Source organism: Microcella sp. (genome assembly GCF_046293215.1).
Classification (GTDB): Bacteria; Actinomycetota; Actinomycetes; order Actinomycetales; family Microbacteriaceae; genus Microcella.
Genome location: NZ_JBKBPI010000008.1, coordinates 1 through 112357, shown reverse-complemented (window position 1 = coordinate 112357; position 112357 = coordinate 1). Strand labels below are relative to the sequence as shown.

Sequence of the window (112357 nt, the reverse complement as noted above, 5' to 3'; positions counted from 1 at the left end):
CCGGCTCGAGATCATCTCGGCCGAGCGCATCCGGGACGAGCTCGTGAAGCTCCTCGCGACCGACGCGCCACGACGAGGCCTCGAGCTGCTCGTCGCGACGGGACTGGCCGAGCACGTGCTCCCCGAGTTGCCGGCGCTGCGCCTCGAGGTCGATGAGCACGCGCACCACAAAGACGTCTACGAACACTCCCTCACCGTGCTCGAGCAGGCGATCGAGCTCGAGCGCGCGCGCGGCGAGCGGGATGCTCCGGCCGACACCACACTGCGACTCGCGGCCCTGCTGCACGACATCGGCAAGCCCGCGACGCGCAAGTTTGAGCCGAATGGCGCCGTTACGTTCCACCACCACGACGTGGTCGGCGCGAAGATGGCGAAGAAGCGCCTGACCGCCCTGCGCTTCGATAAGGAAACGATCACCGCGGTGGCGCGGTTGGTCGAGCTGCACCTGCGCTTCTTCGGGTACGCGGATGCACCCTGGACCGACTCGGGGGTGCGGCGCTACGTGCGCGATGCCGGCCCGCTGCTCGAGCGGCTGCACATTCTCACCCGCGCCGACGTGACCACGCGCAACAAGCGCAAAGCCGCGCGGCTGAAGAACGCCTACGACGAGCTCGAGCAGCGCATCGTCGAGCTCGCTGAACAGGAGGAGCTCGCGGCCATCCGGCCCGACCTCGACGGCGAGCAGATCATGCGGATCCTGGGGCTTCGTCCGGGGCCCGAGGTGGGGGCGGCGTACCGCTACCTGCTCGAGGTGCGGCTCGACGAAGGCCCACTCGCGGCCGACGCGGCCGAGCAGCGGTTGCGTGACTGGTGGAGCGCGCGCGGTAACGAATCCCGCTGAGTAGCGCTGAGCATCCCTGATCGACTACGCTGTCACGGTTGTCTGCGTGCGCTCGCGCGCGGACACGTGATGCCATAACCCTCCTGCTGCAGACCGTCTGCAGCCGTTCGAGTCCGAAGGAGGTGGGTGAGTCATGCATCAGTACGAATTGATGGTCATTCTCGACCCCGAGATCGACGAGCGCACTGTCGCCCCGAGCCTCGACAAGTTCCTCGGCGTTGTTCGCAACGCCGGCGGTTCCGTCGAGAACGTCGACATCTGGGGCAAGCGCCGTCTTGCCTACGAGATCAACAAGAAGAGCGAAGGCATTTACGCCGTCGTCAACTTCACCGCCACGTCGGAGGCCACCGTCGAGCTCGACCGCCAGCTGAAGCTCAGCGAGGCTGTCATGCGCACGAAGGTGCTCCGCGCCGAGGAAGCGATCGCGAACCTCGCCGCCGCGAAGGCTGAGGCCGACGCCAAGGCCGAGCGCGCCGCCGCAAAGGCCGCGGAGTAAGCCCGTGGCCGGCGAAACCGTCATCACCGTGGTGGGCAACCTGACTGCCGACCCGGAGCTGCGGTACACCCAGAACGGTCTCGCGGTGGCGAACTTCACCATCGCGTCGACGCCGCGCACCTACGACCGCCAGTCGAACGAGTGGAAGGACGGCGAAGCGCTGTTCCTCCGCGCGAGCGTCTGGCGCGACTTCGCCGAGCACGTCGCCTCGTCGCTGACGAAGGGGATGCGCGTGGTCGCGCAGGGACGCCTCAAGCAGCGTTCCTACGAGACCAAGGAAGGCGAGAAGCGCACCACCATCGAGCTCGAGATCGACGAGATCGGCCCGAGCCTGCGCTACGCGACCGCTCAGGTCGCCCGTTCCTCGGGTGGCGGCGCTGGCGGTGGCCAGATGGGCGCAGGCAACCGGGGCGGCGCCGCGGTTGCAGACGAGCCGTGGGGCGCCCAGTCGTCGTCGGGCGCGGGCGGTGCGGCCGGAGGCCAGGCCTCCGGGGGCGACGTGTGGAACACGCCGGGCTCGTACGCGGACGACACTCCGTTCTGATTCGGTCACCCCGAACACTCTTCACTCAGATCTACAGGTAAAGGACAACCACTATGGCTGGCAAGAGCAGCGGCGACCGCCGCAAGCCTCGCGGCGGAAAGGGCGCGAAGAACGCCGCCCCCGCGAAGGCGATCAAGGTTGGCGTCATCGACTACAAGGACGTCGCCACCCTCCGTAAGTTCATCTCCGAGCGCGGCAAGATCCGCGCCCGCCGCATCACCGGTGTCTCGGTGCAGGAGCAGCGACTGATCGCGAAGGCCGTGAAGAACGCCCGCGAGATGGCCCTGCTTCCGTACGCGGGCGCCGGACGCTAAGGAGTCACGATGTCGAAGCTCATTCTTACGCAGGAAGTGTCGGGCCTCGGCTCGGCCGGCGACGTCGTCGAGGTCAAGAACGGGTACGCCCGCAACTACCTCATCCCCCAGGGCTTCGCCGTGGCGTGGAGCCGCGGTGGCGAGAAGCAGGTCGAGTCGATCAAGGCCGCCCGCGCCGCGCGCGAGCACGCCACGATCGAGGAGGCCCAAGACCTGAAGCTGCGCCTCGAGGCGAACCCGGTCACCCTCACGGTGACCGCGGGCGCCGAGGGCCGCCTGTTCGGCTCGGTCAAGACCGGCGACGTGGCGGCGGCGGTCGAGAAGGCCGGGATCGGCTCGATCGACAAGCGTCTCGTCGAACTCGTGGCCCCCATCAAGTCGGTGGGGACCCACGAGGCGATCCTGAAGCTCCGCGACGGGATCGTGGCGACCATCACCCTCAACGTGGTGGCCGAGAAGAAGAAGAAGTAGGGCCTTTTCGCCCCGGGCGGTACCCGCGACACTCGTCGCGGGTACCGCTTTTTTGTGCCCGTTGTCAAGGCTTTCCCCCCACATTCGTCCACAGCATTCGCGCGTTGTGCAGAAGCTTCATGCAGTGCTTGAAGCCTCTTTTTCCACACACGGTGTGGAGATAAAAATACCTGGTCAGAGAGGATACGGGTGCGTTATCCCCCACCGTATCCACAGGCGACTCCACACTTTCTTCACACGGGACAGCGGCGTTTTCCGCAGCTCTCCCCAGACTTATCCACAGGCACCGTTTGAGCACCCGTCTGGCCCCTCCCTAGGGTGAACCGTCGTCGTCCCGAGACCGTCCCGAGCGGGGCCTGCCGCCCGTGTCGGTGCTCCCGCGTAAACAGTTGTCACACCCGATGACAGAAAGGCGCCGCCCGTGTCGATCGCCCACATCTCCGCCGCCATCGATCCCCGATCGGGTGATGGCCGCGAGGGTGACCGCCGCGCCGAGCGCACTCCCCCGCACGACCTGCTCGCCGAGCAGAGCGCCCTGGGCGGCATGTTGCTCAGCAAAGACGCTGTCGCCGACGTCATCGAGGTCGTGCGCGGGGTCGACTTCTACGTGCCCAAGCACGAGATCATCTTCGACGCGGTCATGTCGCTGTATGCGCACGGCGAACCCACCGACGTCATCGCCGTTGCCGACGAACTGACGAAGACGGGCAACCTGACCCGCGCGGGCGGCGCCGACTACCTGCACACCCTGACGAGTCTGGTGCCGACGGCCGCGAACGCCGGCTTCTATGCCTCGCTCGTCGCCGAAAAGGCCGTCTTGCGCCGCCTCGTCGAGGCCGGCACCCGCATCGTTCAGATGGGGTACGCCTCCGAGGGCGAGGTGACCGACCTCGTCAACAATGCGCAGGCCGAGATCTACGGCGTCGCCGGGGGCACGCAGACGGAAGACTACGTTCCGCTCACCCAGGCGGTCGGCGAGGCGATCGATGAGATCGAAGCGGCGAAGGGCCTCGACGGCAAGATGACCGGGGTCCCCACGGGGTTCGCCGACCTCGACCAGCTGACCAACGGCCTCCACGGTGGCCAGCTGATTCTCATCGCCGCGCGGCCCGCGCTCGGTAAGTCGACCTTGGCGCTCGACCTGGCGCGCGCTGCCGCCATCAAGCACCAGCAGCCCACCATCGTGTTCTCGCTCGAGATGGGGCGCAGCGAGATTGCCATGCGTCTGCTCTCGGCCGAGGCATCCATCCCCCTGCACGCGATGCGCAAGGGCACACTCGAGGGCCGCGACTGGACGGCGATCGCCGCCACCCGTGGCCGCATTGCCGACGCCCCGCTGTACATCGACGACAGCCCCAACATGACGCTGGTCGAGATTCGAGCCAAGTGCCGTCGCCTCAAGCAAACCGTCGGGCTCAAGATGGTCGTCATCGACTACCTGCAGCTCATGACGAGCGGTAAGCGCGTCGAATCGCGTCAGCAGGAGGTCAGCGAGTTCTCGCGAGCGCTGAAACTTATGGCCAAAGAGCTGCACGTGCCGGTCGTCGCCCTGTCGCAGCTCAACCGTGGCCCCGAACAGCGAGCCGACAAGAAGCCCGCGATCAGCGACCTGCGCGAATCCGGCTCGCTCGAGCAAGACGCCGACATGGTGATCCTGCTGCACCGTGACAGCGCCTACGACAAAGAGAGCGCCCGGCCCGGCGAGGCCGACCTCATCGTCGCCAAGCACCGTAACGGCCCGACCGACACCATCACGGTCGCCTTCCAGGGCCACCTGTCGCGCTTCGCCGACATGCCACGGGTGTAGCCGAACCTCAGCGCGTGCGGCCCGGCCGATGCAGGAGCCTCACGGCTCCCGGCCCTACGCTTGTGAGCTATGGTGACCGCCCCATCCACCGACAGTGATACCGAGAACGGCGAGCGTGCATCCACGCCTGCCTGGCTCGCGCCGATCGCGCGCGCGATTCCGGCAATCGTCGTCGGACTCGTGATCACGTTCACGCCCGACCACTCGGCCACGATGGGGCTGATCTCGCTCGGCGTGTTCGGCGCCGTCACTGCCGTTGTGTTGGTGCTGACCACCCTGCGTCTCGCCGCCAGCGAACCCGTGCGCTCGCTGCACCGCGGGCTGTCGGTCATCACGGCGGTCGTCGCTGCCGCCTCATTTGCCCTCGTCGCCGGGCTGGAGGGCAACCTTCTGCCGTTCCTGCTGCTGACCCTCGGCGCCTACGGCGTGTTCGCCGGCGCCTACGAGATCGTGTGGGGGCTGCGTCACCGCGGCGTGACGCCGCTCGCCCGCGACGGAATCACGGTCGGCGCGGGCACGATCATCCTCGCGCTGATTCTCGTCGCCGTCGGCGATTCGGTCAGCGCCGTCGGATTCTTCGGCGCCTACGCCGTCATCGTGGGCGTCTACCTCATCATCGCCGGCTTCAGTGCGAAGTGGGCCGCAACATCAGCCAAGGAGCAGCCAACCCCATGACCGACAAGACGCCCCGCCGCGAACGCCTGCGTCCTGGCGAACTCGTTGGCCTCGCCGCCGTCGTCGCCGCCTTCATCGGCCTCGTGACCTTCATGGTGACGCGCGACTGGATGCTGTCGCTGATCTTCTTCGGCGCCACCTTCGTCATCGACCTCATCGTGCTGGCGATGCTGATGCTCGCGGTGACGCCGAACGCTCCCGCTGACGGTGAGCGGTGGGCCGCCGAGCAGCAGGGTGGCGACCAGCAGTAGTCAGGGCGCTCAGCGCTCGATGTAGCCCGTCAGCGCGTCGGCGAGACCGGCATACGTCGCCGGCGTGAGCACCCTCAGACGAGCCTTGGCCTCGTCGGAAATGTCGAGGCCGTCGACGAACTCTCGCAGCTCGTCGCCCGAGACGCGGTGCCCGCGGGTCAGCTGCTTGAGCAGGGCGTACGGGTCGCTGATCGTCGAGCGACCCGCCGTCACCTCGGCCCGGATCACCGTCTGGATCGCCTCGCCCAGCACCTCCCAATTACCCTCCAGGTCGCGCGCGAGTGCGTCCTCGTCGAGCGCGATCTCGCCCAACCCCTTCACGATGTTGTCGAGCGCGAGGAGGGCGTGGCCGAGTGCGACACCGATGTTGCGCTGCGCCGACGAGTCGGTCAAGTCGCGCTGCAGTCGCGAGGTAACGAGGGTCGCGGCGAGGGAGTCGAGCAGCGCCGCCGACAACTCAAGGTTCGCCTCGGCGTTTTCGAACCGGATGGGATTGATTTTGTGCGGCATCGTCGACGAGCCCGTGGCGCCCTCCTGCGGAATCTGCCGGAAGTACCCCATCGAGATGTAGGTCCACACGTCGGTGCAGAGGTTGTGCAGCACCCGGCCCACGTGCGCGATGCGCTGATACAGCTGTGCCTGCCAGTCGTGCGACTCGATCTGCGTTGTGAGCGGGTTCCAGGTGAGCCCCAGGTGCTCGACAAACTGCTTCGACGACGCGGGCCAGTCGTGGTCGGGGTCGGCGGCAACGTGAGCGGCGAAGGTGCCCGTCGCGCCCGAGAACTTGCCGAGGTACTCGACCTCCTCGACGCTGGCCAGCAGCCGCTCGAGACGGTGCACGAACACGGCGAGCTCCTTGCCCATGGTGGTGGGAGTGGCCGGCTGCCCGTGCGTGCGCGAGAGCATCGGCACGGCGCGCCAGGTGAGCGCCCGCTCGCGCAGCGCCTCGACGACCACCCGTGCCCGGGGCATCCATTCGTGTCGGACCGCGTCACGGATCGTGATCGCGTACGCGAGGTTGTTGATGTCTTCGCTCGTGCACGCGACGTGCGTGAGTTCGGCGAGGTCGCCCAGTCCGATCGCGGCGAGGTGGTCGCGCACGTGGTACTCGACGGCCTTGACGTCGTGCCGGGTCACCGCTTCGCGCGTCGCCAGCGCGGCCACGTCCTCGTCGCCGAAGCCGTCGACGAGACCGCGCAGCGCCGCCTTCTCGTCATCGCTGAGACTCCGGGCACCCAGCAACTCGTGGTCGGTGAGGTGAATCAGCCACTCAACCTCGACGTGCACGCGCGCGCGGTTGAGTCCGGCCTCCGACAGGTGGTTGCCGAGGTCGCCGACCTGGCTGCGGTACCGACCGTCGAGCGGGCTGAGCGGCTGCGGGCTGAGGGTGGTCATCGGGCTCCCTGTCGTAGTGCGGGTTCGAGCTGGTGGAGGAGGGCGCGGCACGATCGCTCGATCACGCTGAGCACCTGGTCGAAGAGGTCGGCGTCGGAGTAGTAGGGGTCGGGAACATCGAGACCCGCGCCCTCGGGGTCGACATCGGTGATGATCTGCACGCTCGCCCGAGCATCGTCGCTCGGGGCCCAGCTTCGCAGAATGCGCTCGTGACCGCGGTCAAAGCCGATCACGAGGTCGTGGGTCGCGAACCACGCGGGGTCGAACTGGCGCGCTCGGTGGTCGTCGGCCTCGTACCCGCGACGCGCGAGTGCCTCGATCGTGCGCGGGTCGGCCGGCTCGCCCACGTGCCACTCGCCCGTTCCGGCCGAATCGACGGTGACGAGGGCCTCATAGCCGCGCTCGCGGATGAGGTGTCGCATGACGGCCTCCGCCATGGGCGACCGGCAGATGTTGCCGGTGCACACGAAGCAAATGCGGAAGACGGGTGCCGCGGGTCGGGTATCCCCCTCCGCGCCTTCCTGCGACTCGCTGCTCACCCGCCCATTCTGCCGGGAATGCCGGGGGCCCGACACTCCTCCCCATGCGCGAGGTGGTCGGATACGCCCTCACGCGGCGGGCACGGGATGCTCGCGGTTGCGCCGGCGAGGCACTCTCCGGGCATGAATTCTTCCGATCCGTTCCTGGCGGCTAGCCTGCGCGCGCGCGAGCGCCAACTCGCGAACGCTGTCGACATCGTGCGCGCAGCGCCGACACAGCTTCCCGGCCCCGAGTCGAGAGTGGGTTTCGCGGGGCCGATTCGTGTCGTCTATGACGCCGAGGCGCGACGTGTCGAGACGCTGCTCGCCGATGCTGATGTGGCGCTCACGAACGCCCGGGCGCACGTCACTGCTCTCGCGTGTGCGGCTGAGTCGGGGCACGGCCGATGACGCTGACGGTCACCGCGCCCGGCACGACCGTCGTTTCGGGCACCGTTCTCGAGTCCATGTGCGTCCAGCTGCGCGCACAGGCTGACCGCTGCGCGTTCGCCGAGCGCCTCGCCCGCAGCGCGTACGGCCCCGGTCTCGACAGCTATGCGCTCGCGCAGCTCGATCAGGCGGTTGTTGCCACGCGAAACGCCGTCCAACGGTTGGAGGCGCTGGCGTCTGCGCTGACCTCGGTTGCTGATCTGATGATCGGCGCCGACCACGCTGCACAGCGTGGAATCGAGGCTGCCGCGAGCCAAGCGGCTGCGCTTCTGGGGCTCATCGGCTCCCGAGTGGCCCTCATTGGTGGCGTGATGCTCCTGCCCGCAGCGCTGCAGGCGGCGCGTGTCGCCCAGCTGCTTCCCGAGCACCTCCGCGCTGCTGCGGCGACGACGCTCGGGGCGGCCGCGGGGCGCGGCCTGAACCTCGTGGGTCAGCGCCTCGCTACCCCGGAGGGCGTAGAGCTTGCTCGGTGGCTCGTGTCTCTGCTCGACGACGCCGCCCTCGGGGCCGCCGGAGCCCCTCCCGCCCTCGTCCCCCTGATCGGCGAGCCCGGGCTCGGGATCACGGGTGTCACCAGCTCCGCGGCCGTTCTCACCGGGCTCGCTGCGGTTATCGGAATCCGCGGCACGGCCCCCGCCCGTGTCGAGCGGGTCAGCGTCGTCGGTGGGGTTCCCACCCCCGCGCCGTCGACCCTCGAGCGACGAACCCCACCGCCGCAGTCGATCAGCGACCGCGTGGTGCGCATCCCCGACAGCAGCGGACCGCAGGTGCGGGTCGAGCGATACGAGGGTCCCACGGGGCCGCGCTTCGAGGTGTACATCGCGGGCACGAACCCGACCGCCGAGGCGGGAGGCACGAACCCCTTCGACATGGCGAGCAACGGGGCACTGGTCGCCGGCCAGCCCGACGCCACCTCGGTTCAGGCCGTCGAGCTCGCCCTGCGAGACGCCGGGGCGACGGCCAGTAGCCCCGTCGTCTTCACCGGGCACTCGCAGGGTGCCGCCGTGGCCACCGTTCACGCCGAGAGTGGCACGTGGAACACCGCCGGCCTCATCACCATCGGCGGTCCGCTCGGCAACTTTCCGGTGACCGGCGACTATCCGGCGATCGTGATTGAGCACGACGACGACATCATCACTGCGGCATCGGGTCTGCGACGCGAGACCAGTGCCACGGTCGTCACCACGCGTGCGCTACCCGACGGAGCGAGCGACCTCTTCCTGCCGCATGCTGCCACGAGCTATCACGGCACGGCGGCTCTCGTCGACGCGAGTGACGATCCCGCGCTTGTCGCCGCGCGACAGCGGTTCCCGACGACCTCGGGAATCGGTGCCGTACGGCACTACGAGGCCACGCGCATCCTCGATGCCGAGTAAGGCCCTCTGAGGCGATCGGTCTAGCGCGTCTTCCCGACGAGGGGCTTCAGCACGATGCCAATCAGCCAGCTGATGAGGCCGAGCACGATCGCACCCAGCACACCCCACCAGAAGCCGTCCACCTCCAGGCCGAAGCCGATGAGACTCGAGATCCACGCGACGAGCAGCAGCAGAAGCCCGTTCACAATGAGCGCGATGAGCCCCAGGGTCAGGATGTACAGCGGGAACGCGACGATCCGAATCAGATTGCCGATGACCCCGTTGACGACGCCAAAGATCAGCGCCACCAGCAGATAGGTCAGCACGACCGCGGTGGTGTCGCCGTCACCGAACGGAACCACGCTCACCCCGGAGACGATCAGGGTGGTCAACCACAGGGCAACGGCGTTGATGATCAGGCGCACGATAAAGCGGGACATGGCTCCATTCTGGCCGCCGTCCGTCGCGCGCGTCCAATGAATTCTCAGCGACTGTCGAGTCGGATGCGCGCCACGCGCCCGCGTACGCTGGTCGCGTGAGCGCCCCCGAGCATCCGACCCCCACCGAGCCGCCGGTGCGGCTTCGCGACGAGATCGTCGCCCTTCCCGCGTACCGCCAGGGACGCCAGGCGTCCGCCTCCGCGTTCAAGCTGTCCAGCAACGAGAACCCGTTCCCCGCGCACCCGGCGGTCATGGCGGCCATCGCCGAGTCGTCGCCCAACCGCTACCCCGACGCGACGGCGCTCGCCGTGCGCGAGCGCCTCGCTGAGCGCCACGGCGTCGACCCCGACGAGGTGATCGTCGGCGCCGGATCGGTGTCGATCCTGCTGCAGCTGATCCAGGCCTCGTGCACTCCGGGTGACGAAGCCGTGTACGCCTGGCGGAGCTTCGAGGCCTACCCGCTGCTGACGACGATCGCAGGGGCCACGGCGGTGCCGGTGCCCTTGACCGCCGACTTCCGACACGACCTGGCGGCCATGGCGGCGGCGATCACGGAGCGCACCCGCATCGTCCTGGTCTGTTCGCCCAACAACCCGACCGGCACGACGGTGACCGCCGACGAGTTCGAGGCGTTCATGCGCATCGTGCCGCCCACCTTGCTGGTCGTGCTCGATGAGGCATATGCCGAGTTCGTGCGCGACCGCGCGGCGGTGAACGGTTCCGAACTCATCGGCCGCTACCCCAACCTCGTCGTGCTGCGCACGTTTTCGAAGGCGTATGGCCTCGCAGGGTTGCGCGCGGGCTACGCCGTCGGCCACCGCGCGGTGATTGAGGCCGCCCGCAGCACGCAAATTCCGTTGTCGGTCACCGAGGTGGCTCAGCGCGCCATCATGGCCGCGCTTGATCATGAGGACGAGTTGCGCGCACAGGTCGACCACTTGGTGGCGTTGCGCGATCGAGTGGAAACCGCGTTGCGCGAGCAGGGCTGGAACGTGCCGCCCACGGAGGGCAACTTCGTGTGGCTGCCCACGGGTGGTCGCACGGCCGAGGTCGCGGAGCGGTTTGAGAAGGCGGGAATCATCGGCCGCGCCTTCCCCGACGACGGCATTCGTATATCCGTCGCCGAGCATGAATCTGTGCCGACCCTCCTGCGCGTAGCGGGCGAGGTTGTCCGCGACCTCTGAACGGTCACCCCTCCCCCCGCCTAGAGTGGAACCCATGTCGTACACGGCCGAGACCCTGCAGTTGCTCGCGCCCGACGGAACCCTTCGCTACTCCGATGAGACCGAGCGGTACCGCGACCGGGTCGACGCGCTCGACGAGGACACCTTGCGCGCGTTCTACCGCCACATGGCGGTGACGCGTCGCTTCGACATCGAGGCGGGCAACCTGCAGCGCCAGGGCCAGCTCGCCCTCTGGATTCCGAGCATCGGCCAAGAGGCAGCGCAGGTGGGATCGGGCTTCGCCGCCCGCGCGCAGGACCACATCTTCCCGGCCTACCGCGAGCACGCGGTCGGTCGGCTGCGCGGACTCGACCTCACGCGCATCATCGCGATGCTGCGCGGCCTCACCCACGGTGGCTGGAACCCCGCCGACACTGGCAACTTCCACCTCTACACGCTCGTCATCGGCTCGCAGGCCCTGCACGCCACCGGCTATGCGATGGGCGTTCGCTTCGACGGGCTCGTCGGCACGGGCGACCCAGAGCGCGACACCGCCGTTCTCGTCTACTTCGGAGACGGGGCCACCAGCCAGGGCGACGTCAACGAGGCGTATGTGTTTGCGCAGAGCTACCAGACTCCGCAGGTGTTCTTTCTGCAGAACAACCACTGGGCCATCTCGGTGCCGGTCAGCGTGCAGTCGCGCACGCCGCTGTATCGGCGCCCCGCCGGCTTCGGCATTCCGAGCGTTCAGATCGACGGAAACGACGTGCTCATCAGCTACGCGGCGACCGCCGAATCGCTGGATGCTGCGCGCAGCGGCGAGGGCCCTCGCTTCATCGAGGCGCTCACTTACCGTATGGGCGCGCACACCACGAGCGACGATCCCACCAAGTACCGCACGAGTGACGAGGTCGCCTACTGGCAGGAGCGCGACCCCATCTCCCGCTTCGAGACCTTCTTGAAGGCGCGCGGCGAGGGCGACGCCTTCTTCGACGACGTGCGACAGGAGGGCGAGGATCTCGCCGCCGACGCGCGCCGCCAGACCCTCGCGATGGAGCCGCCGCCCGCGGACAGCATGTTCCGTCATGTGTATAGCGACGAGCATCCCCTCATGGCCGAGCAGGCCGAGTGGCTCGCCCGGTACGAGGCATCGTTCGAGGAGCAGGCATGACCGAGACGATGACGATGGCGAAGGCCCTCAACGCGGGCCTCGCCGCCGCGATGGAGGCCGACGAGCGCGTTCTGCTGATGGGCGAGGACATCGGGCGCCTCGGCGGGGTTTTTCGGGTCACGGAGGGGCTGCAGCAGCGCTTCGGCGGTGACCGCGTTCTCGACACTCCTCTCGCCGAATCGGGCATCGTAGGTAGCGCGATTGGCCTGGCGATGCGCGGCTACCGCCCGGTCGTCGAGATTCAGTTCGACGGCTTCATTTTTCCCGCGTTCGACCAGATCACGACGCAGTTGGCGAAGCTGACGGCGCGGCACGAGGGCACCCTGCAGTTGCCGGTCGTGATCCGGGTGCCGTACGGCGGACACATCGGTGCCGTCGAGCATCACCAGGAGAGCCCCGAGGCCTACTTTGCCCACACGGCGGGGCTTCGCCTGGTGAGCCCCGCGACCCCGCACGACGCGTACTGGATGATTCAGCAGGCCATCGAGAGCCCCGACCCCGTGTTGTTCTTCGAACCGAAGAGCCGATACTGGCCGAAGGGTGAGGTCGACCTCGAGGATGCCGGTGGGGGAATGCATTCGAGTCGCGTCGTGCGCACCGGCACCGATGTCACCGTCGTCGGCCACGGCGCGATGGTGAGCATGCTCTTGGATGCGGCCCAGCTCGCCGAGGAGGAGGGCACGAGCATCGAGGTGGTCGACCTGCGCTCGCTGTCTCCCATCGACTACGAGCCCCTGCTCGAGTCGGTGCGTCGCACGGGGCGACTCGTCGTCGCGCAGGAGGCGCCGGGCAACGTCAGCGTCGGTTCCGAGATTGCCGCGACCGTATCCGAGCGCGCGTTCTACTCGCTCGAGGCACCCGTCGTGCGCGTGTCGGGCTTCGACACTCCCTTCCCGCCCGCGAAGCTCGAGGGCGCCTACCTTCCCGACGTCGACCGCATCCTCGACGCCGTCGACCGCTCGCTCGCCTACTGAGCCGCCTGGAGGACACCGTGACCGCATCCGAGTTTCCGCTCCCCGACGTCGGTGAGGGTCTCACCGAGGCCGAGATCGTGCAGTGGAAGGTCGCCCCCGGCGACGCCGTCGCGGTCAACCAGGTGATCGTCGAGATCGAGACCGCCAAGTCGCTCGTTGAACTGCCGAGCCCCTTCGAGGGCACGGTCGATGCCCTGCTGGTCGGCGAGGGCGACACGGTCGAGGTGGGTACCCCGATTATTCGCGTGCGCGGCGCCGGTGATGCGCCCGCGGAGCCGACGGCGCCGACGAGCGCGCAGACCGAAACGGCGGATGCTGTGGCCGACACCAAGGGAACGGTCGCCTCCGACGGTGCCGACTCCGGTTCCGGCGCCGTGCTCGTCGGCTACGGCTCGAAGGGCGGTCACGTGGCGTCGCGTCGTCGCCGCTCGGCCGGAGTGGGCGTGACCGATCACGCTCCCCAGGCTGAGGCGGCCGCTGCCTCCCCGAAGCCGCGTTCGCTGCCGGTCGCCGAGGCCGCTCCGGTGCTGGCGAAGCCTCCCATCCGGAAGCTGGCCAAAGACCTCGACGTGAACCTCGCGGAGGTGGCCGGTACGGGTATCGGCGGCGAGGTGACGCGCGACGACGTCATTCGGCATGCACAGCAGGCGAGCGTGTTCCGCAACATCACGACGCCGGAGCAGCCGACGGCGCGTGAGGACCGCATCCCGGTGAAGGGTGTGCGCAAGGCCATCGCTGCCGGCATGGTGAAGAGCGCGTTCAGCGCCCCGCACGTCAGCGTGTTCGTCGATGTCGACGCGACCCGCACGATGGAGTTCGTCAAGCGATTGAAGGCCAGCCCCGACTTCGCTGGCGTCAAGGTCTCACCCATGCTGATCATGGCTAAGGCGATGATCTGGGCGGTGCGACGAAACCCCACGGTGAACTCGACGTGGACCGACACCGAGATCATCGTTCATCACTTTGTGAACTTCGGGTTCGCTGCCGCCACTCCTCGCGGGCTCGTCGTGCCGAACGTCAAGAACGCCCAAGACCTGAGCCTGCGAGAGCTCGCGCAGGCGATCGAGCAGCTGACGATCACCGCCCGCGACGGCAAGTTGCAGCCCGCCGACATGGCGGAGGGAACGATCACGGTCACCAACATCGGTGTGTTTGGCATGGATACCGGCACGCCGATCCTGAACCCGGGCGAGGTGGCGATCGTGGCGCTCGGCACGATTAAGCAGAAGCCGTGGGTCGTCGACGGCGAGGTGCGTCCGCGCTTCGTGACCACCCTGGGGGCAAGTTTCGACCACCGTGTGGTGGACGGCGATGTGGCGAGCCGGTTCCTTGCCGACGTTGCATCCGTCATCGAGGAGCCCGCGCTCCTGCTCGATTGACGGCGGTGTCGGCACGGGGCACTATTGAGAACCGTTTTGACAATCGTTATCAGTAAGACGTAGTCTCGACGGGTCCGACCGACCCCTCGCTAGAGAGACCGTCATGACCACGATCACCCCCCATCGATCGCTCACTCGCGGCGTACCCGCGCTGCTCGCCGCATCCGTGCTCGCGATCGGCCTGTCGGGCTGCGCGACCGCTGACCCCGATGCCGACGCTGCCACGCCTGAGGCTCCCGCGGCCGCCCCCGCGCTGACCGTCGTGGCGAGCACGACGCACACCGCCGAGTTCACCCAGCGCGTCGCCGGCGAGCTCGCCGAGGTCACCGCCCTGATCCAGGCGAACCAGAGCACCCACAGCTTCGACCCGACCGCCTCCGACCTCGCCGCCCTGGCCGGCGCCGACGTGCTCGTGATCAACGGCGCCGGGCTTGAAGAGTGGCTCGATGACGCCGTCGAGGCCTCGGGCTTCGCCGGCACCACGATTGACGCCAGCACCCGCGTCGGTCTGATCGAGTTCGCCGGTGACCACGGCCACGACCACGGTGGCGACGACCACGCCGACGACCACGCCGACGACCACGGCCACGATGACCACGGCCACGATGACCACGGTCACGATGACCACGGCCACGATGACCACGGCCACGCCGACCATGCCCACGAGGGTGATGACCACGCGCACGGCGACGACCACGGTCACGACGACCACGGCCACGCCCACGAGGGCGATGACCCGCACATTTGGACCAGTGCGGCGAACGCTGCCGCCATGGTCGAGGCGATCGCCGAGGGTCTCGCCGCCGCCGATGCCGACAACGCCCAGGTGTACGAGGCCAACGCGGCCGCCTACATCGCTCAGCTCGAGCAGCTCGACGCGTGGATCGTCGAGAGCATTGGCGCCGTTGACCCCGCAGACCGACTGCTCGTCACCAATCACGAGGCCTTCGGCTACTTCGTGGACGCCTACGATGTCACCTACGTCGGCGCCATCATTCCGAGCTTCGACGACAACGCTGAGGTGAGCGCCGCCGACATCGACCGCCTCGTTGCGAGCGTTCGCGACTCAGGAGCGACCGCGGTGTTCAGCGAGACCACGCTCTCGCCGGCCGCAGCCGAAACGATTGCGAACGAGGCGGGTGTTCAGGTCTTCAGCGGAAACGACGGCCTCTACGGCGACTCGCTCGGCCCCGCCGGCTCGCCGGGGGAGACCTACATCGGGTCGATGATCCACAACGTGACCGTCCTGGTCACCGCCTGGGGCGCCGAACCGGCTCCCGTCCCCGCCGCATTGGCAGAATGAGGGGCGTGACCCCCGATACCTCCGCGACGGCCGGCTCTCCTCCTCGGGAGCCGGCCGTCGCCGTGCGCCCGGCCGTCAGTGCTCGCGGCGCCGCGTTTCGCTACGGGTCGAACCCTCCCGCGCTGAGCGATGTGACGCTCGACGTGGCGCCGGGCGAGGCGCTCGCCGTGATCGGACCGAACGGGGCCGGTAAGTCCACGTTTATCCTCGGATTGCTCGGCCTGACCCAGCTGGCCGCTGGCGAGTTGCGGGTTCTCGACCGTTCGCCCGCTGCCGCGCGCAGCAGGGTCGGATACGTGCCGCAGACGGCGGGACTCGACCCCGAATTTCCGGTCACCCTCGACCAGGTCGTGATGATGGGCCGCTATCGGAAGCTCGGCTGGCGCTGGCCGGGCCGCGCCGACCGTGCCGCCGTGCATGCGGCACTCGCCCGCGTCGGCCTTGCGGCGCATCACCGTTCACGCTTCGGCCGACTGTCGGGCGGCCAGCAGCAGCGCGGGCTGCTCGCACGCGCTCTCGTGTCGTCTCCGCGGCTGCTCGTCCTCGACGAGCCGTTCAACGGGCTCGACCAGACGAGCCGCGACACCCTGCTCGACATCGTGCGCGAACTCAAGGCCGAGGGCGTCGCCTTCGTCATCTCCACGCACGACCTCGACCTCGCCCGAGCCGTCTGCGACAGCGTGCTGCTCGTCAACGGTGTGCAGGTCGCCGCCGGCCCGCGCGACGACGTACTCACCCTCGACAACCTCGAGCGGGTCTTCGCCGGGCACCAGGTCGAGGTTGATGAGCACACGGTGGTTGTGCCCCCGCACGACGGCCACGCCTGAGATCATGACCGTCGTCGATTGGCTGAGCAGCCCCTTCGCGCTGCCGTTCATGCAGCGCCCGCTCATCGTCATGCTCGTGTTGGCGGTCGCTCTCGGGCTCGCGAGCGTAATGGTGACCCTGCGATCGCTCCAGTTCGTGGGCGACGGGCTCGTGCACGCCGTCTTTCCCGGGATCGTGATCGGATTCGCCCTCGGCGGGCGCGAGGGGCTCGTTCCGGGTGGGCTCATCGCCGCAGCGATCGCCGCGGTTGCGTTCACCCTCCTCACCCGAACCGCGCTTGCGAGCGACTCGGCGATCGCCGTTGTGCTGACGGTCATGTTCGGCATCGGCGTGATCATCGTCTCGCGCCAGTCCGACTACGTCGGCCAGCTTCAAGAGCTGCTGTTTGGCCGCCTGCTCACCGTGACCGACGCTGACGTCACGCTGACCGTGGCGATCGCCGCCGCCGCGACCGTGGCGATCATCGCGGTGTGGCGCACCCAGTTGTTCCGCGCGCACGACCCGCTGGCAGCGCGCGCCGCCGGACACCGCGTGCTGGCCACCGACCTCGTGCTCGCCGTCGCGGTGGCCGTGCTGATCGTCGCGGCGACCGCGGCCGTCGGCAACCTGCTCGCCCTCGGGCTGCTCGTCGTGCCCGGTGCCGCGGCGCGCTTGCTGACCCACCGCATCGGCTGGATGGTCGCGATCTCGATCGCGACGGGAGCACTCGCTGGCTACGGCGGCCTGCTGATCGGCTTCCGCGCATCCGTTGATTACGGCATCCCGCTCGCCGGCGGGGCCTCCGTTATCACGATGCTCGTTGTGATCTACGGCATCGTGCTGGCGGCGAGCATGCTGCATCGACACGGGCCTCGCCCCACCGGGCGGGCGGAGGGCGAGCCGTCACCGACGGCCCGCACCCGGCCAACGCCGTCGGTTCCCGAGGCGGCGCGCTGATGGGGTTCTTCGAACGCGCCCTGCTAGAGGCCGTGCTTGCCGGAGGCGTCGCCGGCCTCGTCGGCACGTTCGTGGTCCTCCGCCGCCGCGCCTTCTTCACGACGGCGCTCACCCACGCGACCTTCCCGGGCGCCGTCGTGGCCGCCGTGCTCGGCGTGAGCGTCGTGCTCGGAGCCGCCGTGTTCAGCATCGCGCTCGTCGCCCTCATGACGCTCATTTCTCGCGTGCGCGAACAGGGTGCTCAGGTCGCCGCCGGCGTCGTGTTGACCTTCGGATTCGCCCTCGGCGCCCTTTTGCAGTCCGCCAATCCCTCGCTCCCCATCTCGGTCGAGAGCTTCCTCGTCGGGTCGATTCTCACGGTCGGCTGGGGCGACATCACGCTGACGGCGGCCATGTTCGCCATCGCGGCGATCGTGATCGCCCTGCGCGGTCGGCATCTCGTGTTCTCGACGGTCGATGAGTTGGGGTACCGCGCTGCCGGATACCGGCCGTGGGTCGCGGAGGCGACGATCGTGGCGCTCATTGCCGGAACCGTCGTCGTCATCATGCCCGCGATCGGCGCGATCCTCGCCATCGCCCTCATCGTGGGGCCCGCCGTCGCCGCCCGCCAGCTGGTCTCGTCGACGAACGCCGTGTTGGTGCTTGCGCCGCTGATCGGCGCCGCATCCGCGGTGGCCGGGGTCTTCCTCTCACGGGCGTTCTCGATCGCGGCGGGAGGTGCGATCACGGTCGTCATCGCACTCGCCGTCGGCGCCTGCGTACTGATCGGTCGGATGCTGCGCCCCCGCACGGCGCGACGGGGCGCCCCCCAGCCCTCCCGCACTCCGCGTACCCTGGTGGGGTCATGAAGCGAAACACCTGGCAGCGAGAGGCGGTGCGCTCGGCACTCGGCGCATCCGACGGGTTCATCAGCGCGCAGGCGCTGCACGGTGCCCTGCGCGACTCTGGCACGACGATCGGGCTCGCCACCGTGTATCGCGCCCTCACCGACCTCACCGACGAGGGCGAGGCTGACACGCTGACGCAGGACGGCGAAGCCCTCTACCGCGCGTGCACGCCCGACACCCATCATCACCACCTGATTTGTCGGCGTTGCGGTGCCACGGAAGAAATCAAGGCCGACCCGGTCGAGCAGTGGGCGCGGCAGGTCGCCGCCGAGCACGGCTACACGAAGGCCGAGCACGTCGTTGACATCTTCGGGCTGTGCCCCGCGTGCTCGCGATTGTCGGAATCGCCCGACACCCCGTAAGCTAGAGGATTGTGTCAGGCGCGAGCCTGGCTTCTTGTGCGCATCTCGCCCCGCTCAACCAGCTACTGGAGCGGATCCGGCGGGTCTCGCGTGCCGACAAGTGACCTTGGGTACGGCGTTCGCCGTACGGTAGCCGAATAGTTGGAGGAACCATGGCAGCCGTCTGCCAGGTGACCGGAGCCACCCCTGGTTTCGGGCACAACATCTCACACTCGCACCGCCGCACGAAGCGTCGGTTCGATCCGAACATCCAGAAGAAGACCTACTACGTGCCCTCGCTGCGCCGGAACGTCACCCTGACGCTGTCGGCTAAGGGCATCAAGGTGATCGACGCGCGCGGTATCGAGTCGGTCGTCAAGGACCTCATCGCTCGCGGGGAGAAGATCTAATGGCCAAGCAGCAGGACGTCCGCCCCATCATCAAGCTTCGGTCGACCGCCGGTACTGGGTACACCTACGTGACCCGCAAGAACCGCCGCAACGACCCCGACCGTCTCGTGCTGAAGAAGTACGACCCGGTCGTCCGCAAGCACGTCGAATTCCGCGAGGAGCGCTAAGAATGGCGAAGAAGAGCAAGATCGCGCGCAACGAGCAGCGCAAGGTGATCGTTGAGCGGTACGCCGCGAAGCGACTCGAGTTGAAGAAGGCCCTCGTCGACCCGAACGGCACCGACGAGTCGCGTGAGGCGGCCCGCAAGGCGCTGCAGAAGCTTCCGCGCGACGCGTCGCCGGTTCGTCTGCGTTCGCGCGACGCCATCGATGGGCGTCCCCGCGGTGTCCTCAGCAAGTACGGCATCTCGCGTGTCCGCTTCCGCGACATGGCGCACCGCGGCGAATTGCCCGGCATCACGAAGTCAAGCTGGTAGTTTCAGGGGCGATTCCCCGCGATATCGCGAGATTTCGCGGGGATGAGTCTGAACAATCCTGAGGTCCGAGGAGGACACAATGAACCGTTCCGAGCTCGTCGCCGCTGTGGCTGCTGAGTCGGGCCTGAGCCAGGCTGACGTCAACCGCGTCCTCGATGGTCTGTTCTCGACCGTCTCCGGCGCTGTCGCCAGTGGCACCAAGGTCTCCATCCCCGGCTGGCTGTCGTTCGAGCGCACCTCGCGTGCCGCTCGTACCGGCCGCAACCCGCAGACCGGTGAGACCATCCAGATCGCCGCGTCGAACGGCGTCAAGGTCAGCGCCGGCAGCAAGCTGAAGGCTGCCGTCAAGTAGTACCTCCGGCTGCGTGGCCTCTCGGCCACCTGACCGCTCGGCATTACTGCCGACCACACGAGGCGCTCCCGCCCTGGGCGGGGGCGCCTCGTTGCGTTCCCGGCTGCTGCGAAGCACGGCTCGCGTAGGCTCGGAACGCCCGAATCACACAGCGCGAAAGGGGGATGCGGTGAGCGCGTCATCGACGCACACCACCGTGCCCGACACGGACACCTCCCGCGTGGATCCCCGCTGGCTGCGCCGTGCCCCGTGGTCGGCGCTCGGCGTCGGCGCGCTGCTCGTCGGCGGAACGCTCGCTCTCATCGCGGGTCTTGCCTACGGAGGCGGTGCCGACGCTCCCCTGTTCTCCGACCCCGGCGCGGTGGTGCGGTGGGGCCTTCCCGCGAGCAAGCTGCTCGTGAACCTCGGGGCGGCGGGCGCGATCGGCGCGATCTTGCTCGCCCTGATTGCCCTGAGCATCCAGGGCGAGGCGTACGGCCGCGCCCTCGATATCGCCGCCGGTTCTGCCGCCGTCTGGACGCTCGCGAGCGCGCTGACCGGGTTCTTCACGTTCTTGACCGTCTTCACCCAGCCGATCAGCCTCGAGCCCGAGTTCGGTCGCGTGCTCGGCGTTTTCTTCGGCGAGGTCGAGCTTGGCCGCGCGTGGCTAGCCACGACACTCATGGCGGCGGTCGTCACCGTGCTCTGCTTCGTGTTGCGGCACCCGAGCCTCGTCGCCGTGGTGGGTCTCGTCGCCGTCGCCGCGCTGTGGCCCGTTGCGCAGACCGGGCACGCCGGCGGAACCGCCGACCACGACGCTGCGGTGACCGCCGTTTTCCTGCACAGCGTCTTCGCAGCCATCTGGGTGGGCGGCCTGCTCGCGCTGATCGTGCTGCGCCGCCCGCTCGGCGACGCACTGCCCGCCGTGCTGCGCCGCTACTCGACCCTCGCCCTGATCGCGTTCGTCGTCGTCGCGGCCTCTGGGCTGGTCAGCGCGCAGCTGCGCATCGGCGACCTCGCGGGGCTCGGTACCGAATACGGGATGCTCGTCATCGCCAAATCCGCCGCCCTCGTCGTGCTCGGCATCTTCGGCGCCAGCTACCGCCGCGCGGTCATCGCCCGGGTTGAGACGTCTCCCCGGCCGGCGATCGGCTTCTGGACAATCGTGGTTGCCGAGCTCGCGGTCATGGGTGTCGCGATGGGCGTGGCCTCGGCGCTCGGGCGCACGGCGACTCCCGCGCCCCAGGTGCCTGTGACCGAGCTGCCCGACCCGACCCCAGCCGAGCTGCTCACCGGGTCACCCCTTCCCCCCGAGTTTGTGTGGTGGCGTCTCGCGACCGAGTGGGACCTCAACCTGCTGTGGACCCTGCTTGCCGCTTTCGGCCTCTTCTTCTATTTGGCCGGCGCCGTGCGCCTGGCCCGCCGCGGCGACCGATGGCCGATCCACCGCACGATCCTGTGGACCCTCGGCATGGTCACGCTGTTTCTGGTGACCAATTCGGGGCTGGCGGTTTACGAGAAGTATCTGTTCAGCATCCACATGCTCGGCCACATGGTGCTGTCGATGGCGATTCCCGTGATGCTGGTGCTGGCCGCTCCGGTCACGCTCGCGGCGCGGGCGATTCACGCCCGCAAAGACGGCTCGCGCGGCCCCCGCGAGTGGATCCTCGCGATCGTGCACTCGAAGTGGGCGGGGTTTGTCGGGCACCCGATCGTCGCCTCGATCGTGTTCGCCGTGTCGCTCCTGGTCTTCTACTACTCGCCGCTGTTCCGGTGGGCCGTGACCGATCACCTCGGCCACCAGTGGATGATCGTGCACTTCCTCCTGTCTGGCTACCTGTTCGTCAATTCGCTGATCGGCGAAGACCCGGCGCCGTACCGGCCGCCGTACCCGATCCGGCTATTGATCCTCATGGCGACGATGGCGTTCCACGCCTTCTTCGGGCTGTTCCTGCTGTCGGGCACGGGGCTCTTGCTGCCCGAGTGGTACGGAGCGATGGGGCGCGAGTGGGGCATCACTCCGCTGGCTGATCAGCAGCGCGGGGGTGGCATTGCCTGGAGCGTCGGCGAAATCCCCACCCTGACTCTCGCAATGCTGGTGGTCTGGATGTGGTCGCGCGCCGACAAGAAGGAGACGAAGCGGCGCGACCGCCAGGCCGACCGTGACGGCGACGCCGAGCTCGCGGCGTGGAACGCGATGCTCGCCCAGCGCGCCGACCGCGACGCCGCCCGGGGATAGCCGCCGCCTACGGGTAGACCGTCACGATGGGGCCGTCGGGGCCCAGAACCACGATGCCCATAAGCTCGGCGGGCACCGCGTCGACGAGCCGCGTGACGCTGCCGTCGAACAGCGACTGCACCTCCGCCTCCACCTGCATCGTGGCGGCCGCTTCGAGACCGAAGCGGCCGGCGTTGGCGGTTCGCGTGAGGACGACGCTCGGCTCGTCGGTGCGGCTCCACGACGGACGGTTGAGCACCCGGTCGTCGTCGATAACGCGACCGAACGGGCAGCCGGCCGGCTGCAGCACGCTCTGCTCGGCGCACAGGTCGAGCAGTTCGGTGACCTGTCGCTGCACCTCGCGCACGAGCCGCTCGGAGGGCTGGGCTTGCAGGATCACCGGGGCAGGGTCGATGGCGCGCGGCCGGATCACGCGCGCTGGCGCCTCGAGGAACGGTTCGGCGTTCGTCACCGACACCCGAGCGGGGATGAACGCGGCGACCTCGCGGGTGGCTCCCGGCCCCGGGGTCGTCACCGTGCGCCCGGCCACGCGAACGGTGTCGTGGTTATCGACGCCAACCGGGATGCGCGCAACGGGCGCGGACACGAACCGCCACTGCGGGATCACGCCGAGCAGTCGCGTGTCCGGCTCGAGGAGGAAGATCACCGTCGCGGCGTCGGAGTCGCTGCCGTACACCGAGGTGACCGCGACCCGACCCTCGGACCTCCCCTGCGCCGTCACCACGCGCACGGTCGTCGGGGTGCCCTCGTCGCCGAGGGGCAGCTCCGTGCCGGGGTCGAGCCCCGCGAGTTCCGCTGCGGCGAGCAGATCATCGTCGGCGAGGGCCGTCAGGTAGCGCTCCACGTGGGCCTCGGGGGTCTCCGCGACGATCACGATCGCGGCGAGCACGGCGGCGGTGAGCCCCGAGACGAGGGCGAGGACTCCTCCCCCGATGAGCATTCCGCGCGCCATGCGCCCAGCCTAGGCCGCGGCCCCGACGGCGGCGCCGCCCCGGCTACGCTGAAACCCCAACCCCGGAGGTGTCGTGACTGCTTCGTCTGCGTTCGTCGGCGCGCCGACGCTCGCCGACGAGCAGCGCGCCGTGATCGAGCTCATCGAGTCGACCCGCGACCACGTCTTCGTCACCGGGCGCGCGGGCACGGGCAAGTCGACGCTGCTCGAAGCCTTCCTCGCGCAGACCGACCGCACCGTCATCGTCTGCGCGCCGACCGGCGTGGCTGCGCTCAACGTGGGTGGCCAGACAATCCACTCACTGTTTCGCTTGCCCATCGGCTTGATCGCCGATGCCGACCTCGACGACGCTCCGCACCTGCGGCGTCTGCTGGGCGGCGTCGACACCGTCGTGATTGACGAGGTGTCGATGGTCAGTGCCGACCTCATGGATGCGATCGATCGACGCATGCGCAGCGCCCGAGCGCGCCCGCGCGAACCGTTCGGAGGCGCGCAGGTTGTGCTCTTCGGCGACCCGTATCAGCTTGCGCCCGTACCGGGGCGCGACGAGGGCGAACGGGCGTACTACGCCGACCACTACCGATCCATGTGGTTCTTTGATGCCCGGGTCTGGAACGAGGCCGAGCTACGCATCGTTGAACTGCAGACCATTCACCGCCAGAGCGACGAGGCCTTTCGCCACATGCTGACCGCCGTGCGCCACGGCGAGGTCACCCCCGACATCGGGCGTGCGCTGAACGAAGCGGGCGCGCGCCCCGCCCCCGACGAGGGTGTCCTGACCCTGGCGAGCACCAATGCCACGGTGACCCGCATCAACGCCCGCGAGCTGGCGCGCCTGCCCGGCGACGTGAAGACTGCCAGGGCCGAGGTGGTCGGCGAGTTTGGCGGGCGGGGCGGCTACCCGGCCGACGAGTCGCTGCAGCTCAAGGTCGGCGCCCAGGTGATGTTTCTGCGCAACGACACCGGCGGTGACGGCGCGCCACGGTGGGTCAACGGGTCACTCGGCACCGTCGAGCGCATCGGGCGAACCGTCTTCATCGAGGTCGACGGCGAAAGCCACGAGGTGCACCCGGCCACCTGGGAGAAGTATCGCTACACCTACTCCGCGGCACAGAAGCGGGTGACGAAAGACGTGATCGGCGAGTTCACCCAGTTTCCGCTGCGCCTGGCCTGGGCGGTGACGATCCACAAGTCACAGGGGCAGACCTACGACCGCGCGATCATCGACCTGGGGCCGCGCGCCTTCGCGCCCGGCCAGACGTACGTGGCGCTGTCACGCATCCGCTCGCTGGAGGGCCTGCACCTCGTTAGGCCACTGCGGCCGAGCGACATCATCGTCGACCAGGACGTTCGCCGGTTCATGGCGGAGGCCGAGCCGCTGATCGACCGCGGGTCAGTGGTTCGAGTGGTCGACGCCGAATAGCGGTGCTGCAGGCGGCTCGGCTGGTGCTGCGGGCGGCTCGGCCGCCGGAGCGACGGGCTGTGGCGTCGATGACGCGACGGGCGTGAGGATGCTGGTGACGAGCATCCCGCCGCCGACGAGAGCGGCACCCGTCGCGAGAGCGAGCGCGATCGCGAGGGGCGCGCGGCGGCTCGGCCGACCCGAAACACGGGCGAGCCGCCGCGCGGCGAAACGACTCGCGAGCGCAACCCCCGTGGCGCCAGCGAGTCCGATGGTGCTCGCGACACCCAGCGGCAGCACCGAGGATGCGCCGAGGCCCCCCAGCCCCGGATCCTTCAGTGCCGCGCTCGCGAGCAGGAGCAACCCCCAGAGCAGCGCGGGCGCCGTCAGCAGCAGCACGGCGGTCCGTGCCGCCGGTGACGCGATGGCCGTGGCCGAGCCCCCGCTCGGCACGGAGCGGCGGTGCGAGCCCCCGCTCGCCGCCGGACGCGTGGTGATTGACATGGCGCCCTCCTCTCGCACTGTGTTCGGTGCGGGAGGCGCGACGGTTTGCTGTGAGAAGGCTGAATGGAGGGGATGACGGGAATCGAACCCGCGCCATCAGCTTGGGAAGCTGAGGTTCTGCCATTGAACTACATCCCCGCGCGCTGGAGCGTGGAGCGACGACCATTTCTGGTCGTTGCCGCGACGCCAGCGCCGACGCCCGTCCCGGGCGTCGGTTGCACGCGCCCCAAGTCTACTCATCGCTCGCTAGGCTGACCTTCATGCTGCTGAGCGACCGCGACATTCGGGCCGAACTCGACTCGGGCCGCATCGGCCTTGATCCGCTCGACCTCTCGATGGTGCAGCCGTCGAGCGTCGATGTGCGGCTCGACCGCTTCTTCCGGCTGTTCGACAACCACAAGTACCCGTTCATTGATCCGGCGGTCGAGCAGCCCGAACTCACGCGTCTCGTCGAGGCGAAGCCGGACGAGCCGTTCATCTTGCATCCGGGTGAGTTCGTGCTCGGCTCGACCTACGAGACCGTCACGCTGCCTGATGACGTCGCGGCGCGGCTCGAGGGCAAGAGCTCGCTGGGCCGTCTGGGGCTGCTGACCCACTCGACCGCGGGCTTCGTCGACCCCGGCTTCAGCGGCCACGTGACGCTCGAGCTGAGCAACGTCGCGACGCTGCCGATCACGCTCTGGCCGGGCATGAAGATCGGCCAGCTGTGCTTCTTCCGGCTCACCTCGCCCGCGGAGAACCCCTACGGCACGGGCTCCTACCTGAACCGCTACCAGGGTCAGCGCGGGCCGACCGCCTCGCGGTCGTGGCAGAACTTCCACCGCACCGAGATCGAGCGGTAACGCCCCCGCTCAGGCGGCCGTGACGAGCAACGCGTTGATGCGTTCGATCAGGTCGCGCGAACTGAATGGCTTGACGATGTAGTCGTCGGCGCCCGCCTCCATGGCGCGGTCGACGTCGCTCTGCTGCGAGCGTGCGGTCAACATCAGCACCTTGGTGTTGTGGTCGGGATCGGATGCACGAATCTCTTCGCACACTTCGATGCCGTCGCGTCGGGGCATCATCCAGTCGAGTACGACCAGGTCGGGTTTTTCGGTGGCGACAAGGGTGAGACCTTCCTCACCGTTGGTTGCGCTCACAACGTCGTGCCCTGCCCCCTTGACTCGGTTTTCGAGCAGGAGGAGCACGTCGGGTTCGTCTTCGACGATCAGAATGCGCGCCATCATTCCCTCTTTTCCCTGCACACCATAGTCTCAGATCAAGTCAGTTCGGGGGCAGACCCCCCGTACTGGGGAGGACGTTTCGTGGGACTCACGACGGTGGTGTGGTTCGCGCGCCCGGTGGTGCGGCGAACGGTCGTCGTCGTGCTCATCACGCTGGCTGGCGTCATCAGCTACTTCTCGGTCGAATTGCGTCCCGCGGGGGCCGCCGTCGCCGCCTGGTGGCCCGCGGCAGGCATCGGCGTCGCGGCACTGCTCGCCTCGCGGGGAAGCCGTGTGGTGCCCGCCCTGGGGGTCCTGGGCGCCGCCATTGCGGCGAACGCGCTCGCGGGCCGCGAGTGGGGACTCACGATCGGTTACGGCATCGGCAACGCCGTCGAGGTGTGGATTGTGGCCTACGCGCTTACGCGCGGCGGGCCGGTTGCGCGATTGGATGGCGTGCGCGACATCGGCCGGTTCCTCGTGGCCTGCGCGGCGGGCGCTCTCACCATGGCGGGTATCGGGGCGCTTACGGCGCTCATCGTCGTCGGGCAGGCGCTGGAGGTGACCTTCTTCTCTCTGGGGGCGTCGCACTTCTCTGCCCTACTCGTGATTCTGCCGCTGTTTCTGCTGACGCCGGCGTGGGCCCAGCGGGCGAGGCTGCTGGAGGCCCTCGCCCAAATGGCCGTGCTTGCCGGTCTGATCTGGTTCGTCTTTTCGCCGGGAAACTCGCTGCCGTACTCCTATCTGCCGTTCTTGGCGCTGCTGTGGGCGGCATTCCGCCTGCCGACGGTCATCGTCGCCGCCGAGATCGCCGTTCTGGCCACGGCCGCGATTGTGCTCACCGTGCTCGGCGGAGGGCCGTTCGCGCCGTTCTTGGACGGTGACGAACGCATCACGGTTCTTCTGCTGCAGGGCTTCCTCATCGTCTACGCACTCGCCGCGCTGCTGATCTCGGGATCACGCAACGACTGGAGCCGCGCCCTCGCCCGCGTCGAAGCGCAGGAGGAACTGTTGCGCGACGGCATCGTGAATGCCGAGTCCGGCATCGTCATCGCGGAGCGCACCGATGACGCGCGGCTCGTCATCCGGGGCATCAACCGGGCGGCCCTCGCCGCCCTCGGCCGCAGCGAGGCGCCGGCCGAGTGGTTTGAGACGGGAATCCCTCTGGCTCCCGGGCAGCCCGTGCTCGGCAACCGCGCACTCGACGACCTGTTGCGCCGCGGCAACCCGGGTGAGGCGGAGATCGCGCATGGCGACCGGCGCTTCGACGCTCTCGTGTCGATCCGCCCTCTGTTGCGGGGAACCGCCATCGTCACCGTCGTCATGACCGACGTCACCCGGCGCCAGGAGCGCGAGGATGCCGCCGTCCAGTCGCTCGTTCGGCTGCGCGACCTCAACCAACAAAAGGACGACTTCATCGCGTCGGTGAGCCACGAACTCCGCACCCCCGTTACCGCAATCATGGGCTTCGCCGAACAGCTTGCTGACGAGCCCCTCAGCGACCAAGCGCAGCAGGCTGCCGACGTCATTGATCGCAACGCCCGCCGACTCGCCGACGTCATCGAGGATGTGCTCGAGTTGAGTCGGCTGACGGGTTCAGCGACCATTCGGCGTGCGACGTCGCAGTTTGACCTTCGTCAGCTGATCGAGCAAGCGGCAGAGGATGCGCGTGGACTGTACCCGGCGCGGGAGGTGCATATCGATGCTCACCTTCCCCCGGAGCCTGTTCTCGTCACGCAGGTGCGGCAGGACGTGCAACGCGTTGTGGCGAATCTGCTGTCGAACGCGGTGAAGTTCAGCCCGGTCGGCGGCGTCGTCACGGTCGGGCTCGGCCCCGCGGGCGACGGAGTCGAGGTCACCATCGTCGACGACGGCCCCGGTATTCCGCCCGCGCAGCTGCCACTCGTGTGGGAACGCTTCTATCGGATCCAGGATGAGTCCCACCGCGACGCTCCGGGTACCGGGCTCGGTTTACCCATCGTGAAGGCCCTCGTCGAGGATCGACTGCACGGTCGCGTCACGCTCGAGCCGAATCCCCGCGGCACCGGCACGCTGGCACGGCTCCTGTTGCCCTCCGACGCGCCCGCCTCACCCACGACTGCCGCCCTGGTCGTGCCCGACGAGACGGCACGCGAGGAGCGCTCCTAGGCGGCGACACCAGGGTCCCTTCCGAGCGGTGCGCGAAACCCCCCGGGGGGTTATGCTGAGCGCACGCCATCACCGGCGGCTTCTTTCCGAGAAGGGTCGGCGACGATGCATACCGATCTGGCATCTCGCGTTCGCGATGCGCGCCCTGGACTGCGCGCTGTCATCGTCGTTCTGGGTGTCGTGGCCACCGGCGCGGTCAGCTGGCTCTCGATTGAGTTTCGACCGCAGGGGGCCGTCATCGCCTTTTGGTGGCCGGCGGCGGCGCTGGGTGTGGCCACCCTGATCATGGCGCGGGGTCGCAAGATTCTGCCGACGCTCGGTATCGTCCTCGTCGTCTTCCTGGCGAATCTCGCGGTCGGCCGACCGCTCGCGCTGGATATCGGATACGGCATCGCCAATGCTGCCGCGGCGTACACCGCGGCGACGATCCTGACGGCGGGCGGCCGCTATCCCACCATCCGCACCGTGCGCTCCGCCGGTCGCTTCCTGCTCGCGGGTGCCGCGGGCGCCTCCGTCGTCGCGCTGCTCGCCGCGGCGTCGGCCTGGGCGTTCGCCGAGGCCGACTTCTGGGCGAGTGCGGTAGCCGTCTTTCCCTCGCACGCCAGCGCGATCCTGACGCTGACGCCGATCGTCCTCGTGCAGTGGCAGTGGCGATCCGTTGGCTCGCGGGGGGAGGCCGCCGTGCAGGTGGTGATCTTCGCCACGGTCGTCGCGGTGGCCCTCTGGCCGAGCAATACGATTCCCCTCGGCTTCGCGACGATCGCCGCGCTCCTGTGGGCCGGGTTCCGGCTTCCCATGCCCCTCATGGCTCTGCAGTTAGCGACCCTCAGCGTCCTTGCGGCGACGTTGACGGGGCTCGGCATTGGGTCATATTCCGAGATTGCGCCCGACGACCCTCGGCTCACCGTGATCATCGTCCAGTCCTACCTGATCGTCCACGCGTGCACGGGCATCTTCGTATCGGCTTCGCGGACCGAGTGGGGCGAGCTCGCGGCCGCGTTCGCCGCCAGGGAGGGGCTTCTCCGCGGCGGACTGGTCGGCATGGAGACCGGCATCGTGATCGGAGAGGTGATCGCGGGCCGCTCGCTGCGCATTCTCGAGTTCACCGATCCGGCGCGGCGCGCGCTCGGCTGGCCGCGCACCGCTGGGCCGGGTCGCGATGAACTGCTATCGCTGACCGACTCTGACCCGATTCTCGGCGAGGCGAGAATCGACGATGCCATTCGCCGTCGGCAACCGGCGCGCTTGGAGCTTTCGACCCCCGTCGGTCAGTTCGACGTCGACGTGAACGTGCACACCGGGCCGACCGGTTCGATGATTCTCACGGTCGTCTTCGTCGATGTCACCGCCCGCATCGAAAGAGAGCGGTCGGCGTTGGCGACGGCGGAACAGTTGCGCGACTTGAATCAGCAGAAGGATGCCTTCATCGCGTCGGTCAGTCATGAGTTGCGTACTCCCGTGACCGCGATCTTGGGCTTCGCGGAAGAGCTTGCTGACGCCGCTCTTCCCGACAGCGAGCGGCAGGCAGCATCGATCATCGACCGCAATGCTCGCCGCCTCGCGGCCGTCATCGACGACGTTCTCGAACTGAGCCGGTTGACCACGGTCAGCCCGTCTCCGCGTCCCGTTTCGACCCTGGATGTCGTTGCCCTCGTGCGGGAGGCCTGTGACGACGCGGGAGGCTTTGCGCCCGCGAAATCACTGCGCTTCGACCTCGAGCTTCCCCCGCCACCCGTCATGGTGACTGTGAACGAACTCGACCTTGAGCGGGTGGTCAGCAATCTGCTGTCCAACGCCGTGAAGTTCTCACCGGCGGGGGGCACCATTCGGGTGCGCCTCCGCGCTGACGACGACACCTGCGAGCTGCGCATCCGTGATGAGGGTCCAGGAATACCGCCCGCCGACCTCGACCGGGTCTGGGAGCGGTTCTTCCGTGTTCAGGACGCCGACCACCGCGATGTGCCCGGCACGGGCCTCGGCCTGCCGATCGTCAAGGCGCTCGTCGAGCGACGCCTGGGCGGCGAGGTTCGGCTCGAGTCCGACGGCCACTCGGGCACCGAGGCGATCATGCGGTTCAGCCGTACCGCCCCTGAACCGAGCGTGCTGACGGGCGCGATCCCCGTCGTGGCTCAGGATCCGGCGGAGTAGTCGCCTGACCACTGTTCCAGCTGCCAGCCGATCCAGGGGGAGTAGGCAAACGGTGTGGCGCTGACGGCGCGGCGTAGGGCGACCGGCTCAACCCACGCCCACTCGGCCACCTCGTCGTCGGCCGGCTGCGGATCACCGGATGCGCGCGCCGTGAATACGGGGCAGATCTCGTTTTCGACGACCCCCGATGCATCGACCGCCCGATAGCGGAAGTCGGGCAATGCCACCCGCACATCCGTGACGACGAGACCCAGTTCTCGCTCTGCCCGCCGCGCGATCGCCTCGGCGATGTCTTCGCCGGGGGCGGGGTGGCCGCAGAAGCTGTTCGTCCACACGCCAGGCCAGGTCTTCTTCGACAGGGCGCGGCGGGTGACGAGCACGCGGCCGGCGTCGTCGAACACGTGGCAGGAAAACGCCTGGTGCAACGGAGTGTCGCTCGTGTGCACCGTTGCCTTGTCGGCCGTTCCGATGGGCGTGCCATCGTCGGCGAGGAGGACGACGAATTCAGGGGTTTCGGTCATGGGGCCGCGCTAGTCTGCTGGGGTGAATCGACACGACGCTGTGGCCATCGCTGATGAGCGGGCGGCCCTCGTCGACGCTGTATTGGAGCGCTTCTTCAGCCTATCCAAGAAGCGCGCAGAGCCCCTGGGCGACCACTACCTCCACCTGTGGGGGCTGCTCGAACGCAATACCCAGGGCGGCAAGCGTTTTCGCCCGCGCATGGTGATGGCGGCCTACTGCGGCTTGGGCGGCCGCGATCTGGAGGCGGCCGCGTACGTGGGCGCCGCGTTCGAGCTGCTGCACACCGCGCTCATCGTGCACGACGACGTGATCGACCGCGATTTCGTTCGCCGGGGCATTCCCAACATCTCCGGCGTCTACCGCGATCACGCCGTGACGCTCGGCGCGTCGGAAGACATCGCCGAGCACCGCGGCGTGTCCGCCGCTGTGATCGCGGGCGACCTCGCGCTGTTCAACTCGTATCGGCTTCTCGACCGATCGGGCGCCAACGCCGAAACGCGCGACCGGCTCGCCGACGTGCTCGACGAGGCCATGTTCGCCTCGGCGGCCGGCGAGCTCATCGACGTCGACTTCTCGATCGAGCCCGGCATGCCGCTCGTCGACGACATCCTCACCATGGAGCGGCTGAAGACGGCCGTGTACTCGTTCGAGACGCCATTGCAGGCCGGTGCGATTCTTGCGGGCGCGTCGCGTGAGGCGATCGACACCCTCGGGGCGTTCGGCCGTGACATCGGCATCGCGTACCAGGTGATCGACGATGTGCTCGGCGTCTTTGGCGAACCGGGCGCGACCGGCAAGACCACGGTCGGCGACCTGCGCGAAGGCAAGCGCACGGTCATGGTCGCCTTCGCGTGCTCGACCCCCGCCTGGGCGCGACTCGGCGACCTGATTGGCAAGCACGATCTCACCGAGCAGGAGGCCGAGGAGGCGCGCGAGTTGCTCGCTGTGTGCGGTGCCCGCGCCTTCGCCGAGAACCTCGCGCGCGACTACGCGCAGCGGGCGCTTGCTCGCCTCGCCGAGCCGCACATTCCCGCCGCCCTGCGCGACGAGCTGCACCCGGTCGCCGCCGAGGTGCTCGACCGAGTGAAGTGACCCCATGACGCTGAAGCGCCTCTCCCTCTACGACCGTGTCGCCGACGAGATCGCGGGCCGGGTGATCCGCCGCTACTCGACCTCATTCGGGCTCGCCTCCCGCCTGTTAGAGCCGCGCGTGCGCCAGCACGTCGAGAACATCTACGCCCTCGTGCGGGTCGCCGACGAGATCGTCGACGGCGGGGTGGCCGAGGCGGGGCTCGACGCGGCGGCCGCCGGCCGCTACCTCGACGAGTTCGAGGCCGACACCGAGCAGGCCATGCGCACCGGGTACTCCACCAATCTGGTCGTGCACGCCTTCGCCCGCACGGCGAGAGAAACGGGCTTCGGCGAGGAGTTGACGAAGCCGTTCTTCCACTCGATGCGCATGGACCTCACCGACACCGAGCACGACCAGGACAGCTTTGACACGTACGTCTACGGCTCGGCGGAGGTCGTCGGCCTCATGTGCCTGCGGGCGTTCCTTCAGGATCACCCGGTGAGCGACGAGCAGAATGAACGCATGGTGCGCGGAGCCCGCGCCCTCGGCGCCGCGTTCCAGAAGGTCAACTTTCTGCGCGACCTCGCGGCCGACGTCGAGACGCTCGGGCGTAGCTACTTTCCCGGAATCCGCGTCGACCAGTTCACCGAACAGGAGAAGCACCGCTTGCTCGACGACATCGACGACGACCTGAGGGTCTCGGCCGCCGTGATCCCCGAGCTGCCCGCCGGTAGCCGCCGGGCCGTGGCGCTCGCGCAGAGCCTCTTCCAGGAACTGGGCGAGCGCATCCGGCGCACCCCCGCCGAGACCCTGATTCGCGCGCGCATCAGCGTTCCCACGGCGGTCAAGGCGCGACTGCTCGCCGAGGCCGCCGCCGGCCGCACTCCGCGCCCGCCGAAGCGTGCGCGTGCGACCGCGATCGGAGCATCCGCGTGAGCCGCGTCGTCGTGATCGGCGGCGGCATCGCCGGGTTGTCGTCTGCTGCCCTGCTCGCCCGTGACGGGCATCGCGTCACCCTCGTCGAGAAGCGTGACCAGTTCGGCGGCCGCGCCGGGTCGTGGTCGGTCGACGGTTTCCGGTTCGATACCGGCCCGAGCTGGTATCTCATGCCCGAGGTGTTCGACCACTTCTTCAAGCTGTGCGGCACGTCGACCGCCGAGCAGCTCGAGCTCATTCAGCTCGACCCGGGCTACCGCGTCATCACCGAGGGATTCGATCGGCCGACCGATATCGCCGCGAACCGTGCCGACAACGTCGCGCTGTTCGAGTCGATCGAGACGGGCGCCGGGGCGAAGCTTGAGCGCTACCTCGATTCGGCCGAAGACACCTACGTCATGGCGAAGAAGCGCTTCCTTTACACGAGCTTCGAGTCGATTGGTCCCCTTCTGCGCGCCGACGTGCTGAAGCGCTCGGTGAAGCTCATGAAGATGCTCGTGCAGAGCCTCGACAGCTTCGTGGGCCGCCGCTTCCGCGACCTGCGGCTGCGCCAAATTCTGGGCTATCCGGCCGTGTTCCTTGGCTCGTCGCCCTTCCTGACGCCCGCGATGTACCACCTCATGTCGCACCTCGACCTGACCGACGGCGTGCTGTACCCGATGGGCGGCTTCGCGAAGCTCATCGAGCGCGTCGCCGCCGTCGCGGAAGACCAGGGAGCCGAGCTTCGCCTGAACGCACCCGTCGCCCGCATCATCGTCGACGAATCGACGGGGGATGCGCGGGGCGTCGAACTCGAGGACGGCGAGGTCATCGAGGCAGATCTGGTCGTCGCGGCGGCCGACCTGCACCACACCGAGACCGCGCTGCTGCCGAAAGAGCGCCAGACCTACCCCGAGGAGTACTGGCAGAAGGCGACCGCCGGCCCCAGTGCCCTGCTGATGTATCTGGGAGTTGAGGGCGAGCTGCCGCAGCTCGAGCACCACACGCTGTTGTTCGCCGCTGACTGGCGTGAGAACTTCGAGAAGATCTTCGGCGACAGCCCGTCGTGGCCCGACCCGGCCTCGCTCTACATCTGCAAGCCATCCGGTGTTGACCCCTCGGTCGCGCCCGAGGGGCACGAGAACGTCTTCGTGCTGGTGCCGGCTCCCGCCGACCTCTCGTTCGGCCGGGGCGATGTCGACGGTGACGGCGATACCCCGCTTGAGACGTACGCCGACCGCATCATTGCCCAGATCAGTGAGTGGGCGGGCATCCCCGATCTCGCCGACCGCATCGTCGTGCGCCGCACCTACGGCCCCGGAAACTTCGCCGAGGATGTCAACGCGTGGCGCGGCACGGCGCTCGGCCCCGCCCACGTGCTGAAGCAGTCGGCATTCTTCCGGGCCGGCAACGTGTCGAAGAAGGTGCGCGGCCTGTACTACGCCGGCTACTCGACGATCCCCGGCATCGGTCTGCCGATGTGTCTCATCAGTGCGGAGGTGCTGGTGAAGCGCCTGCGCGGCGACACCTCGACCGAACCGCTGCCCGAGCCGCTCGAGCCAACGGTCACCACCGTCTAGCGTCATGATCGGCTTCAGCTATCTGATCGCGCTGTCGATCGCCATCACCGGCATGGTGATGCTCGATCGACGGTTCGGGCTGTTCTTCTGGCGCGACTGGCGGAAAGCCGCTGTCGTCTTGCCCCTCGGCGTCGCGTTCTTTCTCGTGTGGGATGTCTTCGGCATCGCCCTCGGCATCTTTTTCCGCGGCTCGACGAACTTCATGACGGGTGTCTTGATCGGCCCCGAGCTGCCGATCGAGGAGGTCTTCTTCCTCATCCTGCTCTGCTACAACACGATGAACGCCTACCTCGCCGCGGCCGATTGGCTGGGCGGGCGCTGGCGGCGCACGAGGGCGGTGGCCTCGTGACCTACACCCTGCTGAACATTGTCTTCCTTGCCGTCGTTGCGCTCGTCGGCGTCGCGGCGGTGCTGGCGCGGCGCTCACCGAACTGGCGCGCGGTGGGGCTCGCGAGCATCCTGATGATCGCGTTGACGGCGATCTTCGACAACGTGATCATCGGCACGGGCATCGTCGACTACGACGACGCGCTCATCTCGGGAATTCGCATCGGCGTCGCGCCGATCGAAGACTTCGCGTACACCGTGGCGGCGTTGGTGCTGCTGCCCGCCGTCTGGCAGCTGCTGCCCAGCCGCTCCGGCGGGGTGACCGCGGGCGCTGAGGGCGCACGGCAGAATAAGGACTCGTGAACACGCTCGCGCAGCTGACGCTCAGCTCGCGGCCTCTGAGTTGGATCAACACGGCCTTCCCCTTCGCGGCCGCCTACCTGCTCACCACGCGCGAGGTCGATCTGCCGCTGATCATCGGCACGATCTACTTCCTCATTCCGTACAACCTCGCCATGTACGGCATCAACGACGTCTTCGACTACGAATCCGACCTGCGCAATCCCCGCAAGGGCGGTGTCGAGGGCGCCCTGCTCGACACGTCGCTGCACCGCACGACGCTCATCGCCGCCCTCGTCACGAACGTGCCCTTCCTCGCATATCTCGTCGTGATCGGCGATCCGCTCAGTTGGCTCGTGCTCGCCATCAGCGTGTTTGCCGTCATCGCCTATTCGTTGAAGGGGCTGCGCTTCAAAGAGAAGCCCTTCCTCGACTCGGTCACGTCGAGCACGCACTTCGTCAGCCCCGCCGTGTACGGCCTTGTGCTCGCGGGGGCGACGTTCACGCCGCAGCTGTGGCTGATCCTCGCGGCGTTCTTCCTGTGGGGCATCGCGAGCCACGCCTTCGGCGCGGTGCAGGACGTCATCGCCGACCGTGAGGGGGGACTCGCCTCCGTTGCGACCGTCATCGGTGCGCGCGCGACCACCCGACTCGCGGTCGTCGCGTACCTCCTGGCGGGTCTTCTGCTGCTCGGCACCGACTGGCCGGGCCCGATCGCCGCCCTCGCCGCGCTGCCCTACGTCGTCTCGACTGCGCAGTGGTGGAACGTCACCGACGCCACGGCCGAAGACGCCAACCGCGGATGGAAGCGCTTCTTGCTGCTCAACTTCGTCGCGGGCGCCGTCGTCACAATGCTGATGATCTACTGGGTGATCGCGGCCTGACCCCCGGGGCGACCCCCTAGCCTGGTGCGACCACCACCCGCGAGGAGCCCCGCATGCACACCTGGCCCGGAAGCCCGTACCCGCTCGGCGCCACGTTCGACGGCAATGGCACCAACTTCGCGCTGTTCAGTGAGGCCGCCGAGCGCGTTGAGCTCTGCCTCATCGACGAGGCCGACGACGGCACCCGCACGGAGACGCGCATCGAGCTCATCGAGGTCGACGCGTTCGTCTGGCACGCCTACCTGCCGAGCGTGCAGCCCGGGCAGCTGTACGGCTATCGCGTGCACGGCGCCTACGACCCCGACTCTGGCCAGCGCTGCAACCCGAACAAGCTGCTGCTCGACCCGTACGCGAAGGCGGTGCACGGCGAGATCGATTGGGACGAATCGCTGTTCCCGTACCGCTTCGGCGACCCGGATGCACGCAACGACGACGACTCGCTCCCGCACGCCATGCTCGGCGTCGTTATCAACCCCTTCTACGACTGGGCGGGAGACCGCCATCCGCGCATCCCCTACGCCGAAAGCGTCATCTACGAGGCGCACGTCAAGGGTCTCACGCAGACCCACCCCGACGTTCCTCACGAGATTCGGGGCACCTACGCCGCCATCGCGCACCCCGCGATCATCGACCACCTGAAGAAGCTCGGCGTGACCGCGATCGAGCTCATGCCGGTGCACCAGTTCGTGCACGACAAGCACCTCGTCGACGCGGGCAAGCGCAATTACTGGGGCTACAACACGATCGGGTTCCTCGCACCGCACAACGACTACTCGTCGGTGGGCGACCGCGGCCAGCAGGTGCAGGAATTCAAGTCGATGGTGAAGGCGCTGCACGCGGCCGGCATCGAGGTCGTTCTCGACGTCGTCTACAACCACACGGCCGAGGGCAATCACCTCGGGCCGGTGCTGAGCCTCAAGGGCATCGACAATGCCGCCTACTACCGGCTGGTCGAGGGCGACGAGAAGCACTACATGGACTACACGGGCACCGGCAACAGCCTGAACGTGCGCCACCCGCACTCGCTGCAACTCATCATGGACTCGCTGCGCTACTGGGTCACCGAGATGCGCGTCGACGGCTTCCGCTTCGACCTCGCCGCCACGCTTGCCCGCGAGTTTTATGACGTCGACCGGCTGAGTGCGTTCTTCGACCTGGTGCAGCAAGACCCGGTCGTGTCGCAGGTCAAGCTGATCGCCGAGCCCTGGGACATCGGCCCCGGCGGCTACCAGGTCGGCAACTTCCCCCCGCAGTGGACCGAGTGGAACGGCAAGTATCGCGACACCGTGCGTGACTTCTGGCGCGGCGAGACGGGAACCCTCGGCGAGTTCGCGAGCCGCATCACCGGATCGGCCGACCTCTATGAGCACTCCGGCCGGCGACCGGTGGCGAGCATCAACTTCGTCACCGCGCACGACGGGTTCACCCTGCGCGACCTCGTGTCGTACAACGAGAAGCACAACGAGGCGAACGGCGAGAACAACCAGGACGGCGAGAGCCACAACCGCTCATACAACCTGGGCGAGGAGGGGCCGAGCGCGAACCCCATCATCAACGCGCTGCGTGCCCGTCAGCAACGCAACTTCCTCGCCACCCTCCTGCTCAGCCAGGGGGTGCCGATGATCGCGCACGGTGACGAGCTTGGCCGCACCCAGCGTGGCAACAACAACGTGTACGCGCACGACTCGGCCCTGTCGTGGATCGACTGGTCGACGGCGGATGCGGCGCTCATCGAATTCGTGGGTTCCCTGACACGGCTGCGCCGCGAGCATCCCACCTTCCGTCGCACCCGCTTTTTTGACGGACGGCCGGTGCGCCGCGGCGCGGGCGAACCCATGCCCGACGTCGCCTGGTTGCGCCCCGACGGCAGCGCCATGGGGCCGGAGGACTGGGAGTCGGGTTTCGGCCGCTCGATCGGCGTGTACCTGAACGGGCGCGGCATTCGGGGCCGGGATGCACGCGGCGAGCGCATCGTCGACCGCTCGTTCCTCGTCTACTTCTCGGCCCACACCGAGCAGGTGCTCGTCACTCTGCCGACCGCGGACTACGGAACGCGCTGGGAGCGCCTCATCGACACGAGCGGCATCGACGGCGAGCCGCTGCTCGGCGCCGGTGACGCGATGCGCCTCGAGGGCATCACTCTCGTCGTCTTGCGCGAGTGGATCGAACCGGAAATTGTCGTCGACGACGCGGTTGCCGCATCCCTGTCATCGCTGCCGATCGATGCGGTGTCGACCCCATCGGTGAGTTCGTCATGATCACCGACGCGCGCCGCGGGCATCGACTTCCCGTGTCGACCTACCGCCTGCAAGTGACGGCTGACTTTGACCTGGACGAGGTCGCGGCGCTCGCCGACTACGTGACGGAGCTCGGGGCTGACTGGCTCTACCTGTCACCGCTGCTCCAGGCGACGCGGGGCTCCAGTCACGGGTATGACGTCGTCGACCACGGCGCCGTTGACGTCGAACGCGGGGGAGCGGCCGCTCTCGAGCGAGCTGTGCACGCCGCCCGCGCTCGACAGCTGGGCGTGCTGGTCGACATCGTTCCGAACCACGTTGGGGTCGCCGACCCCGCCCAGAACCGCATGTGGTGGCTGCTCCTGCGTGACGGTGCAGACGGCGAAGCCGCCGCGTGGTTCGACGTCGACTGGGCGTTTGGTGCGGGGCGGGTACGGCTGCCCGTGCTGGGCGACGAACTGTCGCAGGTGATCGCCGACGGGCACGTTGCACTCCTGCCCCGCGGAGTCGATGATCAACCCGAGCCGGGCGCCGCGGTGCGCGTCTACGACACCCTGTACCCCCTGCGTACCGACTCCGCGCTCTCGGACGACGACGATCTGAGCTCGGCCGCGACCATCACGCGGATCCTCGACGCGCAGCACTACGAGCTCATGCACTGGCGCCGCGCCGACGCCGAACTCAACTACCGCCGCTTTTTCGCCGTCAACACGCTCGCGGCGATCCGCGTTGAGAACGACGCCGTCTTCGCCGAGAGTCACCGCGAGATTGTGCGCTGGGTGCGCGAGGGACTCGCCGACGGCATTCGCGTCGACCACCCGGACGGACTGCTCGACCCGGGCGGCTACCTCGACCGCCTCGCCGAGGTCACCGACCACGCGCCGGTGTGGGTCGAGAAGATCCTCGAGGGCGACGAGCAGCTGCCCGTCGCCTGGCAGGCCGCCGGCACGACCGGCTACGACGCACTCGCCTCCATCGACCGTGTGCTCGTTGACCCGGCCGGCCGCGCCGCGCTCGGCGCGCTCGACGCGCAGCTGCGCGGAGACGACATCCCGCTCGACTGGCACGCGCTGATCCGCCGCACCAAGCGAAAGGTGGCCGATACGATCCTGCGCAGCGAGGTGCTGCGGCTGGAACGCGAGCCTCCGGCGCCAGCGTCGGGCGAGCATCCGATTGACGACGCGGCGGACGCGCTCGCCGAACTGCTCGCCTGCTTCCCCGTCTACCGCTCGTACCTGCCGGTCGGCGCCGAGCACCTGGCCGAGGCGGTCGCGGCCGCTCGGCGCTCGCGCCCCGACCTCGATGCGGCCATCACCGCGCTCGAGCCGCTGCTCGCCGATCCCGAACAACCGGTCGCGCGCCGCTTCCAGCAGACGAGCGGCATGGTCATGGCGAAGGGCGTCGAAGACACCGCCTTCTACCGGGTCAGCCGGCTCGCCTCGCTCACCGAGGTGGGCGCCGACCCGGCCGAGTTCTCGGTCGACGTCGACGAGTTTCATCGCCGGCAAGCCATGCGGCAGGCCGCCTACCCGGCGTCGCTCACGACGCTCAGCACGCACGACACGAAGCGCGGCGAAGACACCCGCGCGCGCATCCACGTGCTGGCCGAGGTGCCCGAGGCATGGCAAACGCTGCTCACCGAACTGCGGGAGGCGGCGCCCATCGGCGACGGGCCGTTCGAGAATCTCCTCTGGGAGAGCCTCGTCGGGGCCTGGCCGGTCGACGCCGAGCGCGCCCACGCCTACGCCGAGAAAGCGTCGCGCGAGGCGGGCACCTCGACCACCTGGACGGAGCCCAACGCCGACTTCGAAGAGCGGATGCACGCCGCCATCGACACGGTGCTGGCCGGCGGTGCCCTCACCGACCTCGTCAGCGACTTCGTCGCGGCGATCGCGCCCGCCGGCTGGTCGAACGGGCTCGCGGCGAAGCTGCTGCAACTCACCGGACCCGGTATTCCCGACGTGTACCAGGGCAGCGAACTGTGGGAGACGAGCCTCGTCGACCCCGACAACCGCCGCCCGGTCGACTACGAGGTCAGGCGGTCGCTGCTCGCCCGCCTCGACGAGGGATGGTTGCCCGACGTCGACGCGAGCGGGGCCGCCAAGTTGCTCGTGACGAGCCGGGCCCTGCGCGCCCGCCGTGATCGCGCCGAGCTGTTCACCCGGTACGCGCCCCTGCCCGTCATCGGCGAGGCTGCTCGGCACGCGGTCGCCCTCGACCGCGGCGGGGCCGTCGCGATCGCGACACGCCTGCCCGTGGGGCTCGACGCCCGCGGGGGCTTTGGCGACACCCGCATCGTGCTTCCGCAGCGGGCCGTCGTCGACGTGCTGAGCGGCCGCCACTACGACGGCGGCGAGCTGCGGCTCGACGACGTGCTGCGGCCCTATCCCGTCGCTCTGCTTCTGGAGGTCGAACGATGACCGCGGCGAGGCACGGCGTGGCCGACGGTGCCGGAGCCCGCGATCGCGCGGTGCGCGTGTGGGCGCCGCGGGCATCCGCCGTTCGTCTGCATCGAGAGCGCGACGGCCTCATCGAGAGCCTCGCCATGGATGCGCAGCCCGGCGGGTGGTTCGCCCTGGAGCGGGCGCTGCGCGTCGGCGACCGCTACGGGTTCCTGCTCGACGACGACGAGCATCCCCTGCCCGACCCGGCGTCGCGGCGTCAGCCGGACGGCGTGCACGGGCTGAGCGCCGTCGACGACCCGGCCGCCTACGACTGGCGCGACCAGCACTGGACGGGCCGGCAGCTGGCGGGCAGCGTCCTCTACGAACTGCACCTCGGCACGTTCACCCCGGAGGGCACGCTCGACGCGGCGATTCGCCGGCTCGACCACCTCGTCGACCTGGGCGTCGATCTCGTCGAACTGCTGCCCGTCAACGGCTTCAACGGCACGCACAACTGGGGCTACGACGGCGTCGCCTGGTACACGGTGCACGAGGGGTATGGCGGCCCGGCCGCCTACCGCCGCTTCGTCGACGCCTGCCACGCCCGCGGGCTCGGCGTCGTGCAGGACGTCGTGTACAACCACCTCGGGCCCTCCGGCAACTACCTGCCGCGCTTCGGCCCCTACCTGCGCGACGGCTCGGCGAACACGTGGGGCGACTCGGTCGCGGTCGACACCCCCGAGGTGCGCCGGTTCATCCTCGACAACCTCGCCATGTGGTTCGACGACTTCCACGTCGACGGCCTGCGCCTCGACGCCGTGCACGCGCTCGTCGACGAGCCCGACGATCACATCCTCGAGGCGATGGCCGTCGAGACGGATGCGCGCAGCGCGCACCTGCGTCGCCCCCTGTCGCTGATCGCCGAGAGCGACATGAACGACCCGCGGCTGATCCTGCCGCGGGAGGCGGGCGGCTACGGGCTGACCGCGCAGTGGAGCGACGACCACCACCACGCGATGCACGTCGCCGTGTCGGGCGAGACCGCCGGCTACTACGCCGACTTCGCGGCCTCGGACGCGCTCGTGAAGACCTCGTCTCGGGGGTTCTTCCACGACGGCACGTACTCGAGCTTCCGGGAGCGCGACCACGGGGCGCCGATCCCTGCCGAGGTTCCGTTCTGGCGGCTCGTCACGTGCGCGCAGAACCACGACCAGATCGGCAACCGCGCCGCCGGCGACCGGCTGTCGCAGACCCTGACCGACGACCAGCTGGCCGTGCTCGCGGTGCTGAACCTCACGAGCGCCTCGACGCCGATGCTGTTCATGGGTGAGGAGTGGGGCGCGCAGACGCCCTGGCAGTTCTTCACCTCGCACCCCGAGCCCGAACTGGGGCGCGCGACCGCCGAGGGCAGGCTCGCCGAGTTCGTCAAGATGGGCTGGGACGAGTCGGTCGTGCCGAACCCGCAAGACCCTGAGACGTTCACGCGTTCGCGCCTCGACTGGGCAGAGATCGACCCCGACCACGAGGGCACAGCACGGCACCGCCGCCTGCTCACCCTGCACCGCGAGTTGATTGCGCTGCGGCGGGCCGTGCCCGAGCTGACCGACCCGCGCTTCGCGCACGCGGCGAGCGCGTCCGGGCCAGCGACGGCCGCCGCCGACTACCCGCTCGCCTGGTTCCGCCTCGACCGTGGCGCGGGGCTGACTGCCGCCGCGGGCGGCCTCGTCAGCGTGTGCGTCGCATACGCTGAGCCGGCGACGATCGCCCTGCCGGACGGCCCCGGCAACGCGTCGCCGCGCCTGCTGCACGCAACGACGGCGGATGCCCGTCTCGCGCCGCCGGCGGAGGGATCGCCGGCAACGGTGACGCTCGCACCGTGGAGCGCCGCGGTGGTGCGCGTCCAGTAGCCGAGCCGCGCCGCACCGGTATCTCGCCGCCCTGCGCTGACGCGCACCCGACCGGCCCACCTCCCGCGCACCCCAGCGCACCCCCAGCCCGCGCGGCCGGCCAGCTACCCGCGCGTCGCACTGGTTCCGACACGTCGCACGCCAGTTGCCGTGCGACGTGTCCGAAGTAGTGAGTCACGTGTGGTGCGCGAGCGCTGGTTAGCGCGAGCTGTCGTAAACGGTGAGTCGTGCGACGCGTCGGAACCAGCGCGAAGGGCGTAAGCGTGGGGCGCGAGGGCCGGGGCGCGCGGCGGCGGGGCGGGAGCGACAGGACGCGCGCGCCTACACCCCGCCGCCGATGCCGATCGCGACGAGTAGCAGCGTCGGCGCGAGTCCGAGCAGCAGCGCGGCGACGAGGGCCACGGTGGCGATGCCGCGCCCGCCGAGCTGCGGCGCGCGCTTCAGCGCTCGCAGCGCGAACACGACCGTGGCGATGGCGGCCGCGGCGGCGATGGCCAACGCCACGAGGATGACGCTGATCTGCTCGACGCCGGGCCCCGTAAGGAACCCGCCGGCGACGACCTGCTGCAGGGCGAAGCCGCCCAGGGTGGCGACGAGCCCCCAGCGGGCGATGCGCGCATCCCGGTTGGGGCCGGGGCGCAGCGAGCGGGTGACGGCGGGGCTGAACGCCGAGAACGGGTCCGGCTCCTTCTTTGCCGGCCCGATCAGGCGCTCGCCGTCGTACCACCGCTCGTAGCCGGGCCGCTCGGGGTCGGGCTGCCAGCCCGGAGCGTTCGGGTCGTCCAGCTCGTCGAGCTCATCGCGTTCGTCGTGCGCCACGTCGCCATTCTGCCGCCCGGCGCTGAGCGCCTCCCGCTACAGCTCGTAGCGGTACGACAGCTCGGCCGGGTAGTCGCCGTGCGCCGTCAGTTGTGCCGCCGTCTCCGCCAGGTGGTGCAGCGTCAGCCCGAGGATCTGCGGCCCGAACGAGATGCGCCCCACGCCCAGCTCGGCGAGGCGGCCGATCGGCAGGTATCCGGGATGCGCGAACACCGCAATCGGTGCGCGCACCTTCTCGACGGCGTCGGCCACCATCTGCTCGTCCCGAAGGCCGAGCATGAAGATGCTGGTGGCCCCGGCGTCGACGTACGCGTTGGCCCGGTCGATCGCCTCGTTCCAGTTGTCGGGGCTGCCCGCGAGCGTGTCGGTGCGCGCGTTAATCGCGAGCGGAACGCCCGCAGCGTCGGCTGCTGCGCGGGCCGCGGCGACCCGAGACGCCGCCTCCTCGAGCGGCCGACGCTCGCTCGTCGCTCCCGCCAGCGAGTCTTCGATGTTCATGCCGGCCGCGCCCGCCTCGATGAGGCGCGCGACGTTCTCGCCGACGCCCCGAGCATCCGGTGCGTAGCCGCGCTCGAAATCGACGCTGACCGGCAAATCGGTCGAGGCGGTGATGCGGCGGGCGGCATCCAGGGCCATGTCGACGCTCATGCCCTCGCCGTCCTCGACGCCGAGCGCGTACGCCACCGAGTGGCTGGCCGTTGCGAGCGCCCGCACGCCGGGGGTGCGCGCGACGATGCGCGCGGTCATGGCATCCCACACGTTGACCACGACGAGGGGGTCGCCCGCGACGTGCAGCGCCGCGAGGGCTGCGGCCTTCTCGGCGGTGGTGGGCGGGGTCAGTGCCGCGGAGTTCGTCATGCCCCTCACCCTGACACGGCGGGCGTGCCAACGACAGGGCCGATTCAGTACAGCTGGAATCCCATGAGCGCGTAGGCGAGCAGGAACGACAGCGGCGTCGCGCCGAGCACAACGGCCACGGTGAGTGCGGCGACGGCTGATGCCCGCCCCCCGAGCCGGTCGGCGCGCTTCATGCCGCGGTAGCCGAAGTACGCGGTGACGACCGCGGCGATCGACGCGACCACGATCGACGCGACGATCACGGGCGGCTCGACGAAGCCGAGGCCCACCACCTCGGCGGTCGTGATCCACGCCTGCACGAAGAAGGTGGCGAGGGTCGCGAGCAGTCCGTAGCGGGCGATGCGGGCATCCCGGTTCGGGCCCGGCCAGAACGCGCGCTTCCAGTTCGGGTCGAACGCGGCGCCCGGCCGCGGCGACCGGTGCACCCACCGCGTGAACTGCTGCCCGTCCCACCAGCGCTCCCAGCCGTCGCGCTCGGGGTCGGGCTGCCAGCCGGGGCGGTTCGGGTCGTCCTCGTCGAGGTCGTCGAAGCGGGCAGGGGAGGAGGTCGTCACCACAGCATTCTGCGCCCAGAATCCTGGATGCGCGGTGCCGGTTCCCTGCAGACGGGCGCGTTACCCCGCGCTCGCCCGCGGCGGCGCCTTCACGAACGTGAGCAGTATGCCTCCCACAAGCAGCACGAGCGAGATACCGAGGATCCCGTACAGCGTCTGGCTGGCGGCGAGTGCGATGAACACCCCCCACAGCAGCGACGCCATCCAGCCGGCCGCGCGTCCGGTCGTGGCATACAGGCCGAACACTTCGCCCTCGCGGCCGGCGGGCGTCACGCGAGCCAGGAACGAGCGTGAGGCGGCCTGCGCGGGCCCGACGAACATGGCGAGCACGAGGCCGGCGGCCCAGAACAGGCCCGCTCCCAGGTCGGCGAAGAAGAACACGACGAGCGTGCACACGACGAGCCCGAACACCGAGACGAGAATGACGCGCTTCGGGCCGAAGTAGTCGTCAAGCCGACCGGCGAGGATCGTCGAGACGCCCGCGACGATGTTCAGTGCGATGCCGAAGATGACGAGATCGGTGAAGCCGAAGCCGAAGACGATCGCCGCGATCACCGAGCCGAACACGAACACCGCCGACAGCCCGTCGCGGTACACGGCGCTCGCGAGCAGGAACCAGAACGTGGGCCGCGTCTCACGGTAGAGACGTGCGATGCTGCGCGCGAGTTCGACGTAGCTGCGGAAGAAGCCCACCTTTTCTTCGGCGGCCAACTTCGGTGGTTCGGGCACGCTGAGGAAGATGGGAATCGCGAACAGGATCGTCCAGACCGTGGCCCCGAAGGCGATGAGCTGGAAGGTCATCGCGGCCTCGCCGTCGAGCACGCCGCCGAGGATGAGCCCCACGACGACGGCGAGGGCGACGATGCCGCCGAGGTAGCCGAAGCCCCAGCCGAGCCCCGACACCTTGCCGACCGTCTTCGGGGTCGAGACCGAGATGAGCAGGGCGTTGTAGTTGACGTTGGCGATCTCGGCAAACACGCTGCCGATCGCGATGAGGGCAACCCCGAGGAAGAACCACTCCGTGCCGGGCGGCAGCAGCGCCATACCCAACTGCGCGACGACCAGCAGCGCGGTGAAGACGAACAGCGACATCTTCTGTCGCCCGGCGCGGTCGGCTCTTTGCCCGAGCACCGGCGCCAGCAGGAGGATCGCGAAACCGGCGATCGTGATGCCGAAGCCGAGCAGGCTCGCGAGCTGGCCGAGCGCCGCCTCTTCGCCGGGGGTGCCGATGACCTCGGGGTCGACGAAGAAGGTGCTGGTCAGGTAGCTCGGCACCCACACAAACGTGATGAGCACGGTGTTGAACGGCTGCGTCGCCCAGTCCCAGAACGCCCACGCGAATACGCGCTTGCGCGGAACCTGCACGTCTTTTTGCAGGTCGAGCCCCATGACGCTGACAGCGCCGGTGCGCGCGGTCACGGGGATGCTCGTCTCGGTGGGGTGGGGGATCGGTCCGACGCCGTTGTCGACAGGGCTGTCGCTCATGCGCTCACGCTACCCGCGAGCGGTAAACGCGGGGTTGCGCGACGCGAACTTCCTGAGAGTTGAGTCAGCGTGGCGCAAGTTTGCGTCGCTCGACTTGACAGCGAGCATCCCGAATCTCAAACTTGATATCGCGCGACTCAACCTTTTCCTCCCGCGTCGCGCCCACGATCTTCCCGATCAATCCGAACTACCAGAAGGAGCACCACCATGGCTCGTGCCGTCGGCATCGACCTCGGAACCACCAACTCCGTCGTCTCCGTCCTTGAGGGTGGCGAACCCACCGTCATCGCCAACGCGGAAGGCTTCCGTACGACCCCGTCGGTCGTCGCCTTCACGAAGGACGGGGAGGTGCTCGTCGGCGAGACCGCGAAGCGCCAGGCCGTCACGAACGTCGACCGCACCATCGCGAGCGTCAAGCGCCACATGGGCACCGACTGGAAGAAGGAGATCGACGACAAGAAGTACACGCCGCAGGAGCTGTCGGCCCGTATTCTCGCCAAGCTGAAGCGGGACGCCGAGCAGTACCTGGGCGAGAGCGTCACCGACGCGGTCATCACCGTTCCCGCCTACTTCAATGACGCCGAGCGTCAGGCCACGAAGGAGGCCGGCGAGATCGCGGGCCTCAAAGTGCTGCGCATCATCAACGAGCCCACCGCCGCGGCACTGGCCTACGGCCTCGACAAGGGCAAGGAAGACGAGCTGATTCTCGTCTTCGACCTCGGTGGTGGAACCTTCGACGTCTCGCTGCTCGAGGTGGGCAAGGACGACGACTTCTCGACCATCCAGGTGCGCGCGACCGCTGGTGACAACCGCCTCGGTGGTGACGACTGGGACGAGCGCGTCGTCGAGTACCTCGCCAAGCGCTTCAAGGAGTCGACCGGTGTCGACGTCTCGAGCGACAAGATCGCCAAGCAGCGCCTCAAGGAGGCCGCCGAGCAGGCGAAGAAGGAGCTGTCGAGCTCGACGTCCACGAGCATCCAGCTGCCGTACTTGTCGCTGACCGAGAACGGCCCGGCCAACCTCGACGAGACGCTCAGCCGCGCCAAGTTCGAAGAGCTCACGAGCGACCTGCTTGAGCGCACGAAGAAGCCGTTCGATGACGTGATCAAGGAGGCCGGCATCAAGGTCTCCGACATCGCCCACGTCGTGCTCGTCGGCGGCTCGACCCGCATGCCCGCCGTCACCGAGCTCGTCAAGAAGCTCACCGGTGGAAAGGAGCCCAACAAGGGCGTGAACCCCGACGAGGTCGTCGCCGTGGGTGCCGCCCTGCAGGCTGGAGTGCTGAAGGGTGAGCGCAAGGACGTTCTGCTCATCGACGTCACCCCGCTGAGCCTCGGTATCGAGACCAAGGGCGGCATCATGACGAAGCTCATCGAGCGCAACACGGCGATTCCGACGAAGCGTTCGGAGACCTTCACGACCGCCGACGACAACCAGCCGTCGGTCGCGATCCAGGTGTTCCAGGGCGAGCGCGAGTTCACCCGCGACAACAAGAACCTCGGCACCTTCGAGCTGACCGGCATCGCGCCGGCGCCGCGCGGAATCCCGCAGATCGAGGTCACCTTCGACATCGACGCGAACGGCATCGTGCACGTGAGCGCGAAGGACAAGGGAACCGGCAAGGAGCAGTCGATGACCATCACCGGCGGCTCGTCGCTGCCGAAGGAGGACATCGAGCGCATGGTCCGCGAGGCGGAAGAGCACGCGGAAGAAGACAAGAAGCGCCGCGAGGCCGCCGAGGTGCGCAACAGCTCCGAGCAGCTCGCGTACTCGATCGACAAGCTCATCAAGGAGAACGAGGACAAGCTGCCCGACGACGTGAAGACCGAGGTTCAGGCCGACGTCGACGCACTCAAGGCGGCGCTTGCCGGTGACGACGACGAGGCGGTCAAGACCGCGTTCGACAAGCTGAACGAGTCGCAGACGAAGCTCGGCGAGGCGATCTACGCCGCGTCGCAGGCGGATGCTGCTGCCGGTGAGGCAGCCCCGGAGGGCGCCGAGCCGCAGGCGGAGGACGACGACGTCGTCGACGCGGAGATCGTCGACGACGAGGACGACAAGGACAAGAAGTAGTCCGATGTCGGCCAAGAAGCGCAAGAAGGGTCGGGACGAGACTCCCGACGAGAGTGCCGACGGCGCGGCGGCGAGTGAGGGTGGCGTCCCGGAGGACGCCGCCCCCCTCGCCGAAGATGGCGCGCCGACCGACGCGGAGGAGGTCGACGAGCTGATCGCGGCCGAAGACGCCGACGTCGAGGTGTCGGAGTCGGGCAACAGCCTCGACGCCGACATCGACCACATCCTCTCCGAGGCGGGCCAGGCTGAGATCGCCGAGTACCGCGACCGCGCAGCACGCGCGGAGGCGGAGCTCGCGAACTTCCGCACTCGCGTCGAGCGCGACCGCGCGGCGAACCGCGATGCCGTGATCGCCGAGGTGATTCGCACGTTGCTACCCGCGATCGACGACCTCGACCGCGCTGCGCAGCACGGCGACCTCGAGGGCAGTCCGCTCGAACTGGTCGCGCAGAAGCTGCGCACCGGTTTCGAGAAGTATGGGTTGCGCAAGGTCGGCGAGGTCGGCGAGGCGTTCGACCCGAATTTCCACGAGGCGATCGTGCAATTGCCGAAGCCCGATGTGACCGCCAACGAAGTGGGCGACGTGATTGAGGTCGGCTACGCGTTGAACGACCGGCTGATCCGGCCCGCGAAGGTGGCGGTCTTCACCCCCGAGAGCTAGGAGGCGTTCGTGGCCAGTAACGACTGGTTCGAGAAGGACTTCTACGCGACCCTCGGGGTGCAGAAGAACGTCAGTGACGCCGAGCTGAAGAAGGTCTACCGCAAGCTCGCGCGGCAGTACCACCCCGACTCCAATCCGGGAGACGCGGCCGCTGAGGCGCGCTTCAAGTCGATCAGCGAGGCCTACACGGTGCTGAGCGACCCGCAGCAGCGCGCCGAGTACGACCAGCTGCGCGCGATGGGCTCGGGTGCCCGCTTCACGGCGGGCGGCTCTCCGGGCGGCTTCGAGGACGTCTTTGGCGGGATGTTCGGGGGGCCCTCCCGAGGACGGCCCACCGCGGGCGGCTTCGAGGACATCTTCGGCGGCCTCTTCGGGGGCGGTCAGGGCTTCCCCGGTGGTGCCGGCGCGGGATTCCGCGGCGGGCCACAGAAGGGGCGAGACCAGACGGCCGAGGTGAGCCTCGAGTTCACGACTGCTGTGTCGGGTGACACGGTGCAGCTCGAACGTCAGAGCGGCCGACCCCTCACGGTGAAAATCCCCGCGGGGGTTGCTGACGGTCAGAAGATCCGACTGAAGGGCAAGGGCGAGCCGAGTCTCACGGGAGGCGAGCCGGGCGATCTGGTGCTGACCGTGAAGGTGCGCCCGCATCCGGTGTTCACGCGCGACGGCCTGAACCTGCGCGTCGACGTGCCGGTGACGTTCGTCGAGGCCGCGCTCGGCGCGACCATCGAGGTGCCGACGCTCGGCGGCGAGCCGGTGCGGCTCAAGGTCGCGCCGGGCACCCCCAGCGGCAGGGTGCTGCGGGTCAAGGGGCGTGGTGTCTCGAGCGCAAAGGGCACGGGCGACCTGCTCGCCACCGTGCAGGTCGCGGTGCCGTCGCACCTGAGCGCCGAAGCGCAGAAGAAGCTCGAGGCTTTTGCCAAGACTCTGCCCGACGAGAACCCCCGTGATGACCTGCTGCTGAAGGCGCGCGGCTAGATCTAGCGCCAACGACCCGCGAGGAGGCGAGAATCAGCACCGTGGACGAGAACACCCCGATGTTCGCGATCGCCGTCGCGGCCGAGCTCGCCGGCATGCACCCGCAGACGCTCAGGCAGTACGACCGGCTCGGCCTTGTCTCGCCCACCCGCACGGCGGGGCAGAGCCGCCGCTACTCGATGCGCGACGTCGTGCAGCTGCGCGAGATCGCGCGGCTCAGCTCAGAGGGCCTGAACCTCGAGGGAATCCGCCGCATCCTCGAGCTCGAGAACGAGGTGCAGCATCTTCGCGGTCGCGTGCGCGAGCTCGAGACTGCTCTCGCCGACGAGCTGCTGAAGTCGCCGGGCCGACGGGTGTTTGCGGCGGGCGCGGAGGGCGAGGTCGTGTCTATCAAGGCCGGGACGCGCATCCAGAAGTCCAACCAGCTCGTCGTCTGGCGGCCGTTCCGCCGCGGCTAGAGCGCCGCGACCCTAAGAGACGTCGCTCTGAGTCGCCGCGGCCGGGGCCGATGACGCCGGAGGGGCCGACTCACGGCTGGGGGTCAACGGCAGGGCGACGGTCATCCTCGTTCCGCCGAGCGCCGAGTCGTGGATCGTCACCTCACCGCCCGCCGACTCGACGAGCGCCTTCACGATCGGCAGCCCGAGACCGGTGCCGGGTGTCGCAAGCTTCGACTCGTCGGAGGAGCGGAAGAACCGCTCGAACACCCGCGGCCGGTCGGCTTCGTCGATGCCGACCCCCGAATCGTCGATGTGCACGAGCGCTCGCGCGCCGCGCAGTTCGCTGATGACGTGAATCTGGCCACCGTCGGGGGTGAACTTGACGGCGTTCGACAACAGGTTGGTGAGCACGCGGCCGAGGCTCAGCCGTTCGATCACCACTTCGCGGTCTCCGGCGCCGAGGTCGACGGTAATGGTGATCGAGCGCCGGGTGGCCGAGCGGGTCTGTTCCTCGACGGCCTCTCGAACCAGACGGTCGAGCTCGGTCGACGCGAGCACTCGGTGAGACTCCGGGTCGGCGACACGGCCGAGTTCGAGCAGCTGTTCGACCATGGCGGCGAGCCGATGCGAGTTGCGCACGATGATCTCGGCGGCCTTGCGTGTGTCGGGCGCACCGTGGTCTTCCAGCTCCTCCGCGAACCCGAGGATGCTCGTGATCGGCGTTCGCAGCTCGTGGCTGACGGCCGACACGAAGACATCTTTTTGGCGCGCCAACTCGCGCAGTTCGACGGTGACGGCGCGCTCGCGATCGAGGGTGCGGGCGAGAGCATCCCTCGCCGCGATCGTGTCGGTGATCTCGACGAGCTGGACCCCGACGGCGGGCGCCGCCCCCTCACCCGCGTCGGCTCCGCCAGCGAGGCTCGCGTACACCTGGTAGCTGCGCCCCGAGGGCAGGGTGACCTCTTGCGTGAGGTCGTTGTCGGGATGCTGTAGCCAGGCGTCGAGGATCGGCTCCAGCCAGCCGCCGGACGCCATCCGCGTTCCGACGTCGTTGGCCTCCACGAAGCGTAGGTCCCCGGTGTCGTCGCGCTGCGCGACCAGGAACCCGACCTGTGCGCCGATGAAGCCGCCGCGCAGCAGTGCCGATCGGCGCTCGCGGTCGTCGAGGAGGGCCTCGCGTTCGCTGCGTCCGACCGCGAGAAACAGGGTCGTGATGGCGGCGCTGATCATGAACAGTTGCACGAGCAGCCCGGCCTGAGGCACGCCTTGGATATCTCGGTATGGCCCGCCGAGCAGCAGGTTGAGCGCCGGAATGAGCAGGGCGATCGCCGCCAATTGCACGACGACGTACAGCGGGCGGAACCGGGCGGCGGCCCACGCCAGCAGGGGAAAGAGCGTGAACAGCATGGGCACGGGCAGCAGGGGCGAGAAGATGACCGCGGCGAGCACGAGCGTCACCGTGAACTGGATCACCCCCTCCGCGATGCGCAACGGCTTGACCGTGAGCGGGCGTCGCGAGAAGGGAACGAGCGCGATCGACGCGACGAGCAGGAGCGCGGAACTGTGCGAGAGGAACAGCGCGAGCGCTGTGCGCACGGGCGGCGCTCCGGCCAAGACGGCGAGGGAGGCGGTGCCGAGCACCGACAGCGTCAGAGCGCCCGCCGTGCAGGCGATGAAGAACCTGCTCAACCCCCGCACGCTGTCGAGGCGGGCCTTCTCGCCGTGGCGGCCAGTGAGCGCAACGACCACGACCACTTCGACGGTGAGGATGACGACGGCGACGGCGACGACGGCGAAGGCCACCGGTCGCCCCGCGAGCACATTCGCGAGCGCTGCGGTGAGGGCGACGATCGCGAGAGGAACGGCCAGAGTGCCGCGGTACAGCAGCGCGAGAAGCACGCTGGTGCCCGCGGCGGGCCACCAGACGGCCGCGCCTCCCGCCGTCGGTACCTGCAGCGCCGCGATGCCGAGAGCAAGCGTCAGCATCGCGACCGACGCGATCACGGTCCAGTAGACCGGTCCCGACGCCGTGCGCAGGCGCTGAGCGGGGTGCGGCGCGGCGATTCCCGTCGCCGAGTCACGCTCGGGGCTCGCCGACCGATCGCGCCTCATGGCCAGAATGTACTCCGGCGCGCGCCCTTTTCCCTAGCGCGACGCCGACCGCGACGCTGTCCTACTTGCGGGTGTCGGTGCCGATGTCGTCGACCGGCGCGTCGGGGGCATCCTTCGCGTCGCCGACGCCAATGCCGATCGGCGTTCTCGCCTCGGGGTGGTGCAGGTCCCACGCCGGGGCTTCTGAGCGAATGCGGGGGACCACCGTGAAGTTGTGCCGAGGCGGCGGGCACGACGTCGCCCATTCCAACGACCGCGCGAACCCCCACGGGTCGTCGACGCTCACGCGCGGCGCTCGGCGGGCCGTCATGACGACGTTGTAGAGGAACGGCAGGGTCGACGCGGCTAGCAGCATGGAGCCGATGGTCGATACCTGGTTCATCCACGTGAACCCGTCTTCCACCATGTAGGTGGCGTAGCGGCGGGGCATTCCGACGACACCGAGCCAGTGGTGCACGAGGAAGGTCGCGTGGAAGCCGACGAACAGCATCCAGAAGTGAATGTGCCCGAGCCGTTCGTTCAGCATCGTGCCTGTCCACTTGGGCCACCAGAAGTAGAACCCGGCGAACATGGCGAACACGACGGTTCCGAAGACCACGTAGTGGAAGTGCGCCACGACGAAGTAGGTGTCAGACACGTGGAAGTTCAAAGGCGGGCTCGCGAGGATCACGCCGGTGAGCCCGCCGAAGATGAAGGTGATGAGAAACCCGATCGCCCACACCATCGGGGTTTCAAAGGTGACCGAGCCGCGCCACATCGTGCCGAGCCAATTGAAAATTTTCACGCCGGTCGGAACGGCGATGAGCATGGTCATGAGCGCGAAGAACGGCAGCAGCACCGACCCGGTCACGTACATGTGGTGGGCCCAGACCGTAATCGACAGCGCCGCGATCGCGATCGTGGCGTAGACGAGCGTTCGGTAGCCGAAGATCGCTTTGCGGCTGAAGACGGGGATGACCTCCGAGATGATGCCGAAGAACGGCAAGGCGATGATGTACACCTCGGGGTGCCCGAAGAACCAGAACAGGTGTTGCCAGAGGATGACCCCGCCGGTTGCCGGGTCGAACACGTGACTGCCGAACAGGCGGTCGGAGGCGAGGGCGAACAGCGCGGCCGCGAGCACGGGAAACGCCATCAGCACGAGGATCGACGTGATCAGCGTGTTCCACGTGAAGATCGACATTCGCCACATCGTCATGCCGGGCGCGCGCATCGTAATGATCGTCGTGACGAAGTTCACTGCGCCGAGAATCGTTCCGAAGCCAGCGAGGGCAAGCCCCATCACCCAGAGATTCGCCCCGAGCTGCGGGGTGTGCGCCTCGAGCGACAACGGGGCGTACGCGGTCCAGCCGAACGATGCCGCACCGTACGGGGTGATGAAGCCGCCGACCGCGATGAGCCCGCCGAACGAGAACAACCAGTACGACAGCGCGTTCAGTCGCGGGAACGCGACATCGGGCGCGCCAATCTGCAGCGGCATGATGACGTTCGCGAAGCCCGCAAAGAGGGGCGTGGCGAACAGCAGCAGCATGATCGTGCCGTGCATCGTGAACAGCTGGTTGTACTGCTCCTTCGTGGCGACCACTTCGAGCCCCGGCGCGAAGAGCTGCACCCGGATGACCATCGCGAGAACGCCGCCGATGAGGAAGTACACGAACGAGGTCGCGATGTAGAGATAACCGATCTTCTTGTGATCGGTCGTCGTGAGCCAGTCGACGAACGGAGATCGGCGACGCGTCTCTGGGGTGGCGCGGGCTCCGGTCTGGGGGCGGTCGGTCGTCGTCACGCTCGTTACCCAAGGCGATTGCGCGCCTCGGGTCGAGGGGGTTGACACCGGGCACGGGCCGGCACACTAACGTGGCAGGCAGGGGAGGGGGTGCTGTGTTCGACGCCACGCTGATCACGCTGCGACCGCACGCTGACGCTCGCGCCTCGGGTCTGCGCGCCTTCGATGCCGCCGACCGCTACCTGCTCGACACCCTGGCCGACGGCCACGCCGCCCTGGTCGCCTCCCTCGCGGCAGATCCGGCCCCGCCGGTCGCGGTGATCGACGACGCGCACGGGGCCCTCGTGGCCGGGCTGTCCGTTCTGGGGGTGCGCCGCGCATCCGTTCATCACGACTCGGTCGTCGCGGCACGCGCGACCGCCGAGAACGTTCGGGATGCCCGCCTCCCGATCACCCTCGACGCGCACCCTCTTGAGACGGTCGCCCGGGGCGCCCGGCTCATCTTGCTGCGCCTGCCGCGGTCGCTCGACAGGCTGGGCGCGATCGCCCGGGCGATCGCGCCCGTTGCTCACCCGGATGCCGTGCTCATCGCCGGCAACATGGTCAAGCACATGACGCCGCGCCAGAACGAGGTGCTCGGTGCTGCGTTCGGGCGCGTCGACGTCTCGTTGGCGCGCGGCAAAGCGCGGCTGCTGACGGCGCGCGAGCCGATCGCGACCGTCGCCGCGGCGCACCCCGAGCGCTCCCGGGATCGAGAGTCGGGATTGCAGATCGTCGCGGTGCCGGGCACCTTCGCGGGCGCGAGCGTCGACATCGGCACGCGCGCGCTGCTGCACGCCCTCGACGGCCTGCCCGACGCCGCCGTCGCGCTCGACCTGGCATGCGGATCGGGCGTGCTCGCCGTGACGCTCGCTCAGCGGCTCCCGGCGGCGCGCGTCATCGCCACAGACGTGTCGGCGGCCGCCGTCGGCAGTGCCCGGCTGACCACCGAGGCGAACGGGGTCGCGGTCGAGGTGCGCCACGACGACGGAGCCTCCAGCCTTGCCGACGACAGCGTCGACCTGGTGCTGCTCAACCCGCCGTTTCACGTGGGCGGCGCCGTGCACACGGGTATCGCCCATCGGCTCATCGCCGAGGCCGGCCGGGTGCTGCGCCCGGGCGGCGAACTGCGCTGCGTCTGGAACTCGTCGCTGCAGTACCGGCCCGTGCTCGAGCGCATCGTGGGGCCAACACGTCAGCTCTCGCGCACCCGCAAGTTCACCGTGACGGCGTCGACCCGACGCTGAGCGGGCACGCCTACATGTCGCGGTAGCGCTTCGCCTCCGCGAGCTTCGCGCGCAACTCGTCGGCCGTGAGCCGCGGGCCGTAGCCGGGGGTGTCGCGCTGGATGCGCCAGCTGTCGGCGAGGGTTCCGCCATCGACGGCGTCGAAGCCGATTCCGTCGATGAGCTGCGCCACGCGCTGCTTCGCCGCCTCGTCGTCGGCGTGCACGGTGAGGGCGCGCCGCCCGTCGGTTCCCGCGGGCTGTGCGTGGTCGGTGATCTCCCGTGCCGGGATGTGGTTGAAGGCCTTCACGAAGGTGCCGCCCGGGAACTGGTCGGCGACCCACTCAACGGTGGTTGTCGTCTCGTCGTCGAGCGGGGGAATCTGCCCGTCGCGCTGCGGGTAGTAGTTGCCCGTGTCGATGACCGTGCGCCCGTCGAACAGGTCGCGCGGCAGGCTCGGCACCTTCCCGAGCGGGATCGTGAGCACGACGACCTCGCCGGCGGCGGCCGCCTCGGCGACGGTGGCCGCGGTCAGCGTGCCGGCCCGAGGGCTGTCGGCGATCTCGGCGACGAGGCCTGCGAGCGAGGCGGGGCCGCGCGAGTTCGCGATCACCACGTCGTGCCCGAGCGCGGTGAAGGCGCGGGCGAGCTGCGAGCCGATGTTTCCCGATCCGATGATGCCGATAGTCGTCATGGGAGGAGTCAACAGCGTCATGCTGTGCGCATTCCCTAGGCTGACCGCGTGCACTCGGACCCGGTCTGCCTCATCGTTACCAGTCGCCTGCGTCCTGGGCTCGACGGCGGTTACACGGTCGCAACGATGCGCCGCGCCCAGCTGTTCGCCGAGGCGGGCCACCCGGTCGTGCTCGCGACGGTCGACTTGCACCCCGACTACGCGCCCTTCGCCGCCGAGTTTCGCCGCCTCGGCCTCGCCGACACCCAGACGGTCATGCGGAACCTGCTCGAGGAGGTGCGCAGTCGCCCCGCGATCCTTCGTGACGCCGCCGATCCCGAACTCGAACCGACGATCGACGAGTCTGCCGGCACGCATCGCGAGGCCTTCGAGCTCGACGCCGCCGGGGTGCCCTGGCGCCAGGTGGTGCGCGACACCTCCGGCGCCGTTGTCTTCACCGACTTCTTCGACGCCGAGGGCATTCCGCTGTTCCGGTTGCCGTTCGTCGCCGCCCCCGACTGGTGGCGCACTGAGGCGGTCATCGACGTGCTGACGGCCGGTCACACCCCGACGGGCGGTGCTGGCGTGGTGCCCAGCCGCGTGGGCGGTCTCGCCGGCTTCGGGGCGCTGTATCGCGCGTGGTGGCGCGCGCTCGTCGACGACCAGCGGGCGCTCCACCCGGATGCACGGCTCGTCGCGATCGCGGAGGCCCGGCAGGTCGGCGAACACTGGAACGGCACGGGCGGCGTCCCGCTCGTGCACACGGTGCACAACGCCCACACGACGCCGCCCCACGATTGGGACAGCCCCATGGACATCACCTGGAGCGGCTGGCTCGACACGCTGCCTCGGTACGACGCCGTCGTGTGGCTGACCGAACGCCAGCGGTCCGAGGTCGCCCGGCGCCGCGCCGGCGCTGAGGACGGCGCTCCCGGAGACGCCCCCGGTTACGTCATTCCGCACCCGGCAGAGCCGCCCGCCGACGTGCTCGCCGATCCGTCGGTGGTGGCGGGGGCTGATCACCGCGACCTCGACCGCGCGGTGATGGTTGCCCGCCTCGCCCCGCAGAAGCGGCTCGACCACGCGATCCGCGCCTGGCGCCGCGTCGTCGACGCCCGGCCGACCGCGCGGCTCGACATCTACGGCGACGGTCCGCTACGCGCCGACCTCCAGGCCCTGATCGACGAATTGCGGCTCGGCGACGCGGTCACCCTGCACGGTCACACGCCCGACGCTCCCGAACAGTCGCGCACGGCAGCGCTGCTGCTGCTGACCAGCGTCTACGAGGGCCAGTCACTCGCCATCACGGAGGCGATGGCGCGCGGGTGCCCCGCGGTCTCGTACAACATCGCCTACGGCCCCGGCGAGCTCATCACCGACGGCGAGACGGGCCGCTTGGTGCCCGCGGGCGACATCGCGGCGCTCGCCGACGCGGTTCTCGGGATGCTCGGAAACGCGACTGAGATCGACCGCCTGTCGCGCGCATCCCTCGAGTGGGCGCTCGCGAACGGGCCCGATCGGGCTCGGGAACGCTGGGAGCGACTGTTCGCCGATCTCGCAGGGCGAACGCCGCGGGCGCTTTCCTCCTAGCGCGCTCACAGCCGCGCGCGTAAACTTGAGTCAGCGCGACTCAACCTTTGGGCGCGGTAGGGACCATCGGGCAGGAAAGGCCACACGCACATGGCGAACATGCAGGGCGCGCCGTCGACGAGCGGTGACCAGAAGACGGCGCTGGAACAGTACGGCGTCAACCTCACGGCGATCGCGAGCGCCGGAAAGCTCGACCCCGTCATCGGCCGCGACGCCGAGATCCGTCGCGTCAGCCAGGTGCTGAGTCGGCGCACCAAGAACAACCCCGTGTTGATCGGCGAGCCCGGCGTCGGCAAGACCGCCGTCGTGGAAGGCCTCGCGCAGCGCATCGTCGCGGGCGACGTGCCTGACTCGCTGAAAGACAAGCAGCTTGTCTCGCTCGACCTGGCCGCGCTGGTCGCCGGCGCGAAGTACCGCGGCGAATTCGAAGAGCGGCTGAAGGCCGTGCTGAAAGAGATCGACGAGTCCGACGGCCGCGTCATCACCTTCATCGACGAGCTGCACACGCTGATGGGCGCGGGCGGCGGCGAGGGTTCCGTCGCGGCGGCGAACATGCTGAAGCCGATGCTCGCCCGCGGTGAGCTGCGCCTGATCGGCGCCACGACGCTTAACGAGTACCGCGAATACATCGAGAAGGACGCCGCGCTCGAGCGTCGCTTCCAGCAGGTGTTCGTCGGCGAACCCAGCGTCGAAGACACGGTGGCGATCCTGCGCGGCCTCAAGGAACGCTACGAGGCGCACCACAAGGTCGCGATCGCCGACAGTGCGCTCGTGGCCGCCGCGACCCTGTCGAACCGTTACATCACGAGCCGGCAGCTGCCCGACAAGGCGATCGACCTCGTCGACGAGGCCGCCAGCCGACTGAAGATGGAGATCGAGTCGAGCCCCGTCGAGCTCGACGAGCTGAAGCGCGCCGTGACGCGCCTCGAGATCGAAGAGCTCGCCCTGAAAAAGGAAAAGGACGAGGCCTCGAAGGCGCGACTCGAGGCGCTGCGCGCCGAACTCGCCGACAAGAGCGCCCAGCGCGACGAGCTCGAGCGCGCGTGGGCGGCCGAGAAGCTCGCCCTGAACGCGGTCGGCGACCTGAAGGAGCGCCTCAACAACGCCCGCATCCAGCTCGACCTCGCCATCCGTGACGGTCGCTACGAGGAGGCCTCCCGCCTCGAGCACGAGACGATCAAGAAGATCGAGAAGCAGCTGGCCGACGCCGAGCACATCGAGCAGCGGCCGCGCATGGTGAACGACCAGGTGACCGACGAAGACATTGCGAGCGTCGTGGCCGCGTGGACGGGCATCCCCGTCGACAAGCTGACGCAGGGCGAGACCGAGAAGCTGCTGAACCTCGAGGCCGAGCTCGGTAAGCGCATCATCGGGCAGAAGGATGCGGTTATCGCCGTCAGCGAGGCGGTGCGGCGAACGCGCGCCGGTATCTCCGACCCCGACCGGCCGACCGGCTCGTTCCTGTTCCTTGGGCCAACCGGCGTCGGCAAGACGGAGCTCGCGAAGGCTCTCGCCGATTACCTGTTCGACGACGAGAAGGCGATGGTGCGCATCGACATGAGCGAGTACGGCGAGAAGTTCGCCGTGTCGCGGCTCATCGGCGCCCCTCCCGGTTACGTCGGCTACGAGCAGGGCGGGCAGCTGACCGAGGCCGTGCGGCGTCGGCCGTACTCGGTGATCCTGCTCGACGAGGTCGAGAAGGCCCACCCCGAGGTGTTCGACCTGCTGTTGCAGGTGCTCGACGACGGTCGACTCACCGACGGGCAGGGGCGCACGGTCGACTTCCGCAACACGATCCTGATCCTGACCTCGAACCTCGGATCGCAGGCGCTCATCGACCCGTCGCTCGACTGGGAGACGAAGGTGGCGGCCGTGAACGACATGGTGCGCCAGGCGTTCAAGCCCGAGTTCGTGAACCGGCTCGACGACATCGTCGTCTTTTCGACGCTGTCGACCGACGACCTCGGCCAGATCGTGTCGCTGCAGGTCGACCGCCTCGAGCGCCGGCTCGCGGAGCGTCGCCTCCAGCTCGCCGTCACGCCGGATGCTCGTGCCTGGCTCGCCGAGCGCGGCTACGACCCGATCTATGGCGCGCGTCCGCTGCGCCGGCTCATGCAGCACGAGATCGACGACCGGCTTGCTCGGGCGATCATCGCGAGCGAGATCACGGACGGCGACGTCGTGCGGGTGCAGGTTGCCGCCGACAGCGATTCGCTGACCGTCGACCGCATGGAGGACGTACCGACGCTGTGACATCCTGCGAGATGAAAAGATGCATGTGTTCCTGCATGCATTTTTGCTAGCATGCGGCAATGGTCGCCATTCAGATCCGAGACGTATCGCCCGAGTTGCGCGATGCTCTCGCCGCTGAGGCCCGTCGGCGCGAGCAGTCGCTTCAAGCGTTCCTCCACGAGGTTCTCGAGCGCGAGGGCCGTGCTGCCCACAATCGCGCCGTTCTCGACCGAGTTCGCGATCGCGCGCGTCAGCGCGCAACGTCCGTGACGATGGACGAGATACTCGCTGCTATCGACGAGGGTCGCAGGTCACCCGCTTCATGATCGTCGTTGACGCGTCGTGCTTGACGGCGTTAGTCGCCGGTTCGCCTGCCGACGTCGACACGGCGGCGAGCGTGATGGCGGCAGACGACCACTGGGTCGTGCCGGGGCACGCCATCATCGAAACGATCAGCGCTCTCCGTGGTCTGTATCTCAGGCGGGTGCTCACGCGTGACGCGATGCTCGATGCCGCCCAGCAGTTGGCCGAATTTCGTCTCGATGTCTGGCCGACGGAGCCCCTCCTCGGTCGTGTCCTTGAGCTGGCGGACAACGCGTCGGCATACGACGCTGCGTACCTCGCACTGGCCGAAGAACTCGGCGTGCCCCTGGCCAGCGGTGACGCGCGGCTCACCCGCGTGCCCGGTGTGCGCTGCGCAGTCGTGACGATCGCGATGTCCGATTCCCGCTAGACGCGGGTCAGGATGCGCGATGGAATGGTGCGCGTGACCCCGACCAGCGCTCCCACGTCGCGCACGGCGCGCCGGCCGCGCGCGGACGCGACGGGCGCGCAGTGGCGCCCCGGGCATCCCGGGTTCGCGGAGCGCTACCGGGCGATCGTCTCGCGCGACGCCCGCTTCGACGGGCAGTTCGTGACCGCCGTCGCCTCGACCGGCATCTACTGCCGGCCCTCGTGCCCCGCCCGCACGCCGCGCGAGACGGGGGTCGCCTTCTACGCCACCTCGGCCGCCGCCCACGAGGCCGGCTATCGCGCGTGCAAGCGGTGCCTGCCGGAGGCGACGCCGGGGAGCCCCGAATGGAACTGGCGAGGCGACGTCGCCGGCCGCGCGATGCGGCTCATCGGCGACGGCGTCATCGACCGCGAGGGTGTCGCGGGGCTCGCCGCCCGGCTCGGGTACAGCCCGCGCCATCTGACACGCCTGCTGACGGCCGAGCTCGGAGCGGGCCCGCTCGCTCTCGCCCGGGCTCGCCGCGCGCAACTCGCCCGCGCCCTCATTGTGGGAACGCCACTGCCGCTCGCCGACGTGGCTTTCGCCGCCGGGTTCGGCTCGGTGCGGCAGTTCACCGACACGGTGCGCGAGGTCTTCGCGGTCACACCGAGCGCGTTGCGCGCACGGGCGCAGCCGCCCGCGCCCGCCCACATCGGCGTCGCCGCCCCAGCGCCGCAGGCCCTGCTTGTGGGCGTGACCCTTGCCCTCCCCGTGCGCCAGCCCTACGACGCGTCCGGCATGTTCTCCTACCTCGCGGCCCGCGCGATCGCGGGCGTCGAACTCGCCGAGCTCGACCTCGCCGTCGGCCGGCTGCGCTTCGCCCGCACGGTGAGCCTGCCCAACGGCCCGGGTGTCATCGACGTGACGGCGACGCGCGCCGTGGGCGGAAGTGACGCGGCGGCGCCCCCCACTCCCTGGACCCTGACCCTCCGCCTCGCGCTAACCTCGCTCGCCGACGTGCCCGTCGGCGTGGCCCGAACGCGGCGGATGCTCGACCTCGACTCCGACCCGCTGGCCGTCGACGAGGCGCTCGCCCGCGACCCCCATCTCGCGCCGCTCGTGGCAGCAACGCCGGGCATCCGCGTGCCGGGCACCGTGGATCCGCCCGAGCTGCTCGCGCGCACCATCGTCGGCCAGCAGATCTCGGTGGCTGCGGCGCGCACGCACCTGGGGCGCCTCGCGGCGGCCGCCGGCGAGCCCGTCACCACGGGGGTGCCGGGGCTCGACCAGCTTTTCCCGACGGCTGACGCGCTCGCCGCCACGCTCGCGGCACAGGATTCCGCTGACCCCGCCCGCCCGCTGCGGCTCCCGGCTCGCCAGGTCGACACGGTGGCCCGCGTTGCGCGGCTCATCGCCGCCGGCGAGCTCACCCTCGACGTGGGCGACGACCCGCACGAGCTGGCTGCCCGCCTCGGCGCCCTTCCGGGCCTCGGCCCGTGGACCGCCGCCTACGTCGCGATGCGCGTCACCGGCACCCCCGACGCCTGGATCCCTGGCGATGTCGCCCTGCTTGCCGGCGGCCGCGCGGCCGGGATTGTTCCCGCCGACCTCCCGCGCCCGGCCGCGTTCCGCCTGCTCGCCGCCGCGTCTGGCGCGTGGGCGCCGTGGCGGTCGTACGCCGCCGCGCACCTGTGGCGGGCCGCCCTCGAGGGCGTGCCCGCGCATCCCGAACCACCCCGAAAGGACGTCCCATGACCGCCAGCCAGACCGCCGGCCGCCCTGCCGCCGGCCGCACTGTCGCCGGTAGCGCCGGTAGCACTGTCGCCGCCCGCACCGTCGCGACCCCGGACGGCCCGTTCACCGTCATCGCTGACGAGGATGCGGTGCTTGCCTCCGGCTGGACGGCCGACATCGCCGAGCTCATCCCGCTCATCCACCGCACCATCCGGCCGGCGGCCGACGAGCTGACGGAGTCCACGCCCGCGCTCGAGTCGGCGCTTGTCGCCGTCGAGCGGTTCTACGCCGGGGACAGTGCAGCGCCCGACGCGGTGCCCGTTCGCCAGCGCTCCGGCGAGTTCCTCGAAGCGACGTGGCGCGTCATGCGCGGCATCCGGCCGGGAAGGCCCGTCACCTACGCCGAACTGGCGGCCCTCGCCGGACGCCCCGCCGCGACCCGGCCGGCGGCGGCAGCCTGCGCCATGAACGCGGCCGCGCTGTTCGTGCCCTGCCACCGGGTGCTGCGCACGGGCGGCGGGCTGGGCGGCTTCCGCTACGGACTCGCCATCAAGCAGAGCCTGCTCGACCGCGAGGCGACCGCGTGATGGCGCGCATCCAGTAACCGCCCACCCCGCGTCGATACCGTTCCCTCCATGCTTGCCACCCTCATCCACGCTGCCCGCGACATCCGCCTCGAGGAGGCGCCCGATCCGCAGCTGAGCGGCACCGGCCGCGACGCCGTCGTGCGCGTCGTCGCCGCGTGCATCTGCGGCAGCGACCTGTGGCCCTACCGCGGCGTCGTCGATACGGATGAGCCGCACCGCATCGGCCACGAGTTCGTCGGCGTCGTCGAACAGGTCGGCGACGCCGTCACGCGGGTGCGCCCCGGCGACTTCGTCATCGCACCGTTCTACGACTGCGACATGAACTGCCCGCACTGCGACAACGGCGTGAGCCCGTCGTGCCAGAACGGCAACTGGTGGGGTCGCGACGACCGCGACGGCCACTTCGCCGACGGCGCCCAGGGCGAGTTCGTGCGCGTGCCGACCGCCGACGGCAGTCTCGCGGTCGTGCCCGGCCCCGTCGACGACGCCATGGTGCCGCACCTGCTCGCCCTCAGCGACGTGATGGGAACCGGTTGGCACGCGGCCGTCTCGGCGGGCGTCTCGCCCGGGTCGACGGCGGTTGTCGTCGGCGACGGCGCGGTCGGCCTGTGCGGCGTCATCGCCGCCCGGCAGCTCGGCGCGGCCCGCATCATCGCCATGTCGCGCCACGCCGACCGGCAGGCCCTCGCCCGCGAGTTCGGCGCGACCGACGTCGTGGCCGAGCGCGGCGACGAGGGCATCGCGGCGATCATGGCGCTCACCGACGGGGTCGGCGCCGACGCCGTACTCGAGTGCGTCGGCACGGCCGAGTCGATGGACCAGGCCATCCGCGCCGCCCGCCCCGGCGGCCGCGTGGGCTACGTCGGCGTTCCGCACGGCGGCGCCGAGCTGCCGATCCGCACGCTCTTCTCGCGCAACGTGGGCGTCGCCGGCGGCATCGCCCCCGTGCGCAATTACCTGGATGCCCTCCTCCCGCTCGTCCTCGACGGCACGATCCAGCCCGGTCGCGTCTTTGACCGCGAGCTGCCGCTCGCCGACGTTGCCGAGGGCTATCGCCTCATGGATGAGCGCGAGGCGATCAAGGTGCTGCTGCGGCCATAGCCGCATAGTCGGGTGCGGTCACGCTGCTGTCAACCCCGTGGTGCGTCGCGCAGGACTCTTCTAGCGTGGTGAGCCGTTTTCCCTCGCGCGAGGGAGACCGCCGCCCATGACCGTGTGAGGAGTTCCATGCCCCGCCAGTACCGCCCATCCGCCCTTGCCGCCCCCGTCGCCCTCGCCGCCTCGGCCGTTCTGCTGGCTGGCTGTACGGGCGAGCTTCAGGGGCCGGGAGCCGATGGCTCGTGGTACGGGGCAGACCAGCCGTACGCCGGTCAATTGGAGATCGAGGGCTTCGCCCTGTCCGACCCGATCAATCAGGCGCGCCACGATCGTGCAGTCGACGCATTGGGCACGGCCGTCGAGGTCACGGTCACCGGATCTGCATTGGATGCTCGCAGCTTTGCGTCGGCCGCCGAGTCGGGCGACGCTCCCGACCTCATCTATGCGGACCGCACCGACATCGGCTACCTTGCCGCGCGCGGCGCGGTCATGCCGCTCGAACGGTGCATCGAAGAGGCGCCGATCAACCTCGGCCAGTACAGCCCGGCGGCGCTCACGCAGGTCACGCTGGAGGAGCGCATCTTTGCCCTCCCCGACACGTCGACCGTGCCACTGCTCGTGACGTCGGGCGACAGCGGTTCCGCCGACCGTGGTGGCGCTCTGCTCGAATCGGTCGGGGCCGACCCGCGAGACTGGCGCGTTGCCCAGCTGTGGGCGGCCGCAGAGGGAACCTCGCTCGTGACTCCCGACGGTCGCACCGCCACCTTCGACGACCCGCGGGTCGTCGAAGCGCTCGACCGGTGGGGTGAGCCGTCGGCAGAGTCGGCGCTCGTCGACTCCGCCGAGGTGTCATCGAGCATCGCCGGCGGCACGGACGATACGGCCGCTGAGCCTCAGCTTGGCCCGGTGGTCGATGTCGCCGGCGCCCCCGTCGCCGTGCTGAACGGCTACGGGTGGGCGATCCCGGTGGCCGGAGCGAATCCCGCGACCGCGTGCGGCTACGTGCGCGCCGTCACCGAGTCGCAGACCTGGATCGACGCCGTCACCTCCGGGTCCGAGGCGCCGGGTTCGGCCGACGCCGACGCCGACGCCGACGCTGATGCCGCGGCGGGCGCTGACGCCGCGGGTGCCACGGAGGTCGCACCGCTGACCGTTGCGGGCTTGCTCACGGCCAATGTCACGGCCGATGCCGAGTTGCGCGAATGGCTGACCGGTGCCGACGACGCGCAGGCGACGACGGTGCGCACCGCGGTCGACGAGGCCTACACAGCCGCCGTTCCCCCCACCGTCACGCCCGCCGACGTCTCGCTCATGCGTATTTGGAGTGACGCCGTCGACGCCGTCCGGTCGGGTGAGCTGTCGGCGGACGAGGCGCTCGCCGAGGCGCAACTCGAGGCGCAGAACGCCCTCGACCGGGGATGGGCGAGCCTCGCCGAATCGCTGGACTCGCGAACGCCGTAGTCGGGGTCGCTAGTCGGCTGTGGCGCGGTACGGGCGCTGCGTGCGAGACGCGCGTCGAGCATCCCGTCGTCGGGCCGCCGCCGCGGCGGCCGCCTTGGCGGCGCGGACGGCGTGGTCATTCAGCTTCTTCGCCCGCTCGCTCTCGGTGCCGAGAATCGCGAGCCCGCCGAGGGCGACGAGGGTGCCCGGGCCGGGAAGCGGCATGAGCACGATGCCGAGTCCGACGGTCGTGCCGCCGACGACTTTCACGCCGGTGCGGTAGACCCTGTCGAGCCCGGGGCGCCGCCGGATCGCCTCGCGGGCTGCCGCCGCCCGCCCGCGAACCGGGCTGGTGCGCCGTGCCTCGTCGGCGCGCTCGTACCCGGGGTCGCCGGGCTGCAGAACGCGCTGCTGGCCGGGTGATTCAGTGCTCACCCGGCCAGTGTGCGGCGCGTCGCTTGGGAAGCGCTGACGCCACAATTCGTGTCTGCTGAGCGACAGGGTCGTCGTCAGCAGCACACGCCGCCGCCGCAGCAGCCGTCGAGATCCGACATCACGCACCCCCTCTATAGATAGATCACTGTCTATGAATAGGGTGATCCTGCCGGACAATATTGATGCTTGTCAATATCGATTGCCATCTATTTTGTGGCGCGCCGAAGGGCCCCGGCTCACGCCGGGGTGCTCCGCGCGTCCGCTAGCGCGTCAGCTCGTGGTGCACGACGCGCAGGAAGGCGTCGATGTCGTCGGCGCTCGTGTCGAAGGCGCACATCCAGCGCACTTCTCCGCGGGCGCGATCCCAGTCGTAGAAGCGGAACTTCTCGCGAATGCGGTCGGCAACCGCGTTGTCGAGCAGCGCGAACACGGCGTTCGCCTGCGTGTCCTGGCTGAAGCCGAGCGAGCCGGCCGGCACTTCACCGCTCGCGACCATGCGCTCGAGCCCCTGGCGCAGGCGCGCGGCCATGGCGTTGGCGTGGCGGGCCGACCGAAGGCCGAGGTCGTTCTCGAACAGCGTGAGCAGTTGGGCCGAGATGAAGCGCATCTTGCTCGCCAGCTGCATGTTCATCTTGCGCAGGTAGGTGAGGCCGGGCGCGCGTTCGGGGTTGATGACGACGATCGCCTCCGCGCCGAGCAGGCCGTTCTTCGTGCCACCGAGCGACAAGATATCCACGCCCGCCTCCGAGGTGAAGGCCGACAGTGACGTTCCGAGCGACGCCGCCGCGTTCCAGACGCGGGCGCCGTCGAGGTGCAGCGCCATGCCGTTCGCGTGCGCGTGGTCGGCGATCGCTCGCACCTCGTCGGGCGTGTAGACGGTGCCCACCTCTGTCGAGTTCGTGATGCTCACCGCGAGCGGCTGCGCCCGGTGCTCGTCTCCCCAGCCCCAGGCTTCCGTATCGATCAGCTCGGGCGTGAGCTTGCCGTCGTCGGTGGGAACGGTGAACAGCTTCAGCCCGCTGACGCGCTCGGGCGCTCCGCCTTCGTCGGTGTGGATGTGCGCCACACCACTGGCGACGACCGCACCCCATCGCGGCATGAGAGCCGTCAAGGCCAAGACGTTCGCACCCGTGCCGTTGAACACCGGATACACCTCGGCCTGCTCGCCAAACTCGGCGCGCACCACCTCGAGCAGCCGGGCGGTGTAGTCGTCTTCGCCGTACGCGATCTGGTGGCCCTCGTTCGCGTCGGCAATGGCGGCGAGCACCTCGGGGTGCACCCCCGCGTAGTTGTCGCTGGCGAATCCACGGCGGGCGATGTCATGCAGTCGGGTCACGCGCCCATTCTCGCAGGCGGACGCGCGCATCCCTACGCCGCTTACCGCCCACCGCGCGCAATTTTCGTGCGCAGAAACGCGGATGCGCGGGGCGCGCCGTCCGCGACGGCCCCGCCCCACGCATCCGTGCGCCGCGAATCGCTACCCCGTGAGCGCCTCGCCGAGCTTCACGCGCGAACCGGTGCGCAGCAGTGAGTTCTGGTAGACCCGCGCGCCCACCATGACCACCACCACGGTGGTGACCGCGAGTACCACGAGGGCCAGAATCGGCTCCCACCAGGCGGCCTGGTCGAGGAAGATGCGCATCGGCATTCCGACCGGGGCCGAGAAGGGCACGTACGACATGATCGTCAACACCAGCGCGTTGTCGAACAGGAAGATGACGAGGAAGTAGGGGATCATCACGAGGTAGGTCACCGGGGTGAGCACCGAGCCGACGTCTTCCATGCGCGACACGAGGGAGGCGCTCGCCGCGTACATGGCGGCGAGAAGGACGAAGCCGATCGCGAAGAATCCGAGGAACCAGCCGACAGCGGGCCCGAGGTCGGTCACGAGCACGTCTTGCCCGGTCAGCACGAGGCCGAGTGCCGCCAGCGCGGCGATGGCAAGGATCTGCCCAAAGGCGAGGATCGAGTTGCCCACCACCTTCCCGGCGAGGAGCGCACGAGCCGAGATGGCCGACAGCAGAATCTCGACGACGCGCGTTTGCTTTTCCTCCACCACGCTCTGGGCGATCGTGCCGCCGAAGGTGACGGCCGAGATGAAGAAGACGATGCCGAAACCGAACGCCACGAGATAGAGCAGGCCGAACGGCAGGCCCGGCTCGTCGAGCGTGCGCACGTCCGGGGCGATCGACAGCGCCGTGATGAGCCCACCCGGCGTCTCGGTCAACCCGATCACTTCGAAGGGCACCGCTGCGTCGCCGTTCAGCGGAACAACCGCGGCGTCGACCTCTTCATCGCGCACGAGTTGCTCGGCCTCGGCGACGGTCGCAGCCTCCACCACCTCGATTCCGGGGAGCGTCTCGAGCTCGGCGATCGCCGCGCCGACTCCGGCGACCGGCGTCGTCGAGTCGGCGTTCGCGCGTGACACGAACCCGCTGATGAGGATCGACCCGAGAACGATCGCGAACAGGATGAGCGTCGAGATCACGAACGACTTCGACCGGAGTCGTTGGGTCACTTCGCGGGAGGCAACGAGAACGACGGATTCGCGGAAACTGGTGGCGTTCATCACTGCACGACCTCTCGGAAGATCTCGGTCAGGGTGGGGCGGCGACGGCCGAAGCGCTGCACCATGTCGCCGGCCGTGGCGCGGTGCAGCACGGCCTGGGCGGCCGCCGGGTCGGCGTCGAAGACGACGTGGTCGCCGTCGAACTCGACGACCTGCACACCGGGCGCGGTGCGCACCCAGCCGAGGTCGCCGTCGACGGTGAGCTCCCACCGCGAGCCGGCGTTCTGCTCGCGTAGCTCGTCGCGGGTGCCGGCGGCGAGGATACGACCGCCGCCGATCACGACGATGTCGTCGCACAGCCGCTCAACAACATCCAATTGGTGACTCGAGAAGAGCACCGGGGCTCCCTGCGCGGCGAACTCGCTCAGCACCCCGAGCACCGTCTCGACGGCCAGGGGGTCGAGCCCCGAGAACGGCTCGTCGAGCACGAGCACGCTGGGCGCGTGCACGAGTGCGGCGGCGATCTGCGCGCGCTGCTGATTGCCGAGCGACAACTTCTCGATCGGGTCGTCGCGCCGCTCGGAGAGCTCGAGCCGATCAATCAACTCGTCGGCACGCTCGGCAGCCTCGCCAGCGCGCATGCCGCGAAGGCGCGCGAGGTACACGAGCTGCTCGTGCACCCGCATCTTCGGGTACAGCCCGCGCTCTTCGGGCATGTAGCCGAAGCGTCGCCGGCCGTCGGCGCCGAGTGGTGACCCGTCGAGCCGCACCTCGCCCGCGTCTGCGCCGAGCACCCCCAGGATGATGCGCATCGTTGTCGTCTTGCCTGCCCCGTTGCCGCCAACGAACCCGGTCAACCGACCGCTGCCGACGGTGAAACTGACGTCGTCGACCGCGGTGCGGTCGCCGTAGCGCTTAGTCACGCCCTCGATCTGAAGCATGGTGCCCCTTTCGTTGGATTCCACGCTACGAAGGGGCGGGATGCTCGCGCATCCGCCCGAAGGATGGTCGCCACCGCGCGCCCTCCCCCCGACGGGTGAGCGGGGCGCCTACTCGGCGGGGCCTTCGCCGGGAACGGCGACGCCGTTCTCGTAGGCGAAGACGACGGCGTGCACGCGGTCGCGCAACCCCAGCTTCTGCAGGATTTTCGACACGTGGGTCTTGACGGTCGCCTCGCCGAGCCAGAGTTCGCGCGCGATCTCGGCGTTGGCGAGACCCCGGGCGAGCAGGGTGAGCACCTCGTGTTCGCGGTCGGTGAGGTCGGTGAGGCGGGCATCCGGTTTGGGGGTTTCGCCGTTTGCGCTGCCGATGCCTGTCGCGCCTGTTCCTGTCGCACGAGCAATGACCCGGCGAGTCACGTCGGGGGCGAGCAGGGCGTCGCCGCTCGCGACGACCCGCACCGCCTCCACAAGCTTTTCCGGGCTCGCGTTTTTCAGCAGGAACCCGGCCGCCCCGGCCTCGAGGGCGGCGAACAGGTAGTCGTCGCGGTCGAACGTCGTGAGCACGAGAACGCCCGCACCGCCGGTGCGGTCCGCCGTGATCTGGCGCGTCGCCTCGAGACCGTCCACGCCGGGCATCTGCACGTCCATGCAGATCACGTCGGGGCTGAGCGCGGCGGTCTGCGCGATCGCCTCTTCGCCGTTCGCGGCCTCGCCCACCACGGCGATGTCGGGTTCGCTCTCGAGGATCGCGCGAAACCCCGAGCGCACGAGCGCGTGGTCGTCGACGAGCAGCACCCGGATGCTCGTGGTCACGTCGCTCACGCGCCCTCCTCCACGATCAGCGGCACTCGCGCGCGCACGAGATAGCCACCGCGCGAGCGCGGGCCGGCCTCGAGGGTTCCGCCCACGGCGGCGAGGCGCTCGCGCATGCCCTGCTGGCCGAGCCCGCCGGAGCCGCCGCGCGGCTGCACGGCCGCCGCGCGCGCGCCGACGCCCGTGTCGGCCACGTCGAGCTCGACCGCGTCGGGCGTGAAGCGCAGGCGCAGGTCGACGCGGGCGCTCGCGCCCGCGTGCTTGAGGGCGTTCGTGACGGCTTCCTGCGCGACCCGGTATAGCGTCGTGTCGACGACGGGGCTGAGCGGTGTGGGCTCGCCGATGGTGTGCAGGGCGGCAGCGCGGCCCGCGGCTTCGAGCTCGCGCACGAGGTCGCCCAGCTGGGCGGTGCCGCGGGTGCTGGGGCCGTCGCCGGCGCTGCCGGCGGGGCCGCGAGCATCCCGTGTCGTTTCCGTCGTGCCCGAGACGCCGCCGTCAGCTGCGCCGTCGATTCCCTCGTCGGTGTCGCGCAGCGTCGTGACGAGGCGGTGCAGCTCGTCGACGGCCTGCCTCGCCGACTGTTCGATCGAGCCGAGTGAACGCGTCGCCGTGTCGGCCCCGTCGGCGCCGCGCGTTTCGAGCGCGCGGCGGGCGGCGCCAGCCTGGATGCCCATGACCGACACGTGATGGGCGACGACGTCGTGCAGTTCGCGGCCGATGCGTACGCGGTCAAGCGCCACGGCTTGGGCGGCAGTGCGCTCACGCTCGGCGGCCAGCTCGCGGGTGCGGGCCTCGAGTTCGGCGCGCTCTCGGGCGGCGTTCCAGGCGCGGTCGCCGAACGCCCAGGCCCCGGCGAAGTAGAGGATGTTCGTGACGACCGCGATGAGGCCCGCCGCGACGCCGGGTGCGATGAGGCCGATGCCGGAGTCTTCGGGGGCGAGTCTCGTGTCGAAGGCCGCGCTCGCGAGGCCGTAGAAGAGCCAGCCGAACATGGCGACGACGATCAGCGTGCGCGAGATGAGGGCGGCGCGACGCGAGGTGCTCCAGGCGCCGATGGAGTACATCGCGGCAAACAGCGCAATGTTGCTGAAGAGCACCTCCGGCACCTTGTTCGTGACGCCGATGATGTACACGACCGAGACGATGACCGTGACGGTGATCGGCGCGAGGCGGCGAAATACGAGCGGCCCCGAGAATCCGATGATCATCACGGCCGCGTGCCACGGTACGGGCGGCTCGTCGAAGAAGCCGACGCTCGCGTAGAGCAGCACGGTGACGGTGCCGCCGACGGCGACCACGAGAGCCAGCAGCGCGTCAGGCCGAAGCTCACTGAGCGCGGGCGGCGGTCGCCGCCACCGCCCGTCGGCGTCGGTCGCCGGCGCCGTCTCGTGCACGCGTGTCACCCGACGACGCTAACCCGCACAGCGGATGCGCGTCATCCGTCGCGCGACGGATTGTGCGCTTCTCAGCCGTGTGCCTCCGCGTCGTCCAGCCGGGCGACCACGCCGTTGAGCTGCTCCGCGGGCAGCTCCCAGAGGGCGACAACGCTCTGCGCGAGGGCATCGACGACTCCCTCGTCGTCGAGAGCGCGCACCACGAAGGTGACGGCGGCGGCCGGCTTCTCGGTGACGCGCCAGCCATTCGCGATGGCGGCAACCCAGGTTTCGGCAGCGGCCTTGAGGGTGACGTAGTTCACCATGCCCCAGCGGGGGGCGCCAACAGAGGCCGAACTGACGATGGCGAGGCGCCCGGCGTCGGACGCGCCGAGGTCTGCCCGCAGTTCGCGCGACGCGACGCGAAGGGTGGTGAGCACGCGGTGTTCGAGCCACGCCCAGTCGTCGTCGTCGGCACCGGGCCGCCAGCCTCCGACCAGGTGGATGAAGCCGTCGATTCCGCCGCGTCGCTCACGGAGGTCGGCGGCAAGCGAGGCGACGGCGGATGCATCACCCAGGTCGATCGCGTGCGTCTCGGCCGCGGCGATCTTTTCGAGCGCGTCGGGGCGCGAGGTCACCGCGACGACGTGCGCGCCCGCCGCGGTGAGCGCTGCGCACACCTCGCGTCCGGCGACTCCGCCTGCGCCGCCGACGACGACGGTGCGCCCGGCGGCGCTGGTGGGGGCAGCCGGGGGTGCGCTCTGCTCAGCCATGATCGAGGAGCCTACTCGTGCTCACCGGGTGCCCGGGAGGTTCTGAGCGGGCAGCACTTGGAGCGACGCCGCGGAACGGACCCGGCGTCGCTCCAAGCGACCACAGCGGGGCATCGGAGGATTCGTTGCTCCCTCACGCGACACGGCTGGGGGGCATACCTGTTGTCGCGCGTCTCCACATGGTGACCCATGAGATTCGTGAAAGCCACAACACCTATTCGGCACTGTTCGCATTTCGAACCTTCCCGGCGGGCTCGACGTGCGGCGCGACCGGCTAGGTGTCGGAGCGTCCGGTGATTCCTGCGGTCGACTCGATCACGCTGGCCATCTTCTTCTGCAGCGCCTCGTAGAACATCGACAGCGGGAACTCGTCGTCCATCACGAGGTCGGTCCAGCCCTTGAGCGGACCCTCGAGCACCTCCTGCGGCAGCCCCTTCGCCCACTGCGAGGCGGGGTGCGGCGTCAGGGTGGAGGACACGAGCTCGTAGGCGGCGAGCCAGTGGGCGCTCTTCGGTCGGTCGATCGAGCGCCAGTAGAGGTCGTTCACCGCATCCGACAGGGCAACGACCACGTCGGGCACGTGCTCCCAGTCGATGGCGAGCTGGGTGTCTGTCCAGTGCAGAACGCCCTTCTGGTGCATCCAGGCGAACAGCAGCTGGCCGCCGACGGCGTCGTAATTGCGGATGCGCGTGCCCGTGATCGCAAAGCGGAAGATGCGGTCGAAGATCACCGCATACTGCACCAGCTGCGCGTGCTGCCGGGTGACCTTGTCGGTCGCCTCGTCACGCACGAGCGCCACGGCCTCGCGGAACGCGGTCAGGTCGCAGCGCAGCTCTTCCAGCGAGTAGAGGAAGAACGGCATGCGCTGCTTGATCATGAACGGGTCGAACGGCAGGTCGCCGCGCATGTGGGCGCGGTCGTGAATCATGTCCCACATCACGAAGGTGCGCTCGGCGAGCGCCTGGTCGTCGAGCAGTTCGGCCGCGTCGGCGGGCAGCTCGAGCTTCGTGATGTCGGCGGCGGCGCGCAGCACGCGCCGGAAGCGGGCGGCCTCGCGGTCGGCGAAGATCGCCCCCCAGGTGAACGCCGGCAGTTGCGGCGCCGCGCCCTCGGGCGCGCCGGCCGGCACGCGCGGGGTCACGGCGACCGACTCGGGAAACAGCACGGCCGAGTTGGTGTCGTATCCGGGGGTGAAGTCGGCGAAGCGCAGGCCGAGGTACAGCGGGTTGCCGTACTTCGTGGCCTCGAGCTCGGCGACGAAGTCGGGCCAGATGACATCGAACACGACGGCTTCGACGAGCCGGTCGCTCGAACCGTTCTGCGTGTACATCGGGAAGACGACGAGGTGGGCGACGCCGTCGCGACGCTCGGCCGCGGGGGCGAAGGCGTCGAGCGCGTCGTAGAAGTCGGGAACCCCGAAGCCGCTGTCGCGCCAGCGCTCGAAGTCGGTGGCGGCGGCGTGCAGGTACTCGCTGTCGTAGGGGATCAGCGGCGCGAAGTGGCGCAGGGCCTCGACGATGACCGCAACGTGTCCTGCCGCCTCGCCGTGTGCATCCGCGTCGGGGATGGAGCCGTCTTTGATCTGGTGCGGGCGGATCGCGATCGCGGCGGCCTTCAGGGCGGCCCACTGCGGGTCGGCGACGATCTCGGCGGCGCTCGGTCCGGCGACGGTCGAGGTGGTGCCAGCCGCGCCGACGCGGGCGTCCTCCACGACCTCGGGCTCTCCGATGATGCTGCCGGCCGCGCGGGTGCTGGTGCGCTGGGCGGTGTCGGTCATGGTGTCCCTCCCGTCGAACGATCGATTACCGGGCGCGAGCGCGCGCCCCCTTCGAGGGTACGGGGATTTTCACCGTTTTTGCTTGCCGGTGACGCAATAAACGTGCAGTAAGGAGGCGGAGCACGCACTTTTCAGCGCGCTCCACCGCGTCGGCGCAGAATCTTTTACTGCGTGCCCTGCTCGATGATGACGTATTGAATGGTGAAGCCCTCCGCCTCGTTGGGAAGGGCCGACACCGACACTTGGTACGTGTCGTTGATATAGCTGCGGGTGACGAAGCCGCCGAAGTTGGCCTCGGTGTCGAGGGTGTAGCCGGCCTGCTCTAGTTCGGCGTAGGCCCGGTCGACCGCACTCTGGCCATCGACCACGATGGACGCTGTCCAGTTGCCGGGGCTCGCGACCGCGAACACGACGTCGCCGGGTGGGGTCGGCACGTCGCTCGGCCAACTCGACGGCAACTGCCCGCCGTCTTGCCCGGGCAGCGTGACGTCGACGTTCTCGCCGAGTTCGTTCTCGATGAGGCCCTCGACGCCGCCCTGCACCACGTTCTCGACCAGCCCGTCGAGCGGGTTGGCGAAACAGCCCGACAGCGATACGGCGGCGGCGACGGCGATCGTGGGCAACGCGAGGATGCGATAGCGGGGCATGAGTCCTCCTTGGGTGGGTGGTGTGGCTCGATGCGCCGCTTCCAGTCTGCGTCGTGAATGCGGCATTGACCAGGTTTTTCTGCCGCGAGAGCACTCACGGTGCCTGCTGTGCACCGGGAGGTGCCTCGCGGTGCTTCAGACTGGTGTCGTGCTCGGAGTGCTCACGGGGTTCGCCATCATCGGCGCGGTCGTGGCGACGGGCTACCTGGTGGCGCGCATCCGCCTGCTGCCCGACACCGCGCAGCCGGTGCTCGGTCGCCTCGCCTTCTTCGTGCTGTCGCCGGCGCTGCTGTTCACGGTGCTCGCCGAGGCCGACACGTCAGAACTGTTCTCGGCGCTCTTGCCCGTGTCGATCGCGGCCGCCGTCGCGTGCTTTGTGCTGTACGCGATCGTGGCGCGCGTGCTCTGGCGCCGCGCGGTCCCCGAGACGACGGTCGGGGCGCTCGCGTCGGGGTACACGAATGCGAACAACATTGGGTTGCCGGTGGCCGCTTACGTGCTGGGCGATCCGGCGCTCGTTGCCCCGGTCATCCTGTTTCAGCTGGTCGTCGCGGGGCCGCTCGCCCTGACGGTGCTCGACGTGTCGACGAGCGGGCGGGTGTCGCTCGGCCGCATCCTCAGCCAGCCGGTGCGCAACCCGATCATCATCGGGTCGGTGCTCGGCGTCATCGTGTCGGTGACGGGGCTCGAACTGCCCGACCCGGTGCTCGAGCCGTTCCGGCTCATCGGGGCCGCGGCCGTGCCGGTCGTGCTGCTGCTGTTCGGCATGTCGTTGCACGGGCGCCGCGTGCTCGCGGCCGGCACCGGTCGGCGGGATGTTCTGCTCGCGCTGGTGCTCAAGGTGGCCGTCATGCCCGTGGTCGCCTGGGCGGTCGGCGCGCTCGTGATCGGCCTTGAGGGGGCAGCGCTGTTCACCGTCGTCACGCTCGCGGCGCTGCCGACGGCGCAGAACGTATTCGTGTACGCCTCGCGCTTCGAGCGGGGCACGACGATCGCCCGCGACGCCGTGCTGCTGTCATCGGCGCTGTCGGTGCCGGCGCTGATCGTGATCGCGGCGTTCCTCGCGCCCTAGGGCGAGCATCCCGCCGTTCGCCCGGCCGCGCCGGCGAACCGTACGCCCTAGAAGATCATCGGCCGGTCGTCGTCGTCTTCGTCCTCGTCCACGAGGTCGACGACGACGGGCACGTGGTCACTGGGCGCGTCGCCCTTGCGCTGCTCGCGCTCGATGTGGGCGCTGTCGACGCGGTCGGCGAAGCCGCGCGATCCGAGAATGAAGTCGATGCGCATCCCCTCGTTGCGGGGGAAGCGCAGCTGCTTGTAGTCCCAAAACGTGTAGCCCTCGGGCTGGTGCGGCCGCACGACGTCGGTCAGCCCCGCCTCTTCAAGGGCGGCGAACGCCTCGCGCTCGGCGGGTGAGATGTGCGTCGAGACGCCGGGCACGAAGCTGGGGTCGCCCATGTCGTCGTCGAGCGGGGCCACGTTGAAGTCGCCCATCAGGGCGAGCGGATGCGCGGGGTCGGCCTTCAGGGTGCGCGCGGCATCGTCGGCGAGCGCGCGCAGGAAGCGCAGCTTGTACTGCATGTGCGGGTCGTCGAGGGCGCGGCCGTTCGGCACGTAGAGGCTCCAGAGCCGCATGCCAGCGACGGTGACGCCGAGGGCGCGCGCCTCGAGCGGGGCGTCGTCGCCGTCGTGGCCCTTCAGGAACCCGGGCTGCCCCGCGAACGAGGTTTCGACGTCGGTCATGGGCAGGCGGCTGGCGATGGCGACGCCGTTCCACTGGTTGAGGCCGTGCGCGATGACCTCGTAGCCGGCGGCCTCGAAGCCGTCGAGCGGAAACTGTTCGGGCTTGCACTTGATCTCTTGCATGGCGAGCACGTCGACGTCGGCGTTCACCAGGTAGTCGACGACGCGGCCGTGCCGGGTGCGGATCGAGTTCACGTTCCAGGTCGCGATGCGCATGGAATCACCCTAGTTAGAGTTGTATCCGTGACCGATGTGCGCCAGCAGCTGATCGACTTCATCCGCGAGGAGGCCGTGTTCCACGGCGACTTCACCCTGACGAGCGGTAAGAAGGCCAGCTACTACATCGACCTGCGGAAGGTCAGCCTCGACCACCGCGTCGCCCCGCTGATCGGCCGGGTCATGGTGCCGCTGGTTGACGAGTTCGACGACATCGCCGCCGTGGGTGGCCTCACGATGGGCGCCGACCCGATTGCGGCTGCCGTGCTGCACCAGGGCGCCGCGCTCGGCCGCACGTACGACGCCTTCGTCGTGCGCAAGGAGCCCAAGGATCACGGACGTGGCAAGCAGGTCGAGGGCCCCGACCTCGCCGGCAAACGCGTCGTTGTGTTGGAAGACACCTCGACGACGGGCGGGTCGCCGCTGACGGCGGCCCGCGCGCTCGAGAAGGTCGGCGCCGAGGTGGTTGCCGTCGCCGTCGTGGTAGACCGCGCCACCGGAGCCCGCGAGGTCATCGAAGAGGCCGGCTACGCGTACCGCGCCGCCATTGGCCTGGAGGATCTCGGCCTGGCATGACCGAGACGCTGTCATGACGGAGAACACGGGTCGCCCGCCGGGCGCAGACGACGACGAGGATGCTCGGGGCGAGCCCCCGGCGGAAGGAACGTCACGCTCGCCGCTCGCCCCGTGGCACCCGAGCGACGAGCGCGCTCAACCGCCGGTTGCGCCGCCCGCTGCGCCTTCGGTTGCGCCGCCCGCCGCACCGCCGACTGAGCCACCCACCTTCACCGAACTGATCTCGCAGGCGGCCGACCCGGCCGAGCCCGCCCCTCCGTCGCCGCTGATCGAGCCGGTGCTGCCTCCGCCGGCGATTCAGCCGCCGCCCGCGCTCCTCCACCCGCAGTCGCCGGCGATCGTTCCCCCCGCCGGGCCTCCGGTGCCCCGCGTCGAAGACATTCCCACCGAGGCGATGCCGGTCATGCGCGAGCCGGCGCCGACGGAGGCGATGCCGGCCGCCGAGGTGCCGAGCGACGCGGCGACCGAGCTGCTGCGCGCGCCGTCACCGCCCGGCGTGGGCGACGCCCCGATCGACGGGGATGTCGACGGCGACGCGCTCGACGCCGTGTTCGGCGAGCAGAACTTCCGCGAGTACGAGCCGACGCCGCTGCTGGTGCCCCCGCCGTCGGCTGCTCCCGCCGCTGCGGCGAGCGTCCCCCCGGCGGGCCCCGCCGGGGCGGCTCCGTTCGGCGGCGTGACCCCCGCGGGCGCGGCGGCAGCCCCGGGAACCGGCGCTGTTGCCGGTGACGCGCCCCGAGCATCCCGCCTGGATCGCACGCAGCGCACGCTGCTGTGGGTGGCGGGGTCGCTGGCGGCCATTTTGGCGCTGATCGGGCTGTTCCTTCTGGGTACGCGCATCCCGGAGTGGACGGCCGCCGAGCCGGAGCCCGAGCCGACGGTCGAACCTCTGCCCGAGCCGGAGCCCGAACCCGAGCCCGACCCGCTGGAGGGCGTGCCCGACGGGGTGCCGCTGCCGGCCGGCGAGTGGGAGTGGTCGCTGCTGCGCGGCGGCGAGTGCCTCGACCCGTGGGTGTCGCCGTGGGAGGAGCAGTTCACCGTGGTCGACTGCGCCGAGCCGCACGCCGCGCAGCTGATCCTGCGGCAGGAGTTTCCGGAGGCGCCGGCCGAGTATCCGGGGCCGGAGGCGCTCGCGGCCCCGCTGTCGCTGATCTGCTCGTCGCCCGACGTGCTCGACTTCACGGCGGCCGCCGCCTATGACGACATTCAGATTCAGACCGCCTACCCGGTCACGGCCGAGGAGTGGGACGGGGGCTACCGCGACTTCTTCTGCTTCATCTCGCGGGCCGGGGGCGAACCGCTCGAAGGAAACCTGTCGCTCGTGGCGCCGACGGCGGACGCCGGCGAGTAGGGGTTGCTTGCGCAGAGGGGCTAAGCGGTCTCCTCAGCCGGGCAGCCCTGCCCCGTCTTGCTCCTCGGTTTCTACAGGCTCGGGGCTGACAAGCTCGTGCACGCCGGCGAGCACCTCGCTCGGGCGGAACGGATAGCGCTCGATCTCGGCCGTGTCGCTGATGCCGGTCATGACGAGCACGGTGTGCAGTCCGGCTTCGATGCCGGCGACGATGTCGGTGTCCATGCGGTCGCCGATCATGCCGGTGTTCTCGCTGTGCGCGCCGATGCGGTTCATCGCCGAGCGGAACATCATCGGGTTCGGCTTGCCCACCACGTAGGGCTCCTTGCCGGTGGCCTTCGTGATGAGGGCGCTGATGGCGCCCGTCGCGGGCAGCACGCCGTCGGCGCTGGGGCCGGTCGCATCCGGGTTGGTGGCGATGAAGCGGGCGCCGTTGTTGATGAGGCGGATCGCCTTCGTGATCGCGTCGAACGAGTAGTTGCGGGTCTCGCCGACGACGACGTAGTCGGGGTTCGTCTCGGTCATGATGAAGCCGGCCTCGTGCAGGGCCGTCGTGATGCCCGCCTCACCGATGACGAAGGCGCTGCCGCCCGGCATCTGGCTCGCGCAGAAGTCGGCGGTGGCGAGCGCGGAGGTCCACAGCGCCTCTTCGGGAACGTCGATTCCCGAGGCACGCAGCCGCGCGGCGAGGTCGCGCGGGGTGAAGATCGAGTTGTTGGTGAGCACGAGGAACGGGGTTCCGGTGTCGCGCCACTGCTGGATCAGTTCGGGGGCTCCGGGCAGGGCGTGGTTCTCGTGGACGAGCACCCCGTCCATGTCGGTCAGCCAGCATTCAACGTCGCGGCGATCGCTCATGAGGTCAAGGCTAGTCGCCGAACCTTTCCCGTTCGATGCCGAGCCGCTTCTCAATGGTGACCAGAGCATCCGGGTTCTCATCGATGCTGAGGCTGCGCCGCCCGAGCGCGCGGGCCACGGCGGCGGTCGTGCCGGATCCGGCGAAGGGGTCGAGTACGAGGTCGCCCTCGCGACTGGAGGCGGTGACGATGCGCCGCAGGATGCCCTCGGGCTTCTGGGTCGGATAGCCCGTTTTTTCGCGGCCGGAGGTGGTGACGATGGTGTGCCACCAGACGTCGGTCGGCAGCTTGCCGCGCGCCGCCTTCTCGGGCGTGACGAGCCCCGGGGCCATGTACGGCTCGCGGTCGACCGCGTCGGAGTCGAAGTGGTACCGCTTCGGGTCTTTCACGTAGACGAGGATCGTGTCGTGCTTCGTCGGCCAGCGCCGGCGGCTCTTCGCCCCGTAGTCGTAGGCCCAGATGAGCTCGTTGAGGAAGCAGTCGCGGCCGAACAGCAGGTCGAGGGCGACCTTCGCGTAGTGCGCCTCGCGGTAGTCGAGGTGCAGGTAGAGCGTGCCGGTGGGGGCGAGCAGCCGGTGCACTTCGGCGAGCCGCGGGGCGAGGAAGGCCTCGTAGTCGTCGAAGCGGTCGGCGTACTGCGCCTCGCGGTCGACGTGCATCGTGTAGCTGGTGCCGGCGTAGCCGGTGCGCGCGCCTTCGGGGTCGCGCTCGTGGCGGGTGACGCGGCGCAGTTGCGCGCGTCCCGTGTTGAACGGAGGGTCGAGGTACGCGAGGTCGACGCTCTCGTCGGGGAGGGTTTGGAGGAGGGGCAGGTTGTCGCCGGCGAATAGGCGGTGCGGATGCTCGGGGCTCGATAGCAGGGACGGGTCGCGGTGCGCGGTGGTCGCCTCGCCGCCCCGTGAATCCTGCTGGTCGCCGTCCGCTGCCATGGGGTGAGGTTAACAGCCGGAATGGACGCTGCCGGACAGTCACTTCAGGTCGACGCCAGAGGAGCGAGGGTCGCTGAAGCACGCCGTGAAGCCGGCCACCTTCAACCACTCGTCAGGCCCAACCTCGTCGACGTAGATGGCGACTCGCATGCCGTTGGCCTGCTTCACCTCTACGAGGTTCAGCTTGTCCGTCGTGTCGTCCATGGACCGCTTCACGGTCCACCCGTCGCGTCTGTCGAAGTGGGCGGCAATGCGCTCAAGGATGTCTTCCGGGTCGGCGGCGGGGTGAAGAAGGCCCCCGCTGCTGTTGCGCACGAGGATGGACAAGGATTCGCCCACGCACGGACCGGCGGAATGGTGTCTCCACTCGCTCGGCATAGGTGCGGTGAGCTCGGTGGGCTCGATCAGCTCCATGAGTTCGTTGACCGCTTCCTTGTGCTCGGACAGTGCGACCCTGGCCGTACGGTCTGTGCCGTCGTATGCGGAGCGGGGGTCTGAGGCGATTGCGCCGAACGGTAGCGCGGTGCACGCAGCGAGGGTGGCGACGACCGCGAGCACGATGGAGGCGTGCACCACGCGCGTGGGGAGGGCGTTCACGGTGGCGCGGGCTCGGTTGCTGTCTGCGCTCATGGACGTCCCTTGCTCGGTTGCCGTTATCGCGTGCTCGAGTGGGGGCGACGGTAGCGCACCGACGGCGCGAGGGTGGGTGGCCCGTGGTCGTTTGTGGACGGACCGCCGGAGACGTGAGCTGTGGATTACACCCCGGTCTCGGCGGGGAGGCGGCCCGCGGCGACCGCCTTGTGGAGGGCCTCGTAGTCGGCTTCGGCGACGTCGGCGTAGCGGGCCGACCAGGTGGCGATGGCGTCGGCGAAGGCTCCGGAGCGGCCGAGGTAGCCGACGATGCTGGCCGAGGCGGGCGACTGGCCGTGGGCGCGGGCGAGCAGGCCGGCGCACAGTTCGGCGTAGCGCGTGTACTGGGCGGCGTTGAGGGTGGCCGGGTCGATCGACCCCTTCATGTCGCGGAACTGCCGCCAGTAGTAGTCGACGCGTCGGCGCCCGGCGTCGTCGCCGGCCCAGCCGTTGACCCAGCCGACGAAGGGGTCGGAGGTGGATTGCAGGATGCGCTGGGCGGCGACCACGCGGTGGCCTTCCGAGTAGTCGGTGCTCGCCGAGCGCCCGGGGATGAGCGCGGGCCGGCCTCCGTAGGTGGTGAGCACGGAGGGCGGCGCCTCCTTCGCCTGGAGGAAAAGCACGTCGCCGGCGGCGCTTTCGAGGGCGATGAGGTAGCAGCGGGTGCCGACGCTTCCGACGCCGACGACGCGCAGGGCGTAGTCGACGAGCGTGTACTGGCCGAGCAGGTAGGCGATGTCGTCGCGCAGGGTGTGGCGGTAGTGGGTTCGCAGCTCGCCGAGTTCGTCGAGGCTGGCGTGGTCGACGTGCTGCAGGATCGGCGGCTGGTCGTCGATGCGCAGCCGCCCGTCGGTCGTCGTCGTGGTGAGTGTGGCGAGCACGCGCTCGGCGGTTCGGCCGCGGGCTTTCTTGGCGGCGCGCTTGACGGTGCGCGTGCCGACGGCTTCGAATTCGCGGGCGACGCGGGAGGAGTCGACGCGGGCGAAGTAGCGCTCGGTGGGGCTGAGGCGGCAGAAGCGGCGCAGCACGGTTTGGTACATGGCAGCGGCGTCGTGGGCGGCGGCCTGGCAGGTGTCGTCGCTGAGGCCGATGTCGCGGCCGCCGATGTAGACGCTGGCGGTGAGGCGCCGCACGTCCCACTCCCAGGGGGCGACGCCGCCCTCGTCGAAGTCGTTGAGGTCGAAGACGAGTTCGCGTTCGGGGCTGGCGTAGAAGCCGAAGTTCGAGATGTGGGCGTCGCCGCAGGCGACCACGTCGAGGTTTGTCGTGGGGGCGTCGCGCAGGTCGGCGGCCATGACGGCGGCGGTTCCGCGGTAGAAGGCGAACGGCGATTGCAGCATGCGCCCGATGCGCACGGGCACGAGGTCGGGCAGGCGGGTGGCGTTCTGCTCGGTGAGGATCGCGATCGGGTCGCGGTCGCGGGGGCTGTACACCTCTGCGAGGGATGCGCGCGGTACCTCCCGGCGGAGCGCCCGCCCCCGCTCGCGGCCGTGCGCGCTCGGGTCGAGGTAGTCGGTGGCCGTCATGTCGCGACGCTACTCGTCGTATGCCGTTGCGGCAATGGGTCGGAGGGTCTGCCTGTCTCGTACATGCCGACCGCGTGGGGTTCGGCGGAACAGTCATCACCCCGACGGCAGCGCGTGCGCGGGTTCGGTGCGGTAGGTGCGGCCCGAGGGCGCCGTCCAGAGCAGGGTGCCCCCGCCGTCGTGCTGCACCCGCCAGCGGGTGTGATGTTTGAGCCGGTGGTGGCTCGGGCAGAGGTGGGCGAGGTTGTCGGCGGAGGTTGTTCCGCCGTGCTGCCAGTCGCGCGTGTGGTCGACGTCGCTGTGGGATGCCGCGCGCCCGCACCCGGGGAACCGGCAGTACTCGTCGCGCACCCGCAGCCACATGCGCAGGTCGCGCGGAACGACGTATCGGTCGCGCCCCACCGACAGGGTCGCCCCGGTCTCGGGGTGGGTCAGGACCCGGATGAAGCTCGGCGCCGCCGCCGCGAGCCGCCGCGCTTCCGCGTCGGAGATCGGACCGTGGCCTTCAACGCTCGCGACCTCGGCGGTGTCGTGCCCGAGCAGCGTCATGACCGGAACGGTCACGAGAACCGTCGGGCGGATGCCCGTGCCGGTTCCGTGCGCCGGCATCACACCGTCGAACAGCAGGTCTCGGAACACGTCGGCCCGACGCTGAGGGAGGGTGCGGTCGTCGCTCACGCCGTCGCCGGCTGCGCCGTCACCACGAACAACGCCAGTATCGCTGCCAACGCCATCGCTGCCGCCAACGCCGGCGCCATCCCCGCCGCTCCCCGCCCCTGCGACGCTGTCGGCCCCCCGGTCGATGCGGCCCAGCTGGTTCGCGATGTCGCTGATGCGGTTGTAGGCGGCCCACGCGTCGGCGGCGGGGAGGTAGGCGGTGAGGTAGGCCATGCCGTCGCGGGCTGGCTCGACCCAGACTCCGCGCTCGGCGACACGTTCGGCGCAGCGGCGCTCGCGGGTCATGGGTTCGAGGCGCTCGCGCAGCCGACGAGCCCGCTGCCGGAACCGCCCCGGGCTGGTCGTCTCAGCATGACGCAGCGCCCGCCGCTCGAACTCGGCGACTACCTCTGCCGCGGACGGCAGTTCGCCCGCGTCATCGGAGCTGGCGTCGACAGCCTCCGCGAGCATCCGGTCGCGCTCGTCGACGACGCTCGACATGGTTGACGCCTCGTCGACCATGGCGGCCGCGTGACCCAAAGAGATGCGGCCGGCGGCCAGTGCCTCGCGGGTCGCGGGGAGGCGGGTGGCGAGCGCGCGGCTCTGCTCGATGAGGTCGGTGGCCTGACGTTCGCTGATTCGCATCGCGCAGGCGAGCTCGCTCGCGGCGACGCGGTGGGCACGGGTCTCGGCGTTCCACCCGTCGGCAGAGCGCGGCGCTGGCAACGGGCGACCCGCGGCCGCATCGGTGAGCCGCTCACTGTGCAGCACATTCTCGAACAGCTGGTTGATCGCGGTGGCGCGCATCGCGTGCACGCTTGCGACGACCCGGTCGGTCGCGAGGATCGCGTCGAGCAGCTGGTCGGTCGCCCCGCCGGCGAGGTTCGTCAGCGCGAGCGGGTCGGGGGTGGTCATGAGAGAAGTGAACCAGTGACCACCGACATTGCGACGGGCGTGCATCCACACCCCCGACGGTCTGTGAAAAGCAGGATGACCGGGCAATTTGTGAAGGAGCCGCCACCTCCCCACGGCCTCATCCACACTCGCCATCGACTCCCCGCTCGGCGCCGCACCTACGCTTGACCCATGCCTGCCGACCCGCCCGCCGACCCGCCCGCCGACGCGCCAGGGAACCCCGCACAGAACTCCACGCGAACCTCCGCACAAGACCCCGAACCCACCCCCACCCCCGAGCACACCACCCACGGCGTCGGCCCGCACCCGCTGCCTCACCCCACCGACCCGCACTTCGACCCCGAACTGCTCACCCACGGCGACACTCGCAACGTCATCGACCGCTACCGCTACTGGCGGATGGAGGCGATCGTCGCCGACCTCGACACCCGCCGTCACCCGTTCCACGTGGCGATCGAGAACTGGCAGCACGACCTCAACATCGGCTCGATCGTGCGCAGCGCGAATGCGTTCCTCGCAGCCGAGGTGCACATCGTCGGCCGTCGTCGTTGGAACCGCCGCGGCGCCATGGTCACCGACCGCTACCAGCACGTGCGCCACCACGAGACGATCGCCGACCTGGTCGACTTCGCCCGCCAGAACGCGCTGCCGATCGTCGCGGTCGACAACGTCGACGGATCCCGCCCGGTCGACGCCACCCCCCTGCCCAAGGCGTGCATCCTGCTGTTCGGGCAGGAGGGCCCGGGGCTCAGCCCCGAGGCGCTCGCCGCGGCCGACGAGGCGGTCGAGATCACGCAGTACGGGTCGACCCGCTCGATCAACGCGTCCGCCGCCGCCGCGATCGTCATGCACGAGTGGGTCCGGGCGCACGCGCGCGGGGAAGCTTCTGATGCCTGACGTTCCTGACGAGGCCTGGCGGCGCCTGCGCGAGATCGACGCGTGGTGGCGAGCCCTCCCCTCGCCCGATGGCGCCGACGTTGCGCAGACGGAATGGATCGACTCGATCCCGGCCAACACCTGGCAAGAGATGCAGGACGGCCAGGCCACCGCGATCTCGGAGATTCGGGCGGACGCCGAGCTCATGACCGCGCTCCGGGCGGTTGCGCGCGAGGCGGACGACCCTGTCGAGCTCGCTCTTCTCTATACGGTGCTTCGGGATGCCGTTATTGATTACCAAACGGACCCCGCTGCGATCGCGGGCGACCCCCGCGTGGACTGGGATGCGCGGACGATGGAGACGCGCCTGTCGGTCTACCTCCCCGAGGGGACGTTGCTCGGTGACAGTGGTGACAGCGGCGACAGCGGCGACAGCGAGCTGCCGGCCCTTGACGCCGCCGATGAAAGCGCCCGCGAACTCACTCTCATCGGCGGCACGCCCACTCGGTTCCCTGGTCTTGCCGATCCGCCCGGCAGCGAGTTCCTGCTGCAGTTCGACTGCGCGGTCCTCCGTCGGGCCGCCGGGCACGAGGGTGTCGCTCGCCTCATTCGTGAGAATTCGCTTCCGCGCCAGGGCGTGCTGCAGCTCTTCTATGCGGCGGGCCGCGACTCGCTCACGACTCCCGAGGTGCCGGGTGGCGGGACCACACTTCGCCACGTGAGTGAAGCGGCGGTCCGTCGGCGGGCACCCGGCAGTGCCGCGGGTGGCGCATCCGGCTGGCCGATGGTGCTGCCCTCGTTCGGAGCCTCGATCGAGGCTTCCCCCCGCGCACGTGAAATCGTCGGGGAGCTGCAAGTCGAATCCGACCAGCTGGCGCGCAGCGTGTTCCCCGACGAGAACTTCGACGCCGAGTTCGCGCGCAATCCCTTCACCGCGCGCGTTCGACCCGTTACTCGCCTGTTCCCGCTGCCGTCGCCGGGCTTCGAGCTCACGTCGGCAGAGCTTTCGCGTCTTCACGTCCAACTTCCGCTGGTCGAGCCCGACGACGCCCACGTTCTGTTCGTCGAGGTCGCGCCGAGTCACGCGTTGGGCGACCTCCTACGAGACGACGAACGTCTGCACGTCTGGCTACGCCGCTCCGATGTGACGAACCGCCGCTATGTCGACGTCGTGACATTCCGAAAGAGCTCGCCCGCGCATCCGCGCCCTTGACGCGCCCCGCCCGCTCCGGTGGACTGTCGGCATGACCGCGATCACCGACGATCTGCCCGCCCAGCTCATTCACGCCGAGCATGAGGGGTGGGACGCGATCTGTCGCGGAGACGGCGGCACCTTCTACTACACGGCGATGACGCCCGACGGCATCATGATCGTCGACGACGGGGTCATCGAACGCGACGCGGTGATGGCCGCACTGCAGGGCTCCACCTGGGATTCGTACGAGATGAGCGAGCACCGCGTCGTGCGGCTGGGCGACCGCGCGGCGATCCTCGCGTACCGGGCGAAGGCGTCGCGCGGCGACCACCACATCGACCGCCGCATGTCGACCACGTACGTCTACGTCGAGGGACGCTGGCGGGTGGCCGCCCACCAGCAGACCCGCGTGCGGTAGCGCGAACGGCGCCTAGCTCGCCGGCCGGCCACCCGATTCGGGATGCGCATCCCGCCCCGTCAGCGCACCTTCCGCACCCGGATCGGCCCCTTCGCCGTCGACGGGTCGACCACCCGGCCGCCCTGGGTGATCTCCACCTCGCCCGCCGCTACCAGTCTCCGCGCCGCACGCCGGGCGGGTTCCATCAGCTCGCGCCACGGCTCGTCGCCCGGCAGGCCGCGGGCGGCCGCGACGGCGCGCGCCGCCTCCGACGGGCAGATCGTTGCGGACGCGGCACGAGCATCCAGCAATGATCGGATGCTCGCCTCCAGTTCGCGATCCACCTCACGCACGCCGCGGGCCCGGCACGCGTCGCTGCAGTACTTCACGCTCGCCCAGTCGCGCGCCCACGTGGCGCGCCACTCGATACGCCGCCCGCAGGAGGCGCAGGTCTTGTCGGCGCGGCCCTCGGGCGCAGGAGCCGCGGAGTCGGCGCGATCGCGCGCGTCGCGCCCTGGCCGCTGTCGTCCCATGGGTACAGGGTGCGGCACGCACCTGCGACGCCGCTCAGCGACTCCGCCGCATCCGCGCGAGCAGCAAGCCCACGCCGGCGACCACTGCGACCACCACGGCCGTGCCGCCGAACAGCAGCGCCTGCCCGCCGGCCTGGTACGCCACCCCCGAGACGGCGGCCGCGACGGTGGCCGCCGCGAGCCCGATGCCGCGCAGTAGCCCTTGCGCCGTTCCGGCTCGCGCGGGGTCGACCGCGTGCGCCATGGCCGCGGCGGCTCCGACGAAGGCGAGCGCCTGCCCGGTCGACTCGATGAGTCCCATGCCGGTCGCGACGAACGGGTTGCCGACCACCGCGTACAGGGCGATCATCGGCAGCAGAATGATGAGCCCGCGCCAGAACGCCGACACCCCGCCGCGCCGGTCGGCGAGCCGCCCCGCCCAGCCGGCGAGCAGCACGTACGGCACGGCGAAGATCGCGTAGCTCGCGGCGATCAGCACGGGCCCCGCACCGATGTCGGCCATGTAGCGCGGCCAGATGCCGTCGTATGCCCCCGTCGGAATCATCACCGCCGCGTACAGCAGCACGATGCCGACGATGCGCGGCGAGCGCAGCAGGTCGAGCCCCGTGCGCGGTGCCGCCGAGCCGAACCGCTGCGTGCGGTCAGCGTCGGTCACGTCGAATCCGAGCACGCCGGCGGCGATGCCCCCGGTCTCGGGATGCGCGTGGTCGCCGTCGAAACCGGTGCGGCTTCGCGACGGTTCGGCGTCCGTCGCCGCCGCCTCTCGGAACCCGAGCAGCACCGGCACGAGTGCGAGCATGACGACACCCGCCGACACGGCGAGGATCGCACTCGGCCCGGCGATGGCCAGCGCCAACCCCGACGCCAGCGGCCCGAGCGCGATGCCGGCGAGCTCGCCGGCGCCGAGGCGCCCGAGCAGTTCGCCGCTGCGTGCGTGGTCGTGCCGCACGAGCAGGGCGCTCGCCGCGATGACGAAGATGCCGAATCCGAAGCCGCCGACGGCGCGCCCGGCGATCAGCTGAAGCCCGCTCGTCGCGAGGGCGCTGAGTGCGAGCGACCCAGCGACCATCACGACGCCGATGATCGCCATGAGGCGCGCGTGCCCGCGGTCGGCGGCGGGCGCGACGATGAGTTCGGCGATGAGGGCCGCGCCGAAGCCGGCGGCGGCGAGGTAGCCGATCTGCGCGGTCGAGACCCCGAGATTGTCCTGCAGCGACGGGATCAGCGGGAAGATCACGAACGACGCCGCCGACAGCGTCACCATGGCGCCGACCACGCTCGGGACGAGCAGGCGGGCACGCCGCGCCTCTCGCTGCTGCGCGTTCACGATCAGACACCTTTCCTTCGTTATTGTCCAACTGGACAACACACTAGCACCCCGTTATCCACCCGGACAAGACCCCGCGCTACCGCCTATGCTCGACGCATGGCCGAGCGGAAGACGTCTGATGAGCGGCGCGAGCAGATTCTGCGGGCGACCCTCGTCGTCGTCGCCCAGAAGGGCTTCGCCGGCGTGACCCTGCGCGACGTCGGGGCCGAGGCGGGCATCGCCCACGGGCTCATTCGCCACTACTTCGCGGGGCGTGACGAGCTCGTCGCCGCCGCCTTCGACTACGCGGTGACCGCCGAGCTCGCCAGCGACCACGCGCTGCTCGACGGCCTCGAGCCGGTCGCCGCCCTCGCCGGCTGGCTGTCGGCGACCCCCGAAAACCACTACCTGGTGTGGATCGACGCGTGGAGCGAGGCCCCGCGCACGCCCGCGCTTGCCGCTGCGCTCGACCGGCACCATCGCGACTGTGAGCGTATCCTCGCCGATCAGATCGCGCGCGCGGTCGCCACCGGCGCCGCGTCGAGCGACAACCCCGACGAGGATGCTCGGATGCTCACCGCCATCGCGGACGGCGTCGCCGTGCAGCACCACGCCATGGGCATCGTCGACGTCGACGAGGCCAACGCGATCGTGTTCGCCGCCGCCGAGCAGCGCCTTGGCCTCGAGTCGGGCAGCCTTGCCCGCGCCAACCCGGTGCCCGCTCGCGGGCAGTGGGCCGAGGTCTGATCGGCGCGAGCGACCGCCCTCCGCCCGAATCGGCCCCGAGCATCCCCGATAGACTCAGGAGTCATCCCCGTCTATTCGAAAGGGACCAGCCATGCCTGCCGCTGTCATCATCGGCGCCCAGTGGGGCGATGAAGGAAAGGGCAAGGCGACCGACCTGCTCGCCGGGCGCATCGACTACGTCGTCAAGTTCAACGGCGGCAACAACGCCGGCCACACTGTCGTCATCGGCGACGAGAAGTACGCGCTGCACCTGCTGCCGAGTGGCATCCTCACCGACGGGGTCACCCCGGTCATCGCGAACGGCGTCGTCATCGACATCGAGGTGCTCTTCGGCGAGCTCGAGGCGCTCAGCGCCCGCGGCGTCGACGTCTCGAAGCTGCTCATCAGCGCGAACGCGCACGTCATTACGCACTACCACCGCACCCTCGACAAGGTGACCGAGCGCTTCCTCGGCAAGCGCCAGATCGGTACGACGGGGCGGGGCATCGGGCCGACGTACGCCGACAAGATCAACCGGGTGGGCATCCGCATTCAAGACCTGTTCGACGAGAACATCCTTCGTCAGAAGGTCGAGGCGGCCCTCGACCAGAAGAACCACCTGCTCGTGAAGGTGTTCAACCGCCGCGCGATCACCGTCGACGAGATCGTCGACGACCTGCTGTCGTACGCCGAACGCCTGCGCCCCATGGTCGCCGACACGGCGCTCGTGCTGCACGAGGCGCTCGAGCGCGGCGAGACGGTTCTGTTCGAGGGCGGTCAGGCCACCATGCTGGATGTTGACCACGGCACGTATCCGTTCGTCACCTCCTCGAACGCCATCGCCGGTGGCGCGTCCACGGGCGCCGGAATCGGCCCGAACCGCATCGACCGCGTCATCGGCATCGTCAAGGCGTACACGACCCGCGTCGGCGCCGGACCCTTCCCGACCGAGCTGTTCGACGAGTCAGGCGAGTTCCTGCGCAAGACCGGCTTCGAGTTCGGCACGACGACCGGCCGCCCGCGCCGCTGCGGCTGGTACGACGCCCCCATCGCCCGCTACACGGCGCGCATCAACGGCGTCACCGACTTCGTCATGACCAAGCTCGACGTGCTGACCGGGCTCGAGCGCATCCCCGTGTGCGTCGCCTATGAGGTCGACGGCGAGCGGTTCGACGAAGTGCCCGTGTCGCAGAGCGACTTCCACCACGCGACGCCGATCTACGAAGAGTTCCCCGGCTGGTCGGAGGACATCACCGGTGCGCGAACGTTCGAGGACCTGCCCGAGAACGCGCAGAAGTATGTGCTCGCCATCGAGGCGATGAGCGGCGCGCGCATCTCGGCCATCGGCGTCGGCCCGGGCCGCGACGCGATCGTCGTGCGCCACGACCTGCTCGACTAGGGCGAAGGTTCGGCGCTTCGCGCGCGGTAGTGCACCCGGGCCCGGCGCATCCACCGGTTGAGCGGCAGCTCTTTCGGGTAGTGCTTCGCGAGCGAATACACGCCGCGCCACACGCGGTAGGCCATCGAACGCTTGGAGTCCATCGGGCGGGCCGAGACCGGGATCGTGAGCCGCGCATCCCGAACCACGACCGCCTGTGGCGGCAGATGGATGCTCAGATCCATGTCGTCGTGGACCGTCGCGTCGTGGCGGCACACCTCGCCGCTGATGCGCTCCCACGCCCAGCGCCGAATCGCCATCGCCGAGCCGAACACCGGCTCGTGGGCGAGGGCGAGGCGCACGAGTGCGAAGTAGGGGTCGAGGTAGGCGCGGCTCGCGTGCGGGCGCTGCTCACCGTCCTCCGTCTCGAGCACGCCAGAGCCCGTGACCGCAACCGCCTCGGGATGCTCGGCGAACACCCCGACGACGTTCTCGATCCAGCGCTCGTGCGGCACGCTGTCGGCGTCTAGCCGTGCAATGAAGCGGCCCGAGGCGGCGTCGTAGCCGGTCGCGCTCGAGATCGGGATGCCCACCTCGGTCTGCGTGATCACGCGCGCGCCCGCCTGGTGGGCGACCACGGCGGTCGAATCGGAGCTGTCGTTGTCGACGACGATCACCTCGCGCGGGCCGACCGTCTGCGCGGCGAGCGCGTCCAGGCAGCGGGAGAGGAATTCGGCGTCGTCGCGCACTGGAATCACGATCGACAGGTCGGCGATCGGGCGGTCGGAGCCGCCGCGCGCCACCTCGGTCGGACCCGTGTCGGCCGCGGACGGCAGAGCGGAATCGGAATACATGGTCACCGAGCAGAGTGCACCCGAGGGGGTCGTGTCAACCCCCCCTCGTTTGGCCTGTGCCGGGGCATAGGGTCGCCCCCATGACCATCACCGCGGGCGCACGCCCCCAGCACGACCGGGGCGCGCCGGCCACGCCCGGCACCCACGACGACGCCGGCCTGAGCGCCGCGGAAACACCCGTCAGGCCTGTCGCCGCGCGCCAGCCCATGCGCCTCCCCCTGCCGCGCGGCCCCGTCAGCGCCGCCCTCTTCGCCGTGATCGGCTCACCGGTCGGCGCCCCGCCGATCGTCTCCGACCTTCCCGAGCAAATCGACCGCGCCGTTGGCGCCAGCGGCGACATCCTCGTCGACGGCGACCTGCAGTTGAGCCTCTTCGTGCTCTACGAGCTGCACTACGGCGGTATCGCCGGCGTCGACGAGCGGTGGGAGTGGGATCCCGCGCTGCTCGCCTGCCGGGCCAGCATCGAGGCCGGCTTCGAGGCGGCGTTGCGCGAGCGCGTCGACGCGCCGACCCTGCCCTCCGGGCGCGACGCCGAGACCATCGCTCAGACGCTGTTCGCCCTCACCGCCGAAGGCGACGAACCGGGGCTCAGCCACTACGTGCGCACGGAGGCAACCCACGACCAGGTGCGCGAACTGTTCATCGCCCGCTCCATCTACACGCTGAAGGAGGCCGACCCGCACAGCTGGGCGATCCCCCGGTTGAGCGGACGCGCCAAGTCGGCGCTCGTCGAGGTGCAGTCCGACGAGTACGGCGCGGGCCGCGTCGACCGCATGCACGCCGTGCTGTACGCGCGGGCCATGCGCGGTGCCGGGCTGGAGACGCAGTACGGGCACTACCTCGACCAGGTGGATGCGCGCATCCTCACCTCCGTCAACACGATGAGCCTGTTCGGCCTGCACCGGCGCCTGCGCGGTGCCATCGCCGGCCACCTCGCCGCGTTCGAGATGACCTCGTCACTGCCGAACCAGCGCATCGCCGCCGGGCTGCGACGCCTCGGCTACGGCGACGACGTCGTCGACTACTTCGACGAGCACGTCGAAGCCGACGCAGTGCACGAGCAGATCGCCGGGCGCGACCTCGCCGGCGGCCTCGTGGAGGCCGAGCCCGAGCTCGCGGCCGACGTGCTGTTCGGCGCCGCGGCCTGCCTGGCCGTCGACGGCTGGGCATCCGAGCACATGCTCGCGGCGTGGCAGGACGGGCGCAGCGGTCTGCGGCCGGCGCCGCGCATCCACCGCGCGACGATCAGCGTGCCGAAGCGGCGCATCCCGTCGACGCGGCGCGTGATAGGCCGCGGTGCCTGAGCCGCAGCGAAGCCGGGACGCGCAGTGCCCGCCCCACTTTCGTCGCTCGCGGCGATACGCAGGCACGGACGCGGAGCTCGCCGCATGAGCGAGGAACCCGTCGAAGTGTTCGCGTGCCCCAACGGACCCTTCCTCGTGCGGGGCGACATCTCCCTCGACGTCGACGACGCGGAAAACCCCGGCGGGGGTGCTCAGCGTGACCAGCGACGGGTCGTGGCGCTGTGTCGGTGTGGGGCGTCGAGCATCCGGCCGTACTGCGATGGGACGCACAAGGTGATCGGCTTCCGGACAGTGCCGCCCGCGCGGTAGAGACGATTAGGCTCGGCGTATGGACGACGCCGCCCGCACAGAGCTCGCCTCGCTGCGCAAAAGCATCGACAACATCGACGCTGCCCTCGTGCACCTGCTCGCCGAACGGTTCAAGTGCACGCAGGCCGTCGGCCGCCTCAAGGCGGCGACCGGCATGGCTCCGAGCGACCCCGAACGCGAGCGCGTGCAGATCGCCCGGCTGCGGGCGCTCGCCGAAGAAGCCGAGCTCGACCCGGCCTTCGCCGAAAAGTTCCTGACATTCATCGTCGCCGAGGTCATTCATCACCACGAGCAGATCGCCGGGCAGACGCCGCACGCTGAGTAGGCCGCGTACCCGTTCTCAGGAACGGTGGGCCGTCGGCCGCTGAGTCGGAAGCGGTGTCGGCGCGCGCTGCGGGGGTGCGCGTGACGTTTCTCAGGAATAGAGGGTGCGACGCGGCCCGGTTGCCGCGAATTCTGGGGGCCGCGGGGCCTGAACTCCTGAGAAACGTCACGGGCCTCGGTCGCGGGTTTCGGACGTCGCGCCCGCGCCGGCACCCGAGTGGTGCGGGGAGGGCGACTGGCGGCAGTAGTGTCGGCTCGTGAGCGACGAACGTACGGCCGGCGGAGGCGACGGCGACGAGGCCGAGCGGCTTCCCGCACCGGCGACGGCGGCGGGCGCGCTGGGACCGGCCGAGCCCGCAACGCCTGCGCGGCCGGCGGGCGGTGGGCGAGCATCCGGTGACCTGCACATCGCGCTGCAGTTCACGGCCGCGGGCGTCGTGTGGGGCGCCAGCTTCCTGTTCATCGCGGTCGGTCTCGAGGGGCTGAGTCCCGCCCAGATCGCGACCGGGCGCACCGTGTTCGGCGCCCTCACCCTCGGCGTCATCGTGCTCGTCACGCGCGAGAAACTTCCCCGCGAGTGGCGCATCTGGGCGCACATGACGGTGGTGGCACTGACGCTGTGCGTCTTCCCGTACCTCCTGTTCGGGTGGGCGCAGCAGTCGGTGTCGAGCGGGCTCGCGAGCGTGTACAACGCGACGACTCCGCTGATGACGGCGCTCATGGCCGGGCTCGTCATCCGGGTGGAGCGGCTCACGCGCGAGCAGATCCTCGGGCTGGTGGTGGGCCTCGCCGGGGTACTCGTCATCATCGCGCCGTGGGCGGGCGTCGACCTGCGCGGCGGGGTCGTGCCGCAGCTGGCGCTGCTCGGCGCGACCGCCTGCTACGGCTTCAGCCTCGCCTACCTGCGTCGGTTCCTGCAGGGCACGGGGCTGAGCGGCGTCATGCTCGCGCTGCTCAACGTGGGCATCGCCGCCGTCATCATGCTCGCGGTGACGCCGATCATCGGCACCGACCCGATCACGCTCGACATCTGGATCGTCGGCAGCATCGTGCTACTCGGCGTCTTCGGCACCGGCCTCGCCTATGCCTGGAACCAGAACGTCGTGCGTGCCTGGGGCGCCACCCGCGCGGCGACTGTCACCTACATCTCTCCGGTCGTCGGTGTCGCGCTCGGCATTCTGGTGCTCGGCGAGGTGCTCGTCTGGAACGAGCCGGTCGGCGCCGCGCTGATCTTCCTCGGCATTCTGCTGGCGCAGCGCCGCCTGCGGCTGCCGCGCCGGCCACGCTGAATTGCGGATGCGCGGGGAGCGTTTCCTGCACTACGTCACGCTCCGCCTTCGCGTCGCGCAGGGTGGCGGCGCGGGCGCTCAGCGCGCCTCGGGGCGCCGGCGCTCGGGCAGGTGCAGGCGGGCGAGGATGCGGTCGACGTCGGCGGGAGGGGCTCCGCCGCCGAAGCGCGAGACGAGCACGGTGACGAGCACGGCGAGCGGGATGGTCCACGCCGCCGGCGTGGCCAGCGCCGACTGCAACCACGGCGCCCAGTCCGCGGCGAGCGGGGCGGCCTCCGCCAGCGCATCGCCGATGCCCGCGTCACCCGAGCCGCCAAACCCCGGCATGCGCAGCACTCCGAGCCCCACCGCCAGGCCGCACGACACGGCTCCGGTCAGCATGCCGGCGAGCGCACCGCGCGCGGTGAGCCCGCGCCACCACACCCCGAGCACCAGCAGCGGGCTCAGCGTTGAGGCGGTGAAGGCGAACACGAGCCCCACGCTGCCGGCGAGCCCGGCCGGCTCGATCAGCAGCACCACGAGGAGCGGCACGAGCGTCGAGGCGAGCGCCGCCACGCGGAACCCGCGCACCGTGCCGCCCGCGACCTCCTGGCTGATGACCCCGGCGAGCGACACGACGAGCCCGGAGGAGGTCGACAGGAACGCGCCGAAGGCGCCGGCGACGATGAGCGCGCCCAGCAGGTCACCGGCGAGCCCGTCGACGAGGCGCCCGGGCAGCACGAGCGCGACCGAGTCGGCGGAGCCCGCCGTCGCGAGGTCGGGGGCGAAGGCGCGCCCGAGCATCCCGATGGTGGTGGGGAAGACGTAGAACGCGACCAGCAGGATGACCGTGATGAGGGTGGTGCGGCGCGCGGCGGCGCCGTCGGGGTTCGTCGTGAAGCGCACGAGCACGTGGGGCAGGCCGAGGGTGCCGAGCAGGAGGGCGAGCGCGAGCGACGCGGTCGCGTACGGGTCGACGGCGGCGGGGCCGAGCGCCGCCGGGAAGGCCGTCGCGGCCGCCGCCCCGAGGTCGCGACCGCCGACCACGACGAGCATGACGACAGCCGGCACGGCCACCGCCGTCAGCTTCAGCCAGAACTGGAACGCCTGCACGAAGGTGATCGACCGCATGCCACCGGCGGCGACGATCACGCCGACGATGACGGCGACCGCGACCGACCCCGCCCACGGCGGCAGGCCCGTCGCGATCGACACGGTGAGCGCGGCGCCCTGCAGCTGCGGGACGATGTAGAACCAGCCGATCACGATGACGAGCACGCTCGTCGCCCGGCGCACCGACCGCGACCGCAGCCGCGCGCCCGTGAAGTCGGGCACCGTGTACGCGCCCGAGCGGCGCAGCGGGGCGGCGACGAACAGCAGCAACATGAGGTAGCCCGCCGCGTATCCGATCGGGAACCACAGCCCCGCGGCGCCCTGCAGCAGGATCAGCCCGGCCACTCCCAAGACGCTCGCCGCCGAGAGGTATTCGCCGCCGATCGCCGACGCGTTCAGCCACGGCGGCACCGTGCGCGAGGCGACGTAGAAGTCGCTCGTCGTGCGCGACAGCCGCACCGCGAGCGCGCCGACGAGTACGGTCAGCAGGGTCACGATGACGATGGCCGAGTAGCCGAACGCGGCGGGGGTAGCGCCGCTCGCGGGCGCGGCGGCGACGCTCACCGCCCCCAGGATGCTCGCGGTCGCGCCGGTCACGGATCCTCCCCGTCGCGCTCGGCCAGCGCCCGATACTGGTCTTCGGCGCGGTTCGCCGCGGTCACGGCGAGGGCGGCGATCGCGACGAGCGGTGGGTAGGCGCCGAACGCCAGGACGAGCCAGCCGACGGGGACGCCCGCGACCGTCGGGGCGTCGGCCGCGCTGAGCGCGGGGAGTGCCGCGACGGCGGCGACCGCGGCCAGCGCACCGGCGAATCCGAGGGCGCACAGGATCGCCAGCCGCAGCTGGCTGCGGATCAGCGTCGACACGAGCACCCGTTCGGCGCTGGCCGGAGCCGGGCCCGTCTCGTCAGCGGTCACGGCGTACAGCGGTTCGCCGGGTCGCGGAGCGGTGACGCGCACGCGCGGTGGGCGGGCGCTCACGAGCGCCGCACCCTCAGCTCGTCGAGCCGGTCGCGCAGCCCCGGCAGCAGTCGCCGGCTAACCGGCAGCGCGGTCGCCCCCACCGTCACGGTCGGCCCCGAGCCGGCGAGCTGCAGCCGCGTCACGTGCGCGAGCGCGACGAGGTACGAGCGGTGCACGCGCACGAAGCCGGCGCCCGCCCAGCGCTGCTCCAGGTCGCCGAGCGGAACCCGCACGAGAAACCCTCCGTCGGCCGTGTGCAGCCGCACGTAGTCGCCCTGCGCCTCCGCGTACTGGATCGCGTCGCGCCGCACCATCCGCGTCGTCGACCCGAGCGTCACCGCGATCAGGTCGTCGGCGGGATGCTCGGGGCCGGCCCCGAGAACGGCTGTCGGCGCCGTCGGGGGCGCGCCCCGAGCATCCGCGACGGCGTCGACGAGGCGGCCGACCGCGCGAGCGAGGCGCTCCGCGCGCACCGGCTTCAGCACGTAGTCGACCGCCTCGAGGTCGAAGGCGTCGACGGCGCTCTCGTCGTCGGCGGTCACGAACACGACGGGCGGTCGGCGCTCGAAGCGGGTGAGGGCGCGGGCCAGGTCGAGGCCCGACAGCCCCGGCATGTGGATGTCGAGCAGCGCCGCGTCGATCGCCGGGTCGTCGCTGAGGATGCGCAGGGCCTCCGAGCCGGTGGAGGCGGGAACGAGCTCGCCGACGCGGGGGTCGGCGCCGAGCAGCGCGAGTAGCTCGTCGAGGGCGGGCCGCTCGTCGTCGGCGACGAGTAGGCGCAGGGATTGCGTCATCGCCGCACCGCCTGCGGGTCGTTCTCGGGCTGCGAGCGCGGCACCCGCATCAGCACCTCGGTGCCGGCGCCGACCTGCGTCTCGACGACGAGCCCGCAGTCGTCGCCGTACACCTGGCGCAGGCGCGCGTCGACGTTGCGGAGGCCCACGTGGTCGACCGTGGGCCGGCCTGCGAGCGCGGCCCGCAGCGCCTCCGGGTCGGTGCCCGCCCCGTCGTCGTCGATGCGAATCTCGGTGAAGGCGCCCGCCGCGTCGGCCGTGACCGTGATGGTGCCGCCGCGCTCGAGCGGCTCGAGCCCGTGCCGCACGGCGTTCTCGACGAGCGGCTGCAGGCTCAAAAACGGGATCACCGTCGGCAGCACCTCCGGCGCGATGCGCAGCGTGACCGCCAGGCGCTCGCCGAAGCGCGCCCGCTCGAGCTGCAGGTACGAGTCGATCGACCGCAGCTCGTCGGCGAGCGTCGTGAAGTCGCCGGCCCGGCGGAACGAGTACCGGGTGAAGTCGGCGAACTCGAGCACCAGCTCGCGGGCGCGCGCCGGGTCGGTCGAGATCGTCGAGGCGATCGCTGTCAGAGCGTTGTAGATGAAGTGTGGGCTGATCTGCGCGCGCAACGCCTTCACTTCGGCCTCGGCGAGGGCAGCGCGGCTGGCATCCAATTCGGCGAGCTCAAGTTGTGCGGCGACCCAGCCGGCGGCCTCCTCGGCCGCCCGCACGAGCGTCGGACGCACCGGCGGGGCGGCGAACGCCACGAGCGACCCGGCGACCGGGCCGGCCGCCTCGCGACCGGGGAGGCGGATGGGGGCGGCCACGGCATCCCGCCCCTCGGAGAGTGCGTCGGCCGACAGCACCTGGGTATCGCCCGCCTCGGCGGCGGCGCGGGCCAGCCGCTCGGCCGTCGCGGTGAGCGCGGCCGGCCCGTCGAGGGCGACCACGCCGTGCGGATCGGCCAGCGCGACCGCCTCGGCGTCGAGCAGCTGTCGCAGCGCCTTCGCTGCCCGCGCCGCGTCGGCGCCGGCGAGCCCCGAGCGCAGATGCCCGGCCACACGCGAGGCGAGGTTGAGCGTCTCGTAGGTGGCCCGCTCAGCCGGCGTCGCGAGCGCCCGCCCCCCGCGCACCGCCCGCCAGCCGACCGCGAGCAGCACGATGCCGAGGGCCCCGAGCAGCACGCCGCCGACGAAGGCGATCAGCACTGACGGGCTCATGGAACACGACCATAGGCGACGACGAGCGGTCATGGGCGCCGTTCGTCGCACTATTGCCACCGTTCGTCGATTCGGGATGCGCGCCCTCTTCACCGTCGCCGCATCCGCCCCGCAGAGTGTCCGATTACCAGACGGTGACAACGAGGTTGCCGTCGCTGCAGTTGGGAGACGTGAGTGTCCATCCAGGCTCCGGTCGACGAGACCGCCCACGATGTCGGCCACGCCGATGTCGAACCCGACATGGAGGCTCTGCGCGCCGTACAGCGCTCGCCTCGCTTTCACGCGCTGAAGCGCCGCCACCGTCTGTTCGTGTTGCCCGCCACGGGCCTGTGCCTCGCGTGGTATCTCGCCTACGTGCTCACCGCGGGCTACGCGCCCGAGGTGTTCGCCATTCCCGTCAGCGGCTCGCTGAACCTCGGCATGGTCTGGGGCCTCGCGCAGGTCGCCACCACCTTCGCCGTCACCATGCTCTACGTCTGGTACGCGAACAAGCACCTCGACCCCGCCGCTGCCGAGATCCGCGCCGAGCTTGAGCCGGTGCTGGCCGCGGGCGGCGCCGCGGAGGTGGCTCGATGAGCGCCGCGATCCTCGTTCAGGCGAGCGCAGCATCCGCCTCGCCCGGAGACCCGCTGCTGAACATCGCCATCTTCGGCGCCTTCGTCGCCGTCACGATGGTGATCGTCTTCCGGGCGAGCAAGAACAACGCCACCGCCAGCGACTACTACGCCGCCGGCCGCTCGTTCACCGGCGGGCAGAACGGCTCGGCGATCGCCGGCGACTACCTGTCGGCCGCGTCCTTCCTCGGCATCGTCGGCGCGATCGCGATCACCGGCTACGACGGTTTTCTGTACTCGATCGGGTTCCTCGTGGCGTGGGTCGTCGCCCTGCTCGTCGTCGCCGAGCTGCTGCGCAACACCGGCAAGTTCACGATGGGCGACGTGCTCGCCTTCCGCCTGCGGCAGCGCCCCGTGCGCATCGCCGCCGCCATCTCGACCCTCGTCGTCAGCTTCTTCTACCTGCTGGCCCAGATGGCCGGGGCCGGCGGGCTCGTCTCGCTGCTGCTCGGCATCGAAGAGCGGGTTGGGCAGTCGGTCGTTATCGCCGTCGTCGGCGCGCTGATGATCCTCTACGTGCTCGTCGGTGGCATGAAGGGCACCACCTGGGTGCAGATCATCAAGGCCGTCATGCTGATCGCCGGTGCAGGGCTCATGACCGTGTGGGTGCTCGCGCTCAACGGCTTCAGCTTCACCGGGCTGCTCGACGCGGCCGTCGCGGCCACGAACAACCCGGCGATCCTCGAGCCGGGGCTGAAGTACGGGCTCAACGACATCACCCGACTCGACTTCCTGTCGCTCGGGCTGGCCCTCGTGCTCGGAACCGCCGCGCTGCCGCACGTGCTCATGCGCTTCTACACGGTGCCGACCGCGAAGGAGGCGCGCAAGAGCGTCGTGTGGGCGATCTGGCTGATCGGCATCTTCTACGTCTTCACGCTGGTGCTCGGCTACGGAGCCGCCGCCCTCATCGGGCCCGAGCGGATCCTCGCCGCACCCGGCGGCGTCAACTCGGCCGCACCGCTCTTGGCGTTCGAGCTCGGCGGGCCCATCCTGCTCGGCGTGATCGCGGCGGTCGCTTTCGCCACGATCCTTGCCGTCGTCGCCGGCCTCACGATCACCGCCGCCGCGTCGTTCTCGCACGACGTGTACGCCTCCGTCATTAAGAAGGGGAAGGCGTCGCCGCGCCAGGAGGTGAAGGTGGCCCGCATCACCGTCGTCGTCATCGGCCTCGTCGCCATCATCGGCGGCATCGGAGCCAACGGGCAGAACGTGGCGTTCCTCGTCGCGCTCGCCTTCGCGGTGGCCGCCTCGGCCAACCTGCCGACGATCGTCTACTCGCTGTTCTGGAAGGGCTTCACCACCCGCGGCGCCCTGTGGAGCATGTACGGCGGCCTCACCAGCGCGCTCGTGCTCATCGTGTTCTCGCCCGTCGTGTCCGGCAGCGAGACGTCGATGATCCCCGGCGCCGACTTCGCGATCTTCCCGCTGTCGAACCCGGGTGTGGTCTCGATTCCGCTGGCGTTCCTGCTCGGCTGGATCGCGAGCATCCTGGAGCGTCGCGTCGAGAGCGCAGACAAGCAGACCGAGATGGAGGTGCGCTCGCTGACCGGAGTGGGCGCCGAGAAGGCGACGGCGCACTAGCGGCGCCGCACACACTTCCGGGGTGGGCGGGCATGCCTGGGCCTGCCCTCCCCGGAAAACAGTTCGGGCCCCGCGCGGTGGTAGCGGGGCCCGATTCTTGTGCTCGGGGGTGCCGTGCGCCGGCCGGGATGCACGGGGCGCGCTGGCGGGGATGCACGGGGCACTTCACAGAGGAACGCCCGCGGGCGCGCGCCCTACGACGGCACGCGGCGGTGGAACACCTCGATGACGACGTTGCCGACGATCGACGCGCCGACGGCGACGGCGATGAGGCGAGCATCCGGCATCTCGAACTGCAGGAACTCGACGAACCACGGCACGAAGAGAACGACGGCGAGGCCGGCGTACGAGCCCGCGATGATGAGCGACGTGAGCCACGTGAAGGGGCGGGCGAGCGTCACGAGCACCCACAGCGCGGTGAGCGTGAGCGTGATGGTCGCCGCCGTCTGAATCTGCGCCAGCGAGTAGTCGCCCGCGAACCGCGCCCAGGCGACGACCGAGATCAGCACGACGCCGACGGTGAGGCCCTTCGGCACGCAGAACCTCGCCGCCCTGGTGAGGAATCCCGGCCGGTACACGCGGGTGTTGGTCAGCAGGGCGAACACGATCGCGGGCAGGCCGATCGTCAGCCCGTCGGTGATTGAGAACTGGCGGGGCAGCAGCGGGAACTCCCACAGCAGCACGCCGAACACGATCGCGAACATGACCGCGTACGTCGTCTTCGACAGGAACAGCTTCGCCAGCCGCTCGACGTTCGCGATCACCTGGCGACCCTCCGCCAAGATTTTCGGCAGGCGCGAGAACTGCCCGTCGAGCAGCACGAGGCGGGCCACGGCGCGGGTCGCCGGCGCACCGGAGCCCATCGCGATGCCCATGTCGGCGTACTTGAGCGCGAGGGCGTCGTTGACGCCGTCCCCCGTCATGGCGACGGTGCGCCCGAGACGCTGCAACGACAGCACCATCTGCTTCTTCTGCTCGGGAACCACCCGCCCGAACACGCGGGTGTCGGCCATGATGGCGTCGAGCGCCTCCGGGTCGTCGGGAAGTTTGCGCGCATCCATCGCTTCGCCGTCGAACGCGACGCCCGCCTCCCGCGCGACGGCGGCGACGGTTCGTGGGTCGTCGCCCGAGATGACGCAGAGGTCGACGCCCTGCTCGGCGAAGAAGCGCAGGGTGTCGGGGGCATCGGCGCGCACCTTCTCGCGGAACGACACGATCGCGACCGGCGTGAGCCCGGCCGGCAGCTCCGGCTGAACGCCGTCCTCGACGGGGGCGAGGGGATGCTCGGTGCGCGCCAGGATCAGCACCCGCCGCCCCGCTTCGGCGAGCGCCGACGTGCGCCCGAGCGTCTCGGCGCTGAGCGGCTCGCGCACCGAGTCGGCGAGCACGATGTCGGGGGCACCGACCACCCACGTGCCGGCGGCGCGCGGGTCGTCGAGCTGCAGGGCGCTCCACTTGCGCTGCGACGAGAAGTCGATCGTCGCGACGGGGGCGGGGGCGTTGTCGCCGGGATACGGCTCGCGCAGCGCGGCGGCCGTGGCGTTGGCCTGCGGGTCGGCGCCGACCGCGGCGAGCACGAGGCGCCAGTCGGAACCCGTGGTGGCGAGCGCGGGGTCGTCGGCGGCGAGCGCGCGGCCCACCGGTTCGACGGCGTCGAGCACGAGCTGCCCCTCGGTGAGGGTGCCGGTCTTGTCGAGGCAGAGGATGTCGACGCGGGCGAGCCCTTCGACCGCCGCGAGCTCCTGCACGAGCACCTGCTTCTGCGACAGCTTCACGGCGCCGACGGCGAGTGAGACGCTCGTCATGAAGACGAGGCCCTGCGGGATCATGGCGATCAGTCCGGCGATCGCTCCGACGCTGGCCTCGCGCCACGCGCCGGTCTCGATCGCAACGGCCCACCCGCCGAGCGCCTGCATCTGCCCGTTGATGGCGATGAGGCCGACCGGGATGAGCAGCCAGCTGATCCATCTGATGACGCGGGCGAGCGCCTGCCGCAGCTCAGAGTTGACGAGGCTGAACTGCTTCGCCTCGGCCGTGATCTTCGCCGCGTACGACTCGGCGCCCACGCGGATCACCCGGGCGAGCCCTCGCCCGCCGACGATGGTCGAGCCGCTCAGCAGTTCGCGGTCGACGGGGGCGTTGATCGCGTCGGCCTCGCCGGTGAGCAGCGACTCGTCGACCTCAAGCCCGTGCGCCTCGATGACGACGGCGTCGGCGGCGACCTGGTCGCCCGCGCCGAGCACGAGCACGTCGTCCATGACGATGCGGGCGAGCGGGATGCTCGTGGGCGCCCCATCGCGCAGCACCGTCGCGTTCGGCGCGTTCAGCACCGCGAGCCGGCTCAGCGTGAGCTTCGCGCGAAACTCCTGGCCGACCCCGATCAGCACGTTGGCGATGACGAAGACGCCGAACAGGGCATCCTGCCAGTAGCCGAGCACGAGCAAGAGGATGAAGCAACCCCCGACCACCCCGTTGAACAGCGTGAAGAGGTTCGCCTGCATGATGCGCCAGAACGACCGGCCCGTGCTCGACGGCATCGCGTTGCCGAGCCCTCGCGCAAACCGCTCGCGCGCTTCGGCCTCGGTCAATCCGTGCAATTTACGCCCCGACGACCGCGCCGAAGCGCTCGGGTAGCGTCTGCCGGTGCGCGGCGGCGAGCTCGGCGTGCGACAGCGTGAAGCGGTCTTGCACATCCAGCCCGTCGATCTCGCCGTCGGTCACGCCGATGCGGGTCACCGGCACGAGCCGCCCTTCGCAGAGCCCGCGGAACTTGACGTCGTCTTCCCGCGCTACGGAGACGAGCATCCGGGCGCCCGATTCGGCGAAGAGGGCCGCGGTCGCGTCGATTCCGTCGCGCTCCATGAGCTCGGTGAGCCAGACGCGGGCGCCGACACCGAAGCGCAGCACGCCCTCGGCGAGCGCGGTGATGAGGCCGCCGTCGCTGAGGTCGTGGGCGCTCGTGACGAGCCCCTCCTCGGCGGCGGCCGCCATGAGCCCGGCGAGGTTCTTCTCGGCCGCGAGGTCGACCTGCGGGGGCACACCGCCGAGGTGGTCGTGCACGACGCCGGCCCACGCCGAACCGTCGAGCTCGTCGCGAGTGACGCCGAGCAGGTAAAGGTTCTCGCCCTCGTCCTGCCAACCCGAGGGCAGGCGGCGGTCGACGTGGTCGATGACGCCCATGACGGCGACGACCGGGGTGGGGTGGATCGGCACGTCGCCGGTCTGGTTGTAGAACGACACATTGCCGCCCGTCACCGGGATGCCGAGCTCGAGGCAGCCGTCGGCGAGACCCTCGACGGCGCGGGCGAACTGCCACATCACCTCGGGGTTCTCGGGGCTGCCGAAGTTCAGGCAGTCGCTCACGGCGCGGGGGCTCGCGCCGGTCGCCGCGACGTTGCGGTACGCCTCGGCGAGCGCGAGCTGCGCACCCGCGTACGGGTCGAGCTGGCAGTAGCGGCCGTTCGCGTCGGTGGCGAGCGCGACGCCGAGCCCGCTCTCCTCATCAATGCGGATCATGCCCGCGTCGTCGGGCATCGCGAGCGCCGTGTTGCCCATGACGTAGTAGTCGTACTGGTTGGTGATGAGGCTCACGTCGGCCTGGTTGGGGCCGCCGAGTACCGCGAGCGCCTGGGCGCGCAGTTCAGAATCGTCGGATGCGCGGGGCAGAGCGCGCGCGGAATCCGCGTTGAGAGCATCCAGCCATGCGGGGCGCTGCATCGGCCGGTTGTAGACGGGGCCGTCGACCGCGACGGTGCGAGGGTCGACGTCGACAATCTTCTCGCCGCGCCAGTGGATGACGAGGCGGCCCGTGTCGGTGACCTCGCCGAGGACGCTCGTCTCGACATCCCACTTGGCGGTGACGGCGAGGAACGCGTCGAGCTTGGACGGCTCGACGACGGCCATCATGCGCTCCTGGCTCTCGGACATCAGGATCTCTTCGGCCGTCAGCGACGGGTCGCGCAGCAGCACGGCGTCGAGGTCGATGACCATGCCGCCGTCGCCGTTGCTGGCGAGTTCACTCGTCGCGCACGAGATGCCCGCGGCCCCGAGGTCTTGGATGCCCTCGACGAGGCCCTCGCGGTACAGCTCGAGGCAGCACTCGATGAGCACCTTCTCGGCGAACGGGTCGCCGACCTGCACGGCGGGGCGCTTCGTCGGGCCGCCCTCGCTGAACGTGTCGGAGGCGAGAATCGACGCGCCGCCGATGCCGTCGCCGCCCGTGCGGGCGCCGAACAGCACAACCTTGTTGCCGACGCCGCGGGCGTTCGCCAGGTGCAGGTCTTCGTGGCGCAGCGCCCCGACGGCGAGCGCGTTGACGAGCGGGTTCGCCTGGTAGACGGGATCGAACCAGGTCTCGCCGCCGATGTTCGGCAGCCCCAAGCAGTTGCCGTAGAAGCTGATGCCGGAGACGACGCCGGGCAGCACGCGGGCCGTGTCGGGGTGGTCGATGGCGCCGAAGCGGAGGGCGTCCATGACGGCGACGGGGCGGGCACCCATCGAGATGATGTCGCGCACGATGCCGCCGACACCGGTCGCTGCCCCCTGGAACGGCTCGATGTAGCTCGGGTGGTTGTGGCTCTCGATCTTGAAGGTGACCGCCCAGCCCTCGCCGATGTCGACGACGCCCGCGTTCTCGCCCATACCGACCATGAGGTGCTCGCGCATCTCGTCGCTGACCTTCTGCCCGAACTGGCGCAGGTGCACCTTCGACGACTTGTACGAGCAGTGCTCGCTCCACATCACCGAGTACATGGCGAGCTCGCCGCTCGTCGGCCGGCGGCCCAGGATCTCGCGGATCTGCTGGTACTCGTCCGGCTTCAGGCCCAGCGCGTCGTACGGCTGGTGCTTGTCGGGCGTCGCGATCGCGTTGTCGACCGTGTCGGGCTGGGGGATGGCGGGCGCGACGTTCTCGCTCACGGGCAGGGCGCTCCTAGCAGGCGGCGGGCGGATGCTCCGATCCTATCGGCGGGGGAGCATCCGGCCCGACCGCTCGCTATCCCTGCGATCGGATGCGCGGGGCGCGGTTCGCGAATACTGCGAACGCGCCCAGCGTCATCAGCAGTAGAGCGAGCATCCCGATTGGCATTGGGTCGTTGGCGCCCGTGGAGGCGAGCGCCGGAACGACCTCGATGGTGACCGACTCACTGATGTCGCCGACGGTCACGGTGAGGACGTGCGGGCTCGCCGTCGGGAAGGTAACGCGCAGGCCATCGATGACATCGGTGGCTACCGAGCTGGTCACCGTGATGTCTCCCGGCAGGATGGTGAGCTCATTGCCGAACGCGTCGCGGCCGCTCACCTCCAGCAGCACGGATCCGCCCTGCGGCACGGTGCTGGCCGACGGCGTGACCTCGAGAGTCGAGAGCGCCGCCGGTGCGACGAGGATCGTCGCGGTGTCGGTCGCGACGAAGGCCGCGCCTTCGATGAGGTAGTCAACGCTCGCGGTGACCGTCTTCTCGCCCTGCTCGGTGAACGAGAGCTCGCCATTGGCAGCGCCGGGCGTTTGGCCCTCGTCGCTGAAGCTCGCGCGGTCGGTCAGGTCGATCGTCGGTGCGTTCGACAGCGGCCACGGGCCCGTCACGCCGATCGTCGACGTCTCGCCTGCGGCGACGGTGCCGGGCGTCGGTGTAGCGGTGATCTCGGCGGCGACCATTGTGGGCCAAAAGGTTCCGGTCTGCGATGGGGCAACGCTCGCGAGCGGTGTCGTCTCGGTCACGAAGGGTCCCGATCCGTCCTCCGTCAGCGTCCATCCCACGTTGACGAGCGGGACGGTCTCGCCGTCCGGCACGAACGACGCGTCAGGGAACCCGCGGCAACCCTCCTGCATCGTCGGTGCGTAGACGGCGTTGCCGACGGTGAAGCCGGCGGGGTAGCGGTAGGGGAGGTAGAAGGCGTTGCCCGTTACAGTGAGGCCGTCTGTTGGGTCGAGCGGGTCAGTCGCTTCGTCGTCAATGGGGGCGCAGATCGAGCCCTGATTGTTGACCAGCCCCTCGCCGAGCAGCCGCGCCGACCCGTCGATGCGGCCCTCGTTGGTGAGCGACCACTCGGAGGGAATCTCGATGGTGCCCGGGAAGCTGCCCTCGAGGCTGCCGAGCACGACACTCGTCGACCGGAGGGTGAGCGGCAGGTTCGCGCCGACGCTGAGTACGGCATCGGCCGAAACGCTGAAATCACCTTCGATGAGCGCGGTCAAGAGCGTGGGTGTGCCGTCGGTGATCGTGGTCGTGGTGCCCGCGGTCGATCCGGAGAAGCCGGCGCCGATGCCGCGCAACTCGTCGCTGCCGTTGCCGGTGTGCAGGGCGTTGACCGTCGCGGTGCCGCCGATCGAGGTCGTTCCGCCCGCGCCGCCGCGGCCGCCGCCGATGGACGCGCCGAACCCGTCGCCGAGGGTATTCACGATGGCATCACCCGTGATCGTGGTGGAACCCCCGTTTCCCGAGACGCCTCCGCCGATGCCGGCCGCGTCGCCGACACCGGTCGCCGACACCGTGCCGCCGTCGATCGTCAGAACCGCGCCGTTGCCGGCGTCGATGCCGAAGCCGGTGTCGTATCCGCCGCCTCCGCCGATGCCCGCGGCGCCCTGGCCGCCCGTGGCGTTCACGGTGCTGTTGGTGAGGGTGATGATGCCGCCATCGCCGCCTGCACCACCGCCGAGGCCGGCGCCGCCATCATCGGCGGTGCCGGCGCCACCCTGCGCGTCGACCCGGCTGTTCACGATGGTGAGCGTGCTCAGGGTTCCCTGGAAGCCGCCGCCGATACCGGCGGCACCCTCGCCGCCGGTCGCGGTCACGACACTGTTCTCAATGGTCAGGGCCCCCGGTGTCGCGCTGTCGCCGAGCGTGCAGTTGTCGATCGCATCGGAGTAGCCGCCGATTCCCGCGTCGCAGTCCGACCCCGTCGCGGTCACGAACGCGGCATCGATCCTGAGTGACGCCGCCGGGTCGACACCGATGCCCGGGAACGCGCCATTGCTGCCTGATGCATCGGCGGTGAGGGTGCCGTTCGTAATGCGCAGCTGCCCGGCGGCGGCGATGATGCTCGGCACCTCGAGGGTGCCGCCGTTGAGGTCGAGGGTCAGGGGCCCGTCGACGATGAGGCGCTGGGTACCCGTGATGCTGACGCCGGCGGCGAGCCGGATGGTGTCGGCGCCGTCGAGGAGGTTCGCCTCAACGAGTCTCGCCTGGAGTTCGCCGAAGTCCGCGATGCCCGTGAAGGTCGTGGCGCTGACCGGAGCACTGACGAGCACGCCAGCGATGAGTGCGGTGCTCGTGCCGAGGGCTCCCAGTGTGAATGGCCTAGCGGGCGTTCGGGTGTGGGCGGGCATGGCGAGACCTCCGGGTGACGGGTTGAACACGCGTCGAACTGGTTCGCCGCGAGCGCATTGTCCCCACGATAAGCGTGCGTAGAGCTGGACCGCGACCCGTCTGTTGACCCCCTTTCGGGGGCCTGACGGCCCGGCGCAGCGGCGTCATCACGCCGTAACGTCTCGCGCGTACGCTGGCGGCATGAAGGCGTCGACCCTGTGGATCTTTGCGATCATCGCCGTGCTGGTCTTTGCCGGTGCGTTCCTCCTGGGTGGCGCGATTAACCGGTAGCCGCGGTCAGCGGCTCGTCGCCGGCTGAGGCCGCGCCTCGGGCGTCGGCGCCGGGCGGAACTGCCCCGTCGCGGCGAGCACCGTGACCAGCACGATCGGGACCAGCCAGCCGCTCCAGCCGAGGATTGTTGCCTGCGTCGTGTCGATCACCGAGCCGGCGGCGACGAACACGATCGAGAAGCCGGCTGCCGCGTTGAACGCGCCGTGGGCGAGCGCCGGTGCCCAAACGCTTCCTGAACGGATGCGCAGCCAACTGAACACGGCGCCCACCACAACACACATGCCGCACATCATCACGAGACCGAGCCAGCCCGGCGCTGTCGGGTAGTTGTAGCCGAGCAGCACGAGTGGTGCGTGCCAGAGCCCCCAGATCAGGCCTGACAGCAGAATCGCGGGGGCAACGCCGAGCGGCAGCAGCTTCGGCAGCAGCCAGCCACGCCACCCGAGCTCTTCTCCGAGGGCGGGAATCAGGTTGATGAACGCGCCGATCAGCACGTTCACGAACTGCAGGGCGACGAGCACGCCGATCGGGATGGGCAGCGCGGGCGCTCCCGTGGCGGCCAGTTGCGCATCGGTGATCTCTTGGAAGCCGCTGAAGTTCACGAAGTCGGCCGGGTACACGCCGAAGAGTGCGCCGATCGGCAGCGCGGCCAGGATCAGCACCACCGGCACGGCGAGCGCGAGCGCCAGGTAGCCAATAAAGCGCCCGGGGCGCCCGATCGGCCACAGGCCCAGAGCGGCGGCTTTCCGTGCGGGCTTGTCGACGAGGAACACGACGATGAGCGCGGCGATCGCCGGAGTCGCCATCATCGCGAGCGCCACCAGCCCGAACAAGGGGCTAGCGAGCCCGTCGCCGAACCACAGCGGCAGTGCGATGAGCCAACTCAGTCCGAACGCGATGGCAAGAAAGATGAGGATCGAGCGCATCCGTCCACCCTGCCAGGGTCGCCGCGATCGGGGCATCCGTCGCGCGGCGGATTGTGGATGAGCCGTCAGTCGGCCTTCGGAATCGGCGGCCCGATCATCAGCAGCACGACATACAGCACCACGACACCGACAACGATGAGGGTGCCGAGCAGGTACGGGTGCCGCAGCATCCACCGCACGAGGCGGTCGAACCACACGCGATCGCGCGGGTCGTCCGTCTCCTCGCGCCGCCAGTCGCCCTCGAGGCGGCCCGTGCGGTGCGCCCAGATGTCGAAGGGGATCGTCGCGTACGGGACGATCGCGGTGACGACCGCGAGCATCCCGATTCTGACTCCCCAGCGCTGGTTCACTGCGGTCAAGACGGCGGTCGCCGCGTAGGCGAGGAACACGAAACCGTGGATGCTGCCGCCGATCGTCACGAAGATCGCGCCGTCCTCACGGCCGATCACCGCGCGAATGATGAGGCCGCCGATGAGCAGCGTCCAGGTGATCGCTTCGGCGATCGCGAGCACGCGATACAGCCTCTTCGGGGTCACACGGGATGCGCGGGTCGAGTCGGCGGGGGAGGCGGCCGCGGCGGGCGCCGGGTAGGCGTCGGTGGTCACGACCGCTAGTTCAGCACGCTCTGCTTGAGCACCGATGTGAAGAACGTCAGGCCGTCGGTGCCGGAGCGCATCGCGAGCTGCGTGTCGGGGCCGAAGCCCGCCTCGACCGCGTGCTCGGGGTGCGGCATCAGGCCCACCACGTTGCCGCGCTCATTGCGCAAGCCGGCGATGTCGCGCAGCGAGCCGTTCGGGTTCACGTCGAGGTAGCGGAACGCGACAAGCCCCTCGCCCTCGAGCCGGTCGAGCGTCGCCTCGTCGGCGATGTATCCGCCCTCGCCGTTCTTCAGCGGGATCACGATTTCTTGGCCCTCGGTGAAGCCGTTCGTCCAGGCGCTGGCGGTCGACTCGACGCGCAGGCGCTGGTCGCGGCGAATGAAGTCACCGTGGTCGTTGCGAATGAGGCCGCCCGGTAGCAGGTGCGCCTCGACGAGGATCTGGAAGCCGTTGCAGATGCCGAGCACGGGCATCCCGCCGTTCGCCGCGTCGATGACCTCGGCCATGATCGGCGAGCGGGCCGCGATCGCTCCGGCGCGCAGGTAGTCGCCGTAGCTGAAGCCGCCGGGCAAGACGATCGCGTCGACGCCCTTCAGGTCGTGCTCACCGTGCCACAGCGCAACCGGCTCGGCCCCGGCGAGACGCACGGCGCGCATCGCATCGCGGTCATCGAGCGACCCGGGAAAGGTGACGACTCCGACGCGCATGGTCACGCGCCCGCGCCGGCAGCCGCCTGCGCGGCCACGTGCACGCTCACGACGTCTTCGATGACGCCGTTCGAGAGCAGGTCGGCGGCCAGCTGCCGGGCCGTGTCGAGGAGGGCGTCGTCAACCTCGCCATCCACGTGCAGTTCGAAGCGCTTGCCGAGACGCACATCGGTGATGCGGTTCTCGCCCAGGCGGTGAATCGCCCCGGCGACGGCCTTGCCGGCCGGGTCGAGCAGTTCGGCCTTCGGCATGACCTCGACGACGATGGTGGGCACGGCGGCTCCTCGGATGCGCGGCAGCGGGTGGGGTCAGCATTCACTCTACCGGCGCGGCTACGGTGGGCTGACCGACCGACGACCACCGATCAGGAACCCGGAACGGGAGGCCCCACGTGACCGCAGTCGACGACTTCACCTGGCAGAGCTGGACGGGCCTCGGGCTCGCCGTCGCCATCGCCCTCGGCATCGTCATCGTCGTGACGGGGATGCTCGCCCTCGGCGCCCGCATCGCCTCGCGCAAGTGGGCGGGCGCGTACGCGACGTTCGGCCCGCCTCGGCGCCGACTGCGCATCCTGCTCGGACTGATCGGCGTGTGGATCGCAGTCGCGCTCACGCTGCCGGAGCCCGACTGGCGGCCCGCGATCAATCAGACGTTCCGCATCCTCGTGATTCTGGCGGCCGCCTGGTTCATCACCGCCATCGTGCGCCTCATGTTCGACCGGGTGCTGCGGCGCTACGACATCACCGTCGACGACAACCGGGTGGCGCGACGCATGCAGACGCAGCTGCTGCTCGTGCGCCGCATCGTGGTCGTCATCGTCGGGCTGGTCGCGGTGGCGGCCGCGCTGCTGAGCTTCCCGGGCGCGCAGGCCGCGGGCGCGAGCCTGCTGGCGTCGGCGGGCCTCGCCTCAGTGATCGCGGGCCTCGCCGCGCAGTCGACACTGTCGAACGTGTTCGCCGGAATGCAACTGGCGTTCAGTGACGCGATTCGCATCGACGACGTCGTCATCGTCGAGGAGGAGTTCGGTCGCGTCGAAGAGATCACCCTGACCTACGTCGTTGTGAAGCTGTGGGACCAGCGCCGCATGGTGCTGCCGTCGGTCTACTTCACGACGACGCCGTTCCAGAACTGGACGCGGCAGACGAGCGACCTCATCGGCGCCATCATGCTCGACCTCGACTGGCGCCTCGACGTCGATGCGATGCGCGCGAAACTCGACGACATTCTGGCCGGCACCCCGCTGTGGGACGGTCGCGTCGCCAACGTCGCTGTGACCGACGCGACCGGCGGCCGCATCGAGGTGCGCGTGCTGGTCAGCGCGGCCGACGCCCCGACGCTGTGGGACCTTCGCGTGCTCGTGCGCGAGCAGATTGTCGCGTGGGTGCGCAGCGAGGCGCCCGAGGCGCTGCCGGGCCAGCGCGTCATCGGCGGGGGCGGGAGCGACGCAGAGGTGGGCGCCGTGGAGGGCGCCGACGCAGCCGACTCAGCGAGCGACTAGATGATTGATTCCAAGGGTTCAGTGGTCGTACGCTGTCAGTGACCGGAGGATCGGCTGCCCGGTGCGATGGTTG

General features: G+C 69.9%; 108 protein-coding genes and 1 tRNA gene (1 of these 109 cut by a window edge). 65 read left to right on the top strand and 44 right to left on the bottom strand.

Annotation, left to right across the window (positions count from 1 at the left end; translation table 11 throughout):
- The 8 genes from ACK4SC_RS08730 to ACK4SC_RS08695 form a co-directional block, all read left to right on the top strand.
- A protein-coding gene (locus ACK4SC_RS08730; RefSeq protein ID WP_409617118.1) for a CCA tRNA nucleotidyltransferase crosses the window boundary here: on the top strand, positions 1-841 show its 3' portion. 602 nt of this gene lie to the left of the window's left edge; 841 of the gene's 1443 nt are visible here — the last part of the coding sequence; its start codon lies off the left edge, out of view; its stop codon occupies positions 839-841.
- A 133-nt stretch (positions 842-974) separates the two neighbouring features.
- Positions 975-1337, top strand: a complete 363-nt coding sequence (gene rpsF / locus ACK4SC_RS08725) for a 30S ribosomal protein S6 (protein ID WP_409617116.1) — start codon at positions 975-977, stop codon at positions 1335-1337.
- A gap of 4 nt (positions 1338-1341) precedes the next feature.
- Positions 1342-1881 (top strand): single-stranded DNA-binding protein, encoded by a 540-nt coding sequence (locus tag ACK4SC_RS08720; protein WP_409617114.1) that lies wholly within the window; start codon positions 1342-1344, stop codon positions 1879-1881.
- A 53-nt stretch (positions 1882-1934) separates the two neighbouring features.
- On the top strand, positions 1935-2195 hold the full coding sequence (gene rpsR / locus ACK4SC_RS08715; protein ID WP_096420059.1) for a 30S ribosomal protein S18: 261 nt from the start codon (positions 1935-1937) through the stop codon (positions 2193-2195).
- A 9-nt stretch (positions 2196-2204) separates the two neighbouring features.
- The gene (gene rplI / locus ACK4SC_RS08710; RefSeq protein WP_409617112.1) at positions 2205-2666 is read left to right on the top strand and encodes a 50S ribosomal protein L9; all 462 of its coding nucleotides are present in this window, start codon (positions 2205-2207) and stop codon (positions 2664-2666) included.
- A 421-nt stretch (positions 2667-3087) separates the two neighbouring features.
- Positions 3088-4473 carry a replicative DNA helicase gene (gene dnaB, locus ACK4SC_RS08705; protein ID WP_409617111.1) on the top strand — a complete coding sequence of 462 codons (1386 nt, stop codon included), beginning with the start codon at positions 3088-3090 and terminating at the stop codon, positions 4471-4473.
- Positions 4474-4542: 69 nt separating this feature from the next.
- Positions 4543-5148 (top strand): hypothetical protein, encoded by a 606-nt coding sequence (locus ACK4SC_RS08700; RefSeq protein ID WP_409617109.1) that lies wholly within the window; start codon positions 4543-4545, stop codon positions 5146-5148.
- Positions 5145-5399 (top strand): ABC transporter ATP-binding protein, encoded by a 255-nt coding sequence (locus ACK4SC_RS08695; RefSeq protein ID WP_409617108.1) that lies wholly within the window; start codon positions 5145-5147, stop codon positions 5397-5399. The genes ACK4SC_RS08700 and ACK4SC_RS08695 overlap by 4 nt, the downstream gene beginning before the upstream one ends.
- Before the next feature lie 9 nt (positions 5400-5408).
- Here ACK4SC_RS08695 and purB read toward each other — a convergent pair whose 3' ends face one another.
- The gene (gene purB, locus ACK4SC_RS08690; protein ID WP_409617106.1) at positions 5409-6794 is read right to left on the bottom strand and encodes an adenylosuccinate lyase; all 1386 of its coding nucleotides are present in this window, start codon (positions 6792-6794) and stop codon (positions 5409-5411) included.
- Positions 6791-7231, bottom strand: a complete 441-nt coding sequence (locus ACK4SC_RS08685; protein WP_409617173.1) for a low molecular weight protein-tyrosine-phosphatase — start codon at positions 7229-7231, stop codon at positions 6791-6793. The genes purB and ACK4SC_RS08685 overlap by 4 nt, the downstream gene beginning before the upstream one ends.
- 225 nt (positions 7232-7456) lie before the next feature.
- Between ACK4SC_RS08685 and ACK4SC_RS08680 the strand changes: the two genes are divergently transcribed.
- Positions 7457-7723 carry a hypothetical protein gene (locus tag ACK4SC_RS08680; protein WP_409617104.1) on the top strand — a complete coding sequence of 89 codons (267 nt, stop codon included), beginning with the start codon at positions 7457-7459 and terminating at the stop codon, positions 7721-7723.
- Positions 7720-9138 (top strand): hypothetical protein, encoded by a 1419-nt coding sequence (locus ACK4SC_RS08675; RefSeq protein ID WP_409617102.1) that lies wholly within the window; start codon positions 7720-7722, stop codon positions 9136-9138. The genes ACK4SC_RS08680 and ACK4SC_RS08675 overlap by 4 nt, the downstream gene beginning before the upstream one ends.
- A 20-nt stretch (positions 9139-9158) precedes the next feature.
- Here ACK4SC_RS08675 and ACK4SC_RS08670 read toward each other — a convergent pair whose 3' ends face one another.
- Complete coding sequence (locus ACK4SC_RS08670; protein WP_409617101.1) at positions 9159-9557, bottom strand: phage holin family protein; 399 nt, start codon at positions 9555-9557, stop codon at positions 9159-9161.
- Between the two features lie 95 nt (positions 9558-9652).
- On the opposite strand from ACK4SC_RS08670, the gene ACK4SC_RS08665 reads away from it, so the two are divergent.
- The 14 genes from ACK4SC_RS08665 to ACK4SC_RS08600 all read left to right on the top strand — a co-directional run bounded on the left by ACK4SC_RS08665 (position 9653) and on the right by ACK4SC_RS08600 (position 21994).
- Positions 9653-10741 (top strand): histidinol-phosphate transaminase, encoded by a 1089-nt coding sequence (locus ACK4SC_RS08665; protein ID WP_409617099.1) that lies wholly within the window; start codon positions 9653-9655, stop codon positions 10739-10741.
- 34 nt (positions 10742-10775) lie between these two features.
- Complete coding sequence (locus ACK4SC_RS08660) at positions 10776-11891, top strand: thiamine pyrophosphate-dependent dehydrogenase E1 component subunit alpha (protein ID WP_409617097.1); 1116 nt, start codon at positions 10776-10778, stop codon at positions 11889-11891.
- Positions 11888-12865 (top strand): alpha-ketoacid dehydrogenase subunit beta, encoded by a 978-nt coding sequence (locus ACK4SC_RS08655; protein WP_409617095.1) that lies wholly within the window; start codon positions 11888-11890, stop codon positions 12863-12865. Before ACK4SC_RS08660 ends, ACK4SC_RS08655 begins: the two co-directional genes overlap by 4 nt.
- Positions 12866-12882: 17 nt before the next feature.
- Positions 12883-14244 (top strand): dihydrolipoamide acetyltransferase family protein, encoded by a 1362-nt coding sequence (locus ACK4SC_RS08650; RefSeq protein ID WP_409617093.1) that lies wholly within the window; start codon positions 12883-12885, stop codon positions 14242-14244.
- Positions 14245-14347: 103 nt separating this feature from the next.
- Positions 14348-15547, top strand: coding sequence for a metal ABC transporter substrate-binding protein (locus ACK4SC_RS08645; RefSeq protein ID WP_409617091.1), 1200 nt, complete (start codon positions 14348-14350; stop codon positions 15545-15547).
- A 5-nt stretch (positions 15548-15552) separates the two neighbouring features.
- Positions 15553-16374 carry a metal ABC transporter ATP-binding protein gene (locus tag ACK4SC_RS08640; RefSeq protein ID WP_409617089.1) on the top strand — a complete coding sequence of 274 codons (822 nt, stop codon included), beginning with the start codon at positions 15553-15555 and terminating at the stop codon, positions 16372-16374.
- A gap of 4 nt (positions 16375-16378) precedes the next feature.
- The gene (locus ACK4SC_RS08635; protein ID WP_409617087.1) at positions 16379-17311 is read left to right on the top strand and encodes a metal ABC transporter permease; all 933 of its coding nucleotides are present in this window, start codon (positions 16379-16381) and stop codon (positions 17309-17311) included.
- On the top strand, positions 17311-18159 hold the full coding sequence (locus ACK4SC_RS08630) for a metal ABC transporter permease (RefSeq protein WP_409617085.1): 849 nt from the start codon (positions 17311-17313) through the stop codon (positions 18157-18159). The genes ACK4SC_RS08635 and ACK4SC_RS08630 overlap by 1 nt, the downstream gene beginning before the upstream one ends.
- A complete protein-coding gene (locus ACK4SC_RS08625) occupies positions 18156-18560 on the top strand; it encodes a Fur family transcriptional regulator (RefSeq protein ID WP_409617083.1) in 405 nt (134 codons plus the stop codon). The genes ACK4SC_RS08630 and ACK4SC_RS08625 overlap by 4 nt, the downstream gene beginning before the upstream one ends.
- Before the next feature lie 152 nt (positions 18561-18712).
- Positions 18713-18949 (top strand): 50S ribosomal protein L28, encoded by a 237-nt coding sequence (gene rpmB / locus ACK4SC_RS08620; RefSeq protein ID WP_096419970.1) that lies wholly within the window; start codon positions 18713-18715, stop codon positions 18947-18949.
- The gene (gene rpmG / locus ACK4SC_RS08615; RefSeq protein ID WP_096419968.1) at positions 18949-19116 is read left to right on the top strand and encodes a 50S ribosomal protein L33; all 168 of its coding nucleotides are present in this window, start codon (positions 18949-18951) and stop codon (positions 19114-19116) included. Before rpmB ends, rpmG begins: the two co-directional genes overlap by 1 nt.
- Before the next feature lie 2 nt (positions 19117-19118).
- The gene (gene rpsN, locus ACK4SC_RS08610; protein WP_096419966.1) at positions 19119-19424 is read left to right on the top strand and encodes a 30S ribosomal protein S14; all 306 of its coding nucleotides are present in this window, start codon (positions 19119-19121) and stop codon (positions 19422-19424) included.
- Between the two features lie 79 nt (positions 19425-19503).
- Positions 19504-19776, top strand: coding sequence for an HU family DNA-binding protein (locus tag ACK4SC_RS08605; RefSeq protein WP_096419964.1), 273 nt, complete (start codon positions 19504-19506; stop codon positions 19774-19776).
- Between the two features lie 169 nt (positions 19777-19945).
- Positions 19946-21994 (top strand): cytochrome c oxidase assembly protein, encoded by a 2049-nt coding sequence (locus tag ACK4SC_RS08600; RefSeq protein WP_409617081.1) that lies wholly within the window; start codon positions 19946-19948, stop codon positions 21992-21994.
- A 7-nt stretch (positions 21995-22001) separates the two neighbouring features.
- On the opposite strand, the gene ACK4SC_RS08595 is transcribed toward ACK4SC_RS08600, so the two are convergent.
- Positions 22002-22946 (bottom strand): hypothetical protein, encoded by a 945-nt coding sequence (locus ACK4SC_RS08595; RefSeq protein ID WP_409617079.1) that lies wholly within the window; start codon positions 22944-22946, stop codon positions 22002-22004.
- 73 nt (positions 22947-23019) lie between these two features.
- Here ACK4SC_RS08595 and ACK4SC_RS08590 point away from each other — a divergent pair, with 73 nt between their 5' ends.
- Complete coding sequence (locus tag ACK4SC_RS08590; RefSeq protein ID WP_409617077.1) at positions 23020-24369, top strand: ATP-dependent RecD-like DNA helicase; 1350 nt, start codon at positions 23020-23022, stop codon at positions 24367-24369.
- Here ACK4SC_RS08590 and ACK4SC_RS08585 read toward each other — a convergent pair.
- Positions 24340-24852 carry a hypothetical protein gene (locus tag ACK4SC_RS08585; RefSeq protein ID WP_409617075.1) on the bottom strand — a complete coding sequence of 171 codons (513 nt, stop codon included), beginning with the start codon at positions 24850-24852 and terminating at the stop codon, positions 24340-24342. The genes ACK4SC_RS08590 and ACK4SC_RS08585 overlap by 30 nt on opposite strands.
- Positions 24853-24916: 64 nt before the next feature.
- Positions 24917-24990, bottom strand: a tRNA-Gly gene (locus ACK4SC_RS08580).
- A 122-nt stretch (positions 24991-25112) separates the two neighbouring features.
- Between ACK4SC_RS08580 and dcd the strand changes: the two genes are divergently transcribed.
- Positions 25113-25694: a dCTP deaminase gene (gene dcd, locus ACK4SC_RS08575; protein ID WP_409617073.1), complete on the top strand. Its 582-nt coding sequence runs from the start codon at positions 25113-25115 to the stop codon at positions 25692-25694.
- A gap of 9 nt (positions 25695-25703) precedes the next feature.
- Here the strand turns inward: dcd and ACK4SC_RS08570 are convergent, their stop codons facing one another.
- Positions 25704-26075 carry a response regulator transcription factor gene (locus ACK4SC_RS08570; protein ID WP_409617071.1) on the bottom strand — a complete coding sequence of 124 codons (372 nt, stop codon included), beginning with the start codon at positions 26073-26075 and terminating at the stop codon, positions 25704-25706.
- An 81-nt stretch (positions 26076-26156) separates the two neighbouring features.
- On the opposite strand from ACK4SC_RS08570, the gene ACK4SC_RS08565 reads away from it, so the two are divergent.
- Together ACK4SC_RS08565 and ACK4SC_RS08560 are read left to right on the top strand one after the other, a co-directional pair.
- Positions 26157-28202, top strand: a complete 2046-nt coding sequence (locus ACK4SC_RS08565; protein ID WP_409617070.1) for an ATP-binding protein — start codon at positions 26157-26159, stop codon at positions 28200-28202.
- A 105-nt stretch (positions 28203-28307) separates the two neighbouring features.
- Entirely contained in the window at positions 28308-30350 is a 2043-nt protein-coding gene (locus ACK4SC_RS08560; RefSeq protein WP_409617068.1) for an ATP-binding protein, read from the top strand.
- Here ACK4SC_RS08560 and idi read toward each other — a convergent pair.
- On the bottom strand, positions 30332-30871 hold the full coding sequence (gene idi / locus ACK4SC_RS08555) for an isopentenyl-diphosphate Delta-isomerase (RefSeq protein WP_409617066.1): 540 nt from the start codon (positions 30869-30871) through the stop codon (positions 30332-30334). The two genes, ACK4SC_RS08560 and idi, sit on opposite strands and share 19 nt — an antisense overlap.
- A gap of 22 nt (positions 30872-30893) precedes the next feature.
- Between idi and ACK4SC_RS08550 the strand changes: the two genes are divergently transcribed.
- Genes ACK4SC_RS08550 through treZ form a run of 9 tightly spaced genes read left to right on the top strand, consistent with a single transcriptional unit; the run spans position 30894 to position 42517 of the window.
- Complete coding sequence (locus ACK4SC_RS08550; RefSeq protein ID WP_409617064.1) at positions 30894-31964, top strand: polyprenyl synthetase family protein; 1071 nt, start codon at positions 30894-30896, stop codon at positions 31962-31964.
- 4 nt (positions 31965-31968) lie between these two features.
- Positions 31969-32880 (top strand): phytoene/squalene synthase family protein, encoded by a 912-nt coding sequence (locus tag ACK4SC_RS08545; protein ID WP_409617062.1) that lies wholly within the window; start codon positions 31969-31971, stop codon positions 32878-32880.
- Complete coding sequence (gene crtI / locus ACK4SC_RS08540; protein ID WP_409617171.1) at positions 32871-34439, top strand: phytoene desaturase family protein; 1569 nt, start codon at positions 32871-32873, stop codon at positions 34437-34439. The genes ACK4SC_RS08545 and crtI overlap by 10 nt, the downstream gene beginning before the upstream one ends.
- Positions 34440-34443: 4 nt before the next feature.
- Positions 34444-34788, top strand: a complete 345-nt coding sequence (locus ACK4SC_RS08535) for a lycopene cyclase domain-containing protein (RefSeq protein ID WP_409617061.1) — start codon at positions 34444-34446, stop codon at positions 34786-34788.
- Positions 34785-35129: a lycopene cyclase domain-containing protein gene (locus ACK4SC_RS08530; RefSeq protein ID WP_409617059.1), complete on the top strand. Its 345-nt coding sequence runs from the start codon at positions 34785-34787 to the stop codon at positions 35127-35129. The genes ACK4SC_RS08535 and ACK4SC_RS08530 overlap by 4 nt, the downstream gene beginning before the upstream one ends.
- Positions 35126-35989 (top strand): prenyltransferase, encoded by an 864-nt coding sequence (locus tag ACK4SC_RS08525; RefSeq protein WP_409617057.1) that lies wholly within the window; start codon positions 35126-35128, stop codon positions 35987-35989. Before ACK4SC_RS08530 ends, ACK4SC_RS08525 begins: the two co-directional genes overlap by 4 nt.
- Before the next feature lie 53 nt (positions 35990-36042).
- On the top strand, positions 36043-38247 hold the full coding sequence (glgX, locus tag ACK4SC_RS08520) for a glycogen debranching protein GlgX (protein WP_409617056.1): 2205 nt from the start codon (positions 36043-36045) through the stop codon (positions 38245-38247).
- A complete protein-coding gene (treY, locus tag ACK4SC_RS08515; RefSeq protein WP_409617054.1) occupies positions 38244-40646 on the top strand; it encodes a malto-oligosyltrehalose synthase in 2403 nt (800 codons plus the stop codon). Before glgX ends, treY begins: the two co-directional genes overlap by 4 nt.
- Positions 40643-42517 (top strand): malto-oligosyltrehalose trehalohydrolase, encoded by a 1875-nt coding sequence (treZ, locus tag ACK4SC_RS08510; protein WP_409617052.1) that lies wholly within the window; start codon positions 40643-40645, stop codon positions 42515-42517. Before treY ends, treZ begins: the two co-directional genes overlap by 4 nt.
- A gap of 321 nt (positions 42518-42838) precedes the next feature.
- Here treZ and ACK4SC_RS08505 read toward each other — a convergent pair whose 3' ends face one another.
- From ACK4SC_RS08505 to ACK4SC_RS08490, 4 genes are read right to left on the bottom strand one after another with little or no spacing between them, the layout of a single operon-like run.
- Positions 42839-43336, bottom strand: coding sequence for a hypothetical protein (locus ACK4SC_RS08505; protein ID WP_409617050.1), 498 nt, complete (start codon positions 43334-43336; stop codon positions 42839-42841).
- A gap of 36 nt (positions 43337-43372) precedes the next feature.
- Positions 43373-44194: an isocitrate lyase/phosphoenolpyruvate mutase family protein gene (locus ACK4SC_RS08500; protein ID WP_409617048.1), complete on the bottom strand. Its 822-nt coding sequence runs from the start codon at positions 44192-44194 to the stop codon at positions 43373-43375.
- Between the two features lie 44 nt (positions 44195-44238).
- Positions 44239-44748, bottom strand: a complete 510-nt coding sequence (locus ACK4SC_RS08495) for a hypothetical protein (protein WP_409617046.1) — start codon at positions 44746-44748, stop codon at positions 44239-44241.
- Between the two features lie 60 nt (positions 44749-44808).
- Positions 44809-46233: an MFS transporter gene (locus ACK4SC_RS08490; RefSeq protein WP_409617045.1), complete on the bottom strand. Its 1425-nt coding sequence runs from the start codon at positions 46231-46233 to the stop codon at positions 44809-44811.
- 207 nt (positions 46234-46440) lie between these two features.
- Here ACK4SC_RS08490 and dnaK point away from each other — a divergent pair, with 207 nt between their 5' ends.
- Genes dnaK through ACK4SC_RS08470 form a run of 4 tightly spaced genes read left to right on the top strand, consistent with a single transcriptional unit; the run spans position 46441 to position 50403 of the window.
- Complete coding sequence (dnaK, locus tag ACK4SC_RS08485) at positions 46441-48306, top strand: molecular chaperone DnaK (protein WP_409617043.1); 1866 nt, start codon at positions 46441-46443, stop codon at positions 48304-48306.
- A gap of 4 nt (positions 48307-48310) precedes the next feature.
- Complete coding sequence (locus tag ACK4SC_RS08480) at positions 48311-48967, top strand: nucleotide exchange factor GrpE (protein WP_409617042.1); 657 nt, start codon at positions 48311-48313, stop codon at positions 48965-48967.
- A 9-nt stretch (positions 48968-48976) separates the two neighbouring features.
- A complete protein-coding gene (locus ACK4SC_RS08475; RefSeq protein ID WP_409617040.1) occupies positions 48977-49945 on the top strand; it encodes a DnaJ C-terminal domain-containing protein in 969 nt (322 codons plus the stop codon).
- 59 nt (positions 49946-50004) lie between these two features.
- Positions 50005-50403, top strand: coding sequence for a heat shock protein transcriptional repressor HspR (locus ACK4SC_RS08470; protein WP_409617169.1), 399 nt, complete (start codon positions 50005-50007; stop codon positions 50401-50403).
- Between the two features lie 12 nt (positions 50404-50415).
- On the opposite strand, the gene ACK4SC_RS08465 is transcribed toward ACK4SC_RS08470, so the two are convergent.
- Positions 50416-52497, bottom strand: coding sequence for an ATP-binding protein (locus tag ACK4SC_RS08465; RefSeq protein ID WP_409617038.1), 2082 nt, complete (start codon positions 52495-52497; stop codon positions 50416-50418).
- A gap of 61 nt (positions 52498-52558) precedes the next feature.
- Entirely contained in the window at positions 52559-54181 is a 1623-nt protein-coding gene (gene ctaD, locus ACK4SC_RS08460; RefSeq protein ID WP_409617167.1) for a cytochrome c oxidase subunit I, read from the bottom strand.
- 197 nt (positions 54182-54378) lie between these two features.
- Here ctaD and ACK4SC_RS08455 point away from each other — a divergent pair, with 197 nt between their 5' ends.
- A complete protein-coding gene (locus ACK4SC_RS08455) occupies positions 54379-55509 on the top strand; it encodes a class I SAM-dependent methyltransferase (protein WP_409617036.1) in 1131 nt (376 codons plus the stop codon).
- 10 nt (positions 55510-55519) lie between these two features.
- Here the strand turns inward: ACK4SC_RS08455 and ACK4SC_RS08450 are convergent, their stop codons facing one another.
- Positions 55520-56182, bottom strand: a complete 663-nt coding sequence (locus ACK4SC_RS08450) for an NADPH-dependent F420 reductase (protein WP_409617034.1) — start codon at positions 56180-56182, stop codon at positions 55520-55522.
- A 48-nt stretch (positions 56183-56230) separates the two neighbouring features.
- Here ACK4SC_RS08450 and ACK4SC_RS08445 point away from each other — a divergent pair, with 48 nt between their 5' ends.
- The 8 genes from ACK4SC_RS08445 to ACK4SC_RS08410 all read left to right on the top strand — a co-directional run bounded on the left by ACK4SC_RS08445 (position 56231) and on the right by ACK4SC_RS08410 (position 65575).
- Positions 56231-57751, top strand: a complete 1521-nt coding sequence (locus ACK4SC_RS08445; protein WP_409617032.1) for a glycosyltransferase — start codon at positions 56231-56233, stop codon at positions 57749-57751.
- A gap of 90 nt (positions 57752-57841) precedes the next feature.
- Positions 57842-60004 (top strand): ATP-dependent Clp protease ATP-binding subunit, encoded by a 2163-nt coding sequence (locus tag ACK4SC_RS08440; RefSeq protein WP_409617030.1) that lies wholly within the window; start codon positions 57842-57844, stop codon positions 60002-60004.
- Positions 60005-60063: 59 nt separating this feature from the next.
- A complete protein-coding gene (locus ACK4SC_RS08435; RefSeq protein WP_409617028.1) occupies positions 60064-60309 on the top strand; it encodes a hypothetical protein in 246 nt (81 codons plus the stop codon).
- Positions 60306-60716: a type II toxin-antitoxin system VapC family toxin gene (locus tag ACK4SC_RS08430; RefSeq protein WP_409617026.1), complete on the top strand. Its 411-nt coding sequence runs from the start codon at positions 60306-60308 to the stop codon at positions 60714-60716. Before ACK4SC_RS08435 ends, ACK4SC_RS08430 begins: the two co-directional genes overlap by 4 nt.
- A 24-nt stretch (positions 60717-60740) precedes the next feature.
- On the top strand, positions 60741-62450 hold the full coding sequence (locus ACK4SC_RS08425) for a DNA-3-methyladenine glycosylase 2 family protein (protein WP_409617024.1): 1710 nt from the start codon (positions 60741-60743) through the stop codon (positions 62448-62450).
- Positions 62447-63016: a methylated-DNA--[protein]-cysteine S-methyltransferase gene (locus ACK4SC_RS08420; RefSeq protein ID WP_409617022.1), complete on the top strand. Its 570-nt coding sequence runs from the start codon at positions 62447-62449 to the stop codon at positions 63014-63016. The genes ACK4SC_RS08425 and ACK4SC_RS08420 overlap by 4 nt, the downstream gene beginning before the upstream one ends.
- 48 nt (positions 63017-63064) lie before the next feature.
- On the top strand, positions 63065-64117 hold the full coding sequence (locus ACK4SC_RS08415; RefSeq protein ID WP_409617020.1) for a zinc-dependent alcohol dehydrogenase family protein: 1053 nt from the start codon (positions 63065-63067) through the stop codon (positions 64115-64117).
- Positions 64118-64243: 126 nt separating this feature from the next.
- A complete protein-coding gene (locus ACK4SC_RS08410; RefSeq protein ID WP_409617019.1) occupies positions 64244-65575 on the top strand; it encodes a hypothetical protein in 1332 nt (443 codons plus the stop codon).
- 9 nt (positions 65576-65584) lie between these two features.
- Here the strand turns inward: ACK4SC_RS08410 and ACK4SC_RS08405 are convergent, their stop codons facing one another.
- The 9 genes from ACK4SC_RS08405 to ACK4SC_RS08365 all read right to left on the bottom strand — a co-directional run bounded on the left by ACK4SC_RS08405 (position 65585) and on the right by ACK4SC_RS08365 (position 74822).
- Positions 65585-65989, bottom strand: coding sequence for a PGPGW domain-containing protein (locus ACK4SC_RS08405; protein WP_409617018.1), 405 nt, complete (start codon positions 65987-65989; stop codon positions 65585-65587).
- A gap of 262 nt (positions 65990-66251) precedes the next feature.
- Positions 66252-67325, bottom strand: coding sequence for a threonine aldolase family protein (locus ACK4SC_RS08400; protein WP_409617017.1), 1074 nt, complete (start codon positions 67323-67325; stop codon positions 66252-66254).
- 141 nt (positions 67326-67466) lie between these two features.
- On the bottom strand, positions 67467-68507 hold the full coding sequence (locus ACK4SC_RS08395) for an ABC transporter permease (protein WP_409617016.1): 1041 nt from the start codon (positions 68505-68507) through the stop codon (positions 67467-67469).
- 50 nt (positions 68508-68557) lie between these two features.
- Positions 68558-69439, bottom strand: coding sequence for an ABC transporter ATP-binding protein (locus ACK4SC_RS08390; RefSeq protein WP_409617015.1), 882 nt, complete (start codon positions 69437-69439; stop codon positions 68558-68560).
- A 108-nt stretch (positions 69440-69547) separates the two neighbouring features.
- Complete coding sequence (locus ACK4SC_RS08385; protein WP_409617166.1) at positions 69548-70252, bottom strand: response regulator; 705 nt, start codon at positions 70250-70252, stop codon at positions 69548-69550.
- A gap of 5 nt (positions 70253-70257) precedes the next feature.
- Positions 70258-71655: a sensor histidine kinase gene (locus tag ACK4SC_RS08380; protein WP_409617013.1), complete on the bottom strand. Its 1398-nt coding sequence runs from the start codon at positions 71653-71655 to the stop codon at positions 70258-70260.
- Between the two features lie 62 nt (positions 71656-71717).
- Positions 71718-72398, bottom strand: coding sequence for an SDR family NAD(P)-dependent oxidoreductase (locus ACK4SC_RS08375; protein WP_409617011.1), 681 nt, complete (start codon positions 72396-72398; stop codon positions 71718-71720).
- Positions 72399-72672: 274 nt separating this feature from the next.
- A complete protein-coding gene (locus ACK4SC_RS08370) occupies positions 72673-74175 on the bottom strand; it encodes a DUF6421 family protein (protein ID WP_409617009.1) in 1503 nt (500 codons plus the stop codon).
- Between the two features lie 164 nt (positions 74176-74339).
- Positions 74340-74822, bottom strand: a complete 483-nt coding sequence (locus ACK4SC_RS08365; RefSeq protein WP_409617008.1) for a hypothetical protein — start codon at positions 74820-74822, stop codon at positions 74340-74342.
- Positions 74823-74970: 148 nt separating this feature from the next.
- Here ACK4SC_RS08365 and ACK4SC_RS08360 point away from each other — a divergent pair, with 148 nt between their 5' ends.
- Entirely contained in the window at positions 74971-75894 is a 924-nt protein-coding gene (locus ACK4SC_RS08360) for an AEC family transporter (protein ID WP_409617164.1), read from the top strand.
- Positions 75895-75941: 47 nt separating this feature from the next.
- On the opposite strand, the gene ACK4SC_RS08355 is transcribed toward ACK4SC_RS08360, so the two are convergent.
- Positions 75942-76781, bottom strand: a complete 840-nt coding sequence (locus tag ACK4SC_RS08355) for an exodeoxyribonuclease III (RefSeq protein WP_409617006.1) — start codon at positions 76779-76781, stop codon at positions 75942-75944.
- 27 nt (positions 76782-76808) lie between these two features.
- Here ACK4SC_RS08355 and pyrE point away from each other — a divergent pair, with 27 nt between their 5' ends.
- Together pyrE and ACK4SC_RS08345 are read left to right on the top strand one after the other, a co-directional pair.
- Positions 76809-77357 (top strand): orotate phosphoribosyltransferase, encoded by a 549-nt coding sequence (gene pyrE, locus ACK4SC_RS08350; protein WP_409617004.1) that lies wholly within the window; start codon positions 76809-76811, stop codon positions 77355-77357.
- A 13-nt stretch (positions 77358-77370) separates the two neighbouring features.
- Positions 77371-78708 (top strand): hypothetical protein, encoded by a 1338-nt coding sequence (locus tag ACK4SC_RS08345; protein ID WP_409617002.1) that lies wholly within the window; start codon positions 77371-77373, stop codon positions 78706-78708.
- Between the two features lie 33 nt (positions 78709-78741).
- Here ACK4SC_RS08345 and ACK4SC_RS08340 read toward each other — a convergent pair whose 3' ends face one another.
- The 5 genes from ACK4SC_RS08340 to ACK4SC_RS08320 form a co-directional block, all read right to left on the bottom strand.
- Positions 78742-79563 carry an HAD-IIA family hydrolase gene (locus ACK4SC_RS08340; RefSeq protein ID WP_409617000.1) on the bottom strand — a complete coding sequence of 274 codons (822 nt, stop codon included), beginning with the start codon at positions 79561-79563 and terminating at the stop codon, positions 78742-78744.
- Positions 79564-79573: 10 nt separating this feature from the next.
- Complete coding sequence (locus ACK4SC_RS08335) at positions 79574-80491, bottom strand: DNA-methyltransferase (protein ID WP_409616999.1); 918 nt, start codon at positions 80489-80491, stop codon at positions 79574-79576.
- Between the two features lie 39 nt (positions 80492-80530).
- Positions 80531-81121, bottom strand: coding sequence for a hypothetical protein (locus ACK4SC_RS08330; RefSeq protein WP_409616997.1), 591 nt, complete (start codon positions 81119-81121; stop codon positions 80531-80533).
- Between the two features lie 125 nt (positions 81122-81246).
- Positions 81247-82647: a DUF2252 domain-containing protein gene (locus tag ACK4SC_RS08325; RefSeq protein ID WP_409616995.1), complete on the bottom strand. Its 1401-nt coding sequence runs from the start codon at positions 82645-82647 to the stop codon at positions 81247-81249.
- A 96-nt stretch (positions 82648-82743) separates the two neighbouring features.
- Positions 82744-84219 (bottom strand): DUF222 domain-containing protein, encoded by a 1476-nt coding sequence (locus ACK4SC_RS08320; RefSeq protein WP_409616993.1) that lies wholly within the window; start codon positions 84217-84219, stop codon positions 82744-82746.
- A gap of 171 nt (positions 84220-84390) precedes the next feature.
- Here ACK4SC_RS08320 and ACK4SC_RS08315 point away from each other — a divergent pair, with 171 nt between their 5' ends.
- From ACK4SC_RS08315 to ACK4SC_RS08305, 3 genes are read left to right on the top strand one after another with little or no spacing between them, the layout of a single operon-like run.
- Positions 84391-85116 (top strand): TrmH family RNA methyltransferase, encoded by a 726-nt coding sequence (locus ACK4SC_RS08315; RefSeq protein WP_409616991.1) that lies wholly within the window; start codon positions 84391-84393, stop codon positions 85114-85116.
- A complete protein-coding gene (locus ACK4SC_RS08310; protein ID WP_409616989.1) occupies positions 85109-86308 on the top strand; it encodes a hypothetical protein in 1200 nt (399 codons plus the stop codon). Before ACK4SC_RS08315 ends, ACK4SC_RS08310 begins: the two co-directional genes overlap by 8 nt.
- A 31-nt stretch (positions 86309-86339) precedes the next feature.
- Entirely contained in the window at positions 86340-86708 is a 369-nt protein-coding gene (locus tag ACK4SC_RS08305) for a nuclear transport factor 2 family protein (RefSeq protein WP_409616987.1), read from the top strand.
- A 59-nt stretch (positions 86709-86767) separates the two neighbouring features.
- Here ACK4SC_RS08305 and ACK4SC_RS08300 read toward each other — a convergent pair whose 3' ends face one another.
- Positions 86768-87220 (bottom strand): DUF3253 domain-containing protein, encoded by a 453-nt coding sequence (locus ACK4SC_RS08300; protein ID WP_409616985.1) that lies wholly within the window; start codon positions 87218-87220, stop codon positions 86768-86770.
- A 34-nt stretch (positions 87221-87254) separates the two neighbouring features.
- Positions 87255-88547 carry an MFS transporter gene (locus tag ACK4SC_RS08295; RefSeq protein ID WP_409616983.1) on the bottom strand — a complete coding sequence of 431 codons (1293 nt, stop codon included), beginning with the start codon at positions 88545-88547 and terminating at the stop codon, positions 87255-87257.
- Positions 88548-88646: 99 nt separating this feature from the next.
- Between ACK4SC_RS08295 and ACK4SC_RS08290 the strand changes: the two genes are divergently transcribed.
- Positions 88647-89276, top strand: a complete 630-nt coding sequence (locus ACK4SC_RS08290; protein ID WP_409616982.1) for a TetR/AcrR family transcriptional regulator — start codon at positions 88647-88649, stop codon at positions 89274-89276.
- A 91-nt stretch (positions 89277-89367) separates the two neighbouring features.
- Positions 89368-90654, top strand: coding sequence for an adenylosuccinate synthase (locus ACK4SC_RS08285; protein ID WP_409616980.1), 1287 nt, complete (start codon positions 89368-89370; stop codon positions 90652-90654).
- Here ACK4SC_RS08285 and ACK4SC_RS08280 read toward each other — a convergent pair.
- Entirely contained in the window at positions 90651-91487 is an 837-nt protein-coding gene (locus tag ACK4SC_RS08280; RefSeq protein ID WP_409617162.1) for a glycosyltransferase family 2 protein, read from the bottom strand. The genes ACK4SC_RS08285 and ACK4SC_RS08280 overlap by 4 nt on opposite strands.
- A gap of 80 nt (positions 91488-91567) precedes the next feature.
- Here ACK4SC_RS08280 and ACK4SC_RS08275 point away from each other — a divergent pair, with 80 nt between their 5' ends.
- From ACK4SC_RS08275 to ACK4SC_RS08260, 4 genes are all read left to right on the top strand, one after another.
- A complete protein-coding gene (locus ACK4SC_RS08275) occupies positions 91568-92791 on the top strand; it encodes an iron-containing redox enzyme family protein (RefSeq protein ID WP_409616979.1) in 1224 nt (407 codons plus the stop codon).
- An 84-nt stretch (positions 92792-92875) separates the two neighbouring features.
- Complete coding sequence (locus ACK4SC_RS08270) at positions 92876-93100, top strand: CDGSH iron-sulfur domain-containing protein (protein WP_409616977.1); 225 nt, start codon at positions 92876-92878, stop codon at positions 93098-93100.
- A gap of 19 nt (positions 93101-93119) precedes the next feature.
- Positions 93120-93425, top strand: coding sequence for a chorismate mutase (locus ACK4SC_RS08265; RefSeq protein ID WP_409616975.1), 306 nt, complete (start codon positions 93120-93122; stop codon positions 93423-93425).
- 256 nt (positions 93426-93681) lie between these two features.
- Positions 93682-94713: a DMT family transporter gene (locus ACK4SC_RS08260; protein ID WP_409616973.1), complete on the top strand. Its 1032-nt coding sequence runs from the start codon at positions 93682-93684 to the stop codon at positions 94711-94713.
- Positions 94714-94791: 78 nt separating this feature from the next.
- Here ACK4SC_RS08260 and ACK4SC_RS08255 read toward each other — a convergent pair whose 3' ends face one another.
- The 4 genes from ACK4SC_RS08255 to ACK4SC_RS08240 are packed head-to-tail and all read right to left on the bottom strand — an operon-like array spanning position 94792 to position 98763.
- Positions 94792-96369 (bottom strand): cation acetate symporter, encoded by a 1578-nt coding sequence (locus tag ACK4SC_RS08255; protein ID WP_409617160.1) that lies wholly within the window; start codon positions 96367-96369, stop codon positions 94792-94794.
- A 29-nt stretch (positions 96370-96398) separates the two neighbouring features.
- Positions 96399-96785 carry a heavy metal transporter gene (locus ACK4SC_RS08250; protein WP_409616971.1) on the bottom strand — a complete coding sequence of 129 codons (387 nt, stop codon included), beginning with the start codon at positions 96783-96785 and terminating at the stop codon, positions 96399-96401.
- Complete coding sequence (locus ACK4SC_RS08245) at positions 96782-97561, bottom strand: LytR/AlgR family response regulator transcription factor (RefSeq protein WP_409616970.1); 780 nt, start codon at positions 97559-97561, stop codon at positions 96782-96784. The genes ACK4SC_RS08250 and ACK4SC_RS08245 overlap by 4 nt, the downstream gene beginning before the upstream one ends.
- Complete coding sequence (locus ACK4SC_RS08240) at positions 97558-98763, bottom strand: sensor histidine kinase (protein ID WP_409616968.1); 1206 nt, start codon at positions 98761-98763, stop codon at positions 97558-97560. Before ACK4SC_RS08240 ends, ACK4SC_RS08245 begins: the two co-directional genes overlap by 4 nt.
- A gap of 174 nt (positions 98764-98937) precedes the next feature.
- Between ACK4SC_RS08240 and ACK4SC_RS08235 the strand changes: the two genes are divergently transcribed.
- Together ACK4SC_RS08235 and ACK4SC_RS08230 are read left to right on the top strand one after the other, a co-directional pair.
- A complete protein-coding gene (locus ACK4SC_RS08235; RefSeq protein ID WP_409616967.1) occupies positions 98938-99339 on the top strand; it encodes a DUF485 domain-containing protein in 402 nt (133 codons plus the stop codon).
- Positions 99336-100958 carry a cation acetate symporter gene (locus tag ACK4SC_RS08230; protein ID WP_409616965.1) on the top strand — a complete coding sequence of 541 codons (1623 nt, stop codon included), beginning with the start codon at positions 99336-99338 and terminating at the stop codon, positions 100956-100958. Before ACK4SC_RS08235 ends, ACK4SC_RS08230 begins: the two co-directional genes overlap by 4 nt.
- Before the next feature lie 194 nt (positions 100959-101152).
- Here the strand turns inward: ACK4SC_RS08230 and ACK4SC_RS08225 are convergent, their stop codons facing one another.
- From ACK4SC_RS08225 to purS, 7 genes are all read right to left on the bottom strand, one after another.
- The gene (locus ACK4SC_RS08225; RefSeq protein WP_409616963.1) at positions 101153-103546 is read right to left on the bottom strand and encodes an HAD-IC family P-type ATPase; all 2394 of its coding nucleotides are present in this window, start codon (positions 103544-103546) and stop codon (positions 101153-101155) included.
- A gap of 10 nt (positions 103547-103556) precedes the next feature.
- Positions 103557-105875, bottom strand: a complete 2319-nt coding sequence (purL, locus tag ACK4SC_RS08220; RefSeq protein WP_409616962.1) for a phosphoribosylformylglycinamidine synthase subunit PurL — start codon at positions 105873-105875, stop codon at positions 103557-103559.
- Positions 105876-105951: 76 nt separating this feature from the next.
- Positions 105952-108282 carry a hypothetical protein gene (locus ACK4SC_RS08215; protein WP_409616960.1) on the bottom strand — a complete coding sequence of 777 codons (2331 nt, stop codon included), beginning with the start codon at positions 108280-108282 and terminating at the stop codon, positions 105952-105954.
- Between the two features lie 277 nt (positions 108283-108559).
- Entirely contained in the window at positions 108560-109480 is a 921-nt protein-coding gene (locus ACK4SC_RS08210; RefSeq protein WP_409616958.1) for a CPBP family intramembrane glutamic endopeptidase, read from the bottom strand.
- A gap of 65 nt (positions 109481-109545) precedes the next feature.
- Complete coding sequence (locus tag ACK4SC_RS08205) at positions 109546-110016, bottom strand: DUF3817 domain-containing protein (RefSeq protein ID WP_409617158.1); 471 nt, start codon at positions 110014-110016, stop codon at positions 109546-109548.
- Between the two features lie 74 nt (positions 110017-110090).
- Complete coding sequence (purQ, locus tag ACK4SC_RS08200; protein ID WP_409617156.1) at positions 110091-110786, bottom strand: phosphoribosylformylglycinamidine synthase subunit PurQ; 696 nt, start codon at positions 110784-110786, stop codon at positions 110091-110093.
- 2 nt (positions 110787-110788) lie between these two features.
- Positions 110789-111061, bottom strand: coding sequence for a phosphoribosylformylglycinamidine synthase subunit PurS (gene purS / locus ACK4SC_RS08195; RefSeq protein ID WP_409616956.1), 273 nt, complete (start codon positions 111059-111061; stop codon positions 110789-110791).
- 116 nt (positions 111062-111177) lie between these two features.
- Between purS and ACK4SC_RS08190 the strand changes: the two genes are divergently transcribed.
- Complete coding sequence (locus tag ACK4SC_RS08190) at positions 111178-112284, top strand: mechanosensitive ion channel family protein (RefSeq protein ID WP_409616954.1); 1107 nt, start codon at positions 111178-111180, stop codon at positions 112282-112284.
- Positions 112285-112357 lie beyond the last annotated feature (73 nt).

What these genes read in the sequence shown, in the direction of transcription:
- ACK4SC_RS08300 (WP_409616985.1), bottom strand. Translation starts at nt 87,220, where the DNA reads ATGGGACGACAGCGGCCAGGGCGCGACGCGCGCGATCGCGCCGACTCC.
- ACK4SC_RS08390 (WP_409617015.1), bottom strand. Translation starts at nt 69,439, where the DNA reads ATGCTTCAGATCGAGGGCGTGACTAAGCGCTACGGCGACCGCACCGCG.
- ACK4SC_RS08240 (WP_409616968.1), bottom strand. Translation starts at nt 98,763, where the DNA reads ATGAGCCCGTCAGTGCTGATCGCCTTCGTCGGCGGCGTGCTGCTCGGG.
- ACK4SC_RS08320 (WP_409616993.1), bottom strand. Translation starts at nt 84,219, where the DNA reads ATGACCACCCCCGACCCGCTCGCGCTGACGAACCTCGCCGGCGGGGCG.
- ACK4SC_RS08215 (WP_409616960.1), bottom strand. Translation starts at nt 108,282, where the DNA reads ATGCCCGCCCACACCCGAACGCCCGCTAGGCCATTCACACTGGGAGCC.
- ACK4SC_RS08545 (WP_409617062.1), top strand. Translation starts at nt 31,969, where the DNA reads ATGACGCTGAAGCGCCTCTCCCTCTACGACCGTGTCGCCGACGAGATC.
- ACK4SC_RS08365 (WP_409617008.1), bottom strand. Translation starts at nt 74,822, where the DNA reads ATGCCCCGCTATCGCATCCTCGCGTTGCCCACGATCGCCGTCGCCGCC.
- ACK4SC_RS08635 (WP_409617087.1), top strand. Translation starts at nt 16,379, where the DNA reads ATGACCGTCGTCGATTGGCTGAGCAGCCCCTTCGCGCTGCCGTTCATG.
- ACK4SC_RS08280 (WP_409617162.1), bottom strand. Translation starts at nt 91,487, where the DNA reads ATGTATTCCGATTCCGCTCTGCCGTCCGCGGCCGACACGGGTCCGACC.
- ACK4SC_RS08210 (WP_409616958.1), bottom strand. Translation starts at nt 109,480, where the DNA reads ATGCGCTCGATCCTCATCTTTCTTGCCATCGCGTTCGGACTGAGTTGG.
- rpsR (WP_096420059.1), top strand. Translation starts at nt 1,935, where the DNA reads ATGGCTGGCAAGAGCAGCGGCGACCGCCGCAAGCCTCGCGGCGGAAAG.
- dnaK (WP_409617043.1), top strand. Translation starts at nt 46,441, where the DNA reads ATGGCTCGTGCCGTCGGCATCGACCTCGGAACCACCAACTCCGTCGTC.
- ACK4SC_RS08595 (WP_409617079.1), bottom strand. Translation starts at nt 22,946, where the DNA reads ATGGCGCGCGGAATGCTCATCGGGGGAGGAGTCCTCGCCCTCGTCTCG.
- rpsF (WP_409617116.1), top strand. Translation starts at nt 975, where the DNA reads ATGCATCAGTACGAATTGATGGTCATTCTCGACCCCGAGATCGACGAG.
- ACK4SC_RS08660 (WP_409617097.1), top strand. Translation starts at nt 10,776, where the DNA reads ATGTCGTACACGGCCGAGACCCTGCAGTTGCTCGCGCCCGACGGAACC.
- idi (WP_409617066.1), bottom strand. Translation starts at nt 30,871, where the DNA reads ATGACCGAAACCCCTGAATTCGTCGTCCTCCTCGCCGACGATGGCACG.
- ACK4SC_RS08670 (WP_409617101.1), bottom strand. Translation starts at nt 9,557, where the DNA reads ATGTCCCGCTTTATCGTGCGCCTGATCATCAACGCCGTTGCCCTGTGG.
- ACK4SC_RS08470 (WP_409617169.1), top strand. Translation starts at nt 50,005, where the DNA reads ATGTTCGCGATCGCCGTCGCGGCCGAGCTCGCCGGCATGCACCCGCAG.
- ACK4SC_RS08265 (WP_409616975.1), top strand. Translation starts at nt 93,120, where the DNA reads ATGGACGACGCCGCCCGCACAGAGCTCGCCTCGCTGCGCAAAAGCATC.
- ACK4SC_RS08440 (WP_409617030.1), top strand. Translation starts at nt 57,842, where the DNA reads ATGGCGAACATGCAGGGCGCGCCGTCGACGAGCGGTGACCAGAAGACG.
- ACK4SC_RS08285 (WP_409616980.1), top strand. Translation starts at nt 89,368, where the DNA reads ATGCCTGCCGCTGTCATCATCGGCGCCCAGTGGGGCGATGAAGGAAAG.
- rpsN (WP_096419966.1), top strand. Translation starts at nt 19,119, where the DNA reads ATGGCGAAGAAGAGCAAGATCGCGCGCAACGAGCAGCGCAAGGTGATC.
- ACK4SC_RS08570 (WP_409617071.1), bottom strand. Translation starts at nt 26,075, where the DNA reads ATGGCGCGCATTCTGATCGTCGAAGACGAACCCGACGTGCTCCTCCTG.
- ACK4SC_RS08685 (WP_409617173.1), bottom strand. Translation starts at nt 7,231, where the DNA reads ATGGCGGAGGCCGTCATGCGACACCTCATCCGCGAGCGCGGCTATGAG.
- ACK4SC_RS08270 (WP_409616977.1), top strand. Translation starts at nt 92,876, where the DNA reads ATGAGCGAGGAACCCGTCGAAGTGTTCGCGTGCCCCAACGGACCCTTC.
- rplI (WP_409617112.1), top strand. Translation starts at nt 2,205, where the DNA reads ATGTCGAAGCTCATTCTTACGCAGGAAGTGTCGGGCCTCGGCTCGGCC.
- ACK4SC_RS08375 (WP_409617011.1), bottom strand. Translation starts at nt 72,398, where the DNA reads ATGGCTGAGCAGAGCGCACCCCCGGCTGCCCCCACCAGCGCCGCCGGG.
- purB (WP_409617106.1), bottom strand. Translation starts at nt 6,794, where the DNA reads ATGACCACCCTCAGCCCGCAGCCGCTCAGCCCGCTCGACGGTCGGTAC.
- treY (WP_409617054.1), top strand. Translation starts at nt 38,244, where the DNA reads ATGATCACCGACGCGCGCCGCGGGCATCGACTTCCCGTGTCGACCTAC.
- ACK4SC_RS08290 (WP_409616982.1), top strand. Translation starts at nt 88,647, where the DNA reads ATGGCCGAGCGGAAGACGTCTGATGAGCGGCGCGAGCAGATTCTGCGG.
- ACK4SC_RS08410 (WP_409617019.1), top strand. Translation starts at nt 64,244, where the DNA reads ATGCCCCGCCAGTACCGCCCATCCGCCCTTGCCGCCCCCGTCGCCCTC.
- ACK4SC_RS08500 (WP_409617048.1), bottom strand. Translation starts at nt 44,194, where the DNA reads ATGACGAACTCCGCGGCACTGACCCCGCCCACCACCGCCGAGAAGGCC.
- ACK4SC_RS08645 (WP_409617091.1), top strand. Translation starts at nt 14,348, where the DNA reads ATGACCACGATCACCCCCCATCGATCGCTCACTCGCGGCGTACCCGCG.
- ACK4SC_RS08305 (WP_409616987.1), top strand. Translation starts at nt 86,340, where the DNA reads ATGACCGCGATCACCGACGATCTGCCCGCCCAGCTCATTCACGCCGAG.
- treZ (WP_409617052.1), top strand. Translation starts at nt 40,643, where the DNA reads ATGACCGCGGCGAGGCACGGCGTGGCCGACGGTGCCGGAGCCCGCGAT.
- ACK4SC_RS08335 (WP_409616999.1), bottom strand. Translation starts at nt 80,491, where the DNA reads ATGGCAGCGGACGGCGACCAGCAGGATTCACGGGGCGGCGAGGCGACC.
- ACK4SC_RS08310 (WP_409616989.1), top strand. Translation starts at nt 85,109, where the DNA reads ATGCCTGACGTTCCTGACGAGGCCTGGCGGCGCCTGCGCGAGATCGAC.
- ACK4SC_RS08630 (WP_409617085.1), top strand. Translation starts at nt 17,311, where the DNA reads ATGGGGTTCTTCGAACGCGCCCTGCTAGAGGCCGTGCTTGCCGGAGGC.
- ACK4SC_RS08330 (WP_409616997.1), bottom strand. Translation starts at nt 81,121, where the DNA reads ATGAGCGCAGACAGCAACCGAGCCCGCGCCACCGTGAACGCCCTCCCC.
- ACK4SC_RS08450 (WP_409617034.1), bottom strand. Translation starts at nt 56,182, where the DNA reads ATGACGACTATCGGCATCATCGGATCGGGAAACATCGGCTCGCAGCTC.
- ACK4SC_RS08585 (WP_409617075.1), bottom strand. Translation starts at nt 24,852, where the DNA reads ATGTCAATCACCACGCGTCCGGCGGCGAGCGGGGGCTCGCACCGCCGC.
- ACK4SC_RS08315 (WP_409616991.1), top strand. Translation starts at nt 84,391, where the DNA reads ATGCCTGCCGACCCGCCCGCCGACCCGCCCGCCGACGCGCCAGGGAAC.
- ACK4SC_RS08700 (WP_409617109.1), top strand. Translation starts at nt 4,543, where the DNA reads ATGGTGACCGCCCCATCCACCGACAGTGATACCGAGAACGGCGAGCGT.
- rpmB (WP_096419970.1), top strand. Translation starts at nt 18,713, where the DNA reads ATGGCAGCCGTCTGCCAGGTGACCGGAGCCACCCCTGGTTTCGGGCAC.
- dcd (WP_409617073.1), top strand. Translation starts at nt 25,113, where the DNA reads ATGCTGCTGAGCGACCGCGACATTCGGGCCGAACTCGACTCGGGCCGC.
- ACK4SC_RS08430 (WP_409617026.1), top strand. Translation starts at nt 60,306, where the DNA reads ATGATCGTCGTTGACGCGTCGTGCTTGACGGCGTTAGTCGCCGGTTCG.
- ACK4SC_RS08605 (WP_096419964.1), top strand. Translation starts at nt 19,504, where the DNA reads ATGAACCGTTCCGAGCTCGTCGCCGCTGTGGCTGCTGAGTCGGGCCTG.
- purQ (WP_409617156.1), bottom strand. Translation starts at nt 110,786, where the DNA reads ATGCGCGTCGGAGTCGTCACCTTTCCCGGGTCGCTCGATGACCGCGAT.
- ACK4SC_RS08655 (WP_409617095.1), top strand. Translation starts at nt 11,888, where the DNA reads ATGACCGAGACGATGACGATGGCGAAGGCCCTCAACGCGGGCCTCGCC.
- ACK4SC_RS08345 (WP_409617002.1), top strand. Translation starts at nt 77,371, where the DNA reads ATGACGGAGAACACGGGTCGCCCGCCGGGCGCAGACGACGACGAGGAT.
- ACK4SC_RS08340 (WP_409617000.1), bottom strand. Translation starts at nt 79,563, where the DNA reads ATGAGCGATCGCCGCGACGTTGAATGCTGGCTGACCGACATGGACGGG.
- ACK4SC_RS08230 (WP_409616965.1), top strand. Translation starts at nt 99,336, where the DNA reads ATGAGCGCCGCGATCCTCGTTCAGGCGAGCGCAGCATCCGCCTCGCCC.
- ACK4SC_RS08420 (WP_409617022.1), top strand. Translation starts at nt 62,447, where the DNA reads ATGACCGCCAGCCAGACCGCCGGCCGCCCTGCCGCCGGCCGCACTGTC.
- ACK4SC_RS08465 (WP_409617038.1), bottom strand. Translation starts at nt 52,497, where the DNA reads ATGAGGCGCGATCGGTCGGCGAGCCCCGAGCGTGACTCGGCGACGGGA.
- ACK4SC_RS08245 (WP_409616970.1), bottom strand. Translation starts at nt 97,561, where the DNA reads ATGACGCAATCCCTGCGCCTACTCGTCGCCGACGACGAGCGGCCCGCC.
- ACK4SC_RS08275 (WP_409616979.1), top strand. Translation starts at nt 91,568, where the DNA reads ATGACCATCACCGCGGGCGCACGCCCCCAGCACGACCGGGGCGCGCCG.
- ACK4SC_RS08415 (WP_409617020.1), top strand. Translation starts at nt 63,065, where the DNA reads ATGCTTGCCACCCTCATCCACGCTGCCCGCGACATCCGCCTCGAGGAG.
- ACK4SC_RS08695 (WP_409617108.1), top strand. Translation starts at nt 5,145, where the DNA reads ATGACCGACAAGACGCCCCGCCGCGAACGCCTGCGTCCTGGCGAACTC.
- ACK4SC_RS08425 (WP_409617024.1), top strand. Translation starts at nt 60,741, where the DNA reads ATGGTGCGCGTGACCCCGACCAGCGCTCCCACGTCGCGCACGGCGCGC.
- ACK4SC_RS08680 (WP_409617104.1), top strand. Translation starts at nt 7,457, where the DNA reads ATGAATTCTTCCGATCCGTTCCTGGCGGCTAGCCTGCGCGCGCGCGAG.
- ACK4SC_RS08355 (WP_409617006.1), bottom strand. Translation starts at nt 76,781, where the DNA reads ATGCGCATCGCGACCTGGAACGTGAACTCGATCCGCACCCGGCACGGC.
- ACK4SC_RS08625 (WP_409617083.1), top strand. Translation starts at nt 18,156, where the DNA reads ATGAAGCGAAACACCTGGCAGCGAGAGGCGGTGCGCTCGGCACTCGGC.
- ACK4SC_RS08535 (WP_409617061.1), top strand. Translation starts at nt 34,444, where the DNA reads ATGATCGGCTTCAGCTATCTGATCGCGCTGTCGATCGCCATCACCGGC.
- rpmG (WP_096419968.1), top strand. Translation starts at nt 18,949, where the DNA reads ATGGCCAAGCAGCAGGACGTCCGCCCCATCATCAAGCTTCGGTCGACC.
- ACK4SC_RS08560 (WP_409617068.1), top strand. Translation starts at nt 28,308, where the DNA reads ATGCATACCGATCTGGCATCTCGCGTTCGCGATGCGCGCCCTGGACTG.
- ACK4SC_RS08370 (WP_409617009.1), bottom strand. Translation starts at nt 74,175, where the DNA reads ATGACCGACACCGCCCAGCGCACCAGCACCCGCGCGGCCGGCAGCATC.
- glgX (WP_409617056.1), top strand. Translation starts at nt 36,043, where the DNA reads ATGCACACCTGGCCCGGAAGCCCGTACCCGCTCGGCGCCACGTTCGAC.
- ACK4SC_RS08480 (WP_409617042.1), top strand. Translation starts at nt 48,311, where the DNA reads ATGTCGGCCAAGAAGCGCAAGAAGGGTCGGGACGAGACTCCCGACGAG.
- ACK4SC_RS08325 (WP_409616995.1), bottom strand. Translation starts at nt 82,647, where the DNA reads ATGACGGCCACCGACTACCTCGACCCGAGCGCGCACGGCCGCGAGCGG.
- ACK4SC_RS08435 (WP_409617028.1), top strand. Translation starts at nt 60,064, where the DNA reads ATGGTCGCCATTCAGATCCGAGACGTATCGCCCGAGTTGCGCGATGCT.
- ACK4SC_RS08490 (WP_409617045.1), bottom strand. Translation starts at nt 46,233, where the DNA reads ATGAGCGACAGCCCTGTCGACAACGGCGTCGGACCGATCCCCCACCCC.
- ACK4SC_RS08675 (WP_409617102.1), top strand. Translation starts at nt 7,720, where the DNA reads ATGACGCTGACGGTCACCGCGCCCGGCACGACCGTCGTTTCGGGCACC.